The sequence below is a fragment of the Mesorhizobium sp. P2_C7 genome (genome assembly GCF_056404515.1).
This window is the reverse complement of the sequence record NZ_JBFUDW010000017.1, coordinates 1-107,805: the sequence shown is the minus strand read 5'-3', so window position 1 is coordinate 107,805 and position 107,805 is coordinate 1. Positions and strand designations below refer to the sequence as shown.

The following is a 107,805-nucleotide window of genomic DNA, read 5'->3' as shown; positions in this document are numbered from 1 at the left end:
AGATCGCCGAGCACCAGCGGCCGAATGCCGAGCGGATCGCGGCAGCCGATCATCTTCTTGGATGTCATCGCCACCAGCGAGAAGGCGCCCTCGACCTGGCGCACCGCGTCGATGAAACGCGAGTTCAAATCGCGCTCCTTGCTGGTGGCGACGAGGTGCAACAGCGTCTCGGTATCGGAGGTGGAGGAGAAGATCGCACCCTGCTTCTGCAACGCCCGCTGAACGGTCATGGCATTGGTCAAATTGCCGTTGTGGGCGACTGCAAAGCCGCCATCGGCCAGTTCGGCGAAGAAGGGTTGGATGTTGCGCATGCCGGCGCCGCCTGTCGTGGCGTAACGCGTATGGCCGATGGCACGGTTGCCTTGCAGGCTGTCGATGACGCGCTGCTTGGTGAAGGTGTCGCCGATCAGGCCGACATGGCGTTCGACATGGAACTGGGTGCCGTCATAGGAAACGATGCCGGCCGCTTCCTGGCCGCGATGCTGCAGCGCATGCAGGCCAAGTGTGACGATGGCTGCCGCATCCTGCCGGCCGAAAATGCCGAACACGCCGCATTCGTCGTGGAAATGGTCGTCGGCCTCGGCGGAAAGCACGTCGTCTGCGTCTGCCATCTTAAGCTCCGCTAAAATCGCCATATAGTGCGGGTTCGCGTCGAAAGCAACGCGCCCGTGCAGCCGTTCGCACCATCGTCAGTTTCCGGCGCCCGTTCCGGGCGTCAGTTTGCCGGTGCAGCCGGCGCTGGATTGGCCGGAGCGTTCTCCGCGGGCGGTGCTGCGGCGTCATCGTCGGGAGCGGGCGTGTTGGCATCCTCGCCACCCGCCGGGGCATCCGCCGCCGGTGCGTCCGGAGCAGCGGGCGTCTCAGCCGCCGGCTGATTCGGATTGAGCTTCTTGAGGATGGCGTTTTCCGGATCCTCGGGCAGCAGGCTTTCGAGCTTGGCGCCGATCTGCTCCAGCAACGGCCGCGACTTGGCATCCGTGACCCATGCCGGTGCCTTGGCGCCAGCCAGCCAGTTGAAGAACAGGAGCGCGACGGCAACGACCAGAATGCCGCGCGCCGCGCCGTAGAGAAAGCCGAGCGTGCGGTCGAGAGCGCCGATCCTGGAATCGATGATCCAGTCGGCGAGCTTCATTGTGATGACCGAGACGACGATCAGCGCGATGACGAAGACGATGCCGGCGGCGGCAGCCATGGCGATCTTTTCGTTGTCGATGTAAGGCTTGAGGTAAGGCAGGACCGGCTTGTAGAAGAAGAACGCCGCCGCTGCTGCCGCTGCCCAGGAGACGACGGACAGGATTTCGCGTGAGAAGCCGCGAACCATGGCGAGCATCGCCGAGACCAGGGTGAAGCCGACGAGAATTCCGTCAAGCAGCGTAATCGGCATGTCTTTCGCCCCACTCCATGAGCCGCATTATAGCGCGGAGCATCGGGTTTTCCCAAACCGGTTCCCAGTTTTGGGTCCGATGCTCTAGTCCTGCTCGTCCACGCGGCTTCGGCGTGTGCCGGCTATGCGTGCCACGAGGTCGGCAAGCTCGGTCGGCTGGAAAGCGCCGGCCCCGATCCCCCCGGCAAGTTCCTCGCTGCCCAAGGGCAGAACCGCGCTTCCAAAACCCAGCTTTTCGGCTTCCTTGAGGCGCTGTTGCGCATGCGCAACCGGCCTCACGGCGCCCGAAAGGCTGATTTCGCCGAAATAGACGCAATCGGCGGGAAGGGCAAGACCGGTGAGCGAGGAAACCAGGGCCGCCGCCACCGCCAGGTCGGCTGCGGGCTCCGAAATGCGATAGCCGCCGGCGACGTTGAGATAGACATCGTGGCTGCCGAAGCGCACGCCGCAATGGGCTTCCAGAACCGCCAGGATCATCGACAGCCGGGCGCCGTCCCAGCCGACGACCGCGCGGCGCGGCGTGCCGAGCGAGGAGGGGGCGACCAGCGCCTGGATCTCCACCAGCACAGGCCTTGTGCCCTCCATGCCGGCGAAAACCGCTGCACCCGGTGATTTCGCGTGGCGCTCGCCGAGAAAAAGCTCGGACGGGTTGGCGACCTCGCGCAGGCCCTTGTCCGACATTTCGAAGACGCCGATCTCGTCGGTCGGCCCAAAACGGTTCTTCACCGTGCGCAGGATGCGGAAATGGTGGCCGCCTTCGCCCTCGAAGTAGAGCACGGCATCGACCATATGCTCGACGACGCGCGGCCCGGCGATCTGGCCTTCCTTGGTGACATGGCCGACCAGGACGATCGCCGCACCCGTGGATTTCGCATAGCGGATCATCGCCTGGGCGGCGGCGCGCACCTGGGTGACGGTGCCTGGCGCCGAATCGGCAAGGTCGGTCCACAGCGTCTGGATCGAATCGAGGATCACCAGGTCCGGCCGCTTGCCGTCGGCGATGGTGGCGAGGATGTCCTCGACATTGGTCTCGGCGGCAAGTTCCACCGGCGTGGCTGCAACACCGAGCCGCTGCGCCCGCAGCCTGATCTGCGCGACGGCCTCTTCGCCCGAGACGTAGACGACGCGGTGGCCTTTTGACGCGAGTGCAGCCGCGGCCTGGGTCAAAAGCGTCGACTTGCCGATGCCGGGATCGCCGCCGACCAGCAGCGCCGAGCCGCGCACGAAGCCGCCGCCGGTGGCGCGATCGAGTTCGCCGATGCCCGAGATGATTCGCGGAGCGTCCTCGACGTCGCCCGACAGCGTTGTCAGCACCACCGCGCGACCCTTGCGGGCGTTGCGCGTGTTGGCCGGCCCTGAGCCGATGCCGCCGGACGTGCCTTCCTCGACCAGCGTGTTCCACTCGCCGCAGGCATCGCATTTGCCGGCCCAGCGCTGATGCACCGATCCGCAATTCTGGCAGATGAACTGAACCCGCGATTTGGCCATCAGTTGGATGCTGCCTGGAAGTAATCGGGAGTTGGCGATCCTGCCCACCCCCCTCTGTCCTGCCGGACATCTCCCCCGCAAGGGGGGAGATTGGATGTCATCACCGTCTTCGCCAATTGCCCAGGTTGAAGAGAGGGCGCCGCAAATGAAACTGCCGATCTCCCCCCTTGGGGGGGAGATGCCCGGCAGGGCAGAGGGGGGTGTGACGGAATGCGAGGGGAGATCAAAAACTCACTCGAATCTTTCAGGCAAATGATGCTCTTCGGCGAGGTCGGAGAAGCGGGTGAATTCGCCCTGGAAGGCAAGGCTGACGGTACCGGTCGGTCCATGGCGCTGCTTGGCGATGATCACTTCGGCCTTGCCCTGGACCTCGACCATCTTTGTTTCCCAGGCGAGATGCTCGGGCGTGCCTTTCTCGGGCTCCTTGTTTTTGATGTAATATTCCTCACGATACACAAACAGCACCACGTCGGCGTCCTGCTCGATCGAACCCGATTCGCGCAAGTCCGACAGCTGAGGATGCTTGTCGTCGCGGCTTTCGACCTGACGCGAGAGCTGCGAGAGCGCGATGATCGGCACACCAAGCTCCTTGCCGAGCGCCTTCAGTCCGGTGGTGATCTCGGTGATTTCCTGGACGCGGTTCTGCGACGCCTTGGCGGACGAACCCTGCATGAGCTGGATATAGTCGATGACCATCAGATCCAGCCCGCGCTGGCGCTTGAGGCGGCGGGCGCGAGCCGCAAGCTGGGCAATCGAGATACCGCCCGTCTGGTCGATGTAGAGCGGGCGCTTGTGGTTCTCCTGCGTGTAGGCAACAAGCTTGCCGAAATCGGCTTCTGTCAGGTCGCCGCGCCTGATTTTCGATGATGGGATTTCGGTCTGCTCGGAAATGATGCGGGTGGCCAATTGCTCCGACGACATTTCGAGCGAGAAGAAGCCGACGACGCCGCCATTGGCCGCCTTGACGGAGCCGTCCGCCTGCTGGGCAGGCTCATAGGCGGCAGCGATGTTGTAGGCGATGTTGGTGGCCAGCGACGTCTTGCCCATGCCCGGACGGCCGGCGATGATGATCAAATCCGACGGCTGCAGGCCGCCCATGCGGTGGTCGAGATCGCGCAGGCCGGTGGCAATGCCGGACAGGTGCCCATCGCGCATATAGGCGGCACTGGCCATGTCCACGGCGTTCTTCAACGCGTCGGAAAAACTCTCGAAACCGCCGTCGTAACGGCCGTTTTCGGCCAGCTCGAACAGCCGCCGCTCGGCATCCTCGATCTGTTCGGTGGGCGCCATGTCGACCGGCGCGTCATAGGCGATGTTGACCATGTCCTCGCCGACGGTGATCAGCGCGCGACGCGTCGCAAGGTCATAGATGGCGCGGCCATAGTCGGTGGCGTTGACGACGGTGACGGCTTCCACCGCCAGCCGCACGACATATTGCGCCATCGTCATGTCGCCGACCTTCTCGTCGGCCGGCAGGAAGGTTTTCAGCGTGATCGGCGTCGCAACCTTGCCCATGCGGATGAACTCTGACGCCACCTCATAGATCTTGCGGTGCAACGGCTCGTAGAAATGGCCGGCCTTCAGAAAGTCCGAGACGCGGTAGAAGGCATCGTTGTTGACCAGGATGGCGCCGAGCAGCGCCTGCTCGGCCTCAATGTTGTTTGGCGCTTCACGATAAAGCGGTGTTTCCGCGACGCCGAATTTTCGCGCTGCCTCTGCCATGATATCCCCGATTTCGATCCCGGCTCTTCGATACCAGAATGACAAAAGTCAGTGCTGACTTATCTGCAACAGTGCCGATGCCAACCAACATCAATGTTCGCTTGTTCACAGGAACAACAAATCGTCCACAGGACAGAATTCCCGTCCCCCGATTTCTGTTGACTCGGCAGAGGAACAATCTACACGAAAAACAAGAACGAAGCAAGAACAATTGTGCCGGTCAAATCTCCAGAACGTCGCCCCAGTCCGACCGCCGCGCTGCCTTGAACGTCTCGCCGTCGCGCTTGGTGAACAGCCTTTCGCCGGCACTGCCATTGCTCTCGCAAAGTTTCAGCAACACCTTGCCGGATCCTGATTTTGGTGGCGCGATGACCCGTGCCCGAAGGGAAGGAGCAGGCTGTCGCGAAGCGGCGACATAGATGAACTTCTCGTCTTCCCATGGCACGTCGGCATCCTTGGCCAGCCGGTGCAGGCGCGAGCGGGCGACGCGGCGGGAAAAATGGCACCAGTCGGGCGGGGCGAGCGGGCAGGGCGCCTGATGCGGGCAGGGCGCAAGTACATACGCGCCCGCCTCGATCAGCTGCCGGCGCACGGCAAGGATGCGCTGCCATCCGGCCGGCGTGCCCGGCTCGACGACCAGCAGCGTATCGTCGGTGAGTTGCCACAGCCGACCGATAAGCTTTGGCAGAGACGCAGGGACAATTTCGTCGAGCACATAGGCGCAAGTGACCAGATCGGCCGGCTCGATGTCGGCAAGGTCGATGGTGGCGTCGCCGGCCAGCCATCTGGTTCTGGCGGCAATCGCCCCGGCGGCAAGCGTTTCGCCGACCTTGCGCGCCGCGGCGCTGGCTTCGAACAGCACCGCCTGTTCGAGATCGGGCCACAAGTCACTCGTGGCCCAAAGCACCGTACCAGGGCCGGCGCCGACATCGAGCAGGCTCTTGGGTTGAAAGCCGGGCCTGGCGTCGCTGAGCGCATCGAGGCTGGCGCGGACGGCGGCGTAGGTCGCCGGCAGCCGCGTCGCCAGGTAGGCTTGCACGGCCAGGTTCTCAGCCATATGCAGCCGACCATCGCGCAGTTCGGCGCGGTACCGGTCGGACAGCGTTTTTGCCGCCTGCTTGAGTGTCGCCAGCGGAACGTTCTCGAGCAGACGCTCGACACCCTGGCGAAGTGGGGCCGGTAACTCCATGCTCAGGCTCCGCGTGGCGCGACGAGGATCACAGAGGCGCCGACAATGCAGAGCGCTGCTCCAGCGAGGTCCCAGCGGTCGGGGCGCACACCCTCCACCAGCCACAGCCAGCCGAGCGACACCGCGATGTAGATGCCGCCATAGGCGGCGTAGGCGCGGCCGGCGGCATTGGCATCGACCAGCGCCAGCAGGAAGCCGAATAGAGCGAGCGAGGCGAGACCGGGGAGCAGCCACAGTGGCGACTTCTCCAGCCGCCACCACGCCCAGAACGAAAAGCAGCCTGCGATCTCGGCCAGGGCAGCAGCGACGTAGAGGACATAGGTCATGAAAAAGGCCCCGTGGCTATCACGGGACCTTTTTCAGTGCACGCGCTGGCAATGGCAAGCGGCAATGCTATTTCTGGTCCGCGACCTTGCGGCGGCGAGTTGCCTTGGCTACCGGGCTTTTCTCGATGGGGGCCGTTTCACGATGCCCCATATCGCGCATCTCAAGCGCCTTCTCGCATTTGGCCATGTACTCGCGCGTCGTTGGCAAGGTGTCGTTCTTCTTGGCGATCTGGATCTGGAAGATCACCAGATCCTGCCAGCGGAAAGCGGCTTCCGAGGCGGCCAGGTAGAACTCCCACATGCGGCAGAAGCGCTCGTCGTAGATCGCCTTGGCCTTGTCGCGGTTGGCGGCGAAGCGCTCGCCCCAGTGCTTCAGCGTGTCGGCATAGTGCAGCCGCAGGATTTCGATGTCGGTGACGACCAGCCCCGACTTCTCGATCGCCGGCATGACTTCGGAGAGCGCAGGGACATATCCGCCCGGGAAGATGTATTTGCGGACGAAGGCGGTGGTCGCCCACGGCACGCCGGAGCGGCCGATCGTGTGCAACAGCATGACGCCATCCGGCTTGAGCAATGTCGCCGACTTGTCGAAGAAGGTGCGGTAATGGTTGACGCCGACATGTTCGAACATGCCGACCGAAACGATGCGGTCGAAACGCTCGTTGAGCTCGCGGTAGTCCTTCAGCTCGAAATGCACGCGGCTTTCCAACCCTTGCGCGTGCGCTCGGTCGGTGGCGACGCCATGCTGTTCGGTCGACAGCGTCACGCCTTGCACGTCGACATCGAACGCCTTGGCGAGATAGAGGCTGAGCCCGCCCCAGCCGGACCCGATGTCGAGCACCGTCTGGCCGGCCTTCAGCCTGAGCTTGGCGGCAATGTGGCGTTTCTTGGCAGCCTGCGCTTCGTCGAGCGTCATGTCCGGCTGCTCGAAATAGGCGCAGGAATACTGCATGTCCTCATCGAGGAAGAGCCGGTAGAGGTCGCCCGACAGGTCGTAATGGCGCTGCACGTTGCGGCGCGAGCGCGAGGCGGTGTTGATCTGCTGCAGGCGGCGGAAGGCATGGCGCAGGCCTTCGATGGCTTTCGACCATGTGGCGTCGATGCCGCCGCTGCCCATGTTCTGGAAGGCGATGCGCATCACACCCAGCACGCCGCCTTCGAGAATGTCGAGCTCGCCGTCCATATAGGCTTCCGGCACCGCCAGCATCGGATCGAAGGTGATGGCCCGCTCGGCATGCGCGGTCTTGATGTGCATGTGCACCGGCTCGCCGCTGCCGTCGCCGAACACCACCGCGGCGCCCTTGGGGCCGGTTACCTTGAGATTGCCGGTGCGAACCAGGCGGTCGAGAACGCGCTTCAGCAGAATATTCATGACCAAATGTCCCCTCAGACAGGCTGTCTCGGCCCACGACCCCGAAAATCGAAATCGACTTTCGGGAAAGGGATCGTGCGCCAAACCAAAGTTTCACAGCGTCCTTAGCGCGGCCAAAGGACGCGCGACGCTGTAGTCTGCATCAATATATAGGGGTTCGAAAAGTTCCATTTGGCACAAAAATGCCCGGGCGCGAGACCCGGGCATTGGTCCAGTATGGCTGAGGCCAAACTGGGAAGCTAAAGTGCGGCACGCCCACCGGGGCGCGCCGGCAACTCAAATCATCAGGCGTTGTCTTCGCCGCCTTCGAACTCGGTGTTCGGGTCGAAGAAGTTTTCCGGCCGCGCATTGTCGTTGATGTCGTCGCCATAGATGGCTTCGGCGGTGGTCAGCGTCTCACCCTTGGCCTGGCGTTCGGCTTCGTCGGCCGTGCGGGCGATGTTGAGCGTGATCGTGACCTCGACTTCCGGATGCAGCGCGATCGCCACATTGGTAAGGCCGATGGTCTTGATCGGCTGGTTGAGCAGGATCTGGTTGCGGTTGACCGTGAAGCCTTCCGCCGTCAGCAGATCCGCGATGTCACGGGTCGACACCGAGCCGTAGAGCTGGCCGGTTTCGCCAGCCGAACGCACGGCGATGAAGCTCTTGCCGTCGAGCTTTTCGGCGACCTGGCTGGCTTCCGACTTGCGCTCGAGGTTGCGGGCTTCGAGTTGGGCGCGCTGGCCTTCGAACTTCTTCTTGTTGGCTTCGTTGGCGCGCAGCGCCTTGCCCTGCGGCAGCAGGAAGTTACGGGCAAAGCCGTCCTTGACCTTGACGGTATCGCCCATCTGGCCGAGGCGGGAAACGCGTTCGAGAAGAATGACTTCCATGGTTTTGTTCCTTCAGTTGGGCGGCAATCATGCGATCGACGCCGGATGTCTTGGGAACAGGTCAGGAAGCTTGGGGCGCGCCTTGGCGCCGGTGTCGCTGTCCTGCCTGTTCAGGCAGTTAGAGGTTTGACCTCAACTCGGGATTTGAATGCGATCCCCGCGGCGCCCGTCGCCGAGGTGAAAAAAGCGGGCGGCAAGCCGCCCGCTCGAAAGTCTTAGCGAACCACGTAGGGCAGCAGGCCGAGGAAGCGGGCGCGCTTGATCGCCTTGGCGAGTTCGCGCTGCTTCTTCTGGCTGACGGCTGTGATGCGCGACGGCACGATCTTGCCGCGCTCGGAAATGTAGCGCTGCAGCAAACGCACGTCCTTGTAGTCGATCTTGGGGGCGTTGGCGCCGGAGAACGGGCAGGTCTTGCGGCGGCGATGGAACGGGCGCCGGGTCGGGATCTGGTTGATGTCGACCATTATTCTGCACCCCCTTCAAAGCCTTCGCGCGGACGGCGCGGACCACGATCGGCACCGGCGTCGCCGAACGAGCGCGGCGGACGATCGCCACGGTCGCCGCGATCACGGTCGCCGAACGAGCGCGGACCACGATCGCCACGGTCACGGTCGCCGAAGCCACCGCGTTCCGAGCGCTCTTCGCGCTTCTGCATCATGGCCGACGGGCCTTCCTCATGCGCCTCGACCTTGATGGTCAGGAAACGCAGCACGTCTTCGGACAGGCCCATCTGGCGCTCCATCTCGTTGAGCGCGGCCGGCGGGCAGTTCAGGTCCATCAGCGTGTAGTAAGCCTTCCGGTTCTTGTTGACCCGGTAGGTGAGGGACTTCAGTCCCCAGTTCTCGACCCGGCCGACGGACCCGCCATTTGCGGAGATGACGCCCTTGTACTGTTCGACAAGCGCATCGACCTGCTGCTGCGAGAGGTCCTGCCGGGCAAGAAACACATGTTCGTAAAGAGCCATAGTGTATCAGTGCCTTTCTTCGTTTCTCTCCCGGTTCCCGGCGGCAAAAGCCTCTGCAACTTCTCTGACCCGCCGTTCCCGGTAAAAGGGGGCGGGGAAGAAAGGAGCATGACGAGACGGTCGAGAGCGGAGACACGGGAGGCGGAAGCACTTCTGTCTTCACACGAAGGTTTTCGAAAAAACCTCCGGCCCTCCGTTCAGCCCCCAGCTGGGACCGGCAGATTGGGGGCGTCTATACAGCAATCCGCCCACAACGCAAGCGCAAGCGGCATTCCCTTGTGTCGCAGGGGCGGAAAAATCAAGCAGCAACAATGGCAAGGCTTCGTGGTTTCCGGCAACCGGGCCTTAACCACAATGTCAGGTTGTGTGGAGTTGAGATCCTGCCGTCAACGCTCGATTCATCAAAGAAGGCGCAGAAGCCAGGCCAATCCGCGCACAAAAGCGGCAAGCATTTCCGGGGGGTAAGGATGCTTCTTAACAAGTTCTGGCGCTCGACGAGCGGCAATTTTTCGCTTGTGCTGGGGCTGGGGTTGCCGGCCATCCTCACGGCTGTCGCCTTCGCAACCGATGTCTCCACCCTGATGCGGGCCAATAGCAACCTGCAGAATGCCCTCGATGCGGCAAACCTTGCCTCTTCGCATCTGGGCGATCTCGACATCACCCGCAATGACGCCTTTGACCGCTATTTCCAGGCCAACATCGCCGGCCATGGCGAACTCGGCAATGCGAAGGCGATGTTGACGGTCGACAAAGGCGTCAATTTCGTGAAGACGAAGGCGGTTGCCTCAGCCGACGTCACTCTCAACTTTGCCTTCCTGTTCGGCAAGGAAAAGCACATCGAGGTCGATGCCTCCGCCGTCGAATCGAACAACCAACTCGAAGTCGTGCTGGTGCTGGACAACACCGGCTCCATGGCCGGCGCGCGCATGACGGCGTTGAGGACGGCGACCAAATCATTGCTCGACAAGCTCGAGGCGACAAAATCGCCGACGCGCCAGATTCGCGCCTCGCTGGTTCCGTTCGTCACGGCCGTCAACGTCGATGGCGATGAATTCGACCCGTCCTGGATCGACATGGACGGCAAGTCCTCCACCAACGGCGTCAATTTCCCGGTCATCGACGGCAAGCGTCCCAACCATATGGCGCTTTTCAAGCAACTCAAGCAGACCGGATGGACCGAGCCCGGATGGAACAACACCGGATGGAAGGGCTGCGTCGAGGCGCGGCCGGGCGCCTACAACATTTCCGATACCCCACCCGACCCGGACGAGCCCGACACTCTGTTTGTTCCGTATTTTGCGCCGGACGACCCCGAAGTTGCCCAGAAGCCGTCTGCCTCCTATGGCAATTCGGATAAATACTACAACAATTCCTATCTCGACGACGTCAGCGACAAGACCAAGCTCGCCAAGCAGAAGGGCAACCTTCTCGGCATCGATCTCAACGATCTGCTCGGCGATTTGTTGTCGCCCGGTACGAGCGCCAAGGAAAAGGTCGCCAAATATGTTGCGCCCGCCAAGGAGTTCATCACCGAGACGGGCACCCCCGTCACCGTTGGCCCGAACCGCGCTTGCCCCACACCCGTCGTCCCGCTGACCGACGATTTCGACAAGCTGCGCAAGGCAGCAAGCCAGATGACCGAGTGGAACGGTTCAGGCACCAATGTCTCCGAGGGCCTGTCGTGGGGCATGCGGGTGCTGTCGCCCGCCGCCCCCTATACCGATGGAGCGCCGTGGAAGACGCCCGGCGTCAGCAAGATCGTGCTGTTGCTCACCGACGGCGAGAACGTCGTCTATGGCGCCAGCGAACAGCCAACGAAGTCCGACTACACATCCTATGGCTATCTCGCAGGTGGCCGTTTCGGGTCGGACAGTCAGGCGACCGCGGCGCGCAATGTCGACGGCTGGACCAAAAGCGTTTGCACGCAGTTGAAGAACGAGGGCGTGCAAATCTACACCATGGTGCTGCAATCCGACACCGCCGCCAACCGCTCGCTTTACAGCGCGTGCGCCTCGGATCCGAGCGGCTACTATGCCGTCAACGATCCGACCAAACTGCCGGACGTATTCCAGCAGATCGCCAACAAGTTCTCGAAGCTGCAATTGACGGATTGAACGTGTGAAGGGTCGCCAGGCCCGAGCCTCACGGGATCGTTTGGCTCAACTCGTATGGGCGACGATTTTGTCGACCGTTTCGGGGAAGAAGTCCGGCGCCGCGAGGCGTTTGCCGAACATCATGTCGTACTGCAGCAGGCGGAAATCGCGGATCGTCGGATCGATTTCCTTCTGCCGTGACCAATCTGGCGTGGCTTCGCCCGTCGGCGTCAGCAACAAATTGCGGTCGACGACGCGGTAGCGTTCGCGCATCTCACCCAGGAAGCCGGTGTAGTAGGGATGGGTGATGCCGGCGGTGGTGAGGATATGATAGGGCAGGAACGCCGGGCTCACCGCGCCGAGGTTCTCGACCGGACCGGAGTGGTTCGACCAGATGATCAGCGGCGTCTGGTGATGTTCAAGTGCGGCTTGCGGCGTCGGTTCCTTGCGCGGCGCGACATTGTCTTTCAGGAACCCGGTTTCGACATAGACCGGCCCCAGCGGCGGCAGATGGTCGCCGAAGAAGGCGATCACGGTGGGACGGGAGCGTTTCTTCGCCCATTCGACAAGGCGTTCAAGGCCACGATCGGCGTCGGCTGACCCCTCGGCGTAGCTGAGCAGCGATTCGCGTGCCCATTGGCTGATCGGTGCCTGCACCGTGTGGGTTGGATTGTAATAGCGGTTCGGCTCGTAGGGGCCGTGGTTTTGCAGGCTTACCGCAAAGAAAAACACCGGCTCATCGCTGGCGTCGGCCTCGCTGATGATCTCGTCGGTCATCGCCGCATCGGACGCCAGCGGCCCGCGCTTTTGCAAGGGCGGCAGCGTCTCTTCTGATTTGAAATCGTTGAAGCCGAAATCAGCGTAGACCGCGCCACGGTTCCAGAACCAGTTGGTGCCGGGGTGGATGGCGCGCGCCCGGTAGCCCTGGCTCTTGAGGAACGTTGCGAGCGAAGGCGTCGGCGTGCGCACATATTGCTGATAGGGGATGCTGCCGGCCGGCAGGAAGGCGTTGGAAAAGCCGGTCAGCGCCTCGAACTCGATGTTGGCGGTCATGCCGCCGAATTCGGGCGAGAACATCGAGCCCGAGCGCAACGCGCGCACGTTGGGGATCGGGTCGGGCGTGATGGTGACGCCGGGCAGCTTGGTCGGATCCCAGAAGGATTCGCTCATGACGATGATGATGTCGGGTTTCTCTGCCGGCATCGAGGAAGTCACATCGGTCCTGTCGATCGCCGCGATTGCCTTGTCGGAATAGCCTGGCGGCGCCGAGACATGCGCCATCGGCACGTTGAGGGCAAAGGCCAGGGCAAAGCCGTTGGACGCATAGTTTTCCTTCTGGTCCCACATGATCGGGATGATCTGCAGCCGGTCCCTGGTCCAGGAGAAGGTGGCGTAGTCCATGATCGAAACGAAGAAGGCGAGCAGCGGAACCGCCAGCGTCAGCCGGGCAAGGCGGCCCTTGCGGCTGAGCGCCGGAACCTTGCGCCGCCATAGCCGCCAGCCATAGACGAGCAGCGACAGGCCGGCGACGATGCCGACCACCATGGCGAGCGCGGTCATCGGCCGGTCGCGCACCAGGAGCGGCAGCAGCGCGAAGATCTGGCGGGCGTAGAGGAAATCGGTGGGATAGAGCGGATCGCCGAGATAATGCGACTTCTGGTGGCCGACAAAGGCAAGTGAAAGGGTCAGCGGCGCGACGATCATCAGGCTCTGGTGGCTGCGGCCAAGCACGGCATCGAGGCCGATCAGGATCAGCGCGAACACGACGATGGTGGTCCAGCCCGGCTTGAGCGGCTGCAGGAAGAAGGCGACCGTGCCGGCAAAGTCGCCGCGCACGATCAATTCGATCGCAAACACCATGACGGCAGCGATTGCCAGGCTGACCAGCCCATAGCGCACGACCGGCCATGTCCTGCCCGGCAGATAGCCGGTGGACGGGTCGTCTTCCAGGAACTGTGGCGCGGCTTTGCCGACGCGTTTGGAACTCTTTGCCACTTTAACTTCCCCACCCAGCGACAAACTCGTCACTCGATTGTCATATAATTGTCACGCAAAGCTAGCGCCTGTGGCGGAAATAAGAAGAGCCAGCAAACGATTCGTGAGCGGTTTTCATCAGGAGTGATCGCCAAAAAGCCTTTCGGAACAGGCACTCGGCCGGCGATGGTGCCGCCGGCCAGGGTCGAACTGGGCTTGACTTGGCGGCCTGCCTTGCGTCACAGGCAAGAAAAACCCGACTATCAGGCAAGCAAAACCAGCCCTTGGGAGCCCTCATATGGCCGTTGCATTCACCTTTCCTGGACAAGGCAGCCAGGCTGTCGGCATGGGCAAGGATCTCGCCGATGCCTTTCCCGAGGCGCGCAGGGTCTTCCAGGAGGTGGACGACGCTCTTGGCGAAAACCTGTCGAAGCTGATCTGGGAAGGGCCGGAGGAGACGTTGACGCTGACCGCCAATGCCCAGCCGGCGCTGATGGCGGTGTCGCTGGCCGCGATCAGGGCGCTGGAATCGCGCGGCTTCTCGCTGAAGGACAAGGTCGCCTATGTCGCCGGCCATTCGCTGGGCGAATATTCGGCGCTCGCGGCCGCCGGCTTCGTTTCGGTTGCCGATGCCGCCAGGCTGCTGCGCATCCGGGGCAATGCCATGCAGGCGGCGGTGCCGGCCGGCGAGGGCGCCATGGCGGCTATCATCGGGTTGGAACAGGCGGATGTAGAAGCCGCCTGCGCCGAGGCTGCCCAAGGGGCTGGCTCTGTCTGCCAGGTGGCGAACGACAATGGCGGCGGCCAGCTGGTCATTTCAGGCACAAAGGGCGCAGTGGAGCTGGCGGCGAAACTTTGCACGGAAAAGGGCGCCAAGCGGGCGCTGATGCTGCAGGTTTCGGCGCCTTTCCACTCCGCGCTGATGACGCCGGCGGCCGAGATCATGCGCGAGGCGTTGGCCAGCGTGGCGAAGGCCGCCCCGGTGGTTCCCATCGTCTCCAACGTCACCGTCACCCCGACCAATGATCCGGACGAGATCGCGCGGCGTCTGGTCGAGCAGGTGGTTGCCCGCGTGCGCTGGCGCGAGACGGTGGAATGGTTCGGCGCAAACGGCATCGCCACGCTTTACGAGATCGGCGCCGGAAAGGTGCTTTCAGGCCTGGCGCGGCGCATCAACCGCGACATCGCCACCGCGTCGGTCGGCTCCGCGGCTGATGTCGAGGCGGCGCTGGCGACGCTTGCTTAATCTAGTGCCATTTGACCCTGCCCGTGCAAAGGGTGTTCTCTTCTCAATCAGGAGACAAAAATGTTCAAATTGACTGGCCGCAAGGCACTCGTCACCGGCGCATCGGGAGGCATTGGCGAGGCGATCGCCAGGGTGCTGCATGCGCAAGGCGCCATCGTCGGCCTGCATGGCACACGGGTCGAGAAACTGGAGACGCTGGCCGCCGAGCTTGGCGATCGGGTCAAGCTGTTCCCGGCCAACCTGTCGAACCGTGACGAGGTCAAGGCACTCGGCCAGAAGGCGGAGGCCGACCTCGAAGGCGTCGACATCCTGGTCAACAATGCCGGCATCACCAAGGACGGGCTGTTCGTGCGCATGTCGGACGCCGACTGGGACACCGTACTCGAGGTCAACCTGACCGCTGTCTTCAGGCTGACCCGCGAACTCACCCATCCCATGATGCGCCGCCGTCACGGCCGTATCATCAACATCACCTCGGTTGTCGGCGTCACCGGCAATCCCGGCCAGACCAACTACTGCGCCTCCAAGGCCGGCATGATCGGCTTTTCCAAATCGCTGGCGCAGGAGATCGCCACCCGCAACATCACCGTCAACTGCGTCGCCCCGGGCTTCATCGAATCGGCGATGACCGACAAGCTCAACGACAAGCAGAAGGAGGCGATCATGGCGGCGATCCCGACGCGCCGCATGGGCACCGGCGCTGAAGTCGCATCCGCCGTTGCCTATCTCGCCTCCAACGAAGCCGCCTACGTCACCGGCCAGACCATCCATGTGAATGGCGGCATGGCGATGATCTGAACGAGGTCCGGCGGAGTTGTTGCCGGCTTGTGAAAAGAGACCATTTCGGCTTGGACCTCTGCTATTTTTCGTGTAATGCGGCCCGCAACCCGGCGGTTCGGGCAAAAACCGGTCCGTGGCCGTTGCGTTTCCGGCAGGACCATCTTTCAGCTTGATTAGCGGCATTCTGCCCGCTAACGAAGACAGACAAACAAAAGACGAGGATGCCCCAAATGAGTGACACCGCAGAGCGCGTCAAAAAGATCGTCATCGAGCACCTTGGTGTCGATGCCGACAAAGTGACGGAGCAGGCGAGCTTCATCGATGATCTGGGCGCCGACAGCCTCGACACGGTCGAACTCGTCATGGCGTTCGAAGAAGAATTCGGCGTCGAGATTCCCGACGATGCGGCCGAGACCATCCTGACCGTCGGCGATGCGGTGAAGTATATCGACAAGGCATCCGCCTGACGCTTTCCGCAGTCATCACCGGGGAGGACCTGCGATGAGGCGTGTCGTCGTCACGGGCCTTGGGTTGTTGTCGCCATTCGGCATGGGCTTCGAGCACAGCTGGAAGGAACTACTGACCGGCCGCAGCGCAGCCAAGCGCATCACCGAGTTTGAGGTGGAGGATCTTGCCTGCAAGATCGCCCACGTCATTCCGCGTGGCGATGGCAGCAATGCCACCTTCAATCCCGAGGCCGTGCTCGAGCCGAAGGAATTGCGCAAGATCGGCGACTTCATCCTGTACGGGATTGCCGCCGCCGACGAGGCGCTGAAGGATTCCGGCTGGGAGCCAAAGACCYATGCCGAGCAGTGCGCCACGGGTGTGCTGATCGGCTCCGGCATCGGCGGCATCGAAGGCATCGCCGAGAACGCGATGATCCTCAAGGAACGCGGTCCACGCCGCATCAGCCCGTTCTTCATCCCCGGCCAGATCATCAATCTCGTCTCCGGGCAGGTCTCGATCAGGCACGGGCTGAAAGGCCCGAACCACGCCGTCGTCACCGCCTGTTCGACCGGTGCGCACGCCATTGGCGACGCTGCCCGGCTGATCATGTGGGGCGATGCCGACGTGATGGTCGCCGGTGGCGCCGAAGCGCCGGTGACGCGGCTGTCGATCGCCGGCTTCGCCGCGTGCCGGGCGCTGTCGACCGATCGCAACGATGCGCCGCAAACGGCGTCGCGCCCCTATGACCGCGACCGCGACGGCTTCGTCATGGGCGAAGGCGCCGGCGTCGTCGTGCTTGAAGAGCTCGAACATGCCAAGGCGCGCGGCGCCAAGATTTACGCCGAAGTGACCGGCTACGGCCTCACCGGTGATGCCCATCACATCACAGCGCCTGCCGAAGACGGCGACGGCGCCTTCCGCTGCATGACGGCGGCGTTGAACCGGGCCAAGCTGACGCCCGCCGATGTCGACTACATCAACGCGCACGGCACCTCGACCATGGCCGATACGATCGAACTCGGCGCCGTCGAGCGGCTTGTCGGCAATGCCGCGTCGAAGATTTCGATGTCGTCCACCAAGTCGTCGATCGGCCATCTGCTGGGGGCGGCCGGTGCTGCCGAAGCGATCTTTTCGGTCCTCGCCATTCGTGACAATGTCGCGCCGGCGACCATCAACCTCGACAACCCGGAGCGCGAGACCGCGATCGACCTGGTGCCCAACAAGCCGCGCGCTCGCCAGATCGACGTTGCACTGTCCAATTCCTTCGGCTTTGGCGGCACCAACGCTTCGCTCGTCTTCCAGCGCTATAATGGCTGATCGTCCAACTGCCCGGCGATGCTTCGGCATGCCGTCAATTTTGCCATATTCGCCCCTACTCTGCCGCAGGGGATTCGTTGAGCGATCAAACGGTAGGGCAAAATGAACACAAATCCGGCGGGCAACGGAGAATTCGGACAGCGTCCGGCATCGGGGCCGATCATGCCGAAGACGGCGAGCGAGGCCTTGCGGCCGGAGGCCGGCACACCGCCGCCGAAGCGCTCGCGTGCTTCGCGCAGCCAGGTCGTCGTGTTCATGAACTTCGTCATCTCCGTGGTGATGCTGATGGTTCTGGCGGCCGGCGCCGCGGTCTATTTCGGCAAGCAGGAATTCACCGAAGCTGGCCCCTCGGCCAATGGCGACACGTTCCTGGTCAAGCCGAATACCGGCGTCCAGGATATTGCCGACCAGCTCGAACGCCGCGGACTGATCAGCGACGCCCGGATCTTCCGCCTTGGCGTGCGCGCCTACGGCAATGATTCGGCGCTGAAGGCCGGCGAGTACGAGATCAAGCCCAAGGCTTCCATGCGCGACATCATGGAGCTTTTGAAGAGCGGGAAGTCGGTGATGTATTCGCTGACCGTTCCAGAAGGGTTGACGGTCGAGCAGGCGCTGCAGCGCATCGCCGATGAGCCGGCCTTGAGCGGCGATATGCCGGCGACCACTCCTCCCGAGGGCAGCCTCGCCACCGACACGCTGCGCTTCACGCGCGGCGCGACACGCCAGCAGATGATCGACAAGCTGCTGGGAGATCAGAAGAAGCTGGTCGACGAAGTCTGGCAGCGGCGCGCGCCGGACCTGCCGCTGGCCAATGTCGAAGAGTTCGTTACGCTGGCCTCCATCGTCGAGAAGGAAACGGGCAAGGGTGACGAGCGCTCACGGGTTGCCGCGGTCTTCCTGAACCGGCTGGCCAAGGGCATGCGCCTGCAATCCGACCCAACCATCATCTACGGTCTGTTCGGCGGCAAGGGCAAGCCGGCGGACCGGCCGATCTACCAGTCGGACATCCAGAAGCAGACGCCCTACAACACCTATGTGATCAACGGCCTGCCACCGACGCCGATCGCCAATCCGGGTCGGGCGGCGCTGGAGGCGGTGGCCAATCCGTCGAAAACCGACGATCTTTACTTCGTCGCCGATGGTGCCGGCGGCCATGTCTTTGCCGCGACGCTCGAAGAGCACAATGAGAACGTCGCCCGCTATCGCGCGTTGCAGAAAAAGCAGGCCGACGACGCCGCCAAAGGCGCCAACACCACCGGCGCCGGCGACAGCAATGCCGACAAGCCGGCTGACGGCAATGCTGACAAGCCGGCTGACGGAGGCGACGACAGCGGCGGCGGCGATGCGGGCGCTGCCCAGTAGGACGAAGAAGGGCGTTGCCACAAGGCGGCGCCCCTGACATTTGGAGCAGCGCCGCGCGTCCGATTTCGGCGGGCCTGCGGCGCAGTCATTTTTAAGCAGCACGTGCTCCCCTCCGGAAAACCGGTTTCGGAGCGATGTGCCAGGGACTTGTGGGCGACATGAATTTGCAGAGCATGACCGGTTTTGCACGTGCCGTCGCCGAGCATGAAGGCACCGCGATCGCCTGGGAGGTCAAGTCCGTCAACGGCAAGAGCGTCGAAGTGAGGCTGCGATTGCCGCAAGGTTTCGAGCGGCTGGAACCGGCTGTCAGGCAGACGCTTCAGAAGCGCTTTGCGCGGGGTAATTTCCAGGCGACGCTGACCATTGGCCGTGCCGCCGGCGCGCAGGCGCAGCCCGTCGTCAACGAAGTCTTTCTGAAGGACCTTGCGGGGCTCGCCAAGCGGTTGCAGGAGCAATTCGGTGTCGCCCCCGCGACATCAGACGGATTGCTTTCGCTGCGCGGCGTGCTCGATATTCCCGAGACTGTCGAAACCGAAGAGGTGCGCGCTGCGCTCGACATCGCGATCACGGCTGCGCTCGAGGTGGCCCTCAAAGGGCTGGAACAGGCGCGACAGGGCGAAGGTGCCGCGCTGGCCCTGCTGTTGGCGGGCCATATCGACGCAATCGAGGCGCTGACGTTGCGGGCCGAGGCCGATCCGTCGCGCGAGACGGCGGCGATCCGCGAACGCCTCGCCGAGCAGGTCAGGCTGCTGATGGACGCGTCCGCCAATCTGGACGCCAGCCGGCTGCACATGGAGGCGGCTTTCCTGGCCACCAAAGCCGATATTCGCGAAGAGATCGATCGCCTGAAAACGCATGTCGCATCTGGTCGGGCACTGCTTGAGGGCGGCGGCGCGGTCGGCCGCAAGCTCGATTTTCTGGCACAGGAATTTAACCGCGAATCGAATACGCTGTGCTCGAAGTCGAACGCCGCTACGGTCACCGCGATCGGGCTGGAGCTGAAGGCCGTGGTCGACCAGTTTCGTGAACAGATCCAGAATCTGGAGTAGCCGATGGTTGCCAAGGATTTAGGGTCCCGCATTCGCCGCCGGGGCCTGATGCTCGTCCTGTCGTCGCCATCCGGCGCCGGCAAGTCGACGATTGCGCGCAACCTACTGGAAAGCGATTCCAGCCTCGAACTGTCGGTCTCGGTCACCACCCGACCGCGCCGCGGCAGCGAGATCGAAGGCGTTCACTACCATTTCCGGACGATGCGCGATTTCGAGCGGCTGCGCGATTCCGACGCCCTGCTGGAATGGGCCGAAGTGCACGGCAATTGCTACGCGACACCGCGCGAGCCGGCCGAACTGGCGCTGGCTGAAGGGCGCGACATGCTGTTCGACATCGACTGGCAAGGCGCACAGCAGCTCAAGGAGAAGATGCGCGCCGACATCGTCTCGATCTTCATCCTGCCGCCGTCGATGAAGGAATTGAAGGCGCGGCTGAAGCGTCGCGCCGAAGACCAGGAGGCGGTGATCGAGACGCGGCTGAAAAACGCCCGCAACGAGATCGAGCACTGGAAGGAATATGATTTCGTCATCGTCAATGACGACCTCGACCGCGCCTTCGCCGAAGTGCGCGGCATCGTCGTCGCCGAGCGGCTGAGACGCGATCGCCGGCCCGGCCTGTTCGATTTCGTCTCTGGACTGTTGGACGAGAAGACCGGCTGATGCTTCTTCCTTCCCCTGTGAACAGGGAGAAGAAAGCTACATCGTGTTGGTCAGGCGCACGAATTCCTCGACGCTGAGTGTTTCGGCGCGGCGTGTCGGATCGATGCCGGCGCGTTCGAGCAAAGCTTCGCCGCCGAGGCTTTTCACACTCTGCCGCAGCATCTTGCGGCGTTGGCCGAAGGCGGCTTCGGTGACGCGGCCGAGTTTTTTCACATCGGCGGGCAGGGGTGTCGCGCGCGGCTCCAGATGCACCACAGAAGAGGTGACCTTGGGCGGCGGTGTGAACGCCTGGGGCGGCACATCGAAGGCGATCCTGGCCTGCGTGCGCCAGCCGGCCAGCACGCCAAGCCTGCCATAGGCATCGCTGCCGGGTGTGGCGACGATGCGTAGGGCCACCTCGCGCTGGAACATCAGCGTCATCGATGCATAGAAGGGCGGCCATTCGCCGACCGTCAACCAGCGCACCAGCAGCTCCGTGCCGATATTGTAGGGCAGGTTGGCGATGATCTTGACCGGGCCGCCGGCTCCCCCATCGGCAAGGGCTGCGAAGTCCGTCTTCAGCGCATCGCCGGATACAATCTCCAGCCGGCCGGGATAATGATCCGATATTTCGGCGAGCGCCGCCAGGCAGCGTTCGTCGCGCTCGATGGCAATGACCTGGCGCGCCCCGTTGGCGAGCAATGCGCGGGTCAGCCCGCCAGGGCCGGGACCGACCTCGATCACGGTTGCATCGGACAAGTCGCCGGCGGTGCGGGCGATCTTGCCGGTGAGGTTGAGGTCGAACAGGAAATTCTGGCCGAGCGCCTTCTTTGCCTGCAGCCCATGACGCTCGATCACCTCGCGCAGCGGCGGCAGCCCATCGATGCTCATGCGCGCAGGCTCAGGCAGGAAGCGCTCATACTGCGGCGGCCCTCGTGCCGCTGTCGGCCAATCGCCTGGCGAGCTTCAGCGCCGCCATCAGGCTGTCGGGCCTCGCCACGCCCTTGCCGGCGATGTCGAAGGCCGTACCGTGGTCGGGCGAGGTGCGAATGAAGGGCAGGCCGAGCGTGACATTCACCGCCTCGTCGAAGGCCAGTGCCTTGGCCGGAATCAGCGCCTGGTCGTGATACATGCATAGGGCCGCGTCGTAGCCGGCCCGGGCCCGGGCGTGGAACAATGTGTCGGCGGGCAGGGGGCCGAAAGCGTCGATGCCTTCGGCGCGCAGGATTTCGACCGCCGGGCGCACGATGCGCTCGTCCTCGAGACCCATGGCACCGCCTTCACCCGCATGCGGATTGAGCCCGGCAACGGCCAGCCGCGGCCTGGCGATGCCGAAGCGGCCGATGAGGTCGGCAGCGGTGATGCGCGCCGTCGCGACGATCAATTCGGTGGTCAGCGCCGTGGGCACCGCCGCCAGGGCGATGTGGATGGTGATGGGGACGGTGCGCAACTCGGGGCCGGCCAGCATCATCACCGGCATCGCCTCGACGCCAGTGTGTCGGGCCGACAGATGCGCCAGATATTCGGTATGACCAGGAAAGCCAAAGCCGGCATCGTAGAGCGGCTTCTTGGCGATCGGGCAGGTGACGACAGCGGCGGCGTCGCCGGCAAGGCAGTCGGCGACGGCGCGGTCGATGGCTTCGATGGTGGCGGCCGCATTGGCCGGGTCCGGCCGGCCGGGGCTGTCGATGCAGCGGGCAGCCAGCGGCACGATCGGCAGGGCGCGTGCAAACACTTGCGCCGCTTGCGCGGGTGTCGTTTCAACGACCGGCAGCGAAATGCCGAGGAGCCGGGCCCGGGAGGCGATCAGCGCCGGATCCGTGAGCAAATAGAAGGGAGGCAAGGCTGCGGCCTCGCGCGCCATGAACGCGGCAATCGCGATCTCCGGCCCGATGCCGGACGGATCGCCGGCGCTCAAGGCGAGCGCAATCACTGTGCTGTCCACGTCAGCGCTTGACGATGCGGGCTTTCGCCTTCAACTCGTCGACATATTTCTTGCTGAGCTCATCGGCGTTCTTGTCACCACCTGAGCCTTCGCTCTGGAACACCATCTGGGCAACCTTATCGTCCGAGACTTCGCGCGACGAGCAGATGCCGATGAATTCGACGCCGCGTTCGGTCTCGCGCGTTATGGTTGCGCCACCGACCTTGGTTGCCTTGATCTGCTCGGCCCAGTCCGACGGCAGTTGCGGCGCCAGCACCCGGCCCAGGTCACGAACGGTGACGTCGATCAGGCCCTTGGCGAACTCATGCGTCGTGTTGCAGCCGTTGAAGCGGGCGCGCATGGCGTCGGCCTCACGCTTGCGCTTGGCCAGCGTCGCGCTGCGCTCGGCGGCTGGTACCACGAAGATGACCTGCTGCAGCATGTACTCGGTAGCGCTCGGCTTGGAGCCGCCTTTTTCGAGCATCTTCCTGACAAGGTCTTGCTCGCTGACGGCGCCGGTGCCATCGCCGGAACGGTAACGCGCGCTCAAGGCCTGGTTCCAGGCCATCTGGGCGCGGATGAATTCCTTGAAGTGGCCCTTTGTGACGCCTGATTTCTCCATGACGCCGTCGAGTTGGCTGAGCTGCATCTTGTTGTTCGAGGCAAAGCGCTGGTAGGCAGCCTCGACCTGCGCATCGCTGATGCGGATACCAAGCCGCTTGGCCTCGGCCAGTCGCAGCGTCTGGTCGATCATTTCCTGGGCGGCATCGCCCTTCTTGCGCTGCAGCTTCAAGAAGGCGGCGCGATGCGCGATGTCGCCGGAGGTGACCGGAACGTCGTTGACGACGTATTTGATCTCGCTGGCGAAAGCCGGCGGCGTCATCACGGTGACCGACACGGACGTCGCCGCTAAAAGCAGCGCGAACCCTGCTGAAAAGAGGTATTTCCTCATCGTTGGCATCCCAATTCTATCCCGGTTCCGCCCAATTCATGCGTTCCGGGTGCACCAAATCCGTGCCAGCCCTATGCGGCGAAACGATGTCGCCGACTGTTACTGGATCGTGTCGATGGCACTGCTCGACGAGCCGAAATCGCCGAGGGTACGGAACGACAGGTTGAAGCCGATGGTCTGCGACACCTCCCGAGTGTTCAGGTCGCGCGACTGCGAGTACGTCATCAGATAGGTGAAGCAGGAATCGTTGTAGGCGAAGCCGACGCCGTCGCTGACCAGCAGGCTTTCCTGCAAATCGTAGGTTCCGGTCCCGAAGACGCGCCAGTTCTCGGCGAGATGCGTCGACGCACCAAGCGTGACTTCGTGGCGGTCGGTCGTGAAACCGTAAAGCGGCTGTGCCTGGATGAAGGCGTATTTGGCGGTCAGCGATACCGGCAGGCCGGTATAGGCGGCCTTTAGCTCGCCGCGGCGCATTTCAAAAGTCTGTTCGTCGAACCGGCCGCTAACCGAGGCAGCAAAGCCATTGGGGCTGTTGACGCCAAACAGGCCGACATAGTCCGACTTGGTGTTGTCGAGGCCCGAGAAGGCGCCGACATTGACCAGATCCGGCGCGGCGAAGGAATTCTCGCCGCCAATCTGATAGGACTGGCCGAAAATGGCATTGGTGCCCCAGCCATTGTTGTAGGAGCCGGAATAGCGCAGGCCGACATTGGCGCGCGAACCGCCTTCGACACGGTCGTAGCCGGAGAACTTGTCGCGTTCGAACAAAGTGGTCGCGTCGAAGACCATGCTTTGGGCGTCTTCATTGGGAACCGCGAGCCCGCCGACATATTGCTCGTTCGGGCGCATGAAGACCTGTGCCATCGGCTCGACCACATGGCTCGAATTGGCAGCCGAAAACAGCACCGGCCAACGCATTTCGAGCCCGGCGGTCGCCATGAAACGAGCAAACGAGGAAGGCATATCGTCCTGCTGGCCCAAATTCGTTGCCATCTGGTTGACGGCGGCAAGCGAAGCCGATGACGCGTTGACGTAGTCGACATCGCCCTGCAGCGCGAGCAATGGCGTCAGCACCAGCCCGTTGTCAGTGACGTAGGACCGCTTCCACTCGGCCTCGGTGGTGAGACGTCCGGATTCGCCTTCGATGCCGCGGACACGCTGGACACCCGACGCCGGTGTGTAGGGGGTGAAGTAGGTCTGATCGAGATCGTCGCGACGGATGACGCGCGCGTTGGCATTGAGTGACAACTGACCGCCGGCCACCGACATGTCGGGAATATAGGCGTAGTCGAGCGTCGGCAGCACCCAGGGCTGCTGATTGCTGCGTGCGGAGATATTGCTGTTGGGCGTATCTTCCTGCACCTCGAAGTGCATGGCGCGCAGGTCGAAATAGTTGCGGCCGTTGAGACCCGTCAGGTAGACCGACGACTGGTGGACGCTGCTGCCGTACTTGTCGATGCCGTAGGTGTTCGAGAAGTTCTTGTCGGTCTGCAGCAGCACATCCCAGCCGAAATTCCAGCGCGGATTGATGGCGAACTGCCCCTGGGTGCCCATCATGCCGCGGAATTTGTTCGGATCGCCAACTTCACCCGAATTGATGTTGTGGCCAGCAGTGGCTGGGAATGCATCCGTGTCCAGGAAGGCATCAGGATCCCGCTGCTGAATCCCGGCAATCTTCAAACTGTACTGACCATTGTTGAAGCGCTGGCGCCACTCGGCCTCACCGAGGAAGCCTTGCTTGGTGTAGCCGGTGCCGGTGACGGTCAGGTCGTAGGTCGGTGACAAGGCGAAATAATAGGGAACCTTTACGCCGACGCCTAGATCGCTCTTGTAGACGATGCTGGGGATCAGGAAGCCGCTCTTGCGCTTCACTGTCGGGTCGGCAATCTCAAACGCGGGCAGGTAGGCAAGGGGGAAGCCAAAGAACTCGAAATTCGCATTCTCGAAGCGAACCGTCTTCTTCTCGCCGTTCCAGATGATTTTCCTGGCCTTGACGCGCCATGTCGGCGCCTTGTTGGGCTTGTCCTCGCACGGTTCGCAGGCGGTGTAGACGCCATTGTGGAACGTGGTCAGCACGCCGCCCATGCGCTCGGCGCTTTCGGCGGCAAAATAGGCCTTGTCGATGGTTTCGACGCGCAAAGCGTTGACGAAGCCGTCGGCGAAATCATCGGTGATGTCGATATGTTCCGAATTGATCTTGGTGCCGTCGCTGTTGACGACCTCGACATTGCCGCTAGCGACCATCCGCTTGGTGTTGCGGTTGTATTCAACCCGCTGGGCGACAAGGCGATTGCCGCCGTAGTCGATCTGCACGCCACCGACGGCGGTCACCGTCTGGTTGTCGTTGTTGTAGACCAGCGTGTCGGCCGCCAGCAGCATCTGCGAGCCGGACGGAACCGTGGCCGCCATGTCGCTGACGTCCTGCGCAAGCGCGGGCATCGGCACGGCGCAGGCAAGCAGGCACGCCAAGGCGCTAGCCGCATAGAGGCGCGCCAAACCGGCCTGCCTGTTGCTGGGCAAAAACGCCTCCCTCACTAGCCGTCTTCCTTGTATAGCAGGAAAGTCACCCCGAAGAACATAGCCACCACGACCGGGACCCAGGCGGCTACGACAGTCGGCACAAATCCCGCCACGCCGAATGCCTTCACCAGAACCGAAACGACATAAAGCAGAAAGCCGGCGACGATGCCACCCAGAATCATCGTCGCTGACTGTCCCATCCTAGCAAATCGCATTGAAACCGTTGCCGCAATCAGCGTCATGGCGACGAGAAGGAACGGCAACGCCACCAGCGAATCAAACTGCATGGCAAAGGCATTTGCCTTGAGGCCGAAGGAGCGGGCAACCTCGATTTTTCCGGGCAGATCATAAAACGGAATGGTTTCGGGACGCGCCAGCCGCTCCTGCACGAATTCGGGCTTCAGATTGGTCGGCACGCGATCGTTTGTCGCTGTCTGGATCGTGCCGTTCTGGAACGTCCTGACGTCCTGCAATTCCCAATAGCCGTCGCGCAGGAAGGCGCGCGCGGCATCCTTGCGCTCGACGATGTTGCCTTGCGGGTCGAGAACGAAAAAGACGACATCGGCCATCTCGAGGCCTTGGTTGAGGATGGCACGCGCACCGATGATGGTGTCCCCGGAGCTGGTTTTCTGCCGGATCCAGGGTGCGGCATCGGCCGAAACCGTGTTCGATTTGCCGGAGCGCAGCTCGGTTTCGATCTGCTCGGACCAGGAAAAGGCGTGCGCGGCGAGTGGATTGATGACGCCTACCGACAGGATGCCGAACAGCAACGCTCCGATGCAGCACGGCAACAGGAATTGCCAGGCCGAAACGCCGGCGGAACGCGCGATGACCAGTTCGTAGCGACGGTTGAGCGACACCAGCGTCGCCATCGCCGAGAACAGGCCGACAAACGGCACCGTCTGCAGCATGATCATCGGCATCCGAAGCCCGGAAATGGCCACTGCCGTCCCGTAAGTGAAGCCGGGCAGGCCGGTGGTGCGGCCGGAAAGCTCGGTGAAATCGATCAGGAACACCAGCGCCAGGAGGCCGATGAAGAACCAGAAGGTGATCGTCACGTAGCGGAAGAAGAAATAGCGGCCCAGCGTCCAGCCCATCAGCTGACCCCTTGCCCTGAAGTGCCGGACAAACGCAGCTTCAGCGCGTTCCAGTTGTCACCGATGCGGGTGGCGAAATTGGTCATCCAGTCCGCCCAGGCTACCGGCAGTTCCAAGGTCCGGTTGGATACGATGAACCAGATCGCCACCGCCGATGCCACGATGGGCACGCCGTAGACCATATAGGCATATTGCGGGACCTCATCGGCCTTGCTGGCGGCAAAGAAGCCCAGCCAGCGCACGAACAGCGATACTGAAATCGCCGTGATCAGCGGATTGACGCGTGCCTCGCGGTGCGAGCGCGCGTCCCCGGCGACCGCGAGCGCGATCAGTGCGAAGACGATGGAATAGGTCCATTCCGAAAACCGCTGGTTGAGCTCGGCCCGGTATTCAAGCGGGATTTGCTGGTAGTTTTTGTCGTTGGGGTTTGGATTGAGCAGGTACTGCGTCGTCTGGTCCTTCGGCAGCAGCGTCACCTCCGAGGCCGCCGCCATGAAGGCCGACATGTCGAAGGCATAGGATGTAAACCGGATGACCGACAGGTCGCCGGTCAGTGTTTTGCGATGAATGACGCCGTCATTCATCATCAGCACCTTTTCGCCGCCGCGTTCGATGATGCTGCCGGTCTTGGCGTAGTAGACGAGGTTGACCCCTTCTTCGCGCGAATCCGCGACGAAGATGCCGCCCAGACGATTGTCGGGAAGCCGCTCGCCGATCTGCAGGAACAGCCCATCCTCGATCTTGCGGAAGGTGCCTTCCTGGATGATCAGCGACAGCAGGTCCGCGTGCGACGCCGCCACCAGGGCCCGGTTCTTCTGCCGAGCATAAGGGTCGATGCCATTGTCGACGGCAAAGGAAAAGACGCTGGCCGCGAGTGCCAGAAGCATGATCGGCCGCACGATCGTCCAGCGCGAGGCGCCCGCGGCGTTGACGACGGCGAGCTCGGAATCCGAATTCATGACACTAAGTGTCTGTGCCACCGCCACCACCACCGCAAAGGGGACGACGATCGGGATGATGGAGGGAAGGATGAGGGCGGCCACCTCGAAGAAGGTCAGCGACGACTGGCCGCTGTCGGTGACCAGGTCGATCTTGGCCAGCACTTGCGTGGTCCAGACGATGGCCAGCGTCCACACCAGCGCAGCCAGGAAGACCACGAAAGCGCGGCGCATGATGTAGCGTTCAATGACCTTCATGAAGGCTTTTCTCGATTTTCTCGAACGGCATCATGCCACCGCACAAGGTAGCTGTCCGGCGGCGCCTGCACAACTGGCTCCATGGATGGTCGATCCGGTTCCGTCCCACATTGTGCGCGCCCCGGCGGTCGGAGTGTCGGCGGCAATGGATAAGAAAGGGAGAACATCGATGGTTAACAACAAGTTGCGGCAAAAAGCGGGGCCGTGCCGCGAAGAATCACCATCGATTCCGTTGGTCATATGGGGTGCGAATTTGGCAAAGTCTTGCCAAATGCGGGAAAACGACCAAATGTCGCGCATCGCTTCGAACCACTTCCCCAAAAGCTACGCATTTTCCGAAAGCAGGACATGATGAGCCAAAGACCGTCGATCGCCTTCGCCAAATTTTCCGCACCCAAGAATGGCACGGTCTTCGTGCTGTCGGCGGATGAGGGCGGCCTGAGCGACGCCGCCAAGGCTTGCGATCCGGGCAAGACATTGGAGCGGGCCTTTCCGGTCGCCGAATTCACCGGCAAGTTCGCCAGCACCGTCGAAGTCCTGGCGCCCGAAGGAGCGTCGCTCGACAGACTGGTGGCGATCGGCGCCGGCAAGATGTCGGGGCTCGACGAATATGCGTGGCTGAAGCTTGGCGGCACCATTGCCGGGTCGCTACGCAAGGCGACCGACGTGGCCGTGGTGCTTGAAATGGTCGGCGCCTCGCCGAGCGGCAAGGAGGCGGCAAGCCTCGCGGCAGGCATTCTTCTGCGCAGCTATGCCTTCGACAAGTACAAGACCAGGAAGGACAAGGACGAGGCCGAGCCGAAAAAGCCGGTCAAGGTCACCATCCACACAGCCGCTCCGGCCGCTGCGAAAAAGGCCTTCGCCGATGCCGAGGCGGTGATGGACGGCGTGCTTCTGGCGCGCGACCTGGTCAACGAACCGGCAAACGTGCTTGGCCCGGTTGAGTTCGCCGCCCGCGCCAAGGAACTCGAGGCGCTCGGCGTCAAGGTCGAGATCCTGGCCGAGAAGGAGATGAAGAAGCTCGGCATGGGCTCGCTGCTCGGTGTCGCGCAGGGCTCGCCGCGCGGCGCCCGCATGGCGATCATGCAGTGGAACGGCGGCAAGCCAAAGGACAGCCCGGTTGCGTTCGTCGGCAAGGGCGTCACGTTCGACACTGGCGGCAATTCGATGAAGCCGGCCTCCGGCATGGAGGACATGAAGGGCGACATGGGTGGTGCCGCCGCCGTCACCGGCCTGATGCATGCGCTGGCCGCGCGCAAGGCGAAGGCCAATGTCGTCGGCGTCATCGRCCTGGTCGAGAACGCCGTCGACGGCCATGCCCAGCGCCCCGGCGACATCGTCACTTCGATGTCGGGGCAGACCATCGAGGTGCTCAACACCGACGCCGAAGGCCGCCTCGTGCTGGCCGACGCGCTGTGGTACTGCAACGACCGTTTCCAGCCGAAATTCATGGTCAATCTGGCGACGCTGACCGGCGCCATCATGGTGGCGCTTGGCCAGCACCATGCCGGCCTGTTTTCCAACAACGACGAATTGGCGCAAAGGCTGACGGCGGCGGGGCAGGCGACGCAGGAGCGGCTGTGGCGCATGCCGCTCGGCGCCGAATATGACAAGCTGATCGATTCCAAGAATGCCGACATGAAGAACATTGGCGGCCGCTATGGCGGTGCCATCATCGCCGCGCAATTCCTGCAGCGCTTCGTCAAGGAGACCCCATGGGCGCATCTCGACATTGCCGGCACGGCGATGGGCTCGCCATCGAACGAGATCAACCAGTCCTGGGGTTCCGGTTTCGGCGTCAGGCTGCTCGATCGGCTGGTGCGAGACAATTATGAGCAGTAAGCGGGTTCATCCGGTATAGGCTGAGGCGATGGCCGACGTCTTGTTCTACCACCTGACCGAATCGACGCTGGAGGATGCACTGCCCGGCCTCCTGGAGCGCAGCATCGACCGTGGCTGGCGCGCCGTGGTGCAGACCGGCACCGAGGAACGCCGCGATGCGCTCGACCAGCATCTTTGGACTTTTCGCGACGATTCGTTCCTCGCCCATGCAACCGATCGTGAGGCCTATCCCGGTGAACAGCCGATTCTGTTGACCACCGGCGACGGCAATCTCAACGAGGCAAAAATCCGCTTCCTGGTCGATGGCGCCATGCCGCCCGAACTCGGCGGTTACGAGCGCGCGGTGTTCCTGTTCGACGGCCACGATGCCGCCCAGGTCGAGGCGGCCCGGAGGCACTGGAAGACGATGAAGGACGCCGGCCACGCCGTCACCTACTGGCAGCAGACGCCGGACCGCCGCTGGGAGCGCAAGGCGTAGGCCAGCGGCTTGTCGTGCATGACCCTGTCTACGGCCTTGCCTTGATCCGGTTTTGTTTCCAGGTGGCGTAGTCGCCGTATTTTACTTTCATGAACTCGTCCGCCATGTTGCGATCCGAGTTCCTGAAAACGTACCAGTCGCCATCCGGAATCTTGCGCTGGTAAACCACCCTGCCGGCCTGGCGATGCTCGAAACAGGTGAGGGCATCGGAGTCACCTCCTGCTCCATGCCATTTTGCGCGGAAGCACAGCTTGCCTCCTCCAGGGAGGAACCAGATGCCGTCGCCGTAGCCCAGTTTGCCCTTGTCCGAGGTCCAGGCGCTGAATTGGCGGCGTTGCACGGCAAAAAATCCGGCGCCGTTTTGACCCCAGAGCCACGATCGGTTCTGGTACATCTGGTAGATACCCGCATCGGGCACCGCCTCCGCTTGGCTGGCCAGTTCGGCGACCTGCGCCGCTGTCATCGCTGCCGCTGGAAGCTGGAAGGCAAAGACACCGATGGAACAGGCAAGCGCCGTTCCGATACAATTCCCCAATACTCGTTTCACGACCCTACCCCACTATTTTACGCCACGCCCAGTTTTGCACCACACCCGGTACAGCACCCCTAGGGCAAGATATGCTGGGTAACCCTCCAATCGGGCAGTCCATAGCCACCCAGCCACGGCCACACTTCCTTCTGGTTGAAGTAGACGACCGAGGTCAGGGCCGGAAATTCAGAATAGGACTTGCGGGAATCGATTTCCCATTTCGAGACATATTCCTGCTTTCCGACATAGCCGAGCTCCGCCACCACGACCGGCTTGTTGAAGCCCGCGACGCGGTCATAGCCGGGCTTGAGCGCCTCGGCGAACGTCCTGTCGTGACCGGTCTCGTTGTTGTCCTTTTTCTGCAGGCCGAACACCGACAGGCCGATGACGTCGACGTAGTCGTCGCCGGGATAGTATTTTTCCAGACCCTCTTCGCCTTTGGGTGACCACATATATTTGGCGGCGGGGGCAGCCTTGCGGCAGATATCGACCTCGCGCTTGTAAGCGGCGATCCAGTCCTTGGGAGCCCAGTTGGCCCAGGTGAAGCGGCCGTTCTTGTCCTCCATTTCCTGCGCCCAGCGAATGGTTACCGGGCTCTTCATGGCTCCCACCAAATTGCAGATTGCCTGCATGTTGGCGTCATACTTGCCGCTCAATATGCCGTTGCGCAGTTCGGTCGGAGTGATGCGCCAGTCCTTCGACCAGGTCCACGGCTCGATGGTGATCAACAGCGATCGGTTTCGCTGAAGGGCATAGGCGTCGGCCAGGGGAAGGCTCGCCAGGTCGACGTCTTCCCAGGGCAGGAACAACTCTTCGATGCTGGCGCTCTTGTCGGCGCTGAAGTCACCGTAGGGATCATAGGATCCGAACGCCGACGCGGCGCTGCTCGTCTGAACGGGGTCGGTCGTGGCCACGGAGCCGGCGCTTCCCGCAGTGGGGAACGCGGCGCTTGCGCCCAATACAAGCGCGATCGCAAGTGCGTTTGCTGTGGTGTGTTTCATGTTTTATACTCCCATAGCTTCAACATCCTGCGGAAGTTGAAGCCTCGCCCGTGCGCGCCGATGCTTGATCGACACGACTACCCAACCGATCGGCAATACTGGTGGAATCCGCGGGATTTCTGAGCGACCATAGGCGGGTGTGCGAACCTTCGCACAGAGCCCACCAAACGATTATCTATCTCTCAGGCGCCGACATAGACGCTCTATAGAGAGAAGGTTCGCCGCGATACTCACAAATTCGCGCCAATATCCCGATATATCATCCCAGGCTAATTTAAGAGCCGGTCGCGGCCAGGAGTCAAGCGCAATTAACGGTTGCTTAACCCTGTCTTTCACAACATGGTTAACGCTGCTCTCGAGCCTGATCGCGACCGGAAAGCCTCGACCAACAGCGAACTTCCGACACAAGAAAACTTTGCCGGCTCGTCATTGCTGGGCTGCGTCGGTCGCGGTTATTCCCCTCCCGATTCAAGGTGTTAGGTTAACCAGATCTCAAGAATCATGGTTAACGAACGCTTAATTTAGTTGACTCTAACAAGGCGCGGACTGATTCTGTCGCCGGGATTTGAGAGCTTTCAGCCATCTGTCGGCGGAGAGCCCAAAGTGGCGGCGGGTAAGTGTATGAGTGCTTCCGTTCAGGCAGGCATTGTCGACCATGCGAACAGGCGGGCACGGCGACCTGAGACGGCTCTCGCCACTGCGCGGAAGGGCCCTTTTCTGGTGCCCGTGCTGTCGGCCGCCCAGCAATGGGTCTTGAGACTGGCCCTGGCGTTCTGGTTCGTCACGCTCGGATTCTTCTGGTTCTGGTGGCTGAAGCCCGAGCATGTCGAGCATGTCGGGCCATACGCATTCGCGACGCTCATTCTGGTATGGCTCACGCTCATGCCACTGTACTTCCTCCTGAATGTGCATGCGTCGAAAAAGCCGTCGAAGCTTCACGCAATCCCTGAGCATTCGCGGGTCGCGATGGTGGTCACCAAGGCGCCGTCCGAGCCTTTTGCAGTGGTCGCGCGCACGCTCGAAGCGATGCTGGTGCAGGATTATCCACACGATACCTGGCTGGCAGACGAGGACCCATCCGAGGAGACGATCGCCTGGTGCGAGGCCCACAATGTCATGATTTCGACCCGACGTGGTCGGGAAGATTATCATCGCAAGGTGTGGCCGCGCCGGACGCGCTGCAAAGAAGGGAACCTGGCATTCTTCTACGATCATTATGGCTATGAGCGCTATGATTTCGTCGCTCAGTTGGATGCCGACCACGTGCCGACGCCAACCTATCTGAGGGAAATCCTGTTTCCCTTCGCAGATCCCGCGGTTGGCTATGTCTCGGCGCCGAGCATTTGCGACAACAATGCCGCAGAGAGCTGGTCGGCGCGCGGCAGGCTGTTTCCGGAAGGGATGTTCCACGGTCCCTTGCAGTCCGGCCATACGGGCGGCGGGGCTCCGCTCTGCATCGGCTCGCACTATGCCGTGCGAACCGCCGCGCTGAGGCAAGCGGGTGGTCTTGGCCCGGAACTGGCCGAGGACCATTCAACGTCGATGCTGATCAATGCGGCCGGATGGCGCGGTGTGCATGCCATCGACGCGATCGCGCATGGCGATGGCCCGCAGACCTTTGCCGATCTTGTCACGCAGGAATTCCAGTGGTCGCGGAGCCTGATGACGATCTTGCTCGAATACTCGCCCAGCTACCTTTCCAAGTTGCCGCCGCGCTTGAAATTTCAGTTCCTGTTTTGCCAGCTCTGGTATCCGCTGTTCGCGACATTTGCGCTTCTGATGTACGTCATGCCCATCTACGCGCTCTGTTCGGGCCAGAACTTCGCCAACGTGATGTATGCCGACTTCCTGTTCTACTATGCGCCGAATTCGATTGCCCTCATCGTCCTCGTGATGATGTTGAAGGCGTTCGGGCTTTCGCGCCCGATCACCGCCAAGACGCTCAGTTGGGAAGGGACGCTGTTCCTGTTCTTCGCGCGTTGGCCATGGGTGCTCGCCGGAACGCTGTCGTCAATCCGCGACTATCTGACCAAATCCTTCGTCGATTTCCGCGTTACTCCCAAGGGCAGCGGCCCCAAGGACCTTCTGCCAGCGCGCGTCATCGTTCCGTATGTGGTGCTTGCGATTGGTGCGTCCTTGCCGGTTCTTCTGGTGGATCATCCTTCCAATTCCACCGGCTTCTACTGGTTCGCCGCATTCAATGCGCTGATCTACGGGCTGCTTGTGGTTGTGATCGTCACCAGGCACCTCGTCGAGAACAGGATTTCGCTGCGAGCCAATGGCGTGAAACTCGCCTGGCAGGCATCGCTCGCCTGTGTTGCGCTCTCGGTTCCGGCGGCGGGATTTTACGACCGCGGGCTGGAAGGCATCTATGGGCTGCAGCAGGGCGCCGGTAGCGTTCGAATCGTCAGGATCGCCTATGTGGTTTCCGGCGCTGGCCGGGGCGAGACCGGCGACCGCAACTTCTACCTCGATCCTGGCTGGAACGAGAAGCGGTGACAGACAGAAGCGACAGATGGTACGCTGGCGCCCTGTCTCACCCTCAGCCGGCTGTCATTTGGAGGATCACTTCTGTGGTTGGTGTCCTGTCGATCCGCTGCTTTCTGTTGACGATGATTGTTGCGCAGCCGCTGTTGGTCAGCGGCCCAAACGCCGCGACAGCCGAAGAGGTTGATTTGTCGGCGGTCGCCGCGGCAGCGCCGCTCACTCCGGCGGAACTGTTTCCCCTTTATGCTGGCCGCACATGGGTCTGGGAAAACGGTGCAGCCTATTTTGCCAAGGATGGGCGCCAACTTCGCGCCTGGACCGGCGGCGCGAACGCGTCGATCGGCCAGGGCAGGTGGTTGATCACCGAGAATGGCAAATTATGCATGGATGCAAAATGGACGACACTTGCCGGTAGCTCGCAGGGGCGAACCTGCTTCAGCCATCACCGATTGGGCGGCACGATATACCAGATGAAGGATCCGAGCGGTTCCTGGTACGTTTTCCAGGCGTCGCCGGCGCAGCCCGGGCAGGAGTACAACAAGTTCAAATCCGGTGACACGACCGCTGCGACTTTCGACAAGATGCGTCAGATGATCAGCCCTGATCGGAAGCCAGCGCCGGTCAAAAGCGGCGGTTGAGCGGAACTGCCACCTCGCACGAGCCATGACACACCCAGTGATTTTCGCAACCCCGCGCCGGCACCCATCCTGACCGGTCGAGAAACAATCCAGATCCGTCTCTGTGTCGAGCCAGGATGCTCCTGTCGGTGCCTGTCAAGGCGTTGCCGAATCGCTTATCGTGAAGCGTCAAGCAGTCCGGCCAGTGCCGTCGGCGGGCCGATTGCAGATTGATCGCATTTTAATAAAATCCGACGGAACGACCAGACGGTAAGCTCACCATTCGGTTTTCATGAATTTTAATAAGTGAAGTCTAATGTTCCTGCGTATGTGGTAGCGAGCAGTCGCTTACGCGGCGTGAAAGCGACGAAAGCAAAGTATGTCGCAACGCGCCTTTGGCAGGGGACATCTAATGAAAAATTCCGCAATGGGCGCGTTTCGCTCGGGCAAGAACAGCGCATTCATGATTGTGGCTGCGGTGGCGATCGCGATGGTTTCGGGTTGCCAGAGCGTCGATGCAACCAAGACCAATTCGGTCAAGCCTGTGGTCCACTCGCTTGGCAGCAAACCCGCGGTCCAGCCAGTCCGCGCCACGTTCATCGCTCATTCGTCCAGAAGCGAGCCTCTTGTCTATATGACGAGCGCGGTGCGGACCATTGAAAGAGCCTACGCTTTTGCATCGCCGCCGCGGATCAAGGTGCGTACGCCGGCGCCGGTGAAGGCCTCTTACAATCCGGGCAATGGCGGCACGTTCCTGGGGAACTCGCCGTATATCTGCAGCCCTAGCGGATTTGGCCAGCGCGCGAGCTGCCGCCCCCGCTATTCCTGAGCCACCGAGCGGCGACAGGCGCTGCCGTCTTGGTAGGCGGCAGTCTCGTCGATTTCGCCTTCAGGCCAAAGAAGGGGGCAGCCGTCCTGACGATCGTGTCGATGTCGGAAAGCTCCGGCACAAAGCCGAGACGTTCGCGTGCGCTTCCCGGATCGGCGTAGAGCTCCGCCGGGTCTCCCGGGCGCCGGGTCCTGAAGACGGCCGGAACCGGTCTTGCCGTCATTCGGCTGACCGCCTGGACAATCTCCTTGATGGATACGCCCCGGCCAGTGCCGAGGTTGACCGCCAGGCTTTGTCCGCCGCCCTCGAGATGCATGAGAGCTTTCAGATGGGCGCGGGCCAGATCGCTTACGTGGATATAGTCCCGTACGCACGTGCCGTCCGACGTGTCGTAGTCCGTGCCGAAAACCTCGATCTCGTCGATGATGCCTGATGCAGCCATGAGCACCCTGGGAATCAGGTGCGTCTCGGGCGAATGCCACTCACCAAGCTCGCCGTCGGGGTCGGCGCCGCAAGCGTTGAAATAGCGCAGGATGGCAAATTTCATTCCGTATGCGGACGCATAGTCGCCGATGATCTGTTCGCCCATCAGCTTGGTGCGCCCGTAAGGGCTGATCGGATTTTGCGAGGACGTCTCGCGAACAGGCAACGCGTCCGGCACGCCGTAGGTTGCGCAGCTGCTGGAGAAGATGATGTTGTCGATGGCGTTCGCTCGCGCCGCATCGAGCACCGCGATGGTGCCGGTCACATTGGTCGAATAGTATTCAGCCGGCTCCTGAACGGACTCGCCGACATAGGCCAGCGCCGCAAAGTGGATGACCGCTGTCGGCCGGTACGTCTTGATTGCCCCCTGCAGCGCATCCCTGTCCCGGATATCGCCGACGACAAGCGGACCCCAGGCGACGGATTTCTCGTTACCGCGGCTCAGATTGTCGAAAACCACAGGCAAATAGCCGGCGCCGGCCAACTGCTTGCAGGTGTGGCTGCCGATGAAGCCGGCCCCACCCGTGACCAGGATTGCCGGGCGAGTCATGACGCCGCGGCCCCTTTGATCAGTTTGCTTCCGTAGAGCAGGGTGTCAAAATAGTCGACGGTCTGCGCGAGCCCCTGGCTCAGGCTGATTTTCGGCTCCCAACCGAGATTGGCCCTGGCAAAGGAAATGTCCGGCTTGCGCTGTCTGGGATCGTCGACCGGCAGAGGCCGATGTACGATCTTCGATCGGGAGTTGGTATAGCTGATGACCAGCGTCGCCAGTTCCATGATGGTGAATTCGCCGGGATTGCCGAGGTTGACCGGATGCGCGGGCGCACTCGGCGCATTCATCAGCCGGACGAAGCCCTCGATCAGGTCGTCGGCATAGCAGAAGGAACGCGTCTGCATGCCGCTGCCATAGACGGTCAGGTCTTGGCCGCGCAGCGCCTGGACGATGAAGTTCGAAACCACGCGCCCGTCATCGGGCTGCATGCGACGGCCATAGGTGTTAAAAATGCGGGCGACGCGGATATCGAGGCCATATGTTCTCGAATAGTCGAAGAACAGGGTTTCGGCCGAGCGCTTGCCCTCGTCATAGCAGGACCGCGGTCCATGCGTATTGACGTTGCCGAAATAGCTCTCAGGCTGTGGGTGCACGAAAGGGTCGCCATAGACTTCGGACGTCGAGGCCTGGAATATCTTGGCGTTGTTCTGTCGCGCCAGTTCCAGAAGGTTCAGCGAACCAAGCACGCTTGTCTTGAAGGTATGGATCGGGTCTTCCTGGTAGTGCGGCGGAGAGGCTGGGCAGGCGAGATTGTAGATCTCATCGAACTGAAGACCCAAAGGCAGCGCATTGACGATGTCGTGCTCGATGCACGTGAATCTCGGATTACGCAGAAGGGCATTGAGATTGTATCTCTTGCCGGTGTGAAAATTGTCCAGCGCGACAACGTCATATCCGTCCCGCAAAAGACGTTCACACAGATGCGATCCCAAAAATCCCGCACCTCCGGCGACCAGGGCGCGGCTTCGGTTTTGGTTGGCGCCCCTTTGACCGCTCCCGGACTCCAGTTTCAGAACCTTGATGAGCTTACTCATGCTTTCCTCTCACGCACCGCGCACGCTACCGCCCGGGCCGGGACAAAAGCATTGCCCGGCCACGTCCTTCAGAACGTGGCAAACCTCCGCATCTGCGGAACCGCCATCATTGATGTGCGCCAATGTTCTTGGGCTCGCGGAGCTTGTGCTGCTACACGATCTGTATGCTGCTGTTCAGCATTTCTCTGCGCCCCGAAATCGCGATCACACGCCCAGTGTCATCATCGTCGATTGCTCGCCCAAATTGCACATCCCAACGCTTTGAAAATATACCTGTGGAAATCCTAGTCAACTAAATTAGCGAAACCTTAACCGTGTCTGTTCGCGAATGGTTAATCATGAGCCGGTCGGACCCGCGCTGTTCCGGAAGCGGATCCTCGTTGTGAATCAATGTATTGGTTGGCTGCCGAAAAATCCGTCGACAGGCCTGGCAAGCTGTTTCCAGGCGATGTCGAAACCCTGACGGCGAGGAAATGCCGGAATCGGCACCCATGGTCCAATTCAGCGTATAGTCCAGGAAAAATACAACTGAAAATAGACTTAAGCGATCTGGAGCGATCGTCAGACCTTCAGCGTGCAATGGGATTGTTGCCCAAAACCGCTCGGGCTACAAATATAAAGATTCTGATGTCCATATTTCATCAATGAAGCTTGATAAAAAGCTGACGCGTCACAGCCTGATATTGCAGAAATTATACAAAAAGCCGAAAAGCGATAAAAAAATTGCTGACCGACGGTGAAGTTGGCTCTCACGCATTTTCCCGGTGTTGCTTGTAATGCTCGTGCATCAAGCCGCCTCTTCGCCAAGGCCGTGGCAATGGTCTCATTTTGTGGCAATGCGCGCATAGGTATACATTTCGCAGGGGAGTATCGGTCATTTTAGCATGGCTTTTGAGCGCACAGGTAGAGTGTCGTCTTCCACGGTTCCCTCGATCGGGCAGTGGGCGGAACGGCAGCCGGGTGCGACTGTGCGAAGGGACCGTGATGGCCGCATCCGCGGGCCATCACAATCAGGAATAAGCGACGAACCAAGGCGACCACGCTATCTCGGATCGGTCCGGAATCGCTGCCCGTTTCGAGGGTCGGGATATGCTACTCCCCGCCCATTTCCTTCTTGAACGTGTCGAAATCGACCTGCATTCCGTTGAAGATGGTGCTCCAGTGGCGGGTCAGCGCAGCCATTGTCACGGCTTCCTGGATCTCTTCGTCGGTGGCGCCGGCGCGTTTGGCGTCCTGGGTGTCCGACCAGATGCAGTAGTTGCAAGGTATCTGCGCCGCCACCGCCAGCGAGATCAGCGACTTGACCTTTGGTGGCAGCGCTGTCTTGTCGCTGAGTTGGATGGCCTTGACCTCGGCCCAGGCCCCAGGCAGGCCGGCTTTGGGGAACTGCTTCACAAAGCTGGGCACACCGCCCATGGTCGACTGGATGTCCTTGATGGTTGCATCGTATTCATCGGAATGGGCCGGAGCCGCGCCGAGCGACAGGATGCAGGCTGCGGCGGTGAGCAGGAACGCACGGCGGATGGACGACTGCACGGATTTGGAAATGCGACGGTTCGACATGGTTTTCTCCTCTGGTCTTTGTTAGCCTTACTGTGTAAGGTAATGTCGAAAGTGAACCTTACAGTGTAAGTTGTCAAGCGACGCCATGGACTCATCGATCAAGAAAAAGAGAGTGCGCGGTCGGCTGTCTCGCGAGATGATCGAGGACGCGGCCTTCCAGGTGATCGAGCGTGAGGGGCTTACCGGCTTTTCGATGCGCAAGCTGGCGGCCGCGCTCGGCTGCGAGGCGATGAGCATCTATCATCACTTCCCTTCGCAGGCGCATCTCTACGAGGCGCTGGTCGACCGGCAGATCAGCGCGATTGTTATCCCCGACGCCAGCATGCCCTGGCGCGAAAGGATCCGCGTCGGCATGCAGGAATACCGTCGCGTCGCGACCGAGCATCCGGCCTTCGCGCCGTTCGTTGTCGTCTACCGCATGAATTCGCCAGCATGTCTTGCCAAGCTGGATAGTGTCATCGGCCTGTTCGAAGCAGGCGGCTTCGGTCCGGAGCTGAGTGCAAGGCTGTTCCGCGCCACGAGCTACTACCTTATGGGCGCGATCCTCGACGAGACCGCAGGTTACGCCAAGGGTCCTTCGGCGGTGACCACGGTCAGTGACGAGCAGCTGGCGCGGGATTTTCCCAGCGTCATGACAGCCGGGGCCTATTTTGGTAGGGCCGGTTTCGACAAGACATTCGAGCTCGGCCTTGAGATGCTGCTGGATGAAATGGAACGCCTGCGCGACAACACCAATGCGAGCTAGTTGTCCGGCAAGGTACGATTACAAGGTGGCTGCCTGAATGCGCTTTCTGTTTGTCCTGATCTTGCTCGCCGGCATCGCCACCGGTTTCATCTATCCCTGGGCGATGAGCAATTTCTCCGGCCACGAGATCGGCACATGGCGTGTCTACGAGCAGGGCCGCTTCAAACCGCTGACGGTGCCGCTCAGCAGCCGCGACGCACCGGTGCGGGTGCTGGTCGACCTGACCGCGAGGACCGAGCGCATCGTCTCACAGCAGCGCACGGTGTTGACGCTGACATCGGCCACCAATGGCCGAACGGTGCTTGCCTCAACGCTGCAGTTCAACCATTCGGACAACCCACGCCAGGCCAGCCCGCAGCTGCCCGACAAGATTTTTCGCGATGAGGCCGGCGTGATCGCGAGCGTCAGCCCGGGTCCGTACCTCTTCACCGTCGGCCCGGGTGATGCCGATGACATTCCGATGCGCGCGGTCGACCTGATCCTGCGCTCCGGTGCCGGCGAGATCGACGGCCGCGCGCGGCCGGTCGGCTACGCGTTGATGGCGGTCGGCCTGATCGGGTTTTTGTTCTCCCTCCGCAGTCGTGGCGGCCGGCCGGAAAATCCGAATTCGCAGCCGCCACCGCCGCGCTGGGGCAGGGGCTCCAAGTGAACTACCGCCACGCCTATCACGCCGGAAATTTCGCCGATGTCGTCAAGCATGTCGTGCTGACGCGATTGCTCGACTATCTGAAGCAGAAGGACAAGGCGTTTCGCGTCATCGACACCCACGCCGGCATCGGCCGCTACGATCTGTCCTCGGTCGAAGCGCAAAAGACCGGCGAGTGGCAAGGCGGCATCGGCCGGCTGATCGATGCCTCGTTCGCCGCGCCGGTGACGGCACTGCTCGCGCCCTATCTGGAGACCGTGCGGTCGCTCAATCCCGAGGGCGGCATCCAGAAATATCCGGGCTCACCGATGATTGCGCGCCATCTCCTGCGCAAGCAGGACCGGCTGTCGGCGATCGAGCTGCATCCCAAGGATGTCGCGAAGCTGAGAACCCTCTTTGCCGGCGATTTCCAGACCCGTGTCATCGAGCTCGATGGCTGGCTGGCGCTCGGCGCGCATCTGCCGCCGAAGGAAAAGCGCGGCCTGGTGCTGATCGATCCGCCATTCGAGGAGGCTGGTGAGTTCGAGCGCCTCGTCGACGGGCTCATAAGGGCGCACAAGCGCTGGCCTAGCGGCATCTACGGGCTGTGGTATCCGATCAAGGACCGCAAGGCGATCATCGCTTTCCGCAAGGCGCTGAAGCAATCCGGCATCCCGAAGCTGCTCGACATAGAATTCGAGATCAGGCCCGCCTCTTCGCAACCCAGTCTCGACGGCAGCGGCCTGCTGGTGGTCAACCCGCCTTTCACGCTGGAGGGCGAACTGCGGACATTGATGCCTGCCTTGCACAGGGTGCTCGCCGTGGAAAAGCCGGCGCACTGGTCGCTGGAATGGCTGGCCGGCGAGTAGAGAGGGCGCGGGGGCTCGAGCTCTCTTTTCCGTCCGGGTCCCCACGTGCTGGAGCCGTTCCGGTTTCCATGCGGGGTTCGGCTTTGGCCAACGTCGTTCCGAACTGGGAAACCATTGTTTCCGCAACCGCTTGACCACCGCCAAGCGAATCCGCAGAGTGCGCGCAATCGACCTTGAGAGGCTGCCATGACTCGCTTCGCCAAATCCGCACTTGCTGCCCTGATTTCGCTCTGCACTCCGCTTGCCGTGCCTCTCGGTCTTACCCAGGCCGTGCAGGCGGCCGACCTTGGCGTCTATTCCGACGACGATGGCGGCGTCTGCGGCGAGGCCTGGGTGTTGAACAAGATCACCAGCCGCTTTTCCCATCAGGTGCATCACGTGCCGCACCTGCCCAACGTGCAGATCACCGATTTCCGGCGCATCCACCAGCATCTGTATCTGGCGGCCAACGAGACCTGGCCGATCGGCCGCCGCTATTGCGGCGCCACCGTCAGCCTGTCCGACGGGCGCGATCGCACCATCTGGTACCTGATCGAGGAAGGCCAGGGATTCGCATCGATCGGCGACAATGTCGAATTCTGCGTCTCGGGCTTCGACCGCTGGATGGTCTACAACGGCCGCTGCCGCATCCTGCGCTAGAGCGCGGATCTCCGTTCCGATTCCTTTTCGCGCCTGCGGCTCTACCCGCTGCGGGCGCTCTTTTTGTGCTGTGTTGACAGAAGAGGCGATCCGTCGCATAAACATGAGACAGACCTGTCTCATCACTGGTAAGCGCCATGACATCGTCGCCTGCTTCCGACAAACGCCAGCACGTCGTTGAAACGGCCTACGGGCTGTTCAAGCGCGCCGGTTTCCATGCCACCGGCATCGATCGGATCATCGCCGAGGCCGATGTGGCCAAGATGACGATGTACCGTCACTTTCCCAGCAAGGACGAACTGATCGTCGAGGTGCTCGACTATCGCGCCAGGCGTTTTGATCGCCAACTCGACCGCCTCGCCGAGGAGGTCGCGACGCCCGGGAAGAAAATTGCAAAGATCTTCGACTGGCACGATCGCTGGTTCCGCAGCCCGGATTTCCATGGCTGCCTGTTCGCGCATGCGCTGGCCGAGTTCGGCGATCCGGAACATCCGGTGTTCAAGGCTGTCGCCAGGCAGAAGAACGGCCTCAAGAAGCGCATGCAGTCAATCCTCGAAGAAGAGATGCCGCGCGGTCGCGCCGAAAGCGTGGCTGCGGTCCTGCTGATGCTGATCGAAGGTGCGACGCTGCTGGCGCAGATGGGGCAGGCGGACACCGCCATTCGCGCCGCCCGCAAGACGGCCCTGGACATCATCGCCGCTTCGCGCAGGCCGCGATGAGCCCGCTGGTCATCGGGCTCGCGCTGTTTGCCGCGATCCTGCACGCCACCTGGAACGCCTTCCTGCGAACCGGGGGCGACAGGTTGTGGACGGTCACCGTCATGAGTTTCTCCAGTACGGCGCTCGCCATTCCCTTCGCCATCTTCCTCACCCTTCCGGCCGCGCCGGCCTGGCCCTATGTCGTGCTCTCGGCCTGCCTGCAGGTCGGCTACAGCGTGTTCCTGGTGGCCGCCTACCGATATGGCGAACTGGGACAGGTCTATCCGATCGTTCGCGGCAGCGTGCCGCTGCTTGTCGCGCTCGGTGGATTCCTCCTGGCCAACCAGCAGCTCACCCAGCCGCAGACCGTCGGTGTTGCGTTGGTCGCCGGCGGCATCATGGGCCTTTCGCTCGGCAGAGGCCGGGCCGCCACGACATCGATACTCTATGCACTGGCAACGGGAGCGATCATCGCCGCCTATGCGACGGTCGATGCGATCGGCGTCCGCGCGGCGGGAAATGCCGGCGCCTACACCGCCTGGGTTCTCGTGATCTATGGTGCATTTCTGCCGGCGACCTTCCTTGCCTGCCGTGGCCGGCTCATTGTCGACCTGCGGGCGCCGGAAACCTGGAAGGCGCTGGGGGGCGGCCTGTTCGCGCTTTTGGCCTATGGTGTCGTGGTCGCGGCCTTCGCGCTCGGGCCGGCCGCTCCCATCACCGCGATCCGCGAAACCAGCGTCGTCTTCGCCGCCTTCATCGGACGCTTGTTCCTCGGCGAGATGCTGACGCCGAGGCGGATCGGCGCCTGCGCCATCGTAGCGCTCGGCGCCATCTGCCTCGGCTATCAATGACGAAAATGCGCGTCGTGCGGAGCCCGATAATTCCTGATGTTGCCGACATGCAAATCGGCTAGCCTGAACGCCCGAGAGCAACAGATCACTTTCGGGAGTCTTCATGGACCTTGCCGCCATCCTCGCCTTCACGGCTGCCTTCTTCGTGTTCGCTGCCAGTCCCGGTCCAGACAACATGACGATCGTCGCCCGCACGATCTCCAGCGGTGCCGCGTCGGGTATTGCCTATGGCGCAGGCACTGTGGTCGGCATCCTCATCTTCCTGGTCCTCGCCGTCTTCGGCCTGTCTTTCATCGCCGCCAAGATGGCGATCGCCATGACGGTGCTTCGTTATGGCGGAGCGATCTATCTGATTTGGATGGGCATCAGCTTGTGGACCGCCGTGCCCGTGGTGCCGGACCTGCAACCCATCTCTGGACGGCGCGGGCTGCTGGCGATCTTCGCCACGGGTATCGCGCTGAACCTCGGCAATCCGAAAATGCCGCTGTTCTACGTGGCACTGCTGCCGAACGTGGTTGGCACGTCGCTCGACGCTGGTCATCTCGGTGTGTTGACGATGGTGATCCTGGCTGTCGAGGTCGTGGTGATCGGCGGTCATGTCATCCTGGCGGGCCGCGCCCGCAGCCTGCTGCGCACGCCGAAGATCGTGCGCCGGGTCAACCGCGCGGCGGGCGGTGTGATGATCGGCGCCGGCTTCGCCGTGGTCGCCACGCGTTAGAGCAATTCCAGGAAAAGTGTGAAACGGTTTTCCCGGGAAAGCGCATAGCGCTTTCCCTCAGGGAATTGCGTCAAAACAAGAGATACAGAGGGGTCGCGCAATAGCGGCGCTATTTTCTGCGCTGCGTCGCCTCGGCCTGGTCGATGATCTTGCGCAGGAAAGTGACGTGACCGCGGAACGCGCGTCGCCCGCTCGTCGTTGCCTTGACGCGCGTCTGCGGCCGGCGGCCGACGAACAGCTTTTCGATATCGACATAACCGGCCCTGGCCAGCGTATCGAGATGCGCGCCAAGATTGCCGTCGGTGGCGCCAACGATGGCCTTCAGCCGGGTGAACTCCAGCATCTCGCGCCTTTCCAGCGTGTTCAGGGTGGCCATGATCCTGAGTCGCGTGCTCTGGTGGATGATTTCGTCGGCGCTCATCGAGCGGCTCCGGTACGGCCAAGCCAGACACTGTCGTCGACGCGGCCAACGCCATGGCGCGCCGTCTCGACGATTCCGGATCGCGCCACCTGCTCTTGTGTGATCGACATCGAAGCAATCCTTCGTCTCATGCAGAATACTCTGCGTGCCAGAGTCATCTGTCAATTCATTTGCAAGGGTGGCGGGATCATGCTTGACAAGGTGATGCTGCGATCGGTCATCGCATTGCTCTCGTCATCTGTGTAGATCGTCCGCCGGCACGAGATGATCACTCCAAACAAGCAGCAGGTGTTGATGTTCGCGGCCGAGGATCAATGCACAAAGCCGCTCGTTGACCTTCAGAGCTTCGTGGCGGGATCGGTCTAGCGGGGTGCGCAGAATGTCGGCGGTGAACTGCTGGCAATGATTGAAGATCAGCAGCGGATTTTTGTGATGATCAGCATGATCGTGAGCCATCGGTAACCAAAATTTAAGCTGCGAAATTCAGTCTATTGCTTCGCTGGCTAGAGAGCCGCGAGTCAGATATGCATTGCCCGTCGAGGTCATTCACGGCCGTCGGCGTAACGCAAGGGGCATGACATGGCGAAGCAGTCGTCTAAGGCGCCGGCATCCAAGACACCGGCAAAGAAAGCACCTGTGAAAGCAGCAACGGCGAAGGTCGCGGCAGCAGTGAAGAAAGCAGCACCCGCGGCCAAGCCGAAGGCAGCACCGGCAAAGGCAAAAGCAGCACCGGCCAAGAAGCCGGCAGCGGCCAAGGCCGTGGCCAAACCGGCAGTGAAAAAGGCAGCGCCGGCGAAGGCCGCGGCAAAGCCGGCCGCCAAGGCAGCACCGGCCAAGAAGCCGGCGGCGAAACCCGCAGCCAAGAAGGCAGCGCCCGCGAAGGCCGCGGCCAAGCCCGCCGCCAAGGCAGCACCGGCCAAGAAAGCGGCAGCGGCAGCGACAAAGCCCGCCGTGAAGAAAGCCGCGGCCCCCAAGGCCAAGGCAGCGCCGGCAAAGGCGAAGGCGCCGGCCAAGAAGTAGACCAGGTCTAGTTGGAGCGCTGTGTGTCCTGCTGGATGCGCGGAGAACGCTTTGACACTTGCGATCGACGCATGATCATTCCGGAAACCGCAACTGGTTTTCGGGCCGTGCGCAGGACGGTCGGCGAAGGGGGCCAGGGCAGCAAAGCGAGGCGCCGGACAAGCTGCCTCGCTTGCTCGCGCGGTTTGGTCTTCTTTCACACCTGGCCATGAAACGAATGCCCCGCCGCGAAGCCGGGGTTGCGGAGGATTAAAAGCAGATCGGATGTTCCGCTCTGCTGTAGTCTTCTTGCTCGATGATGTGGATCGCGTATCCGTCTGTAGCCAAGTCACGATGGTCATGGCAGGAAACCATCACCGGTTTTCTGGCAGTTGGTTTTTTGTTGCCTGGCCATTGCCGGGCAGCCGCTCCCGGTGAAAAGTGCCGGCCGGCAAACAGGAACCCGATCATGCCCAGACTGCTCTACGCTTCCACTTCTCCCTACAGCTCCAAGGTGCGTATGGCCGCGGCCTATGCCGGCATCGCCATCGACGCGGTGCCGGTCAAGACCGAGGACAAACCGGCGGTGCTGATCGAGGCCAACCCGCTCGGCAAGATTCCGGTGTTGGTGCTCGACGACGGTCGCTCGATCCATGACAGCCGCGCCATTACCCAGCACCTCAACCGTGTTTCGAAGAACGCACTGTTTCCGCGCAACCCCGACAAGCGTCTCGAGGCGGAGGTGCTGGAGGCGTTGGCAGACGGCATTTGCGACTGCGCGCTGTCGATGGTCTATGAACGACGCACGCGACCTGAGGAGATGGTCTATCAGCCCTGGCTCGACCGGCAGTGGGCGAAGATCACGGCAGCACTCGATCTGCTCAACGCCAACCCGCCAAAGCTGCCGAAGAAGATCACCGCCGGGCAGATCGCGTTGCGCGCCTGCCTTGGCTATCTCGCCCTGCGCTTTGCCGGAAAGTGGGAAAAGGGCCGCGCCCGGCTGACGCGCTGGGCAGCGCGCTTCGATGAGAAATTTCCGGAGCTGAAAGGCTGCATTCCCGGGTGATCGATTGATTGCCCAAGGGAGATCGATTGATCACTGGGGATCGCCAAAGTGACCCATTGGACACAAAAAAAGCCGGGCGCGAGGCCCGGCTTTTTCGTGTCGTGGCTTGAACGACTTAGAACTTCATACCGACGCCGAAAGTGACGCGGTTGTCGGTGGCCTTGACGTTGCCGATGCCACCACCGAAGTCCTTGCTGCCGAAGTCGGTGTAGCGATACTCGACGCGGCCGAAGACATTGTCGGTCAGCTTGATGTCGGTGCCAAGACCGGCGGTCCAGCCGAGCATGGTGGCGCTATCGCTGGTGCCAAGCACGGTATCTTCCACCTTCAGGTTTCTGCCGGCGAGACCGCCGGTGCCGTAGAGCAGGATTTCCGGGGTCACGGCATAGCCAAGACGGGCACGCAGCGAGCCTTCGAAGCCGGCCTTGGAGTCGATGCCGTTATCGTCGCCCTTGACGCCATTGTAGCCGAGTTCGGCTTCAGCACCGTAGACGAAGTTCTCCTGCTGCCACTGGTAGCCGCCGAAGGCACTGCCGACGAAACCCTTGGTATCGGTTTCAACGCCGAAATCCCTTTCCTTGGTACGGCCGCTGAAGCCATAGCCGAGGTTGATACCGGCATAGGGGCCGGCCCAGGACGCGACAGGCAATTCAGCAACCGGGGCGGGTGCCGGCGGCTCTTCCTGAACGACGTCGGCGGCATAGGCAGTTCCACTGAGGGCGAAGAGCCCGAGCGCCACGGCCAGCGGCCGTGCGAATTTGAGATTGGCTTGCATTGTTCTTTACTCCTTAAGCCACAGGACACAGGCTTGTTTCTCACGATCGCCATCGACCCGTCCGGGGGGTGAAACGGATCTGGCGTTCGTCGGTTCCAAATGTCGTGTCAAAATGCGGCTGAAGCGAACCTGAACTTGGGTCATTCCCCGGCGCGAATGAGGCTGAAACTTGACGTTGCATCTTCGCAACAGCGAAATGGCAGGAGCAGCGTCATACTGCACTGCACACCGCTTGGTGCAAGGAGTCCAGCGTCCTATATTGCGGTCGGACGGCTCCTGGTCCAGGACGAGTCGGAGTACCCAATCGGTGGGTTCGCCACAATGCTGCCCAAGGTGCGAACGCCATTTAACGCCTGCCAGGCCATATTTCGCCGGCATCGTGTTTTCGGGCCGAAATTGAGGATTGACACCCTATGAGCATAGCCACTGCCGCGGCGCTGGTGACGGGCGGGGCGAAACGGATCGGCAGGGCGATCGTCGAGGATCTCGCCGCCCATGGTTTTGCCGTCGCCATCCACTGCAATCGGTCGCGCGACGAAGCGGATGCAATGGCCGGGCTGATCAACCGGAGCGGTGGCCGCGCCGCCGTGGTCGCCGCCGACTTGACCGACATGGACGCCGCCGGCGACCTCGTAGGCCAGGCGGAAGCAGCGCTCGGGCCGCTGTCCCTGCTGGTCAACAATGCGTCGCTGTTCGAGGACGATTCGGTTCTGGACTTCGACTGGCGGGCCTGGGACCGGCACTTTGCCGTGCATGTAAAGACGCCGGCGCTGCTGGCGCAGACCTTCGCCCGGGCGTTGCCGCAGGGACAAGAGGGCCTGATCGTCAACATCATCGATCAGCGCGTCTGGCGGCCGACGCCGCGCTATTTCTCCTATGCGCTGTCCAAGTCGACGCTGTGGACGGCCACGCAGATGATGGCGCAGGCGCTCGGTCCCCGTATCCGCGTCAATGCCATTGGGCCGGGGCCGACCCTGAAGAACGCCAGCCAGGACGACAGCGATTTTGCCGCCCAGGTCGAAGGTTTGATCCTCAAGCGCGGCCCGGAATTGCCGGAATTCGGGGCCACCATCCGCTATCTCTGGGAAGCGCGCTCAGTCACCGGCCAGATGATCGCGCTCGATGGCGGCCAGCATCTTGCATGGCAGACGCCTGATGTGACAGGCATGGCGGAATGAGTCCCGTAGACCAGAAAAGCAAGCCACGCAGTGGCGCCGACGACATGCCTCCCGAAGTCGAACTCGACCTTGAGGACGAGGCGGTGGAGGAGATCGTCGAACCCGCCGGGCCCGACATAGCCTTCACCGCCATCGACTGGACGCCGCATGCCGGCGACGCCGAAGGCATGGTCGGCGCCGAGGTGATCCAGACGCTGGTCAAGCGGCTGCCCAACGCGCCTGGCGTCTACCGCATGATGAACGCGGCCGGCGATGTGCTTTATGTCGGCAAGGCGCGCAGCCTGAAGAAGCGCGTCACCAACTACGCACAAGGCAGGTTCCACACCAGCCGGATCGGTCGCATGGTGCGCGAAACGTCGACGATGGAGTTCGTCGTCACCCGCACCGAAATCGAAGCGCTGCTGCTCGAAGCCAACCTTATCAAGCGCCTGCGGCCGCGATTCAATGTGTTGATGCGCGACGACAAGTCGTTTCCCTATATTCTCCTGACCGATGATCACGTCTCGCCCGGCATCTACAAGCATCGCGGCGCGCGATCGCGCAAAGGTGACTATTTCGGCCCTTTCGCCTCCGCCGGGGCGGTCGGCCGCACCATCAATTCGCTGCAGCGCGCCTTCATGCTGCGCAGTTGCACCAACTCCTTCTACGAGAACCGGACACGGCCGTGCCTGCTCTACCAGATCAAGCGTTGCGCGGGCCCCTGCACCGGAGAGGTTTCGCACGAGGGCTATGCCGAGTTGGTCGGTGAGGCGAAGGACTTCTTGTCTGGCCGCAGCCAGAAGGTGAAGACGGAAATCTCGGCCGCCATGCAGCAGGCCTCGGAAGACCTCGATTTCGAGCGCGCCGCCATCTATCGCGACCGGCTGGCGGCGCTGTCGCATGTGCAGAGCCACCAAGGCATCAACCCGGCGACCGTCGACGAAGCCGATGTCTTCGCCATCCATCAGGAAGGCGGCCAGGTCTGCATCCAGGTGTTCTTCTTCCGCACCGGCCAGAATTGGGGCAACCGCGCCTATTTCCCCAAGGCCGACCCGGCGCTGGAGGGATCGGAAGTGCTGGGCTCGTTCCTGGCGCAATTCTATGACGACAAGCCGACGCCGCGCACCATTCTTCTGTCGCGCCCCGTCGAGGACCAGGAACTGCTGGCCGAGGCGCTGTCCACCCGCGCCGGCCGCAAGGTCGCGATTTCGGTGCCGCAACGCGGCGAGAAGAAGGACCTGACCGACAACGCCCTGCAGAACGCCCGCGAGGCGCTCGGCCGCCGGCTGGCCGAAACCTCGACGCAACGCCGGTTGCTCGCCGGTTTTGCCGAGACCTTTGGCTTGCCGAAGCCGCCGGTGCGCATCGAAGTCTACGACAACTCACACATCATGGGCACCAATGCCGTCGGCGCCATGGTGGTCGCCGGGCCGGAAGGCTTCGTCAAGAACCAGTATCGAAAGTTCAACATCCGCTCGACCGAGATCACGCCGGGCGACGATTTCGGCATGATGCGCGAGGTGATGGAGCGGCGTTTCTCGCGGCTGCTCAAGGAGCACGGCGATGTCGTCGTGGCCGACGATGCCCCAGCAGGCGAGGCGGCCGATGATATCGAGGACGACATCTCCGGCAGCTTCCCGGCCTGGCCCGACGTCATCCTGATCGACGGCGGCCAGGGTCAGATGACGACGGTGCGCAAGATCCTCTCGGATCTCGGCATCGAGGACCGCGTCGTGGCCATCGGCATCGCCAAGGGCCAGGACCGCGATGCCGGCCGCGAGCGCTTCTTCGTCAGGGGAAAGGACTCGTTTTCGTTGCCGGTTCGCGATCCCGTCCTCTACTTTGTCCAGCGGCTGCGCGACGAGGTGCACCGTTTCGCCATCGGCTCACACCGTGCGCGCCGCAAGAAAGAGATGGTCAAGAGCCCTCTCGACGAGATCAGCGGCATCGGCCCTGGCCGCAAGCGCGCCCTGCTCATGCATTTCGGCACCGCCAAGGCGGTCAGCCGTGCCGCCATCGAGGATCTAAGGAAAGTCGACGGCATTTCCGAGCAGGTGGCGAAACTGGTCTACAATCATTTTCATGAGAGCTAGGGGATTTGGTACTTTTCGGCTGGCCAATCGATTTTGGCCTGTTGACCCCCTACAACAGCTTCTGATTTGAGTAGGCAGGCAGAAAGAGTTCCCCAAAGATATGGCCAAGCGCGCGTTCAACCTGCCCAACATGCTCACCTACGCCCGCATCATCGCGGTGCCGCTGGTGGTGCTGTGCTTTTTTCTCGAGGGACATCTGAAGTCGAGCGACTTCGCCCGCTGGTCGGCGCTGATCATCTTCCTGCTCGCAAGCGTCACGGATTACCTGGACGGCTATCTGGCGCGCGCCTGGCAGCAGACCTCCAACATCGGCAAGATGCTCGACCCGATCGCCGACAAACTGCTGGTCGCCACCTGCCTGCTGCTGCTGGCGGCCGATACCGATCGCCATGCCGGCATCGCCGGCTGGTCGCTGTGGGCGGCGATCATCATCTTGTGCCGCGAAATCCTGGTTTCGGGCCTGCGCGAATATCTGGCGGCGCTCAAGGTCTCGGTGCCGGTGACGCAACTGGCAAAATGGAAGACCGCGATCCAGATGGTCGCCATCGCCTTCCTGCTGGCTGGGCCGGCCGGCGACAAGATCTTCCCGCTGACGACCCAGACCGGGCTGGTGCTGCTGTGGATCGCGGCGCTGGTCACGCTCTACACCGGCTACGACTATTTCCGCGCTGGCCTCAAGCACATCATGGACGAGTGAGATGACGACCCGGCTTATCTATTTTGCGTGGGTGCGCGAGCGGATCGGCCTGCCTGAGGAAGACGTTGACTTGCCAGCCGGCATCGAGACGGTCGCCGACCTCTTGCGCTGGCTGAAATCGCGTGGCGAGGGCTACGAGCACGCGCTGCAATATCCCGACGTGATCCGCGTCGCCATCAATCAGGAACATGTCGAGCACCGCGAGAAGATATCAGGGGCTCGCGAGATTGCGCTGTTCCCGCCGATGACCGGGGGCTGATCCATGTCGGCCGCCGTGGTGCCGACGGTGCGGATCCAGCGCGAAGATTTCGACGTCGCTGCAGAGATCGCCAGGCTGACGCAAGGCCGCGCCGATATCGGCGCCGTGGTGACCTTCTCCGGCCTCTGCCGCGATGAGCAGGGCGCGCTCTTGGCACTCGAACTCGAGCATTATCCCGGCATGGCGGAGGCCGAGATCAGCCGCATCGCCGTTGAAGCGATTCAGCGCTGGCCGCTGCAAGGCCTCACCGCCATCCACCGCCACGGCAAGATCGCGCCGGGCGACAACATCGTGCTGGTGGTGGCGGCATCAGCGCATCGCCAGGCGGCGTTCGAGGCGGCGAACTTTCTCATGGACTACCTGAAATCGCGCGCGCCGTTCTGGAAGAAGGAGCATCGCGCTGACGGCTCCGAGGGCGGCTGGCTCGACGCCAAGGAAGCCGACGCCCAGGCCGCACAGCGCTGGAAACCGTCCGAATAAAATCCTGTCGCAGCCATGCATTGACCGCAATCCTTTGGCCAATTGACCGCGGTTGGTCAGCTTGGGCATTGGCAGCCCAGGCGAGGGAGATGGTCATGCTGGACAGGATCGCGGAGTTCTTCGTCTTCGGTTTCGTGCCTCTCGTCGTCGGCATATTGGCCGTGCCGGAACTGTCTGCTGCCGCCGAAAATGCCGTGCGAGGCGAGGTGATCTATCGCGAGCGCATCGCCTTGCCGCCCAGTGCCGTGCTCTCCGTGCAGCTTGCCGATGTCTCGTTGGCCGACGCGCCGGCCACGATCATCGGCGAGCAGAACATGAAGCCGGCCGGCCAGGTGCCGATCAGCTTCGAGATCAAATTCGATCCCTCCGTCATCCGGTCGCAGATGACCTACGCCTTGCAAGCCCGCATTACCGTCGACGGCAAGCTCCTGTTCATCTCCGATATGCGCCATCAGGTCGATCCGCTGACCGACGTGCCGCAGACCATCATGCTGAAGATGGTCACGCCGAGCGCCGAGCAGACGGCTTCTGTCATTGGTCAGATCTGGCTGGTCGACTATGTCGACGGCATTGGCGCCATCGCCGCGCCGCAAGCCACGTTCAGGATCAGCGAGGCCGGTAAGGCGGGCGGCAGCGGTCCCTGCAACACCTATTTCGCCACCGCCAAGGTCGAAGGCCAGGCGATCGCGATCAGCGACATCGGCTCGACCTACAAGGCCTGCACGCCCGAGGTGATGGCTGAGGAAAAGGCGCTGTTCGATGCGTTGACCAAGGCGGCGTCATACAGCGTCGGCGACGGCAAGCTCGTCATATCGGACAAGGATGGTCGCGAGATCCTGCGCTTCAGCGCCGCAAGCTGATTCCCGGTCCGGCGTCACCCCTGCGCGGCGAGAGCCGATCGTTGCACCAATGAAAAAGGCCGGCGAGACGCCGGCCTTTTTACAGGGTCCAAGGTCTGGACTGTCGTGTCAGCCGACGATCTCGGTGTCCGAGAACCAGTACTTGATCTCTTCTGCTGCCGTCTCCGGCGCATCGGAGCCGTGCACCGAGTTCTCGCCGATCGACAGCGCATGCACCTTGCGGATGGTGCCTTCGGCGGCGTTGGCCGGGTTGGTGGCGCCCATCACTTCGCGGTTCCTGGCAATGGCGTTCTCGCCTTCCAGCACCTGCACGATGGTCGGTGCCGACGACATGAACTCCACCAGCTCGCCGAAGAACGGGCGGTCCTTGTGGACGGCATAAAAGCCTTCCGCCTCACGACGGCTCATCCAGACCCGGCGCGAGGCGATGACGCGCAAGCCGGCCTCTTCCAGCATCCTGGTGATGGCGCCGGTGAGGTTGCGCCGGGTAGCGTCCGGCTTGATCATGGAAAAGGTGCGTTCGAGCGCCATGGGTCGTCCTTGTGATGAGAATGGAATTGAGAGTGGCGGGCTCTATACAAGCCGCCCGGCCCATTGCCAAGGGGTGAGGCCAAAGGGGCGAGGGACGGTCCGCGAAGCGGACAGAAGCCAATTCCGAGCAATGAACGCCCGGAGCGATGTGAAGGGCCGGAGCAACTGTGCGTTTCTGTGTCAGGCCGGCGCCGATGAGGCGGACTCAGCAGGCGAGATCGGATGGCTGTCATGCGATGCTTTGCTTGCTATAGTTGCGTGTCGGCGCCGCGCTGAAGTCGGCCCGAAGGGAGACAACATGATCATGGCAGACGATCGGCAGGAACGCATTCGCAACCGCGCGCATCAGATCTGGCTGGAAGAGGGACAACCGGCCGGTCAGCATGATCGCCATTGGCATCAGGCGGTAGCCGACATCGACCAGGAGGATGCCGGGGGGAAGTCGGCAGCCAAAAAGGCAGCTGGCGCCGGCAAGGCAAAAGCTGCTCCCAAGGCAAAAGCCGCCCCCAAGGTGGCGAAGCCTGCCACAAAGACCAGCACGCCAAAAAAAGCGGCAGCCAAGTAGGCTTGGCTATCTCGCAGGTGGCCTTCCCCGCAAGGGATTGACAGCCTGCGTGGCTGCCCAGCGCCAGGTCAGGCGCGACGGCGTCACGCCGCCGCCACCTTTCGTGCCAGCCCGCCGTGCAGGTCGAGGCAGCGGGCGAACCATTGCGCCACCACGTCGCTGTCGTCGAGCAGCTGGTAGGGCGAGGCTATGCGCGCCCATTGCAGGGCGCCGAAAACGATGTAGTCGGCGAACAGCGGCGACGCGCCGCCAATATAGGGCTGGTAGCCGAGCATTGAGCGCAGCGGCTCCAATGCGGCGCGGAATGTTGCCAGCCCGGCGTCGCGCGCGGTGACGACATCCTCCAGCTTCCTGCCAAGGCGTTGCTCGCGGCTCTGGCGGAAATAAGCAGCGTTCTCCTCGTCCTGCATGGCGTGAAGGTCGATGATCGCCGCGGTGGTGACATAGGGATGGATGGTCAACTGCGACCAGCGTTCGATGAAGCGCGCCATCGCCTTGCCGCCTTCGCCGCCCAACAGCGTCGGCCGACCCGGATAGGCTTCGTCGAGATAGAGCGCGATGGCGAAGGAATCGGCGACGACCGTCTCGCCGTCGCGGATCACCGGAACGGTTTTCGAAACGCCGCCCTCGACAGCCGGCACCTCGAGAAAGCGCGTCGGTGCGGTCGAAATGTCGAGCCCCTTGTGCGCAAGCGCCATCGCCACCTTCCAGCAATGCGGGCTGAACGGACGGCTGGCGTCGCGTCCGACGAGGTCATAGAGCAGAATGGTCATTGGCGTTGGACCCCTAGCGGGTTAGGTAGGCCCCGCATCGATGCGAGCCGAGGGGAAGCCATGAGACAGCATTTCATGATGTTTGCGGCCTATAATCAATGGGCCAACAACCGCATCTACGATGCCGCCGCCGAACTCGACGAAGAGGAATTCAACCGCGATGTCGGCGCCTTCTTCGGCTCGATGATGGGCACGCTCAATCACTTGCTGACAGCCGACCGCATCTGGATGAAGCGCTTCACCGGCGAGGGCGACGCGCCGACGACGCTGGATGCCGTCCTGCACCGGGCCTTGCCCGGCCTGCGGATGGCGCGTGAAGCCGAGGACAGGAGGATCATCGATTGGGTCGGCGGCCTCAGCGACAAGGCGTTGGCGGGCCGCTTCACCTATATGACGGTCTCGGATATGCGCACGGTCTCGCAGAGGCTGGCCCCGGCGCTGGATCATGTCTTCAACCACCAGACACATCACCGCGGCCAGGCACATACGATCCTGACCATCCTGGGACGGCCAAGCCTGGGTCTGGACCTGATGCTCTTCCAGCGCACCGAGGAGGGCAGGGCTTTCGCCTGATCCCTGTTGGGGGCTGATCGAAGTTCAGCCGGCGGTCTCGCTGTCCAATTGGTTCTGCGTCAGTGCGGCTTCGGCCGCGATCCACTGCTTGAACAGCGATACCTTGCGAGCGTGCAGCGTCTTGTCGGGGCAGACGAAATACCACCCCGCCGTAGTCGGCTGGTGCACCTTGAATGGGGCCACCAGCCTTTCGGCCCGGATATCGCTGGCCATATAGGCTCGATTGGCCACGGCAAATCCCAATCCTGCGTTAGCCGCCTCGTAGGACATCATGCAGGAATCGAAATAGATGCTTTTGGTCTCCCGGAGCACGAAGCCGGCGCCGGCGAAGTCGAGCCACGATTGCCAGTTCTGGGTGCAGGTGTCGGAATGCAGCAGCGTGAAGTGACGCAGATCCTCCGGCCTCACCTTCGACGGAGGCTTGTCGCCCAGGATTTCGTGGAAGAGTTTCCTGCTGCACACCGGCGTCAGGTCTTCCCGGAACAGCAGATCCGACTGCAGCCCGTGAAAGTGGCCGTCGCCATAGCGGATTTCGAGATCGAACTCGGAAGTCGTGAATTCATGCGTCGCGTAGGATGTCGAGACCCGCATGACAATATCGGGATATTGCCGCTGGAACAGCGGCAGGCGCGGAAACAGCCAGCGTGCCGCAAAGGTCGGCAGCACCGATATCTTCAACACATGCTCCTGCGATTGCCCGGTCGCCTCCATGCTGGCGGCGACGATCCGCTCCAGCGCCTCGCGAACGCGCGAGACATAAGTCTCGCCCTCCGGCGTCAATGACACAGCATTGCCGCCGCGCTGGAAAATCTTGAAACGCAGTTGATCCTCAAGGCTTTTGACGCGCTGGCTGACCGCTGAAGCGGTGATAAACTGTTCTTCGCCGGCGCGCGTGAAATTCCCGTGCCTCGCAGCACTCTCCACGATTTTCAGCGAATTGAGGTTGACCTGACTGAGCAGACGCACGGTTTCGACCTTAAGCTGGGCTTACACTAGCACCAGCATTCCTAATTTTACAGGGGTGGGTGATCTAATCGACTGTTTCCCAAGTGTTGCCCCCGCCCCGGAGAAGTACAATGAACGCCCATACCATCCCCGAACTGCGTTATGCGATGAGCCGCGAAGCCATCATCGGTCACGAAACCGCCTGGAAGGTGTCGAGTTTCGGCGTCGCGCAATATCTGCACGGCTATGACCCGGCCCTGCTTGCAGCAATTGAAGAAGCTGCTCTGAAGCTCAAGGCCAGCCATGCCGTGCACAAGCACCTTGACTTGACCTTCATCACCGGCGCCGACCGTTTCATCCCCGAGATCAAGGAGTTGCTGCATGACAAGCTGCGCCTGGAGCGGCTGTCCGACATGATGGGCACCAAGCTTGAGCCCTATCCGCTGTCGATCGTCGGCTCGACGGTGACCTTCATGAATCCCAAGGACGGCGCGGTTGAATGGCATTGCGATGGCGTTCCGGTCACCGAGCTCATTCCGCTGTCGATCAGCAATCCGCTGGTCGGCGGCCACCTCGAAATCTACTGCGACGACTCCGAAACCGGCCGCGCCATCCTCGAATCCGGCCGCGAGATTCCGCGCAACCGTGTCATGCGCATCGATCACAAGATGAACTACGCCACGCTTGGGCAGTTTCTCGGTGTCCTGCATCGCACCGCGCCGATCCGCTTCGGCGAGCGCGTCACGCTGGTGCTCAACCAGCGCTCGGTGGCCAAGCCCTATGTCGACGACAACCGCATGTTCTATCTCGCCGCCGACAACGACCATGACCGCGAATGGGTCAACGAACTGGCCGAAGACGTCTGGACCAACCAGTTGCCGGCCTATCGCCGGTTCGAGCAAGAGCATCCCGTTCCGGCGTCGTCCGAGGCGCCGATTCCGGGCGGAGCCAGGGAATCATGGTAATGAGCCTTGATCCCGAAAAGTGGGAACCGGCTTTCGGACAGGATCATGGTCGAACGCAGAGATAGAGCGCCACGCCGGTTGCTTCGGCATGGATCCGGCTCGGCATCCGCGCTGGTCTTTGCTGCCGGCGCGGTGGCGTTGTGGTCGACCAATGCGCTGGTCGGCAAATCCCTGCTGGCCAGCCATCCGGTGTCGCAGGTGCAGTTCCTGCAATTTACAGGAGCTGCGCTTGTCTTCGCCGCCATCCGGTTGATGAGCCGGGAAAGGCCCGCGCCGGTCTCGGCTGGGCTCGCGCTCGTCTCGCTCGCGGTCGGCTTCATCGGTCTGGTCGGCACCATGGTGCTGCAATACATCGCGTTCGCTTCGATGCCGGTGATCGAGGCCAATCTGGTGGCCTACACCTGGCCGTTGATGGTCGCTGCGGCGGTCATCGCTCTGCAGAATCCGCGGCGCCCGGTGCTGCTGGGCCTCGCCGCGGTGGTGGGCTTCGTCGGCGTTGCACTGGTGATTTCGGGAGGGCGTAACCAATCCTGGCTCCAGGGCGATCTCGTCGGCTATGTCGCCGCATTCGGGTCCGCACTGTGCATGGCCTTCTATTCGGTCATGGTGGGACGGGTCGCCACCTCGCCGGATCGCCTGTTGCTGCCATCGTCGCTGATCGGTGTCGCCTTGACGTTCTTGTGGTGCGCTCGCGACGGTTTCGCCTGGCCCGTCGGTATGGACCTGGCTCTTGGCCTCTATCTCGGCGCCGGTCCGATGGGGTTGGGTTACTACTTCTGGTCACGCGCCTTGAAGCTCGAAGGCAGCGGCAAGGTCGCGGTCGTCGCCTATCTCACGCCGATCGCTTCGACGCTGCTGCTGACGCTATCGGGCGAAAGGCTGACGATGACGGCCATTGTCGGAGCCGTCCTCGTCATCGGCAGTTGCGTCGCGGTCGGCGTGGAACGTTCGGAGGCCGAGAACCATGTTTGACGAAAACGAACGTCTGGCCAGGCAGGAAGCGCATTGGCTGATCAAGGAATTTGGCGCCGAGGCACCGCTTTATGCCGCCATGAAGGCCGAAAAGGCTATAGAGCAAAAGGACTTCAGCCGGTGCGCCCGTTGGAAGCGTATTCTAGAGATATTGGCCGACGGTCATGCTGCTAAGTCTGCTAGTCCCAAGTATTAGATTTTCTAATTTGCGCGACGTCGATTTCCCATGAAAAGTATTTTTGCGAGTCTTGATTCCTTGTTGAGACTTGGCGGTCCGTTGGGGGGCGCGGTTAAAAAGATACAAAGACACAAGTCTTCACTGGGGTGGATGACTTTGTCGGAAATAGGGTGATAGAATTGTCAAATATCGATGATAAGACCGTTATCGAACTGACGGCCGATATTGTCTCAGCGTACATAGGCAACAATCCGCTTCCGGCTTCCGGTCTGCCTGAGTTGATTGCCAGCGTCAGCGCTTCGGTGCGCAAGCTGGCTGGTGCACCTGTCGCGGAAAGCCCAAGCCTGGTTCCGGCCGTGAACCCGAAGAAGTCGGTGTTTCCCGACTACATCATCTGTCTTGAGGACGGAAAGAAGTTCAAGTCGCTCAAGCGACACCTCAGGACCGATTATGGCCTGAGCCCGGACGACTACCGGGCCAAATGGAGCTTGCCGCCGGACTATCCGATGGTTGCGCCAAACTATTCGGCGACACGGTCGGCGCTGGCAAAGTCGACAGGACTTGGCCGCAAGCCGGCAGCAGCGCCGGCCGTCGCAGCCAAGGCGACGAAGCGCAAGGCGACGTCCTGAGCGCTTCCTGGCCAGGTAGGCAGGCTGATCGGCTGCCTTGACGACGCCTTTGCGGGCGTCGTTTTCAGGCCTTGTGCGGCCAACTGGCCCGCAAGGTCTTGCGAAGCGTTGATGTCCGGTGCAAAAGCGCGGCCATGCTGATCATCAACGACCTTTCGCTCCGCATGGCCGGACGCCTGCTTCTCGACCACGCCTCGCTGACCTTGCCGGCCGGCACCAAGGCCGGTCTTGTCGGTCGCAACGGCACCGGCAAGACGACGCTGTTCAAGGCCATCACCGGCGACCTCGCCTCCGAGACGGGCTCGATCAGCCTGCCCAAGAACACCCGCATCGGCCAGGTGGCGCAGGAAGCGCCCGGCACCGAGGACCCCCTGATCGAGATCGTGCTCAAGGCCGATGTCGAGCGCACGGCACTCCTTGAAGAGGAAAAGACCGCCACCGATCCGCACCGTATCGCCGACATCCACATGCGGCTGGCCGACATCGACGCGCACTCGGCCGAGTCGCGCGCGGCCACCATTCTTGCCGGTCTCGGCTTCGACGATGCTGCGCAGCGCCGCCCGGCCTCGTCCTTCTCCGGCGGCTGGCGCATGCGCGTGGCGCTCGCGGCCGTACTGTTTGCCGAGCCCGACCTTTTGCTGCTCGACGAGCCGACCAACTATCTCGACCTCGAAGGCACGCTGTGGCTGGAAAACTATGTGTCGAAGTATCCGCACACCGTTCTTCTGATCTCGCATGATCGCGACCTGCTCAACCGCGCCGTCAATTCTATCGTTCATCTCGACCAGAAGAAGCTGACCTTCTGGCGTGGCGGCTACGATCAGTTCGAACGTCAGTATACCGAGCAGAAGGAACTGCAGGAGAAGGGCCGGGTCAAGCAGGAAGCCGCCCGCAAGCATATGGAATCCTTCGTCGAACGCTTCCGTGCCAAGGCTTCCAAGGCGAGACAGGCGCAGTCGCGCATCAAGGCGCTGGAGAAGATGAAGCCGATCGCCGCGATCGTCAACGATTCGGTGCGGCCGTTCTCCTTTCCCGAGCCGGTGAAGACGGTGGCCTCGCCGATCGTGGCGCTGAACAACGTCAATGTCGGCTACACCGAGGGGCAGCCGATCCTCAGGAAGATGACGCTGCGCATCGACGCCGACGACCGCATCGCGCTGCTCGGCGCCAACGGCAACGGCAAGTCGACGTTCGCCAAATTGCTGTCCGGCCGGCTGAAGCAGGAGACCGGCACCATGACGGTGGCGCCCGGCCTGAAGGTGGCGATCTTCGCCCAGCATCAGCTTGACGATCTCCGGCCTGAGGAGAACGCTTATGAGCATGTCCGCCGGCTGATGCCGGAGGCGCCGGAATCCAAGGTGCGCGGCCGTGTCGCCCAGTTCGGTCTCACCACCGAGAAGATGAACACCGCCGCCAAGGATCTGTCCGGCGGCGAGAAGGCTCGACTTCTGATGGGCCTGTCGGCCTTCGAGGGACCGAACCTGTTCATCCTCGACGAACCGACCAACCATCTCGACATCGACAGCCGCGAATCGCTGATCCATGCGCTGAACGAATTTCCGGGCGCCGTGATCCTGATCTCGCACGATCGCCATCTGCTCGAGGCGACCGCCGACCGGCTGTGGCTGGTCAAGGACGGCGCGGTCAACCCGTATGACGGCGATCTCGAGGACTACAAGACGCTGGTCACCGGTGTCTCCGGCGACCGCCGCGGCAAGCGCGAGGCGGACAAGGCGTCAAAGGCCGACCGCCGCCGCGATGCAGCAGCGCGTCGCGCCGCCTTCGAGCCGCTGGCCAAGGAAATCCGCGCCACCGAAGCGCTGATGGACCGCATCCGCAAGCGCATCGACGGCATCGAGGACGAACTGTCCAATCCGGCCGTCTACGAGAAGGATCCCTCGACGGCGACCCGGCTGGCCAAGGAGCGCTCGCAACTGGCCCAGACGCTAGCAGGCCACGAGGAAAAATGGCTGACCATGTCGGCCGAGTACGAGGAAGGAACGGCGGAGTAATTACCCTCCCCCTTGTGGGGAGGGTCGATCCGCGAAGCGGAGCGGGGTGGGGGTTAGCGCGACGCCTCACCCCACCCCGGCGTCGCGCGCCAGCCCGCCCCATCATGGGGAAGGTGAACAGCCTTCGTCTACACAGATCGCCCCAACCCGCCTATTCTCGCTAGGCAAAGCAGCGGGGATGTCATGACGGCAGCTGATGATTTCATGGACGAGTTCGCGCGCGAGGATGGCTTTTTCCTCGGCCTTCACCAACGGCAATTCGATCCCATTGCGGCCGAGAGGGCATTGCAGGCTTTGAGACAGATCGAGATCGGCACTGATCACGGCACGAACTACTTGCTTGCGGATCACATGTTCCAGGCCGACTTCGAACTCCGCGCCCAGGAGCCTTACAATCGAGACAACAAGCAGTTCGAGCGCTATCACCGCTTGTTCTTTGATGAGATTGCTTTGAGATTTGTCGCGCTCGGCAGTTTGGGCGAGACGCTGCGCAGAGAATAGTGTCCGGAGATGTCCAGGGAGTTGTGGATCAAGGCCGGCAGCCTCTTAGCGGTCGACCCCAAAGCAAGTATCAAATGCCCCGATTGTGGCGAGGCCGGTCTCGACGTCTTCGACACCAAGGCGGGCAAGGATCATATCGAGCGGCACATGCACTGCCCGAAGTGCGGTGCCTATAATGCGCTCTACAAGAACATCAGCCTCGATTAGCGATGAAGCCCTGCCGCGACCGCACATACCGTCCCCTTGTGGGGAGGGTCGATCCGCGAAGCGGAGCGGGGTGGGGGTCAGCGCGACGCCTCACCCACCCCGGCGTCGCGCGCCGACCCTCCCCATCATGATCATGGGGAGGGTAAGGGCTGGCCCTACACCTCGCATTCGATAGCCGCTAGACAACCCCCCATGAACCAGCACGCCAAGCTTCGCATCGGCCATTCGGCCTGTCCGCATGATTGTCCGTCGACCTGCGCGCTCGAGGTCGAGCTGCTTGACGGCAACCGCATCGGTCGCGTCCATGGCGCCAAGGCCAACAGCTATACATCAGGCGTCATCTGCGCCAAGGTCGCGCGCTATGCCGACCGCGTCCATCATCCCGACCGCCTGCTGAAGCCGCTGGTGCGGTTCGGCGCCAAGGGCGACGGTGCCTGGAAGGACGCCAGCTGGGAGGCCGCGCTCGACCTCGTCGCCGAAAAGTTCATCGCGGCCGAGAAGACATACGGCTCGGAGACCGTCTGGCCCTATTACTATGCCGGCACGATGGGGCTGGTGCAGCGCGACGGCATCGACCGGCTGCGCCACGCCAAGAAGTATTCCGGCTTTTTCGGTTCGATCTGCACCAATCTGGCCTGGACCGGCTGGATGATGGGGGCCGGAGCCTTGCGCGGACCCGATCCGCGCGAGATGGCGAAATCCGATTGCGTGGTGATCTGGGGCACCAATGCCGTGGTCACGCAGGTCAACGTCATGACCCACGCCATCAAGGCGCGCAAGGAGCGCGGCGCCAGGATCGTCGTCATCGACGTCTATGAGAACGCGACGATGAGGCAGGCCGACCTCGGCCTGGTGCTGAAGCCCGGCACCGACGGAGCGCTGGCCTGCGCGGTCATGCACGTGCTGTTCAGGGAAGGCATGGCCGACCGCGCCTATCTCGAAAAATACACCGATGATCCAAAGGGGCTGGAAGAGCATCTGCGGACGCGCACGCCGGAATGGGCGGCCAGCATCACCGCTCTGACGGTCGCCGAGATCGAGGCTTTCGCCCGCCTCGTCGGCACGACCAAGAAGACCTATTTCCGTCTCGGTTACGGGTTTTCGCGCCAGCGCAACGGCTCGGTCAACATGCACGCCGCCGCCTCCATCGCCGCCGTCACCGGCTGCTGGCAATATGAGGGCGGTGGCGCCTTCCATTCCAATTCCGGCATCTTCAAGCTCAACCAGGAGGTGCTGGAAGGCACGAAGATGCGCGATCCCTCGGTCCGCTATCTCGACCATTCGCGCATCGGCCCGGTGCTGACCGGGGCAAAGGACGCGCTCTATGGCGGCCCGCCGGTGACGGCGATGCTGATCCAGAACACCAACCCTGTTAATGTCGCGCCCGAGCAGCGGCTGGTGAAGCAGGGTTTTCTGCGCGACGACCTGTTCACCTGCGTGCACGAGCAGTTCATGACCGACACGGCAAAGCTCGCCGATGTCGTGTTGCCGGCGACAATGTTCCTCGAGCATGACGACGTCTACAAGGGCGGCGGCAACCAGCACATCACGCTCGGCCCCAAACTGATCGACCCGCCGGAAGGGCCACGCACCAACCATTTCGTCATCGAGGAACTGGCTGAGCGCCTCGGCGTCGCCGATCGTCCAGGCTTCGGCCTGACAGAACAGCAGCATATCGACATCATCCTGGGCAAGCGCGGGCTGGGTAGCTTCGACAGCTTGAAGGAAGACAAGTGGGTTGACCTGCAGCCGGATTTCGACACCGCGCATTTCATCAAGGGATTCGGCCATGCGGATGGAAAATTCCGCTTCCGCGCCGACTGGACCGGGCAGGCGGCGCCGAACCGGCCGCCGAAGAGCATGGGTCTTTTCGGCCCGGTGGAGCGGCTGCCGGAATTCCCCGACCATGTCGACCTGATCGAGGTCGCCGATGAGGCGCATCCGTTCCGGCTGGCGACCTCGCCGGCGCGCAATTTCCTCAACTCGACATTTTCGGAAACACCGGTGTCGAAGGCCAAGGAAGTGCGGCCGGAACTGCTTCTGCATCCCGACGATGCGGCGGCCCATGGGCTTGCCGACGGCGACCGCGTCGAGGTCGGCAACCACCGCGGCGAAGTGGTGCTGCACGTGAGACTGTTCGACGGCATCAAGCGTGGCGTCGTCATCGCCGAGGGCATCTGGCCAAACAGCGCGCATGAGCGCGGCGAAGGCATCAACGTTCTGACCGGCGCCGATGCGCCGGCACCCTATGGTGGCGCTGGCTTCCACGACAACAAGGTGTGGCTGCGCGCGGCAGGCTGAGGCTGAAGAGAGATCTCCTCCTCTCGTGCCAAATCATACCGGCAGGAATTCGGCCGCCTTCTTTCGGTCTCGCCGCAGCCGGATGTCGTCGGCGATCTGCCCTGCCTCGATCGAGATTTCGCGCAGCAATCCGGTGACCGGATTGTGAAAGCCGATGAGATAGAGGCCGAGTTCCGAAGCCCTCCCATTGACGCCGCTGCGGCCCGGCTGGATGCCAGGCTGCAGCAACCTGGCGTAGCCCGGCCGGAAGCCGGTGGCGAAGATGATCGAATCGAACTCGCCATGCTTGCCGTCGGCAAAATGGGCACCTTGCTCGGTGATCTCGGCAATGTCGGGTGCGACCTTGATTGCGCCTTCGCGGATCTTGCCGACCGTGCCGACATCGATCACCGGAATGCGCGACGCCACGGCGATCTGCTGCAACATCCCTTGGCTCGGTCGCTTGAGCCCGTATTTCTCCAGCCTGCCCAGTGCCAGATCGAGGATGACGGGGAACAAGGCATCATTGATGCGTTGCGGCATCAGGCGAGCCGCCATGCCGACCACCTGGATGGGCACGCCAAGCAACTCGCGCGGCACGATATGAACGCCGCCGCGCACCGAAATCGTCGGCCGCGCACCACCTTCCACCAGATCGAGCGCGATCTCGGCACCGGTGTTGCCCATGCCGACGATCAGCACCGACTGGCCGGCAAAAGGCGTGGCGTTGCGATAGTCGGCGCTATGCAGTCTTTGACCCCTGAAGGCATCGGCGCCGGCAAATCCGGGCATCAGCGGCTCGGCGTTGTAGCCCGACGCGATCACAACGTGGGAGGCATGCAGGGCGCCGGATGTCGCTTCGACATGCCAGCCTCTAGCTTGCCGGGTGATCATCCGCACGGTTTGTCCAAAGCGGGGCCGCAGGTCGAAGCGTTGCGCGTAGGCATCGAGATAGTCGGCGAAGAGATCGCGCGGCACATAGCGCGGATAATCTTTGGGAAAGGGCACGAAAGGCAGCGAGGAATAGCGCTTGGTCGTGTGCAGGTGGACGCGCTCATAGTGGCTTCGCCACGCGGGTGCTGCCTGCGCCTCTTTTTCGAGAAGAACGAAGTCGACCCCGGCCTGCCGCAGGCATGCGGCAACGGCCAGACCCGCTGGCCCGGCACCGATAATTGCAACTGGGGTGGTGTCGTCCAAGCGCGCCTCCGCCAACAAATTCGCGTTCGGAGAATGTCAAAAGCATGGCAGCCGGGTCTGCCCGCCGGCAAAATCTCAACCGGGCAAGGGCACCGTCAGCCCGACCTTGACGCGGTCCATGGCGACGAAGGTGCGGAACTTCCGCACATTGTTGCTGTCGAAGAACAGTTTTCGCGTCAGCGCCTCATAGGCGCCCATGTCGGCCACGGTGATGACCAGGATGAAATCAGCCTCGCCGGTGACGTAGTAGCATTGCTGGACTTCCGGCGCGGACGAGAACTGCCGCTTGGCCGCGTCGATGAGTTCGGTGCGTTCGCTCTCGAGCTCCACCTCGACGAAGATGGTGATGGGCTGGCCGACCGCCGCCGGCTCGACCAGGGCAACATTGCCGGCAATGACGCCCGTCTGTTCCATGCGCTTGATGCGGCGTTGCACTGCCGGCGCCGAAAGATTGACGGCCTCGCCAATAACCCGCTGGGGCGTCGTATTGTCCCGCTGCAGAATGCCGAGGATGGCGAGATCGAAACTGTCGAGTGAGGGTGGCGATGCAGGCAATCGAGACATCCCTAACGAAACAAACTTGCATTTCGAGGGTCGTATTACAGCGCTCTTTGCGCTGATCCTGCAATATGTTCTCGCTGAACTGCCAAGGAGGCCGCCAGTGTTCCTGCCCAACCACAATGCCTTGCACCGCCAGCCGCTCGACGCGGCTGATGCCGAAACGCTTGGGGTCGCCGGGGCCGACACGGTCGAGCGTTTTCTCGCCCATCGCGACAATCACCGGACAACGCCGCTGCATGCGCTGCCGGCGCTGGCGACTGAACTCGGTCTCGGTTCGTTGCATGTGAAGGATGAAGGCTTTCGCCTCGGCCTCGGTAGCTTCAAGGCTCTGGGCGGCGCCTATGCTGTCCTCCGCCTGGTGCTGGAAGAGGCAGGTCGGTCGCTTGGTCGACCCGTCGATGTGGCCGATCTTAGTCAGCCGGATGTTCGGGCGGTTGCCGCGACGATGACGGTTGCCTGCGCCACCGACGGCAATCACGGCCGGTCGGTCGCGCAAGGTGCGCAACTCGTCGGTGCGCGGGCAGTGATTTTCGTCCACGCCGGCGTCAGCCAGCAGCGTATCGCCGCCATCGCTCGCTATGGAGCCGAAATGATCCGCGTCGACGGCAATTATGACGACTCGGTCAGGCAAGCCGCCCAAGTTTCGGCCGAGAAGGGCTGGACCGTGGTCTCCGACACCTCGTGGCCAGGTTATGAGCGCATTCCCGGCCTCGTCATGCAGGGCTATACGGCGATTGTGCGCGAAGCATTGCGCCAGCTCCGGCAGCCACCGACCCATGTGTTCGTCCAGGCCGGTGTCGGCGGCATTGCCGCCGCGGTCGCCGGCTATCTTGCCATCGTGCTCGGCGATGCCAGGCCGACCTTCATCGTGGTCGAACCCGCGCGTGCAGCGTGCGTTGTCGCGGCCGCCCAGGCGGGGTGCGTGGTGAAGGTTGCGCATGGCGAGGCGACGGTGATGGCGATGCTGGAATGCTACGAGGCCTCTCCGGTCGCCTGGCGGGTGTTGGCGCGTGCCGCCGACGCCTTCATGACGGTGGATGAGGACGAGGCTATAGCGGTCATGCGGCGGTTGGCGCGGCCAAGTGCCGGCGATCCTGTGATCGTCGCAGGCGAAAGCGGCGGCGTCGGCCTTGCAGGGCTGATCCGGGCTGTGGCCGACCGCCAGGCCGACCTTGGGCTCGACGGCAGATCCCGGGTGCTGGTGATCAACACTGAAGGCGCCACCGACCCGCATCGCTATGTCGAACTGGTCGGCATGAGCCCGGCCGATGTGCTGGCCGGCAAGATGCTTGCGGGAGCAGATTTGTGATCGCGGTCGACGCGCAGCGCCTGGTTGGCCGTATCGGCGAACTCGGCGCCGTCGGTCGTGACAGTGAGGGCAGGCTGATCCGATTGGCTGCCTCCGACACCGACAGGCTGGGCCGCGACCTCTTCGTTGGCTGGCTGCGGCAGGCCGGGCTCGATGTCGCCATCGACCGGGTCGGCAACATTTTCGGCATCTGGCAAAGCCCGGACAATGCCGGGCAGGCGCCACTGCTCATCGGCTCGCATATCGACACGGTCATCGATGCCGGCATCTATGACGGCTGCTACGGCGTGCTTGCCGGGCTGGAGGTGATCGAGACCCTCAAGGCATCGGGTTTTTCGCCGTCGCGCCCGGTCGCGGTTGCCGCTTTCACCAACGAGGAGGGCGTGCGCTATACCCCCGACATGATGGGTTCGCTAGTGCATGCCGGCGGCATCGGTTTCGAGACGGTGCTGGCGGCTGTCGGCACCGACGGCAGCGTGCTGGGGCAAGAGCTTGCCCGCATCGGCTATGCCGGCGACAAGGAGCCCGGCTTCCTCAAGCCGCACGCCTATCTCGAGCTGCATATCGAGCAGGGGCCGGTGCTGGAGCGCGAAGGCGTGCCGATTGGCGCGGTGGCGAATCTGCAGGGCATCTCCTGGCAACGCATCACCATCGACGGCGTCGCCAACCATGCCGGCACCACGCCGATGTCGATGCGCAGCGACGCCGGCTATGCCGCCGCGCGGGTCATCACCTTCCTGCACGATAGGGCCAAGGCCTCGAACACGCCGACGGTCGCCACCGTCGGCACGATGCGCTTCGAGCCGAATGCCATCAACGTGATTCCCTCCCAGGCCGTCTTCACCGTCGATCTGCGCGACCCCGATGAGCAGCGCCTGCAGGCGGAGGAGGCGGCACTTGCTGTCTGTCTCGAACAGCTTGCCGACACCGAAGGCGTGACGATCTCGGTCGAGCGGCTGGCCCGCTTCGAGCCGGTGATCTTCGACATCCGCATTGTCGAACTGATCGAGGCTGCCGCGAAAAACCGCGGCCTCGGCGTCAAACGCATGACGTCAGGCGCCGGCCACGATGCACAGATGATGGCGCGTATCGTGCCGGCAGCGATGATCTTCGTGCCGAGCGCCGGCGGCATCAGCCACAATCCGCGCGAGCACACCGAGGATGCCGAGCTTGTTGCCGGCGCCAACATCCTGCTTGATGTGCTCACAGAACTTGTGAAGTAGGTCAGGGGGGACAGACGAAATGTCCGAATTCGATCGTGACGCGCTGAAGCAGGAGATGATTGTCTGGCGGCGTGATCTGCACGCACATCCGGAGTTCGGCTTCGAGGAAAGGCGCACCGCGGCTTTCGTTGCTGCCAAGCTGCGCGAATTCGGCCTCGATGACGTCACTGAGGGCGTCGGCGGCACCGGCGTCGTCGGCACGCTGAAACGCGGCAGCGGCAACCGGGCGATTGCGCTAAGGGCCGACATGGATGCCTTGCGCATCACCGAGCAATCCGCCGCGCCCTACCGTTCCGGCAATCCCGGCATCATGCATGCCTGCGGCCATGACGGCCACACCACGATGCTGCTCGGCGCGGCAAAGCTGCTGGCCGCCGAGGGCGGTTTCGACGGCACCGTGCGCTTCGTCTTTCAGCCGGCCGAGGAATGGGGCAAAGGGGCATTGGCCATGCTCGCCGATGGCCTGATGCAGCGCTTTCCCTTTGACGAAATCTTTGGCCTCCACAACATGCCCGGCCTGCCCATCGGACATTTCGAGACCCGCGCCGGCCCGATCATGTCGGCAGAAGACAATTTCGAGATCGTGTTGAAAGGGCTCGGCGGCCATGCCGCGCGGCCGCATTCGGGGAACGAAACGCTGGTCGCCGCCTGCGCGCTGGTCACCAATCTGCAGACCATCGTCTCGCGCCGACTGAGCCCGGCCGACATATCGGTGGTTTCGGTGACCGAGCTGATCACCGACGGCACCCGCAACGCACTGCCCGGTCTTGCCCGCATTCTCGGCGATGCGCGCAGCTTCCGCCCCGAGGTCAGCGCCGAAATCGAGCGGCAGATGCGCGTCATCGCCGAGGGCACCGCAGCCGCCTACAATGTTACCGCCGAGGTCAACTACACCCGCGAATTCGTGCCGCTAGGCAATGATGCCGAACTGGTCGATGCGGCGTTTGCTGCCGCGAGAAGCGTTTTCGAGCCCGGCAACATCGCCGTCGCCCGCGAGCCGATGACCGGCTCGGAGGACTTCGCCCGCTTCCTCGACCATGTGCCGGGCTGTTTCGTCTTCCTCGGCAATGGCGAGACGTCGGCGCCGCTGCACAATTCGAGCTACGACTTCAACGATGACGGGTTGCCGTTCGGCACCAATTTCCATGTCGCCATGGCCAGGCAAAGGCTGGGCGGCGAAGCCGGGAGTTGATTGCGTTTTGATTGCCGGGGCGCGCCCGCCGCTGGCCCAAACACCATCGCTATCGCCAGCCAGCTCCCGCGCTTACTGAAATTCCCTGCTGACGGAGATCGGACGCCGATGACCAGGATTTCGCTGCTGGGAATTCCCCACGACGACAACTCGTCTTTCTTCAAGGGCCCGGCGCAAGCACCTGCCCATATCCGTCCCGAATTGTTCTCCGATGCCTACAGCATGTGGAGCGAAACCGGTTTTGATCTGACCGACAGGCTTGTCGATCATGGCGACATCGGCTTCGACACCGCCACCGATCCATGGGACCTGATCGAAGGTGAGGTTGGGCGCGTGCTGGAGCTGGGCGATCCTCTGATCTGCCTCGGCGGCGACCACGCCATTTCCTGGCCGATACTGCGCGCGGTGCGCCGCCGACATCCCAGCCTGACCATTCTGCACATCGACGCGCATCCCGATATGTACGATGCCTATCAGGGCAATCCGCGCTCCCACACCTCGCCCTTTGCCCGCATCATGGAAGAGCGGCTTGCCGACCGCCTCATCCAGGTCGGCCTGCGGACCGTCAACGACCATCATCGCGACCAGTTCAAGCGGTTCGGTGTCGAGGTGATCGAGGCGGCGCGGTTTGGCGACGATCTGCGGCTCGATCTCAAGACGCCGGTCTACATCTCGATGGACCTCGACGGGCTCGACCCCGCCTTTGCGCCAGGCGTTTCGCATCGCGAACCCGGCGGTCTGACCACCGTCAGGTCATCAGCCTGATTCAATCGGTCAACCAGCCGATCGTGGCGGCTGATATCGTTGAACTAAACCCGCCTCGCGACATCGCCAATCTGACCGCCACCGTGGCGGCAAAACTGCTCAAGGAAATTGCCGGGATGATGGTCAAGACACGACTGTGACGGGCCGGCGACGTGCAGGTCGGTGAGGGGTACGTGTTTGACGAAGACAATCACCCGGTGACGCAGGGGCAAGACTCAGCTAGCCTGTCACTTGCGGCGGACCTGATTTATCCGCTTGGCCGGCGCTTCATTCTTCCTCCCAAGCGGCGCCGGCCTTCTTCCCAAGAAGCCCCATTCGCGGTGCCCCGATCTCCTACTATGCGGTCAAGACGGTCGCCAGGGGAACCAAATTCCGTTTCCTCGGTTGGTCCTGCTCCAATGGAGTGTTGCAACCATGTTCCGTCTGCTTGGTGGAGGACGTGCCCGATACGGTCGACCCGCTGCTGTTGCCGCCATCGCAACACGATCGTGAGGCTTTGCGCCGCCAGTCGGCTGCGATGGGGATCGATCCCCAGCGCTAGCCACGGCTGTCACGCTTCGGCTGCAGGGCAGGCTGACATTCTCGCATCAGCGTTGCGAACAAAGCAGAACGATGCTTGATGGGGGATGAACCTCGCCACCTCTGATTCGATTTTTCGGGAACCGACCGTCCAGCCTGCCTATCTCGCCCGGCTGAACGACGCCCAGCGTCTGGCCGTCGAGCATGGCGACGGCAGGATTGCCGGACCGCTGCTGGTCATTGCCGGCGCCGGTTCAGGCAAGACCAACACGCTGGCGCATCGCGTCGCCCATCTGATCGTCAAGGGGGCCGACCCGCGCCGCATCCTGCTGATGACCTTTTCGCGCCGCGCCGCGTCCGAAATGGCCAGGCGCGTCGAGCGCATCGCCGGCGAGGTGCTCGGCCGCGACGCCGCGGTGATCACCGACGCTCTGACCTGGGCCGGCACCTTTCACGGTATCGGCGCCCGGCTGCTGCGCGACTATGCGCATGAGATTGGCCTCGATCCGGCCTTCACCATCCACGATCGCGAGGATTCCGCCGACCTGATGAATCTGATCCGGCATGAGCTGGGGTTCTCGAAGACGGAAGCGCGCTTTCCGACCAAGGGCACCTGCCTTGCCATCTATTCGCGTGCCGTCAACGCGCAGGCGCCGCTGGGCGAAGTGCTGGGGTCCGCCTTTCCCTGGTGCGCCGGCTGGGCCGAGCAGCTGAAGCAATTGTTCGCCGGATATGTCGAGGCCAAGCAGGCGCAGAACGTGCTCGATTACGACGACCTGCTGCTCTACTGGGCGCAGATGGCGGCCGAGCCTGAAATAGCCGCGCATCTGGGTGGGCGTTTCGACCATGTGCTGGTCGACGAATACCAGGATACCAACCGGCTGCAGGCCTCGATCCTGATGGCGCTCAAACCCGACGGCGCCGGGCTGACGGTGGTCGGCGACGATGCGCAGTCGATCTATTCGTTCCGTGCCGCCGAGGTGCGCAACATCCTCGATTTTCCCAAGCAGTTCGCGCAGGCCGCCGACGTGGTGATGCTGGAGCGCAATTATCGCTCGACCGAGACCATCCTGGCCGCCGCCAATGCGGTGATCGGCGAGGCCTCGGAGCGCTTTACCAAGAACCTTTGGTCGGAGCGCAAATCCACCGACAAGCCAAGGCTGGTGAGCGTGCGCGATGAGGTCGAGCAGGCCAATTTCGTCTGCGATACCATTCTGGCCGAGCGAGAAGCTGGCACGGCGCTGAAATCGCAGGCGGTGCTGTTTCGCGCCTCGCATCACAGCGGCCCGCTGGAGATCGAGCTGACCCGGCGCAACATTCCCTTCGTCAAGTTCGGCGGCCTGAAGTTCCTCGATGCTGCTCACGTCAAGGATGTGCTTGCGGTGCTGCGCTTTGCCGAAAACCCGCGCGACCGCGTCGCCGGCTTCCGCGTGCTGCAGCTGATGCCGGGCATCGGCCCTTCGGTCGCGGCGCAGATCGTCGAGACGATGACGACGGCGCTGGACGAGGCGATGGGGTTGGCCGGCTGGCGCCCGCCGCAGCGCGCGGCCGATGACTGGCCGGGCTTCGTCGCGCTCTATTCCGGCCTGCGGGCCGGCGCCAAATGGCCGGCCGATCTCGAACAGGTCAGGCTCTGGTACGAGCCGCATCTGGAGCGCATCCACGAGGATGCGATCACGCGCCGGGCCGACATTTTGCAGCTCGAACAGATCGGCTCGGGCTATGCCTCACGCGAACGCTTCCTCACCGAGCTGACGCTCGATCCACCGGACGCCACCAGCGACCAGGCCGGGCCACCGCACCGTGACGAGGATTATCTGATCCTGTCGACCATCCATTCGGCCAAGGGCCAGGAATGGAAGAATGTCTTCGTGCTCAACACGGTCGACGGCTGCATCCCGGCCGATCTCGGCGTCGGCACCAAGGAGGACATCGAGGAGGAGCGCCGGCTGCTCTACGTGGCGATGACCAGGGCCAAGGACAATCTGAGCTTGGTCATGCCGCAGCGCTTCTTTCCGCACGGCCAGGCGGCGCGCGGCGACCGCCATCTCTATGCCTCGCGCACCCGTTTCATCCCGGCCTCGATCCTCGCTGCCTTCCAGCAGGTCTCGTGGCCGAGCGCGCAAGCGGCACAGGGCAGGGCGCCCCGGCCGGAGGTGCGCGTCGACATTGGCGCGCGCATGCGCGGCATGTGGAAATAGCCGCGAGATAGCGCCATGCCCCAACCACCGGTCAGGATCGCCATCGCGGGTGCGCTGGGCCGCATGGGCCGCCAGATGGCGGACGCCGTCCAGGCCGATGCGCGGCTGGCGCTCGCCGGTCGCTTCCACCGACCGGGCATTGTCGGCGAAGGGCTGGTGAGCCGCGACGAGGCACTTGCCGTGGCCGATGTGGTGATCGATTTCACCACGCCGTCGGCCTCGGCCGATCTGGCAAGGTTTTGCGCCGATCGTGGCGGGCCAGCCCTGGTCGTTGGATCGACAGGCTTCGATACTGCTGAGCTGGCCGCCATCGCCGATGCCGCGAAAACCATCGCCATCGTCCGCTCCGGCAGCTTTTCGCTCGGGCTGAACATGCTGGTCGGACTGGTCGAGCAGGCGGCGCGAGCGCTTGATCCCGAGGACTGGGATGTCGAGATCGTCGAGGCGCATCATCGCCACAAGATCGATGCGCCGTCCGGGACGGCGCTGATGCTGGGACAAGCCGCCGCCAGCGGGCGCGGCATCGAACTGGACACGGTCGCAAGGCGCGTCCGCGATGGCGTCACAGGCGTGCGGCCGCCCGGTGAGATCGGCTTTGCGGTGATGCGCGGCGGCAGCATCGTCGGCGATCACAGCGTCAGCTTCTGCGCCGAGGGCGAGACGGTGACCTTGTCGCATGCGGCCGGCGACCGCAGCATGTTCGCCCGTGGCGCCATCGCCGCCGCACTCTGGGTGGCGGGGCGCTCGCCCGGTGAATACGACATGCGCGACGTGCTGGGATTGAGCGACCGAGCGAGGTGAACGGACCGCGCCCGGATCTTGTGATTAGCCAAACGAACTGCTGCTGATCCTCGTTTTCGGCAACTGGCTCTATCCAGATCATGATCGGGCCAGCATCGGCTTACCGATCCGTAAGGTTTGCGGTGATTTTCGGCACGGCCTTGAAAGGTGAATGAAAGCTTGGTGCCATAAGTGTTGGGCGCGCGCCCCGTATTTGTCGCGGAAAGCGATGGGAGAGAGAGGGCGCGGGAAACGAACAAAGGGAAGAGGCCATGTCGCTCGCGCGAATACTGCTTGATTCAGCCGCCACAACCGCACTCGTCGCCACCATGGCCTTGTCCGCGCCGTCAGCGCGCGCCGACGAAAAAGTCTCCATCATGGTCGGCGGCTATGAGAAACAGATCTATCTGCCCGCCAAGCTGACCGAAGCGCTCGGTTACTTCAAGGACGAGGGTCTCGACGTCGAGTTGCTGAATGAACCGGCCGGCGTCGATGCCGAAAACGAGATGCTCGCCGGTGCCGTCCAAGGGGTTGTCGGCTTCTACGATCATTGCATCGACCTGCAGGCAAAGGGCAAATTCGTCGAATCCATCGTCCAGTTCAGCCAGGCGCCGGGCGAGGTCGAGCTTGTTTCGACGAAACACCCCGAGATCAAATCGCCTGCCGACTTCAAGGGCATGAGCCTGGGCGTGACCGGTCTGGGCTCATCGACGAATTTTCTTACCGAATATCTCGCAGTCAAGAACGGTTTGAAGCTCGGTGACTTCACCTCGGTTCCGGTCGGCGCCGGCACCACCTTCATCGCGGCCATGCAGCAGGACAAGATCCAGGCAGGTATGACGACAGAGCCGACGATCACGCGACTGCTGAAGACCGGCGAAGCGTCCGTTCTCATCGACATGCGCACAATGGAAGGCACCAAGGCTGCTCTCGGCGGCACCTACCCGGCCGCCTCCCTCTATATGCAGACCGATTGGGTCGAAGCGCATAAGGACGTCGTGCAGAAGCTGGCCAATGCCTTCGTCAAGACGCAGAAATTCATCAACACCCACACGGGCGCCGAAATCGCCGACAAGATGCCGAAAGACTATTATGTCGGCGACAAGGAGGGCTACGTGAAGGCCCTCGATGCAGGCAAGGCCATGTTCACTCCCGACGGGATCATGCCCGAAGGGGGTCCTGAGACAGTGCTGACGGTTCTTTCGGCCTTCAAGAAGGAACTGCAGGGCAAGCAGATCGACCTCTCCAAGACCTACACCTCGGAATTCGTCAAGAACGCCAAGTAGCAGACAGTGCCGGCGCGATGAACGACATCGCGCCGGTGCCCGTCAGTTTTTCACGTCCGGCGGCCTTGGGCCGACGGGCGAGCGTCGGCTCGTACCCAGGAGTTCCACCATGGCCATTGAAAAAAATGCACCGGCGATCGAGCTGATCAACGTCAGCCGGCGTTTCCTTTCACCCACCGGCAAATCGCTGACAGCATTACGCGATTTCACCATGACCGTTGAACGCGGCGAATTTGTCGCCGTTGTCGGCCCGACCGGTTGCGGAAAATCCACAACCCTCAACCTTGTCACGGGGTTGGCAAGCCCAAGTGCCGGCGAGGTTCGCGTCATGGGCGCCCCGGTCACGGGAATAGACCCGCGCATCGGTTTTGTTTTCCAAAGTGACGCCTTGTTTCCTTGGCGAACGGTGATCGAAAACGTGATGGCTGGTCCACTTTTTCGCGGTAGAGCGAAGTCGGACGCTACGGCCGCAGCGCGCGACTGGCTGGCGCGTGTCGGCTTGTCACGTTTCGAGCAGCACTATCCGCATCAGCTTTCTGGCGGCATGCGCAAACGTGTGGCGTTGGCCCAGACTTTTATAAACGGACCCGAGATTCTTCTCATGGATGAGCCGTTTTCCGCGCTCGATGTTCAGACGCGCGTGCTGATGCACGAGGAATTGCTGCGCCTGTGGTCTGAGGCAAAGGCTTCGGTGGTCTTCGTCACGCATGATCTCGAAGAGGCGATTGCGCTCGCCGACAAGGTCTATGTCCTGACCGCCGGACCGGCCACGGTGAAATCTGTCTACACCATCGATCTGCCGCGCCCGCGCGTGGTTGCCGATATCCGCTACGAGCAGAGCTTCATCAATTACTCGCGCACGATCTGGGCCGACCTCAAGGAAGAGGTTGAAACCAGCTATGCGCGCGCCGCAGCCTGAGGAGTAACGCCATGACCGATGCCGCCATTGACATCAGCGCAGGAGCTTTCAGGCCGGGCACTTCGGATGCGGAAATCGAGGCAGCCGCCGCGAAGGCGGCACGGCACCGCCGCCGCACCGTGATATTCTGGCGGGTCGGCATTCTGATCGCCTTTCTCGGCCTGTGGGAAATCGCCGCGCGCCAAGCCTGGATCGATCCGTTCTTCTACGCAATGCCGAGCGCGATCGCGCAGCGGCTGTACGAATGGACGACAGAAGGAACGTCAGAGGGGCCTCTGTGGTACCACCTCTATGTCACAATGGAGGAATCGGTCATCGGCTTTGTGACTGGCTCGGTTGCTGGGATCATCATCGGCGTCGCGCTCGGCCGTAACCGGATGGCCGCCGATATCTTCTCCATCTACATCAAGGTGATCAACTCCATTCCGCGCGTGGTTCTGGCGCCGATTTTCATCATGATTCTCGGCCTCGGCCTCGCTTCGAAGGTGGCACTTGCCTTCGTGATGGTTTTCTTCGTCGTGTTCCACAATGCCTTCCAGGGCGTCCGGGAAGCCGACAGGGCGATGATCGCCAACGCGCGCATTTTGGGTGCATCCAACTGGCAGTTGACCCGTTCGGTGATCGTCCCTTCGGCGATGAGCTGGATTTTCGCCAGCCTGCATGTCAGCTTCGGCTTTGCCATCATCGGCGCGATCGTTGGCGAGTTCGTCGGCTCGCGTTACGGCATCGGCCTGCTGATCAACATCGCCAAGGGATCCTTCGACGCCGCCGGCATGTATGCCGCGATCGTCATCGTCATGGTGGTGGCGCTCGGTGCCGAATATCTGATGACCATGGTCGAGGATCGCCTGGCGAAATGGCGTCCCCAGCCACTGCATGAGACGCAGTGAGCGGCAAGCCTAGCTGCTCGCCAAAGGCAGCCTGACCTCAACCACCAGGCCGCCGGTCGCGCCATCCCCGAGGGTGACGCGGCCGCCGGTATTTTCGACGACCTCGCGCACGATGGCGAGGCCAAGGCCGCTGCCTTCCTCGGTCGATCCGGCAACGCGGTAGAAGCGCTCGAAAACATGGTCTCGTTCGTCCACTGGGATGCCAGGCCCGTCGTCGGTGACCGTCAGCACGGCTTCGTCGTCAACGGCCGCCAGCTTGACCGTGATGCTGCCGCCGGCCGGCGAATAGCGCAGCGCGTTGTCGACAAGGTTGACGATCATCTCGCGCAGCATAGTGCCGTCGCCGATGACCGGCACGGGTCCTGCCTCCTCGAGGCCGAGATCGATGTTGCGACCGATTGCTGTCGGCGCCTGCGTTTCCAGCACATGGCGGGCGGCTTCGGTCAGGTCGACGCGGTCGGCGCGCGGCCGCCGGCTGCCCGGCTCGGCGCGCGACAAGGTCAGGAGCTGTTCGGCCAGCCGCGCCAGTCTGCCGGAGCTTGCCTGCAGCGCCACCAACGCTTCCTGGCGCGCGTCGGGGACGGTTTCGCGCAGCGCGTAGCTCGCCTGCGTTGACAGCAACGCCAACGGCGTGCGCAGCTGGTGCGCCGCATTGGCGATGAAGCGCCGCTGCGCCGCCATCTGCGCCCGCACCCGCTCCATATAGGCGTTCAGCGCATCGATGAGCGGGCGGATCTCGCTTTGCGCGCCAGGAACCTCGACCGGGTCGAGGTCGCTGCGGCTTGGCGACCGCACGGCGTCGCGCAGCCTGATCAGCGGTGCCAGGCCGCGACGCAGGCCCAACAGCACGAAGATGCCGGCAATAGCCACCAGCGCCAGTTGCTGGGCGAAAGCGTTGAACCACAAATGCCGCACCATCGCATCGTGCCCGGCAAGCGTGACGCCAACCGTAACCGATATCGGCGAGTCGTCTCCGGCGCCGACCACGGTGTGGCTGAAAGTAAGCAGCCGCAGCCGGTGGTCGCGATAGGTGGCCTCGATGCTTGGGTGCTTTGGCGCTTCCGGCAGGTCGGGATAGCCGGTCAGCAGCCGCCCTTTGGCAGTCTTGACATGGTAGTAGACACTGTCGCGATCGCCGGTATCGAACATCTCGATCGCCGCCGGCGGTATCGAGGTATCGAGCACGCCGTCGGTCATGGCGACCTGCTCCGCGATGGTCCGTGCCGAACCCAACAACATCCGGTCCGTGACCAGATCGGCGGTGGCCAGCGCGTTGCCATGGCTGGTCCACAGATTGATGGTGGCGAGCCCGGCGAGCGGCAACACCACCCAGGCCAGCAACTGCAAACGGAGGCTGCTAATCCTCATGGCGCAAGAGATAGCCGAGGCCACGCAAGGTGGCGATCTGGACGCGCGACCCTTCAAGCTTCTTGCGCACACGGTGCACATAGATCTCGATGGCGCTGGGGTCGGCATCGGTCTCGAAATCGTAGATCGCCGCCGACAACGCCGCCTTGCTCACGGTGCGCCCGGCCTTGACCATCAGTTGTTCCAGCACCGCATGTTCGCGCGGTGTCAACGCCAGCGCTTCGCCGGCCAGCGAAAACAGCCGCGTGTTGGTGTCGAAGACGAGATCGCCGCAGGCAACCACCGGCGCGGTGCGGTCATTGGCGCGGCGCAGTTGCGCGCGGATGCGCGCCTCCAGTTCCTCGATCTGGAACGGCTTGGCCAGATAGTCGTCGGCGCCTTCATTGAGGCCTTTGACCCGGCCGTCGAGACTGGCATTGGCGGTCAGCACGATCACCGGGACCCGATTGCCGCGCGCTCGCAGCGTGCGCAGCACCTCCAGGCCGCCCATACGCGGCAATGCAAGGTCGAGGATGACAAGCGCGTGGCCGCCGGCGGCCAGCGCGTGCTCGACATCCTCGCCGTCATGGACGACGTCGACGACATAGTTCGCCTGGCGCAGGGTCTTGCCCAGCCAGTCGGCCAGTTCGAGATTGTCTTCGACAAGCAGCAGCCGCATTTCTATCGCTGTCTCACTATCCGCCGCCTTCAGTCTTTCACCGGATGGCCTCGGGCTTGATCGGCCGCAGCATCCGACCATGCCGACTGAATGAGCGACAGTATCGATTTCAACGCAAGGTAAATGCGGTCTTCCGGCTAATGACAACGGATTTTTTCGGGCGGGATCGGCTCATTCGGTGCCAAAATCGAACCGAACGGTTCAGCTTGCGCGCAAGCGCCCACTGTCGATCGAACCAGTCGGTTCAATTTATGTTGACGGACCGTGATGAGATGGTGAACGCCGGCTCGGCGGAATGCCATACAGTTGGCCGAGAACATCTGGTAACTATTTGATATTGATAAAGAAAATTTTGGCCGCTCCGGCTGCTGGCCCCGTTTCAAGGTCTGGACTCGGAGCGCGGAGGAACATCTTCGTGATTGGAAGTCGGCGAACGAGAAACCCATTTTGGTGTGGTCCGAGCGACGCGAAATTCCTCCCAAGGGCACGCCACTAGACGGACTGAACTGAGAACTACTGGAAGTTAAGAAAATGACCAAGATCGCTCTTACCGCCGCCGCCATGCTCGTTGCCACGGGCTCCGCTTTTGCCAGCAGCGACCACTATGGCGCCGACAATGTCAACCAGCCGGCCGTGTCCGCGCCCGCTGGTAGAATAGACCACAGCTTCACGGCTTCGATCCGTAGGCCGGTCGAGCACCACGGCTTCTGGCTGACGCCCGATTCGAACCAGCCGGAATCCGGCCAGGGCATCTGGGGCCGGTAAGCCGGCGTCTGTCCGGACCCTCCCAAACCAGAACCATCAACCTTCATTCAGGAGTATTTGAAATGACCAAGATAGCGCTCACCGCCGCCGCCATCCTCGTTACCACCGGCACCGCCTTCGCCAGCAGCGACAACTATGGCTCAAGCAACGTCAACCAGCCGGTTGCCAGCCACTCGGTTTCCAACATGGACACTATGCACACCGGCTCGATCCTGAAGTCCGAAAAGGCGCAGGCTGACGCCAATGCGAACGTGCCGCCTCAGTCTGGCCAGGGCATCTGGGGCCGCTGATCCACGACGCAGACCTTCACTACAAAGAGCGGTGGGCCTGGCCCGCCGCTCTTGTTTTTTGCGCACAAGGGATAGCCGTCAGCTAGTGCATGTCGCCCAAAAGTGGCCCGGTTTTGGGGCAACGACATGCATAAAAACAAAGGCTTAAGCGCGCCACCTGAATCCGTTTCAACGCGACGCGCTTTAGGCCCGCGCTGGGCCAACCGATCTCGCAGTCGGCAAAAAGTTCAGTCTCAAGGAATAAAACCGCACTGCCTGGGGTCTTGTCCTTAGCGGAACCGTCCTCCCAAGACGCCGCCCAACCCAAGAACCAGGAGACTTGAAAATGAACAGGATTGCCCTCGTCGCCACCGCCGTCCTCGTTGCCACCGGCAGCGCTTTCGCCGCCAGCGACCACTATGGATCCGACAATGCCAACCAGACGGTGGCCCCGGTTGCCGGCGTCGACCATGCCGTCACCGGCGCGGTCAACAACACGGATATGGCTGGCTACAAGGCTGCTGATACCAAGACGAAAGCCACAATCGACTTGCCCGAATCTGGCCAGGGCATTTGGGGCAACTGATGTCTTGAGCAGGGTGCACGGCAGGTTGCCTGTCACACCTGTCTTGCACCTAGCCTAAATCCCTCGGCCGCAGACTATGCGTCAGCCGGGCCGAGGACAGGCCGGACCAATCTCCCTCGAAGACGAAGCGCGCAAGGGATGCAGTCGGGAACTTTTCCTCGAGCCTCTTGCGCGCCTTGGCCTCCGACCCCGGCGCGGCAAGCTGGTTCGCCAGATATTCCAGGCCCGGATTGTGGCCAACCACCAGCAAGCTGTCGCTCGAAGCGTCGGCCTGACGTACCTGGCCCAAAATATCCGCTGCCGACGCATCATAGAGCGCATCGGTGAACGTGACCCGCGTGTGCGCAGGCAACTCCGCCGCAACCAGCCGCCACGTGTCGCGGGTTCGCAGCGCCGTCGACACGAGTGCCAGGTCCGGCAGCCAGTCGCGCGCCGCAAGCTCGCGCCCCATCAGCTTGGCGGCCTTCAACCCGCGCCCGGCGAGCGGCCGGTCGAAATCAGCGAGACCCGGGTCTTCCCAGCTCGATTTGGCGTGGCGAAGCAGGAGAAGCTGTTTCATCCCCATCTACCCGGCTTAGGGGGTTATCCGCGCCAATTGCTCGAGGTCGGCTTCCTCGCGCAGTGGGTCGGGCGCCATCACCACCGAGGTGGCATTGTCGGCATCGTCGGCAAAGTGGGCCAGCACGGTACGGCCGGCTGCCATGCGCGCCTTGCCCTCTGCGACCAACCCAAGCGCCAGCGGATAGAGCTGGTGCTCGGCCTTCAGCACACGGGCGGCCAGTGCATCCGCATTGTCGCCGACCATCACTGGCACGGCCGCCTGCGCGATGATCGGGCCGTCATCCATCTCGGACGTGACGAAATGCACCGTGCAGCCATGGATGCGCATGCCGGCGGCCAGCGCGCGCGCATGGGTGTCGAGCCCCTTGAACGCCGGCAGCAGGGCAGGGTGGATGTTGATCATGCGGCCTTGCCATTTCTGGACCAAACCGGGCGTGAGGATGCGCATGTAGCCGGCCAGCGCGACGATCTCGGCATTGAATGCTGCAAGTGCCGCATCGATCGCCGCGTCATGCGCCTGCTTGCTGCCATGGTTGGCGCGGGGAATGATCTGTGTGGCGATACCGCGCGCCTTGGCGACACCAAGGCCGGCGGCGTCGGCCTTGTCGGAAATGACGCCGACGATCTCGGCAGGAAAAGCCGGGTCGCTGGCCGCCGCGATTAGCGCGGTCATGTTGGAGCCGCGCCCCGAGATCAGGACAACGGTGCGTTTCCTCTGCGCGCTCATAGGCCGATCGAGCCCCGGTAGATGACGCCGGCATCGCGGCGCGGCACGATACGGCCGATCGGCGTTACCGTCTCACCGGCTTCCTGCAGCACGGCGGCAACCTGCGCCGCCTGGCCGGAAGCGACCGCCAAAATCATGCCGATGCCGCAATTGAAGGTGCGCATCATCTCTTCCGGCGCGACACCGCCGGTCCTGGCCAGCCACGAGAACACCGCGGGGACGTCGATCGCCTCGAGGTCGAGCTCGGCCGAAAAATCCTTGGGCAGCACGCGTGGAATGTTTTCGGGGAAGCCGCCGCCGGTGATGTGGGCCAGCGCCTTGATGCCATGCGTGCCGCGTATGGCCTTGAGGATCGACTTGACGTAGATGCGGGTCGGCTCAAGCAGCGCCTCGGCCAACGTCGCCTCGTCATTGAACGGCGCCGGATCGCTCCAGGCGAGCCCGCTGACGGCGACGATGCGGCGCACCAGCGAAAATCCGTTCGAATGCAGGCCCGAGGAGGCGAGCCCAAGCAGCACATCGCCTTCGACGATGTCGTCGGTCGGCAACAGCTGGCCGCGTTCCGCCGCGCCCACCGCAAAGCCGGCGAGGTCGTAGTCGTTGCCGTGATACATGCCGGGCATTTCCGCCGTCTCGCCGCCGATCAGCGCGCAGCCGGCTTGCCGGCAGCCCGCGGCAATGCCGCCGACGATCGCGGCACCCTGGTCGGGATCGAGCTTGCCGGTGGCGAAATAGTCGAGGAAGAACAGCGGTTCGGCACCTTGCACGACGAGATCGTTGACGCACATGGCGACCAGATCGATACCGATCGTGTCGTGCTTGCCGGCATCGATGGCGATCTTGAGCTTGGTGCCGACGCCGTCATTGGCGGCGACCAGCACCGGATCGGTGAAGCCGGCCGCCTTGAGGTCGAACAGGCCACCAAAGCCGCCAATCTCGCCGTCGGCGCCCGGCCTGCGTGTGGCGCGCACCAGCGGCTTGATCTTCTCGACCATCAGATTGCCGGCATCGATATCGACGCCAGCCTCGGCATAGGTGAGCCCGTTCTTGCGCTTGCTCATTTCTGGCGCTTGCTCATCGTTGTTTCGTTTGCGGGCTCTTCGCATGAACGGCTTCGCCCCGCAAGGATGACGGTGGGATGCCGAAGTTTTGCCCCGATAAAAAGCGTGGAGAGCGGGTTTTTCGGCGGCGGTGGCGCCCCTTGTGTGAAATCCCCGCTGTCCTTGCTTTTTATCGGAGGCAAAACCCCGTACCTCCGTCTGCGCCTTCACCCCTTTGCATCCTTGTGTCTGTCTGTTGTTGGTGCTCTGTTGCTTCGCATCAGGCATCCGGGGACAGGCCATGCCCAATCCGTCGCAACAGATCATGAGGCTAGGCTTTGGATTCGCCGTGTCACAGGCGTTGCGCGTAATTATCGAACTCGGCATCCCCGATCTCCTGGCTGTCAGCGAGCAGTCGGTGGATAAACTTGCGGCTGCCACTCAGTCGGATGCTGACGCGCTTTATCGTGTAATGGGACTTCTCGCGCCGGAAGGCGTCTTTAGGGAAGTACTGCCCCGTCATTTCGAATTGACGGAGGTTGGCGCCGCGCTGCGCTCCGATAAGCCGGGTCCCAGTGACTTCGTCCGCATGATCAACGGTGAGGCCTATCTTGCCTTCGAGCAGCTCCTGCATTCTGTCCGCACCGGAAAGCCAGCCTTCGATAAGGTGTTCGGGAGCCCAAGGTTTGACTGGCTGTCGGAACACCCGGAGCAGGCTGCCTTGTTTCAGCGTGCAATGGTCGCCTTGAGCCAAGGCAGTAACGAGGCCGTTGCCGAAGCTTATGACTTCAGGCCGTTCACACGGATCGTCGACGTTGGCGGCGGACATGGTCAGCTTCTCTCGGCGATCCTGGCCCGCAACCCCCATTTGAGCGGCGTGCTTTTCGATCTGCCTTCGGGCGTCGCGGCAGCCCGCCAGGGTGCCGGAGGCGACCTGCCGCGCACCGAATTTATCGCAGGTGATTTCTTTGAAAGCGTTCCCACCGGTGACGTCTACGTCATCAAGAAGGTCGTTCACGATTGGGACGATGGGCGTGCCGCGGAGATCCTGCGAAATTGCCGCAGGGCAATGTTGCCGAACGGAAAGGTGCTTGTGGCCGAGACCCTCGTGCCGCCAGGTGACGAACCGAACCAGATCAAGGGTATCGACGTGGTCATGCTCGCCGTCACTGGCGGCCTGGAGAGGACGCAGGTCCAATATGCAAGCTTGTTCGACGCCGCTGGGCTACGCCTTGAGCGAGTGATTCAGACCCGAGGACCCATTTCCATCCTTGAGGCGTCTGCAGCCTAACCAGAGAATATCAATGTGAGCAGTCGCGGTGCCTCGCCGTCCAGCTACCTTTGCTATGGGTGGCGCTTCTCCCTTGCGATCCCCTCCGTCTCCCATCATCTATCAGCATGCAAACCCGACAGGCGCGCATTTGACCATCCCCAACCTGATCACCATCCTGCGCCTGGTTCTGGTGCCAGCGGTGGTGCTGGCGATGCTGCAGGCGCGCTGGGACTGGGCCTTTGCCGGCTTCCTCATTGCCGGCATTTCGGATGGCGTCGACGGCTTCATCGCCCGTCGTTTCAATCAGCAGTCCATGCTCGGCGCCTATCTCGATCCGATTGCCGACAAGCTGCTGCTGGTTTCGGTCTTCGTCGTCCTGGGCTTCATCGGGCAATTGCCGCTGTGGCTGGTCGTCACCATGGTGTCGCGAGACGCGCTGATCGTCTGCGCCGTTGTGTTGTCGTCGGTCATGGCCCATCCAGTCGAGATGAAGCCGCTTTTCGTGTCGAAGGCCAACACCGCTAGCCAGATCGTGCTGGCGGCGGTTGTGCTGGGCGAACTTGCCCTTGCCGTTCACCTCGACCCTCTGCGGCCAGCCCTCATATTGCTGTCCGGGGTCTTGACCGTGGCTTCGGCCGCGGCCTATCTCGTGGCTTGGCTGAGGCATATGAGCGGCTATGGCGAAGGCTCCAATCCGGACATCTGAGAGAGAAGCGGCGGTTGAGAGAGAAGCGGCGGTGATCGAGGCTGCGGCTGCCGATCTCGCCGCATCATCCACCTTCCGCCGGCAGATATTCTTCTGGCTGGCCGGCGCGGCCGTGCTCGCACTTTTCCTCTATGTCTTCAGTGCCATCTTGTTGCCCTTCGTTGCTGGCATGGTGCTTGCCTATTTCCTCGATCCGGTCGCCGACCGGTTGCAGCGGCTCGGCCTGTCACGCTTCATGGCGACTGTGGTCATCCTCATCACCTTCCTCATCGTGCTGGTGCTGGCCTTCGTCGTCCTCATTCCCGTGCTGGCGACGCAGATGGCCGATTTCGCCGGCAAATTGCCGGAATATCTGACCCGGCTGCAAAGTCTGATCACGTCATATGATCCGAAATGGCTGGAACAGAAATTCGGCGTCAACGCCAATAGCTTGCGCGACGGGCTGAATTCGCTGCTGACCTCCGGCTTCGGCCTGCTCACCACGGTCTTCACCTCGATCTGGAGTTCCGGCGTGGCGCTGGTCTCGGTGGTCAGCCTGTTCGTGGTGACGCCGGTGGTTGCCTTCTACATGCTGCTCGACTGGGACCGCATGGTTGCGGTCATCGACAGCTGGGTGCCGCGCGACAATGTCGCGACGGTGCGCGCGATCGCCAAGGACATCAACACCGCAACAGCCGGCTTCGTGCGCGGCCAGGGCACGCTGTGCCTGGTGCTGGGCGCCATGTACGCCACCGGGCTGACGCTGACCGGGCTGAATTTCGGCATTCTTATCGGCCTGTTCGCCGGGCTGATCTCCTTCATCCCCTATGTCGGCTCGCTCACCGGACTGGTGCTGGCCGTCGGCGTCGCCTTCGTCCAGTTCTGGCCGGACTGGACGATGATCGTCGCCGTCGCGGTGGTGTTTTTCATCGGCCAGTTCATCGAGGGTAACATCCTGCAGCCACGGCTGGTCGGCAAGAGCGTCGGCCTGCATCCGGTATGGCTGATGTTCTCGCTGTTTGCCTTCGGCGCGCTGTTCGGCTTCGTCGGCCTGCTGATTGCCGTGCCGGCTTCGGCGGCAGTTGCCGTGCTGGTGCGGTTTGCCATAGCCCGTTATCTGGAATCGCCGCTCTACAAGGGCCACGGCAGCACCGCGCCGGAGCTCCCGGCCGATCGGCGCAAGGCCATCAAGCCATGATTCGGCCGGTGACCAGGTTCCTTGCCGGGCCGCATGGCTGAGCCCGTATGAGCGACCAGAAAGCCGACCCGCCGCGCCAATTGCCACTCGATCTCGGCCATGGCACCGGCTATTCGCGTGACGACCTCGTCGTCTCCGGCACCAATGCGCAAGCGGTGGCTTTGGTCGACCGTTGGCCGGACTGGCCCTCGCCGGTCGTGGTGCTGGCCGGTCCCGCCGGCTCCGGCAAGACGCATCTGGCTTCGATCTGGCGCGCGCGCGCCAACGCGGTGATGGTCGACGCCAGGCGTATCGGTGACAGCATCGCCAATCTCGGCGCCCGGCCGGCACTGATCGACGATGTCGATACCGGCGCGGTGGACGAGCAAGGCCTGTTCCATCTGATCAATGCGGTGCGTGGTGCGGGCTCGACGCTGTTGTTGACGGCGCGCCGCTTTCCCTCGGCTTGGGGTGTTGCGCTGCCTGATCTGGCCTCGCGGCTGAAGGCGGCGGCGACGGTCGAGATCCATGAGCCTGACGACGTCCTGCTCGCCGGCGTCATCACCAAGCTGTTCGCCGACCGCCAGGTCGAGGTCGAGCCGCATGTCGTGCAGTATCTGGTCCGCCGCATCGAGCGCTCGCTGGCGACCGCGATGCGTGTGGTGGAACGGCTGGACCGCACAGCGCTCGAGCGCAAGACACCGATCACGCGGGCATTGGCGGCCGAAACCGTCAGCGCCATGGACGAGGGGCAGGGCGAGTTCGAGATCTAGGATTTCCCAATGGGGCAAGGCCCATAACCGGGATCGGCGCAACGTACCGTTCGTTGCACCAGCGGCGCCGACATTGCATGTCGATGAGAGGATGGTCGGAGTGGAGAGATTCGAACTCCCGACCCTCTGGTCCCAAACCAGATGCGCTACCAGGCTGCGCTACACTCCGAACGGTCTGTTGCCTATTCATTTCGGTGTTGCATGGCAAGTGCAAAAACCTTGCCGTGTTGCGCATTGCGCAGTAATGACGACGCAGGGTGGCGATGCTGCCTTGCACAATAACGAGGTGGCCATGTCCGCGCGCATTTTCAGCCCAGCCAAAACCGCGATGCAGTCCGGCAAGGCCAAGACCGGCCATTGGGTGCTGGAATTCGACCCCGAGATGCGCAAGAAGATCGACCCCTTGATGGGCTACACTACGTCGGGAGACATGAGGAGCCAGATCAGGCTCACCTTCGATACGAGGGAAGAAGCGGTGGCCTACGCCGAAAAGGAAGGGTTCGCCTTCCGCGTCGAGGAGCCGAAAGAGACCAAGCGCCGCCAGATTTCCTATGCCGAGAATTTCCGCTATGACCGCAGGACGCCCTGGACGCATTGACCGGCGGCCAGCGTCAAGTAATCAGCCGGCCCGGCGGCCGGCCAGCGGTCCCGTAGCTCAGCTGGATAGAGCACCGGCCTTCTAAGCCGATGGTCACAGGTTCGAATCCTGTCGGGATCGCCATCTACCTTTCTGCGATTAATCATTTCAATGCCTTACGGTCTTTTTTGTCCAACCTTATCTTGCGGTTGGGAAAATCCTGTTCACGATCTGACCTGTCCGGCATCGAATCGACGGCCTGGTCGGCGAGCTTCATTTGGTCCGCAGCTCGCGTATAGCGCCCGACTTCCTGCAATGTCGCATGGCCGGTGAGAGCCTGAATTTGGTTCGTGCTGCGGCCAGCATCCGCCAAGCGTTTGGCCGCCGATTTGCGCAATCCGTGCGCCGATCGTCCTTTCAGCCCAGCCGCATCGCACCATTCGCGAAAGAGATTGCCAAACCCGGCCGGCGAGAACGGTGCACCATTTTCGGTTACCAAGAATGTCAGGTTCGTCCGCTCTGTGTGGGCCAGGGCGTCAGCAAGCGCCTTGTGGATTTTCAATTCCAGCCTGGCGCCGGTCTTCGATTGACGGACAGCGATGCGGTTTGCGACAACATGCTGCCACCCCATCCGTACGACGTCGCCTCTACGCTGGCCCGTGTATAGCAGCAGTGCCATAGCCAGGCGCGCGCGCGTGCCAATCGGATGCGCCTTCTCATAGGTGGCGATATCGGCTTCAGACCACGTCGCGAACCCTTTCGTGGCCACCTTGAAGCCCTTGATGCCGCGCGCCGGATTGCGCTCGATCATTTCAATGTCCATTGCAAAGTCGAGCAGCAACCGGAGCGCCTTCAGCAGGTTATTCGCAGCGTGCGGAGTAGACGCCATTGCGCCGATGATAGCCTTCACGTGCTTGCGCTCGATCAGCCTGACAGGATCCGCGCCGGCCTTGCGAACGAAGCGATCGATGATGCCGCGGCGCACGGCCTTGGTGGAATCCCGCAGGCCAATGAATTCAGGTGACTGGTAGTAGGCGAGGGCCAGTGCGGCCATGCTGCCCGGCTTGTGGCGCGCTGACCCTATGCGCTGGCTGGCCGCCCTCACGCCCGCAAGAGCGTCCTGATACTCCTGCCAGAATTCTTCGGTGTCGATTGGCGCGTGCAGATAGGTCGAATAGAGGCCTTTGCGAAAGCGCAGGCGCGTCTTTCCGTGCCTGTCCGGTGCCGGGCTGACATGCAAGGGGAGACCGTGTCTATTTCGCCTCGCCATCGCTCAGAAACCTGTCCCATGGGTTCGACGTGTCTGCGACCTCGCGCCTGTCATCGGCCGCAGTAATCACTTGGACGCCGGTCTTGGTTGTCACATACGAAAAAACGGTCAGGCCGGCCGCTTGAGCCGCCTTGAGGGCTCTGGTGATTTCAGCCTGGGTGATACTATGCGGCGCGCGATGCGACATTCTCAGCCTGCTGGAAAATGGTCGCGATCTCGCGGACGAAGGCCTGCGGAAACTGGCGGATCAGACGATACGGGCGGCCGTAACGAGCCTGGTAAACAGCAGCATCGTCATCCTGATCACGGCTATATCGGTAGCGCTCAGAGCCGCAGTCGATCGTGACGCTCAGTTCATCGGCCTGAAACTCGACGGTATAGCCAGGAAGCGTCTTCCCATCTGCCTCTGCGGCGATCAAAGCCGCAAGCGCTTCGAGCAGCGTGTGGCGCTCCGGTAGGCCCAGCGCCTCGCGCATGGTTTCCTGGCTACGGACATTGCCCACGCGCGGACTGTAGCCGAAGTCCTTTACTGCATTCGGCGCCAACACGAGTTTGTCAGAGATGCCCGCCCAACACCAAAGGGCAGCTGCATCTGCCGGCGTGCGCTCTGGCGCGTGGCGCCCACGCTTTCCCTCAAGTGCTACGCCGGCCTCTCGCAGCAAGCGATACGCGGTTTTGAAGGTGGTGAGTTCCTCGCCGAAAACAGACGCGATATGTTCAAGGAAATCGCTGTGCTTGACCATGGAGTCCCCTTAAGTGAATATTCGGCATTTAAGCCAGCGACCGATAATTGGTCAAGTGAAGAAAATGCATTTGGCCCTATGGACCGCCTGAAAATGTTCCAGCAGCTTGGAACATTTTGAAGCGTGCAGATCGGGATGCATTGCACAGCAAAAAACCGTTCCGGGCCGGAACGGTTTTTGCGCCTATGGTGATGGAAAACAGAAGCCAATTCAAACGGTTACACCGTTGGTTCCCCGTGAAATACGCGACCCCAATTGTCGATGTGGGCGGCGATCGCCGCGTCGCTTTCCCCTCGCTTGTACATGGCTTCCACCTCGTCGATGATCTTGTTGAATGCTTTCCGCAAGCGCTCCGCCACGTCGGCGGGAAGGAGGTTCAGCCGCTCGTCGACGGTCATCACCCTCTCTTCGGGCAGATTATCCATTGCATTGCTCCTTTGGTCGCATTATGCGATAACCGATTTTGTGTAACGTTACTTGGTCAAAGTCAACCGATTTTCGGTAAGGTTGCGTTGAAATGGAATTGTCATCGGCACAATGTCGCGCTGCCAGGGCGCTTCTCGACTGGTCACAGGCGCAGCTCGCGGAGGCAAGCAAGGTGGCCACAAAGACGCTCGCGGATTTCGAGCGCGGCAACCGAACGCCTTATGATCGCACACTCGCCGACATACGCGCTGCCCTCGAGGCGGCCGGCGTCATCTTCGTTGATGAGAATGGCGAAGGGCCAGGCGTGCGGATGCGGAAGTCGCCAGCGCCAGCGGCCGAGTTGCGCGACGGCGAAGCGGGCATCATCGACAACAACGAGATGTAACACTGCGGAAATTTCGCACTCAAGCCCACGGACACGCTGTTCTCTTTCGGGGCGAAGCTTTTGGCGTGGGCTTGCTTAGGCGATGCTGGCGCGCGATGCGATATGTCGAAAACATCTAACCGAGAGATCGGCCCGGCGCACTGCCCACGGCAAACGGCAGCCGCAGTAAAGCTGGGCGTTCTGCGTGGGAACGCCTACGTCCGTCCGATCACGCTCTATCCGGCCAAGCTGCAGCCCGAAATCTGGATATCCGCCGCGCCATCTGGTGTCGCTGGAGCGAGGTATTCGCGTCCGAAATCTTGAAAGCTTTGGCAAAGCAGAAGCGCGAATTCCGCAGGCATTGAACAGTTGGACGCCAAAAACTCCGGTGTCCAGCTTGCAAAGCAGGGCACTTTTTCCCGCAGGCGTTTTACTATTCCAGGCTCTATGCCCAGGAGCTTATGCGAAACTGCCGCCGCAGCATAGTACGGGCCGTCCCTCGGCACTATTCGGTTGATTGAGTAGGTGCCGGCTGTCTCGATCTGAAATAACGTCGCAAGTCCTTCTTCCACCACGGGTGCGCGGCGCCCTCCGGTCGGCGCCAAGACGTGAACGGCTTCGTGTGCGAGCGTAAAAACAGCGAAATCTAGATCCAAGAGAGCTGCTTCCGGAAGCATGATGGAAATTTGTTTTCGATTGCCGGGATACCAGATTTGCGGCCCTTCCTCCGCGTACTCGATGCCCAGGGGGGTGTAGCTCATGTCCCTTGGGCCATACCGTTCTTCCAACGTCGAGAGAAACTCGCCCAGCAGTGTGGTCAAGGAATATCTATAGCCCGTAGAGGAAGGCAGTCTCTCGGTGAAAAAGCCCACAGCCTCCTTAGGCGAAACCAGGTCATTCGTCCGCATTTTCTCGGGTCTCTTGTTGCAGGGGGGCTTGGCGTCGTAATTGGGAGGCGACGTACAGGGGGCAGCGCGAGGCATGTCTCAGCCAGCGAGCGCTAGCCCGACAGCGATTCCTAGCCGATCGCGAGGCCGGTGGCGAGGTTGCCGGCGAGATGCAGGCCTATCAGGGAAAGGCGGCGCCGCCAGTCGGTGCGAGGAGCCGAAACGATGCGCGCCAAGTCGTCCAGAGCGTGTTCCATGCATATCACTATAGATCGAAACAGTGCTATTGTGAATCCCTGAACTGCTCTGAGGGGATGCTATTTTGGCCGATGACAAGACAAGAATTGCGATCAAGATTGACCACTTTGCAATTCGAACGTTCCGAGACACCGCCGACTGCGACTACATAAGCGCCCGCCTTAGCAGTAGGGCGAGGCTTCACAGTCAATTTCTTTGGCAAAGCCAACAAACTGTAGAGAAGTTGTTGAAGTGCATCCTCTTACTGAACCGGGTTCCGGCCAAAAAATTGCGACACGACATCGTCGCAGCGCTTGATCTAATCAAGACACTTCCTTTTGAGATTACTCTGTCAGACAGCTCGATCGATTTCTTGCGATACATCGACCGGTTTGGGGAGTGGCGGTATCTCGAAACCTCATATTTCACCAAAGGCCTTGAGCTGCAAAAGCTAGATCAACTTGTCTGGCAGCTGCGCCGGTACTGCCAGCGGCTTCAGAAGCGAGATCCTCAGCATCACAGTCGATTTACGGCGCTCGAGTCTGACAGGATCGACGAGATACTAGAGAGCACCAATCGCGCGCCACAGGACTTCAAACTCGCCGACGACGGATTTCTGGAAAAGATCGTTGCCGATCGGAGCAACCGCGCGCGTGCTCCCCTGATTTGGAAAAACCTGTATTTCGGCGTGCGGCGAAGACGCCAAATCACTGTCGACAAAAGCTTTCATGCAACCAACGCTCCTCTTTGGATGTACCCTGAGTTGGTTGATTACCTGGTGCCATACATCCTTATCCCGGACCGCATTGCCGATGCATACCGCCAGCAAGCCCGAGAGAGAGATCAAGGGAAAGGGGGAAGCGCGTGAGTAAACTCGACGATTACCGCCGCGCAATCGCTGACATTCTGGCCTATTCTGGAAGCGATACCGCGAGCTGCACCTACCGCTGCCGATGCGCAGACGGACGCGGGTGATTACCGCGAGTGCTGTTTCAGTGCTTTTCCCGTGAAACAACCGGGCCGCGCCCGGTCTAACGCCTCTTGTCCGGCGTCACGGCACATCGCACCGGAAATAGGATAGATCCGGCAAGACCGAATCGGGAGCTTGCGCGAGCCCCCATGCTGGGCGATTGTCCCGCTCAAATGAGGGTCTCCCATTTGAATATCGAAGCGATGATTGAGCGGGCAACCAATGAATGGACTCTTTCCGACTTCCAAGCGATAGCCACAGCCGGCATTCCCGAATCTCAAAAGTTGGAGTTCAAGGCCGACTTTGAGCAAGGCAACCAGGAAAGATGGCGCGCAAGACAGGATCAAATAACGTCGCGAAGCAGAGATGCTTTGGCTGGCGAAATAGTGGCGTTCGCGAATGCCTTTGGCGGCGTTCTGTTGCTTGGCATTTGTGAAGCCAGACAGAGCGACGGCATAAGAGTTTCGGCTGGCTTAGGTGATCCCATTCCGGCCGTTGCAGAATGTGCAGATCGACTGGAGAGCAGTCTTCGAGATGTCATTGATCCACCGCTCGCACTCCTCGACGTAAGGCCAATCAAGGCGAGCGACGATGGCTCGGGATTCCTAGTCATTAAGGTCCCTCAATCGCTCTCGGCGCCGCATGGCGTCGGCAGGCCTGCGCAAGCGTTTGTCAGGCGCGGTGCTTCTTGCGAACCCATGACAATGCGAGACCTACAGCATGTCTTCTGGGAGGCCAGGACCGCGATTGATCGAGTGAATGCCACATTCGATCGACAGCACAAGCTATTCGAGGAGGCGATCGAGCGGCGTTTTATCTCGTCCGCCCATCCGCCTCACCTGTTCTATCGCGTCACTGTCGTGCCGGCTCGAAGCTTTCAAATTCCCCAGCTTCCACAGATATTCGGGCGCGGGGAATTTCAAGTTCAGCATGTACCGTTTCAAGCAAGCCAGCCGACCATGCTGACTTTTCAGGCGCCGCGTTGGCGACCTGTGGCTGGGGGTGTCTTGGCCGAAGAACAGGACGCTGAAGGGAGGGCAAGACAGCTGACTATCTGGACAGACGGCACGATCGAGCTTTCAGGCATCCAGATTTCGGGCGGGGACAAGAAAAAGCATTATCCGGCCTGGTACGCAGTCGGTGCCGTTTGGTGTCTGTTTAATTCGGTTCTGTTGCGGAGACATTTCGGTCGAGTTGATGTGCCACTTTTGATGGAATGTGAAATCCGCGCTTCGAAAGACGGTGAGGTCATCTTCGCTGCCGGAGGTCCGTTCGACGACAGCGTGTCGGCACCTCGACGCGCGGCGCTGACTGATCGTCTAGAGCTAGGTCCCGATTCGGCGTTTGATGAGATCGCCAGAATGTTTGCTGAGCAAATAGGATGGGCCTGCGGATTGGATCTGGATTTTTCCGGACTGCAGCTCGGGTCAAATTTTCGGACGAAGTAGGGTTGAGCCCGATCAATCCTCTTCCCGAAAATCCTGCAGCGAGGCATGACGCAGATCATCCTCGCCGCGCAGGTGCTTCACACGGCCGATCAGCCCCGGCTTCACCCATTGCGTTGCGGGCCGCTTCATGCCCATGGGCGCCGTGCCTGCGTGCTCCTGGACGCGCTTCCAGAGCCGTTCGCGCATTTCCCGGTTCAAGGTAATGAACGCGCTACCGACATAATGGCCTGTGCCTCGCTCGGCCATCAGAGCGAACGCGGGCTTTCCGGCCTCTCTCTCGACGCCAAGCAGTTCGTACTCGTCGATCGTGAACGTCTTCGCCTTCAGCCAGGCCGTCGAGTTGCCGCTGCTCTGGTATTTGCATCAGCGCGACCGTGGAAAGCTGATCTTGCGAACTGATTTCGCAGGAGAAAAAGGGCATGGTGAAAAAGTTGGGCCATGAAAGCGCGCATTGCCTCCGGAGGAACAGGAGACCATCGCAGCCTGGTTACGCTGCGATACGCTTCGCCATTAATTAAAATGCACGCAAAGATCATCAGAGGGCACGATCTTGCGCGTGGGCATCGCCTGCATGATGGTATCGGGCGGGAGGCACGAGATGACAATTTTCGAGATCCGAAAAGCTCTCAGTGAGATGCGATCGATCCTGGTCGGAGTCGCCACTGGCGGCCCTAGGATCGGCGAGGTCAATCACGAATATGAGCAAATCTATCAAGACGTGGATTCCAACCTTCGCATGCTGGGGGTCGAGAACAGCATTCCCTATCGCGACCTCTGGCAATGGTATGGCCGCTGGAGCAGCGGAGATCTTCCAACCTATCAGTCAAGGCGAGTGCATATCGCCGAACTCATAAATCCGCTCATTGAATCGCTACATTTCAGCCAACACCGAAAAGCACTGGTTCCACCGCCGGAGCCGACCGGTTGGGCTCGGGTGGATCGCACGGTTGGCCGTGCGCGACGAGATCTGGCTGAAGCCAGGAACGAAGAAGAGTTTCAAGCCGTCGGAATGCTCTGTCGCGAAGCTCTCATTTCCCTAGCTCAAGCCGTGTACAGCGCCGAGAAACACCCTGTCACTGAGGTCAGTCTGAGCCCGACGGATTTCAAACGGATGATCGAGGCGTTCATTGCCGTGGAGCTTGCGGGCGGGTCATCGGAGGATCTGAGGCGCCACGCGCGAGCGGCGTTCGATCTGGCCAATAACCTGCAGCATAGAAGGACCGCCGATTTCCGGCCGGCTGCCATGTGCATGGAAGCCACGGCATCGATTATCAACATCATCGCCATAGTTTCGGGACGACGTGACCCTTCCTAGGACCGGGATAAGTTGGAAACGGCCCGCTGCCTGGGCACGGCAACGGGCCTTTGACACAAGCCGGACATGGACTTATCGACGTTCACTGCTTTCCTCAGCCAATACCCGCTACCTTGAGAACATAGTCGAGGTACGCTCGTTCCTGCGGGTCAACGCCATACTGTCGTTCAATGTTAGCCAAGGCGTCAGCTGTTATGAACGGACCGTTGGCCTCTCCGGTTTCTGCAATTTGCTGGCTGGCCGTTCCGAAGCAGTAGGAGAGAATAGTTGCTCTAAATGCGATGTATCGTCTTTCGTCCACGTAGGGAGGCAAAAGCATGCCGACCGATGTGAAATTCTTGAGGGCGTTGTTTGCGAATTGTGCAACTTCAGCGCAATGCTTCTGGAGCGCGACCGCCAAAATAGGTGTCACCTTCACTGCATCGCGGATCATTTGCCGCGACAGGTCAGCAAGAGGTGGTTCCAAATCAAGACGGTCCCCCACGCTTCGGATGCGTTCGGCAGTCTGCAACAAGTCGATCAGCAGCATATCGGCGACGAGTCGCGCTTCGCGTCTCTGATCCTCGCGGCGGTGTTCATCGGTCTGCTTGATCTGCTTCCAAAGGAAAACGACGGTCACCCCGGCAATAACAGTGGCGAAATAGCCTCCGGCAGCGCTGATCCATTCCCTGGCGCAGACGGTCAAGTTGCCCACTTCATTGGTCGGGCAAAAGTACGCAAAGTCGTAGGCACGAGCGAAGATAATCGCGACCAAGATGCCGAATGCCATGATCAGCATCGGCGGCGCCCAATTCCCGTTCTTCTTCCAATCCCCCATATCGACGGACATAGCATGGCCAGAGGTGTGCTGTGAACGCGGTGCTCTGCAGTGCTGAAACGCTGGCCGAACCGAGTTGTCGGACATGGCCAAGGCGTCACGAACGTCGGGCGGGGGTGTAGGGAAAAAATGTTAGTGGCTGGTCTGGCTTCAGAAAGGGAAAGGAGCGGTTCGATCGAGCAAAGGGAGCAGATGGTCGCCGACGCATTTGTCCGCGCGGGCATATTTTGCTTTTAGATCCAGCTCGCCGCAGCGACCCGCTTCGTGGTGCTGCCCGTTGACGAAAATCCGATATCATTGGTGAAGGCGCTGAATTCGGTCGTCAGCCCTGATGCAAGCGCGATCCTTGCCGTCTCGATGGTGATCTGGGCATCGCGTGTGATCGTGTCGGTGCCATTATAGGAAACCGTGTTGTCCTCGGAACTGGAGTTGGAGCAGCCGACTTCGATGATGAAACCCTTATCCCGGATCTCCACGTCAGCCGCGGTGATGGCGCCGGCAGCCGTCAGTGTATTGCTGGCGGAATCGACCTCGACCTGCCGGAAAGGCCGCGTGTCATAGATGCCTCCGGCCATGCGAGTTACGGTCCCGTTCATGGTGATCGCCACGGTGCCGGTCGTGCCGGTCGGCCACGGCAGCCGGTAGATGGCGCAGCCGCCCTGGCTGCCATTGTTTCTGAGGTGCACCAGGGTTGCGGCATTTCCGTCGACAGTAACGGTTGATGGCGCGCGCTGGCTGCCGGATTCCCATCCGAAGGCGATCACAAGTTGACGCAACGCATCCGCTGTACCGATTGATTTTCCGGCGAAGCTAAACGGCCCTGCGCTGTCGGTTCCGTCCGAGAAGGTGTCAGCCAGCACAGGGGTGTAAGGCGTGAAGCCGACCGCTCCTGCGAAGGAGACGCCAGCAATGTCGAAACTGGAGTTGCCGACGGTCGTAAACGTGATGTCGCGAGTGTCGTTGTCCTCCGTCGTCAGACAGGATGCGGACACATAGTTGCGAACGCCCGCGCGCTCGTCGTCCTCAACGATAGTGTCCGTGCCGTTGTACGTTGTCGTAACACCCGTCGCGGCGTCGACGAGAGTGGCAAGGAAGAAGCCGCCATTGACCACTGCCAGGTTGGCGAGCGTGAGCGTGGCCACCGAACCGCTGCCCACGTGAGCCTGGTCTCGGTCGATCAGCAGCAGGCTCGGAATGGTCGACCGATAGAGGGAGACTACGCATTCGCTGGCCGTCACGCTGCAAACCACTACAACATTTGCGGTCGTGCCACTTGGAACATCAGCAACATAGATAGAGGCTCTACGGTCAGTGGAGCCTGTCGCTTCCATAGCAAGCTTTGCTGTCACGCCGCCAATAGTCACAGAGGTGATCGTAAGAGCGCCGCCGCCAGCACTGGCGACACCGACGCTGGCGAAGATCTTCCGGTTCGTGTCGGCATCACCAATCGCCACGCTGGAGAATGTGAAGGTCGAGGCATCGACCGTGTCCGACACGGTGCCGAGAAAGAACGCCAGCACGGGCGGTGACGACGAAGTTGGGGAGAACATAGGCATCAGCATTCGGAACATCTTTCTTCGTCCTGTTTCTTCAAATGAATCTCTTGGGGAGCATCGACCTGCAGCCAGGCGCGTACGCCATCCCATGACGTAAGGTCGAAGCGGTCAGCACCGATGGTGACAGCTTCGATCTGCGGGCAAAAGCCGATCTCTGGAACGGGCATCAGGCCGCCTCGCACATCGCGGAAAGTTGCAGTTGGCGGAACGGATAGATCGTCTCGCCAATGCGGTCTGGCCAGCGATGAAGCATGCGGATGGAGACGCTGCCGCGCTTAACGACTGTCATATCCAAAAGCCCGCCGATCAGGTGCTGCCGGTCGGTGTTGGGGTCGGCAGGGTCGATCGGAACACGCATGCGCCGGTGGAAATCGAACACGTTCAAGCCATAGCGGGTTAGCCATGCTTGCACTGTCTGGCCTTCAGCCGGTGCCGGAATGCCGATGTCGTTCAAACTGATTGGGTTGAGAGTCTCGCTGGCGAGGCCCCAGTGAACTGGGCCCGGATCGATCAAGGTGAAAGCCGGAGCCTTGGAACCGATAAGTTGCTTGTTCGTGAAAGTCCTGTGCATCGGCCCAAAGGTCTCGGAGACGCCGGCGATCAGGATTTCGATATCAGGTGACGTGGGAGCATGCGGCAGAGCCAACTCAAGGGCCACCAGCATCCGGTCGACGCCGATTTCCTCAGCGGCGCGGATGATCTGTTGAGAGACATTTTCCCCAAAGGGAAGATTGCCGCGGAAGGCGACGGCCAGGGGCACGCGTTCCGAAACGGCAACCTTTCGCCGGATGTCCACAAGCACGCCGTCGGCGGTGTAGACGGCGCCGTCGGTCAACAGGATGACGGCTTCGGGGTCGGTGCGCGACGACAGAAACGATAGAATGCCAGACATTTTCAGGCTCCCATGATTTCGTGGATGAGCTGCGATACGTCGCCGGACAGACCGGCCAGCGTGCATTCCTCTTCGAGCACGTCCGCAAGCGACACGGGCGAACGCGCCGCCCGGGGGAGGAACAGGAGATAGCCTTCGAACGGCTGCCAGATGACACCAAAATCGGCTGACACACCGGAGAAATGCCCGTCGCTGTCGACGCCCCACGTACTGGCCGCAACGCGTGTGGAGTAGTCGCTCAACTTGGTCAGATCGGAGATGCGGTATTCGACAATCCTGGAATCTTCTGGAGCTGCGAAAGTCAGCGTATTGGAGGCTCCGCGAGCCCGCCGTGAAAGCAACTGATCGGGTTGTCCGTTCGAACTCCACCCGCCGTCGGAGATCGAGCGCAGCACGGTCCCCATATCGGGCGAGTAGACAAAGATATGGCCGATGGTGGTGAAGACGATGACACTGTCGGACTCATCGTCGTAGAACAGCGCGCGGATTTTCTCTGTGCCGGCAAGCCCCGGAGGCGTCACAGTGTTGTCGATGATGCTAGTTGTTGCCGTATCCCAAGCCGAATAGTGGATTACGTCGGTATTGCCCGCGCTCCAGTAGAAATTGTCCGGGCCGCAGGTCAGCATTTGCGGATCCGCGACAAGAGCGTTCGTCCAGATCGCGCTCCAGGCGACGCCAAGGTTGGTGAGCAGCGAGAGTTGATCCTCTCGGGCCATCAGCAGGTAGGAGACGCCGCCGAAGGAGATTTCGGAGGAGCAATTGGAACTGGTGTGCGGTGAGCCACGCGGGACGGCGACGGTCTGCTTCAGCGCTCCTGTCGCCAGGTCATACGCGTTGACCTCGTCGGCTGATTTGTTGCCGATAAGGACATCGTTGCGTGACGAGATAAACACGCCGCTGGGCTCAAAGCCGAGATCGATGGTTTTGCGGATGTTGCCCGCCGGAAGGGCGTAGAGTGTTACAGTGTGGTCGACCTGGCTGCCAAGCGCGACGGCATCCTTGTTGATATCGGTGAGATGCGTGCCGCCGCCATCAGGCTCAAGGCTGGCGGTAAGGAAGGCCCTGTTCGCACCCTTGAGCAGTTCCGCTTCGATGTTGGGGACGCGGATACCGAACTCGTCGAGAGGCAGGTTTTTGATGACGACATAGACGATGCCGGGCCATGCCGGGACCATGCCGGCACCGCGATCAGCCTCGATGTCGGGATCCGGCTCCTGGTCATCGGTGCCGAGATAGATCGTGATCGTAGCGCCTTTGGCGACGCCGATGCCGGTACCGCCATTGTCGATGGCGGCCTGAAGCGATTCGGCGGAGACGTCGTAGATCAGTTTGTCGTCGGCCCAGATGCGCGGGATGCCCGTTGCCGGACCATTCCATGCGAACGCCACACCAAAGGTCGCGGTGTAACTGTATGTCGTGACCTCCGGCCCGAGCGCCTTGCCCTGCCTTTCCGTCCTGACATGCTCGTCGACATGATCGGCCTTGAGCCAGATGACGGCACCGGCAGTGCGGATAGCGCCATGCCAGCGAGTGAGCTGCGAGCCATACTGCGAGGTCTGCGCCTTGAGGGACTCGGCCCTTGGCCCCTTGATCTTCTGTGGGAAGAAATAGGCAATGGCGAGATTGAGGCCGACGCCGACCGCCGTTGTGACGATCGAGCCGAGCAGTCCGCCACCGACCGCGGCGCCGGCAAGCGGGGCTATGAAGGCCATCTTGGGCAATCCTTCAGGGGCGACCTCGGCCCACGTCGTGCGGCAGTGGTCATCGCTTCGCCTTGCGCTTTCCGGTTCCTGCCCCGGGATCATCGTCGACGACTAGCACTCGAAAAGTCTGATCGCCGAGCTGGATCTCGCGGGCGTAAGCGGTCTCGCCGGGCTCGACGACATAGGCAGGGCCAACTCTAATCATCGTCGGCGTGCGCTGCTCAAGCGCTACATGGCGCTTTGCTAAATCTGCCATGCCTTTCCAGATTGCGGCGAAAGGGTTTTCAGGCGGCTTCGCGGTGACCGGACGTTTCATCGCGAGAACCTCGGCGCGGCGTGGCAGGCAGCCATGTAGGACGGCGAAAATCGGAAGCTCGGCGCGCCAATCATTCGACCGCTCATCAGGGCCTGCCGGCATCGTTCCGGCCATCTGGGGTCGCACGGCGCGACGAGACCGTCGACCTCGTGAAGCAAGCCGGCGAACACTGCAGCCGGCAGCGGCATGTCTTTCTCGTGCGACATCTCGCCGGCGAATAGATCACGCCGGCCGCCGGTGCGATCGACGAGCAGCTCGAGCATTGCGTGATCGGCCGCCAAGGTGGCGCCGGCGGCGTCCAGATGCCGGCTTGTCGTCCAGCGGTTCGACGAGCGGGCCGAATGGGCGTCGATAGCCGACCAGTGCACCATCAGGCGCGCATCGCGCGTTGCAGAACGATGATCAGCGGCTACGAGCGCGATGACGGCAGCCGAAGCGCAATTCCTTGTGACACGCGCGCACTTCCGAGCTGCGGAATGCTCGCGTATCGCGGCATAGATCTCGAAAGCCACCTGCACGTTGCCGCCAAAGGAATCGATGCMGATGTGTAATTCCTTGGCGAACGGCGCGGCATCAAGTTGCCGCTTGACCTCCCGAACAGTCGTAGGGCCGATCTCGCCGACAATGCGCACGGTCGCCACATCGGCGACGGGCCCCTCGGCGCGCGCCGTCATGGCCATCATGCGGTTGGCGAGCGCGCGATTTTCGCGCGGCTTGGCGAGATTGAGAACTGTTCCGGGTGCCTTCGATGGCGCAACGGTGGGTGTCGGCATTCTGCCGGCGGTGAGCTCCGGAAATTGAATGATCTCGTCGCTACGCATCGGCGAGGTCCCGCCATATGAGGATCCGGAAAACGTCGTCGCCGATTTTGACGCGGCGCCCGGCCATCGAACTGTTCCCGGCGCCCGGCACCGGAAATGGTCCCAGGTCGACCGAGCCAGGGCCGAAATCAAACGTGCCTGGCGCGCCGATCAGAACCGACACCGGCGCGCCGGCGGTGACCGGTTCGCCGAACGGTCGATGTTTCGTGACATGCGGAACATCCACCATCGCCGCGAGCATTCCCGTGACTGCTTTCTTTGCCCTCTCTGCGGGATCGCTAAGGGCGCCGACCGATTGGCCGACGCCCTGAGCGATGGATGAGCCCTTGGCGGATAGGAAACGCTGGTGCTCGCGATTTTCGCCTTCCTTGACACGAGCACACTTGCCCGGCCGGCCCGTGAGGAAGGCTGCCTGCTGTCGGACGCATCGCAAAAACGCCCTCAATGTTCGGCCGGCCAGGTTTCTCATCTTTAGCGCCCCCCAGCGAGCTGCAGCCGAAGTACCCGAACCGTGGCGAGGACCAGCTCGGCGCTCTGGGCGCTCACCGGCGCGCTCAGTCCATTCTGGATGGCGAACCGGTGGATATCGGCGAGCGCGGTGCCCGCGAGTTCTACGAGTGCGATCGCGTCAGACAATTCGCCCGCCAATGCAGCTGTGGGCAGCGCGACGCGCTCCAGGAATTTCGGCTGGAAGGCTTTCCGCGCATCATCGAGCGCCTGCCTAGCAGTGTTGGTGGTAACCGTGAGGCGGTCGACCTCTTTCTGCAGCTCGACTGACTTTGCCCGAGGCTTCTGGGCGCCGGCGGCAAAGTCGGCCTTCTGGGCCTGGGCTAGTTGTTCCATGGCCTTGGCGCGATCGCCGCGTGCGCCGCGGTAGAGGGTTGCGGCGGCCTGGACGGACGCGGACGTCTGCAATCGAAGTGAATCGCGTGCCGCCTCGATTCGAACGGCAAGCGGGTTCGGATCAACGTCGGCGGTCGGTTTGGAGAACATCATCGGGCGTCAGGCTCCTCGGTTTCGAGTTTGCTACCACAATCGATTTGGTCGGCCAGGTAACGCGTTACTTGGGCCTCGATGATCTCGTCGATTGCCGCGGCGATAGCCGGAAGATTTTTCTCGTCCCACGCTTTGAGGCGCTCGGTTTCGATGAGCCAGTCGGCGAGCGCTGCGAGGTTCCGGATCCGGATGCTGAGCAGCGCGCCACCATTGCGGTATAGCGCGTCGTGGCGGGCCTTGCGCTCCTTCGGGGACAAGGCCATTGCCATCACTGGCCCGAAGTACGCCATCAGGGACGTTCCTTCGACGGCGTGGAACATCGATGCCGACGGCGAGCGCGTTCTTCGCGACACCGCTGACTACAAACCGCCGGCACGGCACGCCCGCCGGCCTGGATGTGGGCATACATGGACCCGCAGACCGCGCACTTTCGGGTGACGACACGCTTTGAGGCGCGATGGAAGAAACCGCGCACGGTGCTCATCGGTGCGCCATCAGTCATCGAAATCGGTCCCGGCCTTTGGCAAGGGGCGGCCGTCGCGGCCGATGCCGAACCGCTCCAGGTCGCCCGCAGCGGCCCTCGCCCTCAGGTCCTCGAGCTCCGCCTTGGCGGCGGCGTTGTAGGCGTTCGAGTAGCGGCGCCGTCCTTCCCGTCGGCAGGCCTCGCTGCATCTTGTCGACGGGTTGCGCCGTCCAGCTTGTACCGCCTCGAATTCGTTGCCACAGACGGCGCAAGTGACCTTCACCAGCCTTCGCGGGACCGTGTGAAATAAATGGTCACGCGAACCCGGTTGCGTCAGGTTGCTCTGCCGTTTTATCAACCTTTTCATAGCCTTATCGAATTTCATGTATGGCTCCTTGGCCGCACTTCTCCGGAATCGCGCCTGTCAAGAAAAAAACCTCTGAGTGAGCCCCAAGCGGTTAGAGCCCCATGGTCGGGGTAGAGATTGACCCGCCCCCCTCCCTTCATGGCTTTGCCACCTCGCTGGGCGCAATGGCCTGGTCGCCGAAGATCTCGGGGTAGAGGTGAGGCTTCGATAGTTGGAACTTGGTCGGCTGCTTCACTGCCGATCGCGCTGGGCCGCTCGATGCCGGCTTCGGCCGCTCTGGCAGCGCCTTCCACTTCCGCTCGCCAAGGTAGTTAGCAAAGCCGCAGATCATTGTTCGGCCGGCCGACTTGTTCGTGAGTACGAATCGGCCGATCTCACAGCTTGCCTCAAGGCGATCTTCAAGCGACAGCGCCCGCCATGCCTTCAGTGCATCCTTGCGGCTGTCGACTGCGCCAGACGGCCAGGCCTTCAGCGCTCGATCGAATGCTTTCAAATCACTCATCGCGTGCGCTCCTTTTTCTACTGAAGAGTCTTCTGAAGAGTCGGGGCGCACGGGTGCGCCCCGTGGGGGCGCATGGGTGCGCCCCGTCTCATGGTTGATAGGGGGCGCATGGGTGCGCCCCGTCGAACGGGTGATACGGGGTGCATGGGTGCGCCCCGTCTGGCCCTTTTTCTGACGCCGTTCCGCAGCTTTTTCGAACTCCGGAAGCAGCGGGAATGTATCCAAGCGAGCAACGTTAAGTTCGTAGTGTCGGGTCATGCCAGGTGCGCCGCCCTTGTCGTTGCCGACGACGCGAACCCACCATCCGGCCGCTTCATCGTCCTTCTTGGGCATGAGCTTGCGCAGGWCGCGCTTTGCCTGCGATCGGCTGACGCGCATGGCCTCGGCGAGCAAGTCCACCGAGGGGAAGAGGCTGTCGCCGTCGTCGTTGCACCAGCTGGCCATGATCAGCATGCAGGTGAACGCGCTGCCGGAAACCGGCGCGCGCTGGATCACCTTGACCATGACGTCGATGCTCATGCCCGCGCGGCCTCGCGCAGCGCTGCTATGGCCTGCAACGGCGACAGACCAAAGCGCTTCCGAAGCGCGGGAATGATCGGATGCTCGCAGCTCGACGTGTTCGCTCGATACCACGTCGCCGCCACTTCAATCGCGGCGCTCGACTGGTGGCAAAGGCCGGTGGTTCCGCCGATTGGTAGGTTGGGAAAACAAGGAAATTCTCTTTTGTCTGCAATGCCCCGTTTTTCCGGGTTGGGAAAATCAAGTGCTTGTTTCTTAAGACGCGTGGCGCCCCTGTCGGGATCGCCAATAAACCGCTGAAATGATTACGAAATTAGACGGCACGATGACAGGGTGCTAGTGCGAGGTTCTGCTGTGTCAGCACGGTGTCAGCACCTGTCATCAAAAAGCCCGCCGCTGGTGCCAATTCTTTAGGGAAGCAGCAATGAGAGAGACACGCCCTTTCTATCGTGTTTTCACCGTGACCAAGCAGGAGGCAGCGGTTCAACAGATAGAGGGGGCTATTGCTGCCTTCCATGCTGGCCAATTCGCTCTTACGATAACTTTGGCCGGAGCTGCGGAAGATATGAGGCCCCACAAAGAGGGCGGCCTTTGGGTCAGCATTCGGGACAACCCAACTCGCCCAGTGGAGAAAAACAAGGATTGGATAAGGCGTCTCAACGAGACGCGCGACTGGCTCAAGCATGACAGACCCGAAGAAACCAGGGCCTTGGTCGCATTCGAGGCCGGCCTGTTCATCTTGCGGGCGATGGACAAGTGGGAGCCATGGACGCCGACGATGATCGCCTTCAAGGATCTGTGGTTCTCCTCGCCTAAGCTGATGCGCCCCGAGGATTATTCTCCCGAACAGTGAAAGCCCGCCACCGTGAGGCAGCGGGCATCACGCGGTTTACCGTTTTCAATTCGGCGAACAATCACTACTATCCGAACTATGAGACGTCATCTTGTTCTCGCCAGTTTGATGATGCTGTTCGGATGGACCGCAAGCGCACAGCAGATGCCCTGTCCCTTCGAATACCCGGACACTCCGGTCAATCGGTCTCGCGGTGTGGTCGGGTGCACGCTTCAATGCGACCAAAAGCTCACTTGTCCGGGCCAGCAGCCGGCGGAGCCGCAGAAGACTGCGCCGGCGAAGGCGTTGCCGCCATCGCCGGCGCAGCCCAGCAAGCCCACCGGTGAGAGCGGAGCATGCCCCGAGGGGAAATACTGGAATCCGAAGAGGAAAACTTGCGTCTCTTGTGCGGCGGGCGCCTCGTGGGATGCCAAGCGCTCGGCCTGCTCCTGTGGGGCGGGGCAGTTCGTCGATCCGAAAACTCGGCGCTGCGTGAGCTGCCCGGAGAATTGGGGTTGGGGAAAAGGGGCCTGCGTGTGCACGCGCAGCTTGAAGTCCACGTTGGCCGGAAAGTCCTGCTCGCCCAAGCGCCCTGTCTGCATGACCGGCAGTTCCTGGGATGCCGCCAACAAACATTGTGTGGCCGTGCAGCTGCAGAAGCCGAAAGCGTCGCTTGAGATGGAATTCGCTGCGGCACCCGACGGGTGAAGTGGGCAAAGGGCTGGGCAAATTGAAAAGCCCGCCACCGAAGCAGCGGGCCAATGGGTCGGTCGGAACCTTATTGAATACAAGAGCCCGGAGGATAGTGCTCGGGGTCGTAGTACCACGACGAGACGAGCATGAAATCGTCGCCGGTGTGGACAGGGATCATGCCGAAGTTGTTGCGGTAAGCGTGGTGGAACGGCACGACGATCATGTCGTTGCTCGGCTCTGTCGCTGCTGATAGCGGGTCGAAGGCGCGTCGTTGATAGAACGGCGCCGTCATATCCCGCTCTCACCAGCGTTTCCTGCGACGCCAGATCGCCGGGCCACATGATGCGTTCGCCATAGATATCCACGCAAGGCTCGTCGTCGCCACCTTCCTCGTCGTCGCAGTTGTCCTGCTCCAGATCATCGAGGCAGCCTAGCGATGGCTCGTCGTCTGCCGTATCCTCCAGGTCGCAATCAACCTCCATAAGATCCAGTGCCGTAATGAGCAACATGGCGCGGTCCAGAAGGTCGTTGAGGCGCTTCTCGACTGACTGGCGCCATTGTTGCGGGTTCATCCCCTTCGGCATCCCCAAGGGCTTCAGCATGGCCGCGCTCATGATGGTGACCTTTGGCCGATAAACACGAAGGGGAGTTCATGGTTGATGAAGACGTAGTATTCGCTGTCACCATGGATCGCCTTCATTGCGGCAACGATAGAAGCGATATCCCGGTCGATCTGTCGTGACGCCTCTGCCATTTGGTCGGCGATCTCGCCGATAATGACGCGACCTGAAAATCTTCCAAGGAAGGCAGCGGGCATAGCTTCGCCGGCCGCCGGAACACACGTGTTCGGCATTTGGAATTCCCCTTCAGTTGTGATACTTACACTTGTGAAATTAGCACAAGGATTGTGAGTTGTGAAGCCTGCACAAGTGAGGATGGCTAGAGCGGCGTTGAACTGGTCCCTGGCTGACCTTTCGAAGGCTGCCGGAATTCACCGCAACACGATCTCGAATTTCGAGACAGGCAAGTATGGCGGTTCGGAAGATGCCCTGGCTGCGATCGAGAAGGCTCTCGAATCTGCCGGCGTCGAGTTCATCCCCGAGAATGGTGGCGGTGCCGGGGTGAGGCTGAGGAAGGGTGGCGGCATAGATAGTGGCGGCTAGTTGGGGACGATGGCAAAAGAAGAGTTCCAGGCAAACTGGCGTGGAGCACGCAAATATCAATTTGACGAGGAAACGCGTCGGAAGCAGGCCGCGCTCGATCGCAAGTTCCCCGATCCTGATCCCCGCTCACTTGCCACAGCCAAGCGAGCCCATCCCGAGTACCGAAGCAGCAACGCACCAGAATAACCGAAGCACCAGCGCGCCCACCAAAGTCGCGACCGAGACGGCGCGGTATCTCCATCGCCACGATGCTTCTACTCGTGACCGTCGCCTCGATTGCGGGCTACGTCACAGTGCTGCTTTTCGAGGGGCAACATATTGTTTGGCCGGCGCCGCCGCAGACGACGGACGCGCAGCCCTAGACCAGCGCGCCAGAACCTTCCTTGCCCTCGGAGGTGCCCCTCCCACCGAACCGGCCGCGTACTCGCTGAAATCGTCAAGCGCGCCCTTGCGGGGACGAAGCTCGCGCGCGATGCTGCGGACCATGATCGGGAGTCCGTTGTGTTGGCCACGAAAAGTCCGTCGATCGCCTTTCTTGCCGGGATGGCAGTTTGTTGTGCCACGAGCGTCGCCGAGGCTCGGCCCGACACGCGCACGATGAGCTGCGAGCAGCTTCAGCAGTTGATCCAGAGCCGGCACGCCGTGGTGCTGACCACCGGCCCCAACACATATGACCGCTATGTGCGCCAGTTCGGCAATGAGTGCGACTGGCCCGACGTGCCGATGTCCGCCGCCGTTCCAACCCGCGACGGCCAATGCCGCGTCTATCACTGTGAGGAACCGAGCTACAATCTA

At 62.1% G+C, this 107,805-nt stretch carries 119 protein-coding genes, 2 tRNA genes and 1 pseudogene (1 of these 122 only partly in view); 64 read left to right on the top strand and 58 right to left on the bottom strand.

The window, feature by feature from the left end:
- From purF to rpsF, 10 genes are all read right to left on the bottom strand, one after another.
- Positions 1-611 carry the beginning of an amidophosphoribosyltransferase gene (purF, locus tag AC1D2G_RS28950; RefSeq protein ID WP_095086431.1) on the bottom strand. It extends 859 nt beyond the left edge of the window, so only the first 611 of its 1,470 coding nucleotides appear in the window; its start codon is at positions 609-611; the stop codon falls past the left edge of the window.
- Positions 612-715: 104 nt separating this feature from the next.
- Complete coding sequence (locus AC1D2G_RS28945; protein ID WP_457151113.1) at positions 716-1,384, bottom strand: CvpA family protein; 669 nt, start codon at positions 1,382-1,384, stop codon at positions 716-718.
- A gap of 84 nt (positions 1,385-1,468) precedes the next feature.
- Positions 1,469-2,872 (bottom strand): DNA repair protein RadA, encoded by a 1,404-nt coding sequence (radA, locus tag AC1D2G_RS28940; protein WP_477418353.1) that lies wholly within the window; start codon positions 2,870-2,872, stop codon positions 1,469-1,471.
- A gap of 231 nt (positions 2,873-3,103) precedes the next feature.
- Positions 3,104-4,594: a replicative DNA helicase gene (locus AC1D2G_RS28935; RefSeq protein WP_095086422.1), complete on the bottom strand. Its 1,491-nt coding sequence runs from the start codon at positions 4,592-4,594 to the stop codon at positions 3,104-3,106.
- Positions 4,595-4,814: 220 nt separating this feature from the next.
- Positions 4,815-5,783 carry a small ribosomal subunit Rsm22 family protein gene (locus AC1D2G_RS28930; protein WP_477418351.1) on the bottom strand — a complete coding sequence of 323 codons (969 nt, stop codon included), beginning with the start codon at positions 5,781-5,783 and terminating at the stop codon, positions 4,815-4,817.
- Between the two features lie 2 nt (positions 5,784-5,785).
- Positions 5,786-6,109: a YnfA family protein gene (locus AC1D2G_RS28925; RefSeq protein ID WP_477418349.1), complete on the bottom strand. Its 324-nt coding sequence runs from the start codon at positions 6,107-6,109 to the stop codon at positions 5,786-5,788.
- Between the two features lie 67 nt (positions 6,110-6,176).
- The gene (locus AC1D2G_RS28920; protein WP_477418347.1) at positions 6,177-7,481 is read right to left on the bottom strand and encodes a class I SAM-dependent methyltransferase; all 1,305 of its coding nucleotides are present in this window, start codon (positions 7,479-7,481) and stop codon (positions 6,177-6,179) included.
- A gap of 284 nt (positions 7,482-7,765) precedes the next feature.
- Positions 7,766-8,350 carry a 50S ribosomal protein L9 gene (gene rplI, locus AC1D2G_RS28915; protein WP_095086410.1) on the bottom strand — a complete coding sequence of 195 codons (585 nt, stop codon included), beginning with the start codon at positions 8,348-8,350 and terminating at the stop codon, positions 7,766-7,768.
- A 215-nt stretch (positions 8,351-8,565) separates the two neighbouring features.
- Positions 8,566-8,814: a 30S ribosomal protein S18 gene (gene rpsR / locus AC1D2G_RS28910; RefSeq protein WP_006203718.1), complete on the bottom strand. Its 249-nt coding sequence runs from the start codon at positions 8,812-8,814 to the stop codon at positions 8,566-8,568.
- Positions 8,814-9,314, bottom strand: a complete 501-nt coding sequence (gene rpsF / locus AC1D2G_RS28905; protein WP_023761609.1) for a 30S ribosomal protein S6 — start codon at positions 9,312-9,314, stop codon at positions 8,814-8,816. The genes rpsR and rpsF overlap by 1 nt, the downstream gene beginning before the upstream one ends.
- A 467-nt stretch (positions 9,315-9,781) precedes the next feature.
- Between rpsF and AC1D2G_RS28900 the strand changes: the two genes are divergently transcribed.
- The gene (locus AC1D2G_RS28900; protein ID WP_477418345.1) at positions 9,782-11,428 is read left to right on the top strand and encodes a pilus assembly protein TadG-related protein; all 1,647 of its coding nucleotides are present in this window, start codon (positions 9,782-9,784) and stop codon (positions 11,426-11,428) included.
- Positions 11,429-11,473: 45 nt separating this feature from the next.
- On the opposite strand, the gene AC1D2G_RS28895 is transcribed toward AC1D2G_RS28900, so the two are convergent.
- Positions 11,474-13,426: an LTA synthase family protein gene (locus AC1D2G_RS28895; protein ID WP_477418446.1), complete on the bottom strand. Its 1,953-nt coding sequence runs from the start codon at positions 13,424-13,426 to the stop codon at positions 11,474-11,476.
- 253 nt (positions 13,427-13,679) lie between these two features.
- Here AC1D2G_RS28895 and fabD point away from each other — a divergent pair, with 253 nt between their 5' ends.
- The 4 genes from fabD (at position 13,680) to fabF (ending at position 17,171) form a co-directional block, all read left to right on the top strand.
- Entirely contained in the window at positions 13,680-14,627 is a 948-nt protein-coding gene (gene fabD / locus AC1D2G_RS28890) for an ACP S-malonyltransferase (RefSeq protein WP_477418343.1), read from the top strand.
- 60 nt (positions 14,628-14,687) lie between these two features.
- Positions 14,688-15,425 (top strand): 3-oxoacyl-[acyl-carrier-protein] reductase, encoded by a 738-nt coding sequence (gene fabG, locus AC1D2G_RS28885; RefSeq protein ID WP_477418341.1) that lies wholly within the window; start codon positions 14,688-14,690, stop codon positions 15,423-15,425.
- 212 nt (positions 15,426-15,637) lie between these two features.
- A complete protein-coding gene (locus AC1D2G_RS28880; RefSeq protein WP_006203723.1) occupies positions 15,638-15,874 on the top strand; it encodes an acyl carrier protein in 237 nt (78 codons plus the stop codon).
- 34 nt (positions 15,875-15,908) lie between these two features.
- Positions 15,909-17,171 carry a beta-ketoacyl-ACP synthase II gene (gene fabF, locus AC1D2G_RS28875; RefSeq protein ID WP_477418339.1) on the top strand — a complete coding sequence of 421 codons (1,263 nt, stop codon included), beginning with the start codon at positions 15,909-15,911 and terminating at the stop codon, positions 17,169-17,171.
- Here fabF and AC1D2G_RS28870 read toward each other — a convergent pair.
- Positions 17,159-17,428 carry a hypothetical protein gene (locus AC1D2G_RS28870; RefSeq protein WP_477226447.1) on the bottom strand — a complete coding sequence of 90 codons (270 nt, stop codon included), beginning with the start codon at positions 17,426-17,428 and terminating at the stop codon, positions 17,159-17,161. The genes fabF and AC1D2G_RS28870 overlap by 13 nt on opposite strands.
- Here AC1D2G_RS28870 and mltG point away from each other — a divergent pair.
- From mltG to gmk, 3 genes are all read left to right on the top strand, one after another.
- Positions 17,334-18,533 (top strand): endolytic transglycosylase MltG, encoded by a 1,200-nt coding sequence (gene mltG / locus AC1D2G_RS28865; RefSeq protein WP_477418444.1) that lies wholly within the window; start codon positions 17,334-17,336, stop codon positions 18,531-18,533. The genes AC1D2G_RS28870 and mltG overlap by 95 nt on opposite strands.
- Before the next feature lie 158 nt (positions 18,534-18,691).
- A complete protein-coding gene (locus AC1D2G_RS28860; RefSeq protein ID WP_457151711.1) occupies positions 18,692-19,582 on the top strand; it encodes a YicC/YloC family endoribonuclease in 891 nt (296 codons plus the stop codon).
- Between the two features lie 3 nt (positions 19,583-19,585).
- Entirely contained in the window at positions 19,586-20,242 is a 657-nt protein-coding gene (gene gmk / locus AC1D2G_RS28855) for a guanylate kinase (RefSeq protein WP_095086392.1), read from the top strand.
- A gap of 36 nt (positions 20,243-20,278) precedes the next feature.
- On the opposite strand, the gene rsmA is transcribed toward gmk, so the two are convergent.
- The 6 genes from rsmA to lptF all read right to left on the bottom strand — a co-directional run bounded on the left by rsmA (position 20,279) and on the right by lptF (position 27,910).
- The gene (gene rsmA / locus AC1D2G_RS28850; protein ID WP_477418337.1) at positions 20,279-21,112 is read right to left on the bottom strand and encodes a 16S rRNA (adenine(1518)-N(6)/adenine(1519)-N(6))-dimethyltransferase RsmA; all 834 of its coding nucleotides are present in this window, start codon (positions 21,110-21,112) and stop codon (positions 20,279-20,281) included.
- Positions 21,113-21,137: 25 nt separating this feature from the next.
- Positions 21,138-22,154 (bottom strand): 4-hydroxythreonine-4-phosphate dehydrogenase PdxA, encoded by a 1,017-nt coding sequence (gene pdxA, locus AC1D2G_RS28845; protein ID WP_477418335.1) that lies wholly within the window; start codon positions 22,152-22,154, stop codon positions 21,138-21,140.
- Positions 22,155-22,167: 13 nt separating this feature from the next.
- Complete coding sequence (locus tag AC1D2G_RS28840) at positions 22,168-23,106, bottom strand: SurA N-terminal domain-containing protein (RefSeq protein ID WP_477418333.1); 939 nt, start codon at positions 23,104-23,106, stop codon at positions 22,168-22,170.
- Between the two features lie 90 nt (positions 23,107-23,196).
- Positions 23,197-25,632: an LPS-assembly protein LptD gene (locus AC1D2G_RS28835; RefSeq protein WP_477418331.1), complete on the bottom strand. Its 2,436-nt coding sequence runs from the start codon at positions 25,630-25,632 to the stop codon at positions 23,197-23,199.
- On the bottom strand, positions 25,632-26,717 hold the full coding sequence (gene lptG / locus AC1D2G_RS28830; RefSeq protein ID WP_477418442.1) for an LPS export ABC transporter permease LptG: 1,086 nt from the start codon (positions 26,715-26,717) through the stop codon (positions 25,632-25,634). The genes AC1D2G_RS28835 and lptG overlap by 1 nt, the downstream gene beginning before the upstream one ends.
- On the bottom strand, positions 26,714-27,910 hold the full coding sequence (gene lptF / locus AC1D2G_RS28825; RefSeq protein ID WP_477418329.1) for an LPS export ABC transporter permease LptF: 1,197 nt from the start codon (positions 27,908-27,910) through the stop codon (positions 26,714-26,716). Before lptF ends, lptG begins: the two co-directional genes overlap by 4 nt.
- Here lptF and AC1D2G_RS28820 point away from each other — a divergent pair.
- The 3 genes from AC1D2G_RS28820 to AC1D2G_RS28810 are packed head-to-tail and all read left to right on the top strand — an operon-like array spanning position 27,900 to position 30,230.
- Complete coding sequence (locus AC1D2G_RS28820; protein ID WP_477418327.1) at positions 27,900-28,262, top strand: hypothetical protein; 363 nt, start codon at positions 27,900-27,902, stop codon at positions 28,260-28,262. The genes lptF and AC1D2G_RS28820 overlap by 11 nt on opposite strands.
- On the top strand, positions 28,262-29,752 hold the full coding sequence (locus tag AC1D2G_RS28815) for a leucyl aminopeptidase (RefSeq protein ID WP_477418325.1): 1,491 nt from the start codon (positions 28,262-28,264) through the stop codon (positions 29,750-29,752). The genes AC1D2G_RS28820 and AC1D2G_RS28815 overlap by 1 nt, the downstream gene beginning before the upstream one ends.
- Positions 29,753-29,780: 28 nt before the next feature.
- The gene (locus AC1D2G_RS28810) at positions 29,781-30,230 is read left to right on the top strand and encodes a DNA polymerase III subunit chi (protein WP_477305824.1); all 450 of its coding nucleotides are present in this window, start codon (positions 29,781-29,783) and stop codon (positions 30,228-30,230) included.
- 28 nt (positions 30,231-30,258) lie between these two features.
- Here AC1D2G_RS28810 and AC1D2G_RS28805 read toward each other — a convergent pair whose 3' ends face one another.
- Positions 30,259-30,777 carry a DUF995 domain-containing protein gene (locus tag AC1D2G_RS28805; protein WP_477418323.1) on the bottom strand — a complete coding sequence of 173 codons (519 nt, stop codon included), beginning with the start codon at positions 30,775-30,777 and terminating at the stop codon, positions 30,259-30,261.
- A gap of 59 nt (positions 30,778-30,836) precedes the next feature.
- Positions 30,837-31,760, bottom strand: a complete 924-nt coding sequence (locus AC1D2G_RS28800) for a glycoside hydrolase family 26 protein (protein WP_477305826.1) — start codon at positions 31,758-31,760, stop codon at positions 30,837-30,839.
- Positions 31,761-32,381: 621 nt separating this feature from the next.
- Between AC1D2G_RS28800 and AC1D2G_RS28795 the strand changes: the two genes are divergently transcribed.
- The 3 genes from AC1D2G_RS28795 to AC1D2G_RS28785 all read left to right on the top strand — a co-directional run bounded on the left by AC1D2G_RS28795 (position 32,382) and on the right by AC1D2G_RS28785 (position 35,693).
- Positions 32,382-34,259, top strand: coding sequence for a glycosyltransferase family 2 protein (locus AC1D2G_RS28795; RefSeq protein WP_477418321.1), 1,878 nt, complete (start codon positions 32,382-32,384; stop codon positions 34,257-34,259).
- The gene (locus AC1D2G_RS28790) at positions 34,256-34,885 is read left to right on the top strand and encodes a DUF995 domain-containing protein (protein WP_477418319.1); all 630 of its coding nucleotides are present in this window, start codon (positions 34,256-34,258) and stop codon (positions 34,883-34,885) included. The genes AC1D2G_RS28795 and AC1D2G_RS28790 overlap by 4 nt, the downstream gene beginning before the upstream one ends.
- Positions 34,886-35,243: 358 nt before the next feature.
- A complete protein-coding gene (locus tag AC1D2G_RS28785; protein WP_477418317.1) occupies positions 35,244-35,693 on the top strand; it encodes a hypothetical protein in 450 nt (149 codons plus the stop codon).
- Here AC1D2G_RS28785 and galE read toward each other — a convergent pair.
- From galE to AC1D2G_RS28770, 3 genes are all read right to left on the bottom strand, one after another.
- Positions 35,647-36,726, bottom strand: a complete 1,080-nt coding sequence (gene galE / locus AC1D2G_RS28780; protein WP_477305834.1) for a UDP-glucose 4-epimerase GalE — start codon at positions 36,724-36,726, stop codon at positions 35,647-35,649. The two genes, AC1D2G_RS28785 and galE, sit on opposite strands and share 47 nt — an antisense overlap.
- Complete coding sequence (locus AC1D2G_RS28775; protein ID WP_477418315.1) at positions 36,723-37,763, bottom strand: UDP-glucuronic acid decarboxylase family protein; 1,041 nt, start codon at positions 37,761-37,763, stop codon at positions 36,723-36,725. Before AC1D2G_RS28775 ends, galE begins: the two co-directional genes overlap by 4 nt.
- A gap of 1,092 nt (positions 37,764-38,855) precedes the next feature.
- Positions 38,856-39,326 carry a carboxymuconolactone decarboxylase family protein gene (locus tag AC1D2G_RS28770; protein ID WP_477226289.1) on the bottom strand — a complete coding sequence of 157 codons (471 nt, stop codon included), beginning with the start codon at positions 39,324-39,326 and terminating at the stop codon, positions 38,856-38,858.
- 85 nt (positions 39,327-39,411) lie between these two features.
- Here AC1D2G_RS28770 and AC1D2G_RS28765 point away from each other — a divergent pair, with 85 nt between their 5' ends.
- The 7 genes from AC1D2G_RS28765 to AC1D2G_RS28735 all read left to right on the top strand — a co-directional run bounded on the left by AC1D2G_RS28765 (position 39,412) and on the right by AC1D2G_RS28735 (position 44,471).
- Positions 39,412-40,071 (top strand): TetR/AcrR family transcriptional regulator, encoded by a 660-nt coding sequence (locus tag AC1D2G_RS28765; protein ID WP_477305840.1) that lies wholly within the window; start codon positions 39,412-39,414, stop codon positions 40,069-40,071.
- A gap of 37 nt (positions 40,072-40,108) precedes the next feature.
- Positions 40,109-40,720, top strand: coding sequence for a hypothetical protein (locus AC1D2G_RS28760; RefSeq protein WP_477418314.1), 612 nt, complete (start codon positions 40,109-40,111; stop codon positions 40,718-40,720).
- Positions 40,717-41,565 (top strand): 23S rRNA (adenine(2030)-N(6))-methyltransferase RlmJ, encoded by an 849-nt coding sequence (locus tag AC1D2G_RS28755; RefSeq protein WP_477418312.1) that lies wholly within the window; start codon positions 40,717-40,719, stop codon positions 41,563-41,565. The genes AC1D2G_RS28760 and AC1D2G_RS28755 overlap by 4 nt, the downstream gene beginning before the upstream one ends.
- Before the next feature lie 186 nt (positions 41,566-41,751).
- On the top strand, positions 41,752-42,204 hold the full coding sequence (locus AC1D2G_RS28750; protein ID WP_457154274.1) for a hypothetical protein: 453 nt from the start codon (positions 41,752-41,754) through the stop codon (positions 42,202-42,204).
- A 137-nt stretch (positions 42,205-42,341) separates the two neighbouring features.
- The gene (locus tag AC1D2G_RS28745; protein ID WP_477418310.1) at positions 42,342-42,923 is read left to right on the top strand and encodes a TetR/AcrR family transcriptional regulator; all 582 of its coding nucleotides are present in this window, start codon (positions 42,342-42,344) and stop codon (positions 42,921-42,923) included.
- Entirely contained in the window at positions 42,920-43,753 is an 834-nt protein-coding gene (locus AC1D2G_RS28740) for an EamA family transporter (protein WP_477418308.1), read from the top strand. Before AC1D2G_RS28745 ends, AC1D2G_RS28740 begins: the two co-directional genes overlap by 4 nt.
- Before the next feature lie 103 nt (positions 43,754-43,856).
- Complete coding sequence (locus tag AC1D2G_RS28735; protein ID WP_477418306.1) at positions 43,857-44,471, top strand: LysE family translocator; 615 nt, start codon at positions 43,857-43,859, stop codon at positions 44,469-44,471.
- A gap of 109 nt (positions 44,472-44,580) precedes the next feature.
- Here the strand turns inward: AC1D2G_RS28735 and AC1D2G_RS28730 are convergent, their stop codons facing one another.
- Both AC1D2G_RS28730 and AC1D2G_RS28725 read right to left on the bottom strand, forming a co-directional pair.
- Positions 44,581-44,892, bottom strand: a complete 312-nt coding sequence (locus AC1D2G_RS28730) for a transcriptional regulator (protein WP_095086327.1) — start codon at positions 44,890-44,892, stop codon at positions 44,581-44,583.
- Positions 44,893-45,126: 234 nt separating this feature from the next.
- Positions 45,127-45,348 (bottom strand): hypothetical protein, encoded by a 222-nt coding sequence (locus AC1D2G_RS28725; RefSeq protein WP_477418304.1) that lies wholly within the window; start codon positions 45,346-45,348, stop codon positions 45,127-45,129.
- A 180-nt stretch (positions 45,349-45,528) separates the two neighbouring features.
- Here AC1D2G_RS28725 and AC1D2G_RS28720 point away from each other — a divergent pair, with 180 nt between their 5' ends.
- Entirely contained in the window at positions 45,529-45,912 is a 384-nt protein-coding gene (locus AC1D2G_RS28720; RefSeq protein WP_477418302.1) for a hypothetical protein, read from the top strand.
- Positions 45,913-46,161: 249 nt separating this feature from the next.
- On the opposite strand, the gene AC1D2G_RS28715 is transcribed toward AC1D2G_RS28720, so the two are convergent.
- Entirely contained in the window at positions 46,162-46,362 is a 201-nt protein-coding gene (locus tag AC1D2G_RS28715) for a hypothetical protein (RefSeq protein WP_477418300.1), read from the bottom strand.
- Between AC1D2G_RS28715 and AC1D2G_RS28710 the strand changes: the two genes are divergently transcribed.
- Complete coding sequence (locus AC1D2G_RS28710; RefSeq protein WP_477226297.1) at positions 46,361-46,957, top strand: glutathione S-transferase family protein; 597 nt, start codon at positions 46,361-46,363, stop codon at positions 46,955-46,957. The genes AC1D2G_RS28715 and AC1D2G_RS28710 overlap by 2 nt on opposite strands.
- Before the next feature lie 115 nt (positions 46,958-47,072).
- Here AC1D2G_RS28710 and AC1D2G_RS28705 read toward each other — a convergent pair whose 3' ends face one another.
- Entirely contained in the window at positions 47,073-47,732 is a 660-nt protein-coding gene (locus AC1D2G_RS28705) for an outer membrane protein (RefSeq protein WP_095086315.1), read from the bottom strand.
- Between the two features lie 413 nt (positions 47,733-48,145).
- Here AC1D2G_RS28705 and AC1D2G_RS28700 point away from each other — a divergent pair, with 413 nt between their 5' ends.
- From AC1D2G_RS28700 to AC1D2G_RS28675, 6 genes are all read left to right on the top strand, one after another.
- Entirely contained in the window at positions 48,146-48,910 is a 765-nt protein-coding gene (locus AC1D2G_RS28700) for an SDR family oxidoreductase (RefSeq protein ID WP_477418298.1), read from the top strand.
- A complete protein-coding gene (gene uvrC, locus AC1D2G_RS28695; protein WP_477418296.1) occupies positions 48,907-50,982 on the top strand; it encodes an excinuclease ABC subunit UvrC in 2,076 nt (691 codons plus the stop codon). Before AC1D2G_RS28700 ends, uvrC begins: the two co-directional genes overlap by 4 nt.
- Positions 50,983-51,082: 100 nt before the next feature.
- Positions 51,083-51,679 (top strand): CDP-diacylglycerol--glycerol-3-phosphate 3-phosphatidyltransferase, encoded by a 597-nt coding sequence (gene pgsA, locus AC1D2G_RS28690; RefSeq protein WP_269903927.1) that lies wholly within the window; start codon positions 51,083-51,085, stop codon positions 51,677-51,679.
- A gap of 1 nt (position 51,680) precedes the next feature.
- Positions 51,681-51,938, top strand: a complete 258-nt coding sequence (moaD, locus tag AC1D2G_RS28685; RefSeq protein WP_095086303.1) for a molybdopterin converting factor subunit 1 — start codon at positions 51,681-51,683, stop codon at positions 51,936-51,938.
- A 3-nt stretch (positions 51,939-51,941) separates the two neighbouring features.
- Positions 51,942-52,418, top strand: a complete 477-nt coding sequence (locus AC1D2G_RS28680; RefSeq protein WP_477418294.1) for a molybdenum cofactor biosynthesis protein MoaE — start codon at positions 51,942-51,944, stop codon at positions 52,416-52,418.
- Positions 52,419-52,513: 95 nt separating this feature from the next.
- Entirely contained in the window at positions 52,514-53,278 is a 765-nt protein-coding gene (locus tag AC1D2G_RS28675; RefSeq protein ID WP_477418292.1) for a YbaY family lipoprotein, read from the top strand.
- Positions 53,279-53,386: 108 nt separating this feature from the next.
- Here the strand turns inward: AC1D2G_RS28675 and ndk are convergent, their stop codons facing one another.
- A complete protein-coding gene (ndk, locus tag AC1D2G_RS28670) occupies positions 53,387-53,809 on the bottom strand; it encodes a nucleoside-diphosphate kinase (protein WP_027048827.1) in 423 nt (140 codons plus the stop codon).
- 130 nt (positions 53,810-53,939) lie between these two features.
- On the opposite strand from ndk, the gene AC1D2G_RS28665 reads away from it, so the two are divergent.
- Positions 53,940-54,374, top strand: coding sequence for a DUF2934 domain-containing protein (locus AC1D2G_RS28665; RefSeq protein WP_457154578.1), 435 nt, complete (start codon positions 53,940-53,942; stop codon positions 54,372-54,374).
- Positions 54,375-54,457: 83 nt separating this feature from the next.
- Here the strand turns inward: AC1D2G_RS28665 and AC1D2G_RS28660 are convergent, their stop codons facing one another.
- On the bottom strand, positions 54,458-55,147 hold the full coding sequence (locus AC1D2G_RS28660; RefSeq protein ID WP_477418290.1) for a glutathione S-transferase family protein: 690 nt from the start codon (positions 55,145-55,147) through the stop codon (positions 54,458-54,460).
- A gap of 60 nt (positions 55,148-55,207) precedes the next feature.
- Between AC1D2G_RS28660 and AC1D2G_RS28655 the strand changes: the two genes are divergently transcribed.
- Positions 55,208-55,720 (top strand): DinB family protein, encoded by a 513-nt coding sequence (locus AC1D2G_RS28655; RefSeq protein ID WP_477305863.1) that lies wholly within the window; start codon positions 55,208-55,210, stop codon positions 55,718-55,720.
- 24 nt (positions 55,721-55,744) lie between these two features.
- Here AC1D2G_RS28655 and AC1D2G_RS28650 read toward each other — a convergent pair whose 3' ends face one another.
- Complete coding sequence (locus AC1D2G_RS28650) at positions 55,745-56,686, bottom strand: LysR substrate-binding domain-containing protein (RefSeq protein WP_477397138.1); 942 nt, start codon at positions 56,684-56,686, stop codon at positions 55,745-55,747.
- A gap of 110 nt (positions 56,687-56,796) precedes the next feature.
- Between AC1D2G_RS28650 and AC1D2G_RS28645 the strand changes: the two genes are divergently transcribed.
- The 8 genes from AC1D2G_RS28645 to AC1D2G_RS28610 all read left to right on the top strand — a co-directional run bounded on the left by AC1D2G_RS28645 (position 56,797) and on the right by AC1D2G_RS28610 (position 64,430).
- Positions 56,797-57,630, top strand: coding sequence for a hypothetical protein (locus tag AC1D2G_RS28645; protein ID WP_457151393.1), 834 nt, complete (start codon positions 56,797-56,799; stop codon positions 57,628-57,630).
- Positions 57,631-57,675: 45 nt separating this feature from the next.
- Positions 57,676-58,602 carry a DMT family transporter gene (locus tag AC1D2G_RS28640; protein WP_477418288.1) on the top strand — a complete coding sequence of 309 codons (927 nt, stop codon included), beginning with the start codon at positions 57,676-57,678 and terminating at the stop codon, positions 58,600-58,602.
- Positions 58,595-58,798 (top strand): hypothetical protein, encoded by a 204-nt coding sequence (locus tag AC1D2G_RS28635; RefSeq protein ID WP_095086282.1) that lies wholly within the window; start codon positions 58,595-58,597, stop codon positions 58,796-58,798. Before AC1D2G_RS28640 ends, AC1D2G_RS28635 begins: the two co-directional genes overlap by 8 nt.
- 161 nt (positions 58,799-58,959) lie before the next feature.
- Positions 58,960-59,409 carry a Ros/MucR family transcriptional regulator gene (locus AC1D2G_RS28630; protein WP_095086277.1) on the top strand — a complete coding sequence of 150 codons (450 nt, stop codon included), beginning with the start codon at positions 58,960-58,962 and terminating at the stop codon, positions 59,407-59,409.
- A gap of 134 nt (positions 59,410-59,543) precedes the next feature.
- Positions 59,544-61,421, top strand: a complete 1,878-nt coding sequence (locus AC1D2G_RS28625; protein WP_477418286.1) for an ABC-F family ATP-binding cassette domain-containing protein — start codon at positions 59,544-59,546, stop codon at positions 61,419-61,421.
- A gap of 183 nt (positions 61,422-61,604) precedes the next feature.
- Positions 61,605-61,922 carry a hypothetical protein gene (locus AC1D2G_RS28620; protein WP_477418284.1) on the top strand — a complete coding sequence of 106 codons (318 nt, stop codon included), beginning with the start codon at positions 61,605-61,607 and terminating at the stop codon, positions 61,920-61,922.
- Positions 61,923-61,931: 9 nt separating this feature from the next.
- Positions 61,932-62,129 (top strand): hypothetical protein, encoded by a 198-nt coding sequence (locus tag AC1D2G_RS28615; protein WP_477418282.1) that lies wholly within the window; start codon positions 61,932-61,934, stop codon positions 62,127-62,129.
- A gap of 192 nt (positions 62,130-62,321) precedes the next feature.
- Positions 62,322-64,430 (top strand): molybdopterin-containing oxidoreductase family protein, encoded by a 2,109-nt coding sequence (locus AC1D2G_RS28610; protein ID WP_477418281.1) that lies wholly within the window; start codon positions 62,322-62,324, stop codon positions 64,428-64,430.
- A gap of 33 nt (positions 64,431-64,463) precedes the next feature.
- Here AC1D2G_RS28610 and AC1D2G_RS28605 read toward each other — a convergent pair whose 3' ends face one another.
- Both AC1D2G_RS28605 and AC1D2G_RS28600 read right to left on the bottom strand, forming a co-directional pair.
- A complete protein-coding gene (locus AC1D2G_RS28605; RefSeq protein WP_477418279.1) occupies positions 64,464-65,606 on the bottom strand; it encodes a flavin-containing monooxygenase in 1,143 nt (380 codons plus the stop codon).
- Positions 65,607-65,681: 75 nt separating this feature from the next.
- Positions 65,682-66,161, bottom strand: a complete 480-nt coding sequence (locus AC1D2G_RS28600; RefSeq protein WP_477418277.1) for an Lrp/AsnC family transcriptional regulator — start codon at positions 66,159-66,161, stop codon at positions 65,682-65,684.
- A 106-nt stretch (positions 66,162-66,267) separates the two neighbouring features.
- Here AC1D2G_RS28600 and AC1D2G_RS28595 point away from each other — a divergent pair, with 106 nt between their 5' ends.
- The 9 genes and pseudogenes from AC1D2G_RS28595 (at position 66,268) to AC1D2G_RS28555 (ending at position 77,251) form a co-directional block, all read left to right on the top strand.
- Positions 66,268-67,476, top strand: coding sequence for a diaminopropionate ammonia-lyase (locus AC1D2G_RS28595; RefSeq protein WP_477418275.1), 1,209 nt, complete (start codon positions 66,268-66,270; stop codon positions 67,474-67,476).
- On the top strand, positions 67,473-68,699 hold the full coding sequence (locus AC1D2G_RS28590; RefSeq protein ID WP_477418273.1) for an allantoate amidohydrolase: 1,227 nt from the start codon (positions 67,473-67,475) through the stop codon (positions 68,697-68,699). Before AC1D2G_RS28595 ends, AC1D2G_RS28590 begins: the two co-directional genes overlap by 4 nt.
- A 19-nt stretch (positions 68,700-68,718) precedes the next feature.
- Positions 68,719-69,891: a M20 aminoacylase family protein gene (locus tag AC1D2G_RS28585; protein ID WP_477418271.1), complete on the top strand. Its 1,173-nt coding sequence runs from the start codon at positions 68,719-68,721 to the stop codon at positions 69,889-69,891.
- Between the two features lie 108 nt (positions 69,892-69,999).
- Positions 70,000-70,796, top strand: a pseudogene (locus AC1D2G_RS28580) (agmatinase family protein).
- 486 nt (positions 70,797-71,282) lie between these two features.
- Positions 71,283-73,376 carry an ATP-dependent helicase gene (locus tag AC1D2G_RS28575; protein ID WP_477397157.1) on the top strand — a complete coding sequence of 698 codons (2,094 nt, stop codon included), beginning with the start codon at positions 71,283-71,285 and terminating at the stop codon, positions 73,374-73,376.
- Positions 73,377-73,391: 15 nt separating this feature from the next.
- Positions 73,392-74,177: a 4-hydroxy-tetrahydrodipicolinate reductase gene (dapB, locus tag AC1D2G_RS28570; protein WP_477418269.1), complete on the top strand. Its 786-nt coding sequence runs from the start codon at positions 73,392-73,394 to the stop codon at positions 74,175-74,177.
- A gap of 308 nt (positions 74,178-74,485) precedes the next feature.
- Positions 74,486-75,442, top strand: coding sequence for an ABC transporter substrate-binding protein (locus AC1D2G_RS28565; protein WP_457151407.1), 957 nt, complete (start codon positions 74,486-74,488; stop codon positions 75,440-75,442).
- Positions 75,443-75,551: 109 nt separating this feature from the next.
- Complete coding sequence (locus AC1D2G_RS28560) at positions 75,552-76,361, top strand: ABC transporter ATP-binding protein (protein ID WP_095086248.1); 810 nt, start codon at positions 75,552-75,554, stop codon at positions 76,359-76,361.
- 11 nt (positions 76,362-76,372) lie between these two features.
- Positions 76,373-77,251, top strand: coding sequence for an ABC transporter permease (locus AC1D2G_RS28555; protein WP_477418267.1), 879 nt, complete (start codon positions 76,373-76,375; stop codon positions 77,249-77,251).
- 9 nt (positions 77,252-77,260) lie between these two features.
- Here AC1D2G_RS28555 and AC1D2G_RS28550 read toward each other — a convergent pair whose 3' ends face one another.
- Entirely contained in the window at positions 77,261-78,619 is a 1,359-nt protein-coding gene (locus AC1D2G_RS28550; RefSeq protein WP_477418265.1) for a sensor histidine kinase, read from the bottom strand.
- Complete coding sequence (locus AC1D2G_RS28545; protein WP_477418263.1) at positions 78,609-79,277, bottom strand: response regulator; 669 nt, start codon at positions 79,275-79,277, stop codon at positions 78,609-78,611. Before AC1D2G_RS28545 ends, AC1D2G_RS28550 begins: the two co-directional genes overlap by 11 nt.
- Before the next feature lie 531 nt (positions 79,278-79,808).
- On the opposite strand from AC1D2G_RS28545, the gene AC1D2G_RS28540 reads away from it, so the two are divergent.
- From AC1D2G_RS28540 to AC1D2G_RS28530, 3 genes are all read left to right on the top strand, one after another.
- Positions 79,809-80,042 (top strand): DUF680 domain-containing protein, encoded by a 234-nt coding sequence (locus tag AC1D2G_RS28540; RefSeq protein WP_477418261.1) that lies wholly within the window; start codon positions 79,809-79,811, stop codon positions 80,040-80,042.
- Positions 80,043-80,104: 62 nt separating this feature from the next.
- Positions 80,105-80,332, top strand: a complete 228-nt coding sequence (locus AC1D2G_RS28535; protein ID WP_477418259.1) for a DUF680 domain-containing protein — start codon at positions 80,105-80,107, stop codon at positions 80,330-80,332.
- A gap of 325 nt (positions 80,333-80,657) precedes the next feature.
- Entirely contained in the window at positions 80,658-80,897 is a 240-nt protein-coding gene (locus tag AC1D2G_RS28530) for a DUF680 domain-containing protein (RefSeq protein WP_477418257.1), read from the top strand.
- Between the two features lie 49 nt (positions 80,898-80,946).
- Here AC1D2G_RS28530 and AC1D2G_RS28525 read toward each other — a convergent pair whose 3' ends face one another.
- From AC1D2G_RS28525 to purM, 3 genes are read right to left on the bottom strand one after another with little or no spacing between them, the layout of a single operon-like run.
- Entirely contained in the window at positions 80,947-81,456 is a 510-nt protein-coding gene (locus tag AC1D2G_RS28525; RefSeq protein WP_477418256.1) for a SixA phosphatase family protein, read from the bottom strand.
- A 15-nt stretch (positions 81,457-81,471) separates the two neighbouring features.
- On the bottom strand, positions 81,472-82,185 hold the full coding sequence (gene purN / locus AC1D2G_RS28520) for a phosphoribosylglycinamide formyltransferase (protein WP_477418254.1): 714 nt from the start codon (positions 82,183-82,185) through the stop codon (positions 81,472-81,474).
- Positions 82,182-83,246 (bottom strand): phosphoribosylformylglycinamidine cyclo-ligase, encoded by a 1,065-nt coding sequence (gene purM, locus AC1D2G_RS28515; RefSeq protein ID WP_167392159.1) that lies wholly within the window; start codon positions 83,244-83,246, stop codon positions 82,182-82,184. The genes purN and purM overlap by 4 nt, the downstream gene beginning before the upstream one ends.
- Positions 83,247-83,526: 280 nt before the next feature.
- On the opposite strand from purM, the gene AC1D2G_RS28510 reads away from it, so the two are divergent.
- From AC1D2G_RS28510 to hdaA, 4 genes are all read left to right on the top strand, one after another.
- Complete coding sequence (locus AC1D2G_RS28510; RefSeq protein WP_477418252.1) at positions 83,527-84,516, top strand: methyltransferase; 990 nt, start codon at positions 83,527-83,529, stop codon at positions 84,514-84,516.
- Between the two features lie 130 nt (positions 84,517-84,646).
- On the top strand, positions 84,647-85,204 hold the full coding sequence (locus tag AC1D2G_RS28505; protein ID WP_477305906.1) for a CDP-alcohol phosphatidyltransferase family protein: 558 nt from the start codon (positions 84,647-84,649) through the stop codon (positions 85,202-85,204).
- Complete coding sequence (locus AC1D2G_RS28500; protein WP_477418250.1) at positions 85,176-86,381, top strand: AI-2E family transporter; 1,206 nt, start codon at positions 85,176-85,178, stop codon at positions 86,379-86,381. The genes AC1D2G_RS28505 and AC1D2G_RS28500 overlap by 29 nt, the downstream gene beginning before the upstream one ends.
- A 47-nt stretch (positions 86,382-86,428) precedes the next feature.
- The gene (hdaA, locus tag AC1D2G_RS28495) at positions 86,429-87,133 is read left to right on the top strand and encodes a DnaA regulatory inactivator HdaA (protein ID WP_457153218.1); all 705 of its coding nucleotides are present in this window, start codon (positions 86,429-86,431) and stop codon (positions 87,131-87,133) included.
- Between the two features lie 92 nt (positions 87,134-87,225).
- On the opposite strand, the gene AC1D2G_RS28490 is transcribed toward hdaA, so the two are convergent.
- Positions 87,226-87,302 (bottom strand) — tRNA-Pro (locus tag AC1D2G_RS28490).
- Between the two features lie 123 nt (positions 87,303-87,425).
- On the opposite strand from AC1D2G_RS28490, the gene AC1D2G_RS28485 reads away from it, so the two are divergent.
- Positions 87,426-87,731, top strand: coding sequence for an ETC complex I subunit (locus AC1D2G_RS28485; RefSeq protein WP_095086744.1), 306 nt, complete (start codon positions 87,426-87,428; stop codon positions 87,729-87,731).
- A gap of 46 nt (positions 87,732-87,777) precedes the next feature.
- Positions 87,778-87,854 (top strand) — tRNA-Arg (locus AC1D2G_RS28480).
- 19 nt (positions 87,855-87,873) lie between these two features.
- Here AC1D2G_RS28480 and AC1D2G_RS28475 read toward each other — a convergent pair.
- From AC1D2G_RS28475 to AC1D2G_RS28465, 3 genes are all read right to left on the bottom strand, one after another.
- Positions 87,874-88,950: a site-specific integrase gene (locus AC1D2G_RS28475; RefSeq protein WP_477418248.1), complete on the bottom strand. Its 1,077-nt coding sequence runs from the start codon at positions 88,948-88,950 to the stop codon at positions 87,874-87,876.
- A 194-nt stretch (positions 88,951-89,144) separates the two neighbouring features.
- Positions 89,145-89,723, bottom strand: coding sequence for a hypothetical protein (locus tag AC1D2G_RS28470; RefSeq protein ID WP_477418246.1), 579 nt, complete (start codon positions 89,721-89,723; stop codon positions 89,145-89,147).
- Positions 89,724-89,941: 218 nt separating this feature from the next.
- Positions 89,942-90,148: a hypothetical protein gene (locus AC1D2G_RS28465; RefSeq protein WP_477418244.1), complete on the bottom strand. Its 207-nt coding sequence runs from the start codon at positions 90,146-90,148 to the stop codon at positions 89,942-89,944.
- 92 nt (positions 90,149-90,240) lie between these two features.
- On the opposite strand from AC1D2G_RS28465, the gene AC1D2G_RS28460 reads away from it, so the two are divergent.
- On the top strand, positions 90,241-90,534 hold the full coding sequence (locus AC1D2G_RS28460; protein ID WP_477418242.1) for a helix-turn-helix domain-containing protein: 294 nt from the start codon (positions 90,241-90,243) through the stop codon (positions 90,532-90,534).
- Between the two features lie 215 nt (positions 90,535-90,749).
- Here AC1D2G_RS28460 and AC1D2G_RS28455 read toward each other — a convergent pair whose 3' ends face one another.
- Positions 90,750-91,334: a hypothetical protein gene (locus tag AC1D2G_RS28455; RefSeq protein ID WP_477418240.1), complete on the bottom strand. Its 585-nt coding sequence runs from the start codon at positions 91,332-91,334 to the stop codon at positions 90,750-90,752.
- Positions 91,335-91,531: 197 nt separating this feature from the next.
- The gene (locus tag AC1D2G_RS28450; RefSeq protein ID WP_477418238.1) at positions 91,532-91,657 is read right to left on the bottom strand and encodes a hypothetical protein; all 126 of its coding nucleotides are present in this window, start codon (positions 91,655-91,657) and stop codon (positions 91,532-91,534) included.
- A 65-nt stretch (positions 91,658-91,722) separates the two neighbouring features.
- Here AC1D2G_RS28450 and AC1D2G_RS28445 point away from each other — a divergent pair, with 65 nt between their 5' ends.
- Together AC1D2G_RS28445 and AC1D2G_RS28440 are read left to right on the top strand one after the other, a co-directional pair.
- Positions 91,723-92,505, top strand: coding sequence for a HEPN domain-containing protein (locus AC1D2G_RS28445; RefSeq protein WP_477418236.1), 783 nt, complete (start codon positions 91,723-91,725; stop codon positions 92,503-92,505).
- Between the two features lie 290 nt (positions 92,506-92,795).
- A complete protein-coding gene (locus tag AC1D2G_RS28440; RefSeq protein WP_477418234.1) occupies positions 92,796-94,055 on the top strand; it encodes an AlbA family DNA-binding domain-containing protein in 1,260 nt (419 codons plus the stop codon).
- A gap of 12 nt (positions 94,056-94,067) precedes the next feature.
- Here the strand turns inward: AC1D2G_RS28440 and AC1D2G_RS28435 are convergent, their stop codons facing one another.
- Positions 94,068-94,241 carry a hypothetical protein gene (locus tag AC1D2G_RS28435; RefSeq protein WP_477418232.1) on the bottom strand — a complete coding sequence of 58 codons (174 nt, stop codon included), beginning with the start codon at positions 94,239-94,241 and terminating at the stop codon, positions 94,068-94,070.
- A 412-nt stretch (positions 94,242-94,653) separates the two neighbouring features.
- On the opposite strand from AC1D2G_RS28435, the gene AC1D2G_RS28430 reads away from it, so the two are divergent.
- Positions 94,654-95,370, top strand: a complete 717-nt coding sequence (locus AC1D2G_RS28430) for a hypothetical protein (protein ID WP_477418230.1) — start codon at positions 94,654-94,656, stop codon at positions 95,368-95,370.
- Between the two features lie 94 nt (positions 95,371-95,464).
- Here AC1D2G_RS28430 and AC1D2G_RS28425 read toward each other — a convergent pair whose 3' ends face one another.
- The 12 genes from AC1D2G_RS28425 to AC1D2G_RS28370 form a co-directional block, all read right to left on the bottom strand.
- Entirely contained in the window at positions 95,465-96,199 is a 735-nt protein-coding gene (locus AC1D2G_RS28425) for a hypothetical protein (protein ID WP_477418229.1), read from the bottom strand.
- Positions 96,200-96,420: 221 nt separating this feature from the next.
- Entirely contained in the window at positions 96,421-97,758 is a 1,338-nt protein-coding gene (locus AC1D2G_RS28420) for a hypothetical protein (RefSeq protein WP_477418227.1), read from the bottom strand.
- The gene (locus AC1D2G_RS28415; RefSeq protein WP_477418225.1) at positions 97,743-97,910 is read right to left on the bottom strand and encodes a hypothetical protein; all 168 of its coding nucleotides are present in this window, start codon (positions 97,908-97,910) and stop codon (positions 97,743-97,745) included. Before AC1D2G_RS28415 ends, AC1D2G_RS28420 begins: the two co-directional genes overlap by 16 nt.
- The gene (locus AC1D2G_RS28410) at positions 97,910-98,578 is read right to left on the bottom strand and encodes a hypothetical protein (RefSeq protein WP_477418223.1); all 669 of its coding nucleotides are present in this window, start codon (positions 98,576-98,578) and stop codon (positions 97,910-97,912) included. The genes AC1D2G_RS28415 and AC1D2G_RS28410 overlap by 1 nt, the downstream gene beginning before the upstream one ends.
- A gap of 59 nt (positions 98,579-98,637) precedes the next feature.
- Complete coding sequence (locus AC1D2G_RS28405) at positions 98,638-100,347, bottom strand: YncE family protein (RefSeq protein WP_477418221.1); 1,710 nt, start codon at positions 100,345-100,347, stop codon at positions 98,638-98,640.
- Between the two features lie 49 nt (positions 100,348-100,396).
- Complete coding sequence (locus tag AC1D2G_RS28400) at positions 100,397-100,654, bottom strand: hypothetical protein (RefSeq protein ID WP_477418219.1); 258 nt, start codon at positions 100,652-100,654, stop codon at positions 100,397-100,399.
- Entirely contained in the window at positions 100,651-101,475 is an 825-nt protein-coding gene (locus AC1D2G_RS28395) for an ATP-dependent Clp protease proteolytic subunit (protein WP_477418217.1), read from the bottom strand. The genes AC1D2G_RS28400 and AC1D2G_RS28395 overlap by 4 nt, the downstream gene beginning before the upstream one ends.
- On the bottom strand, positions 101,468-101,944 hold the full coding sequence (locus tag AC1D2G_RS28390) for a hypothetical protein (protein WP_477418216.1): 477 nt from the start codon (positions 101,942-101,944) through the stop codon (positions 101,468-101,470). The genes AC1D2G_RS28395 and AC1D2G_RS28390 overlap by 8 nt, the downstream gene beginning before the upstream one ends.
- A gap of 2 nt (positions 101,945-101,946) precedes the next feature.
- Complete coding sequence (locus AC1D2G_RS28385) at positions 101,947-102,471, bottom strand: hypothetical protein (protein WP_477418214.1); 525 nt, start codon at positions 102,469-102,471, stop codon at positions 101,947-101,949.
- A complete protein-coding gene (locus tag AC1D2G_RS28380) occupies positions 102,468-102,761 on the bottom strand; it encodes a hypothetical protein (protein WP_477418212.1) in 294 nt (97 codons plus the stop codon). Before AC1D2G_RS28380 ends, AC1D2G_RS28385 begins: the two co-directional genes overlap by 4 nt.
- Positions 102,762-102,965: 204 nt before the next feature.
- Entirely contained in the window at positions 102,966-103,319 is a 354-nt protein-coding gene (locus AC1D2G_RS28375) for an FmdB family zinc ribbon protein (RefSeq protein ID WP_477418210.1), read from the bottom strand.
- 118 nt (positions 103,320-103,437) lie between these two features.
- The gene (locus tag AC1D2G_RS28370; RefSeq protein ID WP_477418208.1) at positions 103,438-104,322 is read right to left on the bottom strand and encodes a helix-turn-helix domain-containing protein; all 885 of its coding nucleotides are present in this window, start codon (positions 104,320-104,322) and stop codon (positions 103,438-103,440) included.
- 424 nt (positions 104,323-104,746) lie between these two features.
- On the opposite strand from AC1D2G_RS28370, the gene AC1D2G_RS28365 reads away from it, so the two are divergent.
- Positions 104,747-105,175, top strand: a complete 429-nt coding sequence (locus tag AC1D2G_RS28365; RefSeq protein WP_457153216.1) for a hypothetical protein — start codon at positions 104,747-104,749, stop codon at positions 105,173-105,175.
- A gap of 212 nt (positions 105,176-105,387) precedes the next feature.
- Here the strand turns inward: AC1D2G_RS28365 and AC1D2G_RS28360 are convergent, their stop codons facing one another.
- Positions 105,388-106,461, bottom strand: a complete 1,074-nt coding sequence (locus AC1D2G_RS28360; RefSeq protein WP_477418206.1) for a hypothetical protein — start codon at positions 106,459-106,461, stop codon at positions 105,388-105,390.
- On the bottom strand, positions 106,458-106,700 hold the full coding sequence (locus AC1D2G_RS28355; protein ID WP_477305913.1) for a hypothetical protein: 243 nt from the start codon (positions 106,698-106,700) through the stop codon (positions 106,458-106,460). Before AC1D2G_RS28355 ends, AC1D2G_RS28360 begins: the two co-directional genes overlap by 4 nt.
- Before the next feature lie 82 nt (positions 106,701-106,782).
- Between AC1D2G_RS28355 and AC1D2G_RS28350 the strand changes: the two genes are divergently transcribed.
- Entirely contained in the window at positions 106,783-107,010 is a 228-nt protein-coding gene (locus AC1D2G_RS28350; RefSeq protein ID WP_457155618.1) for a helix-turn-helix domain-containing protein, read from the top strand.
- A 543-nt stretch (positions 107,011-107,553) separates the two neighbouring features.
- A partial coding sequence (locus AC1D2G_RS28345) for a hypothetical protein (RefSeq protein ID WP_477418440.1) occupies positions 107,554-107,805 on the top strand: 252 nt, incomplete at its 3' end.

Excerpts from the sequence above, each read along its gene's own strand:
- AC1D2G_RS28930 (WP_477418351.1), bottom strand. The coding sequence starts at position 5,783 with ATGGAGTTACCGGCCCCACTTCGCCAGGGTGTCGAGCGTCTGCTCGAG.
- AC1D2G_RS28375 (WP_477418210.1), bottom strand. The coding sequence starts at position 103,319 with ATGAAATTCGATAAGGCTATGAAAAGGTTGATAAAACGGCAGAGCAAC.
- gmk (WP_095086392.1), top strand. The coding sequence starts at position 19,586 with ATGGTTGCCAAGGATTTAGGGTCCCGCATTCGCCGCCGGGGCCTGATG.
- AC1D2G_RS28880 (WP_006203723.1), top strand. The coding sequence starts at position 15,638 with ATGAGTGACACCGCAGAGCGCGTCAAAAAGATCGTCATCGAGCACCTT.
- AC1D2G_RS28810 (WP_477305824.1), top strand. The coding sequence starts at position 29,781 with ATGGCCGACGTCTTGTTCTACCACCTGACCGAATCGACGCTGGAGGAT.
- AC1D2G_RS28740 (WP_477418308.1), top strand. The coding sequence starts at position 42,920 with ATGAGCCCGCTGGTCATCGGGCTCGCGCTGTTTGCCGCGATCCTGCAC.
- AC1D2G_RS28450 (WP_477418238.1), bottom strand. The coding sequence starts at position 91,657 with ATGGAACACGCTCTGGACGACTTGGCGCGCATCGTTTCGGCTCCTCGC.
- AC1D2G_RS28430 (WP_477418230.1), top strand. The coding sequence starts at position 94,654 with ATGACAATTTTCGAGATCCGAAAAGCTCTCAGTGAGATGCGATCGATC.
- AC1D2G_RS28800 (WP_477305826.1), bottom strand. The coding sequence starts at position 31,760 with ATGAAACACACCACAGCAAACGCACTTGCGATCGCGCTTGTATTGGGC.
- AC1D2G_RS28870 (WP_477226447.1), bottom strand. The coding sequence starts at position 17,428 with ATGAACACGACGACCTGGCTGCGCGAAGCACGCGAGCGCTTCGGCGGC.
- AC1D2G_RS28675 (WP_477418292.1), top strand. The coding sequence starts at position 52,514 with ATGCTGGACAGGATCGCGGAGTTCTTCGTCTTCGGTTTCGTGCCTCTC.
- AC1D2G_RS28635 (WP_095086282.1), top strand. The coding sequence starts at position 58,595 with ATGTTTGACGAAAACGAACGTCTGGCCAGGCAGGAAGCGCATTGGCTG.
- AC1D2G_RS28760 (WP_477418314.1), top strand. The coding sequence starts at position 40,109 with ATGCGCTTTCTGTTTGTCCTGATCTTGCTCGCCGGCATCGCCACCGGT.
- AC1D2G_RS28365 (WP_457153216.1), top strand. The coding sequence starts at position 104,747 with ATGAGAGAGACACGCCCTTTCTATCGTGTTTTCACCGTGACCAAGCAG.
- AC1D2G_RS28485 (WP_095086744.1), top strand. The coding sequence starts at position 87,426 with ATGTCCGCGCGCATTTTCAGCCCAGCCAAAACCGCGATGCAGTCCGGC.
- AC1D2G_RS28840 (WP_477418333.1), bottom strand. The coding sequence starts at position 23,106 with ATGCCAACGATGAGGAAATACCTCTTTTCAGCAGGGTTCGCGCTGCTT.
- uvrC (WP_477418296.1), top strand. The coding sequence starts at position 48,907 with ATGAGTCCCGTAGACCAGAAAAGCAAGCCACGCAGTGGCGCCGACGAC.
- AC1D2G_RS28615 (WP_477418282.1), top strand. The coding sequence starts at position 61,932 with ATGTCCAGGGAGTTGTGGATCAAGGCCGGCAGCCTCTTAGCGGTCGAC.
- purN (WP_477418254.1), bottom strand. The coding sequence starts at position 82,185 with ATGAGCGCGCAGAGGAAACGCACCGTTGTCCTGATCTCGGGGCGCGGC.
- AC1D2G_RS28385 (WP_477418214.1), bottom strand. The coding sequence starts at position 102,471 with ATGATGTTCTCCAAACCGACCGCCGACGTTGATCCGAACCCGCTTGCC.
- AC1D2G_RS28390 (WP_477418216.1), bottom strand. The coding sequence starts at position 101,944 with ATGAGAAACCTGGCCGGCCGAACATTGAGGGCGTTTTTGCGATGCGTC.
- AC1D2G_RS28900 (WP_477418345.1), top strand. The coding sequence starts at position 9,782 with ATGCTTCTTAACAAGTTCTGGCGCTCGACGAGCGGCAATTTTTCGCTT.
- AC1D2G_RS28555 (WP_477418267.1), top strand. The coding sequence starts at position 76,373 with ATGACCGATGCCGCCATTGACATCAGCGCAGGAGCTTTCAGGCCGGGC.
- AC1D2G_RS28750 (WP_457154274.1), top strand. The coding sequence starts at position 41,752 with ATGACTCGCTTCGCCAAATCCGCACTTGCTGCCCTGATTTCGCTCTGC.
- AC1D2G_RS28415 (WP_477418225.1), bottom strand. The coding sequence starts at position 97,910 with ATGCCCGTTCCAGAGATCGGCTTTTGCCCGCAGATCGAAGCTGTCACC.
- AC1D2G_RS28465 (WP_477418244.1), bottom strand. The coding sequence starts at position 90,148 with ATGGATAATCTGCCCGAAGAGAGGGTGATGACCGTCGACGAGCGGCTG.
- AC1D2G_RS28920 (WP_477418347.1), bottom strand. The coding sequence starts at position 7,481 with ATGAATATTCTGCTGAAGCGCGTTCTCGACCGCCTGGTTCGCACCGGC.
- AC1D2G_RS28680 (WP_477418294.1), top strand. The coding sequence starts at position 51,942 with ATGTCGGCCGCCGTGGTGCCGACGGTGCGGATCCAGCGCGAAGATTTC.
- AC1D2G_RS28710 (WP_477226297.1), top strand. The coding sequence starts at position 46,361 with ATGCCCAGACTGCTCTACGCTTCCACTTCTCCCTACAGCTCCAAGGTG.
- galE (WP_477305834.1), bottom strand. The coding sequence starts at position 36,726 with ATGACTCGCCCGGCAATCCTGGTCACGGGTGGGGCCGGCTTCATCGGC.
- ndk (WP_027048827.1), bottom strand. The coding sequence starts at position 53,809 with ATGGCGCTCGAACGCACCTTTTCCATGATCAAGCCGGACGCTACCCGG.
- AC1D2G_RS28820 (WP_477418327.1), top strand. The coding sequence starts at position 27,900 with ATGACCTTCATGAAGGCTTTTCTCGATTTTCTCGAACGGCATCATGCC.
- AC1D2G_RS28535 (WP_477418259.1), top strand. The coding sequence starts at position 80,105 with ATGACCAAGATAGCGCTCACCGCCGCCGCCATCCTCGTTACCACCGGC.
- AC1D2G_RS28705 (WP_095086315.1), bottom strand. The coding sequence starts at position 47,732 with ATGCAAGCCAATCTCAAATTCGCACGGCCGCTGGCCGTGGCGCTCGGG.
- AC1D2G_RS28665 (WP_457154578.1), top strand. The coding sequence starts at position 53,940 with ATGAACGCCCGGAGCGATGTGAAGGGCCGGAGCAACTGTGCGTTTCTG.
- AC1D2G_RS28530 (WP_477418257.1), top strand. The coding sequence starts at position 80,658 with ATGAACAGGATTGCCCTCGTCGCCACCGCCGTCCTCGTTGCCACCGGC.
- AC1D2G_RS28770 (WP_477226289.1), bottom strand. The coding sequence starts at position 39,326 with ATGTCGAACCGTCGCATTTCCAAATCCGTGCAGTCGTCCATCCGCCGT.
- AC1D2G_RS28625 (WP_477418286.1), top strand. The coding sequence starts at position 59,544 with ATGCTGATCATCAACGACCTTTCGCTCCGCATGGCCGGACGCCTGCTT.
- AC1D2G_RS28425 (WP_477418229.1), bottom strand. The coding sequence starts at position 96,199 with ATGTCCGTCGATATGGGGGATTGGAAGAAGAACGGGAATTGGGCGCCG.
- AC1D2G_RS28540 (WP_477418261.1), top strand. The coding sequence starts at position 79,809 with ATGACCAAGATCGCTCTTACCGCCGCCGCCATGCTCGTTGCCACGGGC.
- AC1D2G_RS28715 (WP_477418300.1), bottom strand. The coding sequence starts at position 46,362 with ATGATCGGGTTCCTGTTTGCCGGCCGGCACTTTTCACCGGGAGCGGCT.
- AC1D2G_RS28355 (WP_477305913.1), bottom strand. The coding sequence starts at position 106,700 with ATGCCGAACACGTGTGTTCCGGCGGCCGGCGAAGCTATGCCCGCTGCC.
- AC1D2G_RS28560 (WP_095086248.1), top strand. The coding sequence starts at position 75,552 with ATGGCCATTGAAAAAAATGCACCGGCGATCGAGCTGATCAACGTCAGC.
- AC1D2G_RS28735 (WP_477418306.1), top strand. The coding sequence starts at position 43,857 with ATGGACCTTGCCGCCATCCTCGCCTTCACGGCTGCCTTCTTCGTGTTC.
- AC1D2G_RS28925 (WP_477418349.1), bottom strand. The coding sequence starts at position 6,109 with ATGACCTATGTCCTCTACGTCGCTGCTGCCCTGGCCGAGATCGCAGGC.
- AC1D2G_RS28945 (WP_457151113.1), bottom strand. The coding sequence starts at position 1,384 with ATGCCGATTACGCTGCTTGACGGAATTCTCGTCGGCTTCACCCTGGTC.
- AC1D2G_RS28460 (WP_477418242.1), top strand. The coding sequence starts at position 90,241 with ATGGAATTGTCATCGGCACAATGTCGCGCTGCCAGGGCGCTTCTCGAC.
- AC1D2G_RS28420 (WP_477418227.1), bottom strand. The coding sequence starts at position 97,758 with ATGTTCCGAATGCTGATGCCTATGTTCTCCCCAACTTCGTCGTCACCG.
- AC1D2G_RS28785 (WP_477418317.1), top strand. The coding sequence starts at position 35,244 with ATGTCGCAACGCGCCTTTGGCAGGGGACATCTAATGAAAAATTCCGCA.
- AC1D2G_RS28435 (WP_477418232.1), bottom strand. The coding sequence starts at position 94,241 with ATGCGCGAACGGCTCTGGAAGCGCGTCCAGGAGCACGCAGGCACGGCG.
- AC1D2G_RS28400 (WP_477418219.1), bottom strand. The coding sequence starts at position 100,654 with ATGAAACGTCCGGTCACCGCGAAGCCGCCTGAAAACCCTTTCGCCGCA.
- lptF (WP_477418329.1), bottom strand. The coding sequence starts at position 27,910 with ATGAAGGTCATTGAACGCTACATCATGCGCCGCGCTTTCGTGGTCTTC.
- AC1D2G_RS28610 (WP_477418281.1), top strand. The coding sequence starts at position 62,322 with ATGAACCAGCACGCCAAGCTTCGCATCGGCCATTCGGCCTGTCCGCAT.
- AC1D2G_RS28730 (WP_095086327.1), bottom strand. The coding sequence starts at position 44,892 with ATGAGCGCCGACGAAATCATCCACCAGAGCACGCGACTCAGGATCATG.
- AC1D2G_RS28500 (WP_477418250.1), top strand. The coding sequence starts at position 85,176 with ATGGCGAAGGCTCCAATCCGGACATCTGAGAGAGAAGCGGCGGTTGAG.
- rpsR (WP_006203718.1), bottom strand. The coding sequence starts at position 8,814 with ATGGTCGACATCAACCAGATCCCGACCCGGCGCCCGTTCCATCGCCGC.
- AC1D2G_RS28660 (WP_477418290.1), bottom strand. The coding sequence starts at position 55,147 with ATGACCATTCTGCTCTATGACCTCGTCGGACGCGACGCCAGCCGTCCG.
- pgsA (WP_269903927.1), top strand. The coding sequence starts at position 51,083 with ATGGCCAAGCGCGCGTTCAACCTGCCCAACATGCTCACCTACGCCCGC.
- AC1D2G_RS28510 (WP_477418252.1), top strand. The coding sequence starts at position 83,527 with ATGCCCAATCCGTCGCAACAGATCATGAGGCTAGGCTTTGGATTCGCC.
- AC1D2G_RS28405 (WP_477418221.1), bottom strand. The coding sequence starts at position 100,347 with ATGGCCTTCATAGCCCCGCTTGCCGGCGCCGCGGTCGGTGGCGGACTG.
- AC1D2G_RS28860 (WP_457151711.1), top strand. The coding sequence starts at position 18,692 with ATGAATTTGCAGAGCATGACCGGTTTTGCACGTGCCGTCGCCGAGCAT.
- mltG (WP_477418444.1), top strand. The coding sequence starts at position 17,334 with ATGCCGAAGACGGCGAGCGAGGCCTTGCGGCCGGAGGCCGGCACACCG.
- AC1D2G_RS28700 (WP_477418298.1), top strand. The coding sequence starts at position 48,146 with ATGAGCATAGCCACTGCCGCGGCGCTGGTGACGGGCGGGGCGAAACGG.
- AC1D2G_RS28640 (WP_477418288.1), top strand. The coding sequence starts at position 57,676 with ATGGTCGAACGCAGAGATAGAGCGCCACGCCGGTTGCTTCGGCATGGA.
- AC1D2G_RS28550 (WP_477418265.1), bottom strand. The coding sequence starts at position 78,619 with ATGAGGATTAGCAGCCTCCGTTTGCAGTTGCTGGCCTGGGTGGTGTTG.
- AC1D2G_RS28775 (WP_477418315.1), bottom strand. The coding sequence starts at position 37,763 with ATGAGTAAGCTCATCAAGGTTCTGAAACTGGAGTCCGGGAGCGGTCAA.
- AC1D2G_RS28575 (WP_477397157.1), top strand. The coding sequence starts at position 71,283 with ATGAACCTCGCCACCTCTGATTCGATTTTTCGGGAACCGACCGTCCAG.
- rplI (WP_095086410.1), bottom strand. The coding sequence starts at position 8,350 with ATGGAAGTCATTCTTCTCGAACGCGTTTCCCGCCTCGGCCAGATGGGC.
- AC1D2G_RS28655 (WP_477305863.1), top strand. The coding sequence starts at position 55,208 with ATGAGACAGCATTTCATGATGTTTGCGGCCTATAATCAATGGGCCAAC.
- AC1D2G_RS28565 (WP_457151407.1), top strand. The coding sequence starts at position 74,486 with ATGGCCTTGTCCGCGCCGTCAGCGCGCGCCGACGAAAAAGTCTCCATC.
- AC1D2G_RS28470 (WP_477418246.1), bottom strand. The coding sequence starts at position 89,723 with ATGGTCAAGCACAGCGATTTCCTTGAACATATCGCGTCTGTTTTCGGC.
- AC1D2G_RS28360 (WP_477418206.1), bottom strand. The coding sequence starts at position 106,461 with ATGAGCGCGGCCATGCTGAAGCCCTTGGGGATGCCGAAGGGGATGAAC.
- rsmA (WP_477418337.1), bottom strand. The coding sequence starts at position 21,112 with ATGAGCATCGATGGGCTGCCGCCGCTGCGCGAGGTGATCGAGCGTCAT.
- AC1D2G_RS28545 (WP_477418263.1), bottom strand. The coding sequence starts at position 79,277 with ATGCGGCTGCTGCTTGTCGAAGACAATCTCGAACTGGCCGACTGGCTG.
- AC1D2G_RS28525 (WP_477418256.1), bottom strand. The coding sequence starts at position 81,456 with ATGAAACAGCTTCTCCTGCTTCGCCACGCCAAATCGAGCTGGGAAGAC.
- fabD (WP_477418343.1), top strand. The coding sequence starts at position 13,680 with ATGGCCGTTGCATTCACCTTTCCTGGACAAGGCAGCCAGGCTGTCGGC.
- AC1D2G_RS28645 (WP_457151393.1), top strand. The coding sequence starts at position 56,797 with ATGAACGCCCATACCATCCCCGAACTGCGTTATGCGATGAGCCGCGAA.
- AC1D2G_RS28725 (WP_477418304.1), bottom strand. The coding sequence starts at position 45,348 with ATGGCTCACGATCATGCTGATCATCACAAAAATCCGCTGCTGATCTTC.
- dapB (WP_477418269.1), top strand. The coding sequence starts at position 73,392 with ATGCCCCAACCACCGGTCAGGATCGCCATCGCGGGTGCGCTGGGCCGC.
- fabG (WP_477418341.1), top strand. The coding sequence starts at position 14,688 with ATGTTCAAATTGACTGGCCGCAAGGCACTCGTCACCGGCGCATCGGGA.
- AC1D2G_RS28745 (WP_477418310.1), top strand. The coding sequence starts at position 42,342 with ATGACATCGTCGCCTGCTTCCGACAAACGCCAGCACGTCGTTGAAACG.
- AC1D2G_RS28795 (WP_477418321.1), top strand. The coding sequence starts at position 32,382 with ATGAGTGCTTCCGTTCAGGCAGGCATTGTCGACCATGCGAACAGGCGG.
- AC1D2G_RS28620 (WP_477418284.1), top strand. The coding sequence starts at position 61,605 with ATGACGGCAGCTGATGATTTCATGGACGAGTTCGCGCGCGAGGATGGC.
- rpsF (WP_023761609.1), bottom strand. The coding sequence starts at position 9,314 with ATGGCTCTTTACGAACATGTGTTTCTTGCCCGGCAGGACCTCTCGCAG.
- AC1D2G_RS28350 (WP_457155618.1), top strand. The coding sequence starts at position 106,783 with ATGGCTAGAGCGGCGTTGAACTGGTCCCTGGCTGACCTTTCGAAGGCT.
- radA (WP_477418353.1), bottom strand. The coding sequence starts at position 2,872 with ATGGCCAAATCGCGGGTTCAGTTCATCTGCCAGAATTGCGGATCGGTG.
- moaD (WP_095086303.1), top strand. The coding sequence starts at position 51,681 with ATGACGACCCGGCTTATCTATTTTGCGTGGGTGCGCGAGCGGATCGGC.
- AC1D2G_RS28585 (WP_477418271.1), top strand. The coding sequence starts at position 68,719 with ATGTCCGAATTCGATCGTGACGCGCTGAAGCAGGAGATGATTGTCTGG.
- AC1D2G_RS28380 (WP_477418212.1), bottom strand. The coding sequence starts at position 102,761 with ATGGCGTACTTCGGGCCAGTGATGGCAATGGCCTTGTCCCCGAAGGAG.
- hdaA (WP_457153218.1), top strand. The coding sequence starts at position 86,429 with ATGAGCGACCAGAAAGCCGACCCGCCGCGCCAATTGCCACTCGATCTC.
- purM (WP_167392159.1), bottom strand. The coding sequence starts at position 83,246 with ATGAGCAAGCGCAAGAACGGGCTCACCTATGCCGAGGCTGGCGTCGAT.
- AC1D2G_RS28935 (WP_095086422.1), bottom strand. The coding sequence starts at position 4,594 with ATGGCAGAGGCAGCGCGAAAATTCGGCGTCGCGGAAACACCGCTTTAT.
- AC1D2G_RS28765 (WP_477305840.1), top strand. The coding sequence starts at position 39,412 with ATGGACTCATCGATCAAGAAAAAGAGAGTGCGCGGTCGGCTGTCTCGC.